Source organism: Paraburkholderia caballeronis (genome assembly GCF_900104845.1).
Classification (GTDB): Bacteria; Pseudomonadota; Gammaproteobacteria; order Burkholderiales; family Burkholderiaceae; genus Paraburkholderia; species Paraburkholderia caballeronis.
In genome coordinates this window covers 172301-287643 of the sequence record NZ_FNSR01000002.1, presented here as the reverse complement: position 1 = coordinate 287643, position 115343 = coordinate 172301, and the positions used below count along the sequence as shown (strand labels likewise).

Sequence of the window (115343 nt, the reverse complement as noted above, 5' to 3'; positions counted from 1 at the left end):
CGTACAACGCGGAGGCGTCCGCGCGTTCGTCTTGCCGTGCGCGATCCGCGAGGTCCGGCGTGCGTGCCGCCTGCATCGTGCTCATCCGTTGCCTCACCAGCGATAACGCGCGGTGGCGAGCACCTCGACGCCGTCACCGTAGGTACAGGTGCTCGCGCTGAAGCACGACGCCACGTACTGGCGATTGAACAGGTTGGTGCCGTTTAGCGACAGCAGCCAGTGACGCCCGGTGTCGTAATGAATCGCGGCGTCGACGAGCGTGACGGACGGCACGCGGATCGTATTCGACTCGTCATAGCTCGAACCGAGGTAGCGGATGCCGCCGCCGAAGCCGAGGCCGCGCAGCGAGCCGCCGTGCAGCGTGTAGTCGACCCACGCGGACGCGATGTTGCGCGGAATCCCCCATACCTGCTTGCCCTCTAGCGGGGTCGAGCCGCCGTCGAGCGTCGTCGCGGAGTCGTTCGAATCGGTCGTGACGTTGTTCAGGTACGTGTACGAAGCCGTGACGTTGAGGCTGTCCGACAGGCTCGCATGGCCTTCGAGTTCGAAGCCGCGTGCGCGTACCTGGCCGGCCTGGGTGCTGAAGCCGGGATGCTCGGGGTCGGACGTGAGGACGTTGCGCTCGCGCAGATCGAATGCGGATGCCGTGATGAAGCTGTTGTAGCCGCGCGGCTGGTACTTGATGCCCACCTCGTACTGCTCGGCGGTGGTCGGTTTCGCGGCCGAGCCGTCCGCGAGCACGCCGGCCTGCGGATCGAACGACTTCGCGAAGCTCGCATAAGGCGCGAGGCCGTTGTCGAACAGATACACGAGACCCGCGCGCCACGTGAACGCGCGCTCGGACTGCGACGTGTACGACGACGTCAGCGGATTGTTGTCGTCGGCCGACGCCCAGTCCTCGCGCACGCCGACGAGGAAACGCCACTTGTTCCATGCGAGCTGGTCCTGCGCATAGACGCCGAACTGCTTCATGCGGATGTTGTCGTCCGAGAACGCGTTCGGCATCGTCACGCCCGGATAGACCGGCGCGAACGGATCGAGCTGCGGCGCGGCGCCGAGGCCCACGCGCTCGCGATAGAGCACCCGCTGATAGTCGAAGCCGAACAGCGCCGTGTGGCTGACCGGACCGGTCGAGAATTTCGCCTGCGCCTGGTTGTCGACGGTGAAGAACTTCGCGCTCTCGTCGTTGAAGAACGAATAGCGGTTCAGCGTCGTGTCGGTGGCGTCCGCGAAACCGTTCGCGAACACGTTCGAGAACTCGTCGCGCACATAGGTGTAACGCAGGTTCTGGCGGACGGTCCACACGTCGTCGAAGCGGTGCTCGAACTCGTAGCCGACTGACGCCTGGGTCCGCGAATGCGAGTCGAAGTTCGGATCGCCGAGATTCGTGTGCGTCGAAATCTTGCCGTTGGGCGTGTCGAACAGACTGCCGACCGCCGGCACGAAGTTGTAGTAACCGACGTCGGGGTCGCGCTGGTACTTCGCGAGCAGGGTCAGCGTCGTGTTCGCGTCCGGCTTCCACGTGATCGCGGGCGCGATATAGACGTGCTTCTGCCTTGCATCGTCGACCTGGCTGTCGTTCTGGTTGGCGGTGCCCGTCAGGCGGTAGGAGAGGCTTCCATCCGGCGTGAGCGCGCCGCCGAGATCGAAGCCGCCTTCCACGCGGTTGTGGCTGCCGGTCGTGAAGAACACTTCGTGGACCGGCGTGGTGGTCGGCTGTTTGCTGACCAGGTTCGCGACGCCGCCCGGGTTCGCCTGCCCGTAGAGCACCGACGACGGCCCATGCAGCACGTCGATGCGCTCCAGCCCATAAGGATCGAAGCTCGGGATCGCGTAACCGAAACTGACGTCGCTCGGCATCCGCGCGCCGTCGAGAAACTGTTCGAGGTAGAAGCCGCGGCTCATCAGATAGGGCGCGCCGGCGGCCGACGCGCCGCGGATCTCCGACACGACGCTGGCCGTGTAGCGCAGCGCCTCGGTGACGGTCTGCGCGTTCTGATCGGTCATCTGATCGCGGGTGACGACCGAAACCGACTGGGGTGTTTCGATCAGCGGTGTGTCCGTTTTAGTGGCAGTCGTGGCAGAAACAGGTACATAACCGTCGGCGGTACCTGTGACGGTCTGATCGCGCTGGCTGCTCACCTTGACGGCCGGCAACTGCGTGGCCGAACCCGTTGCCGTGCCGCTGGACGGCGCGGTGCCGTCAGTCGCCTGCGCCATTGCGGCCGTGCCGCCGCCGAGTAAATAAAGCAGTAGCGCAAAGGCAGTCGTGCTGCCCACCCCGGTTTTCATACGGAAATCTCCATCTAGCATGAATGTTAATATAAGTGCGAATGATTCTTGTTAAAAAATTAAACGGCCTTCTGAAGGACTCTTGATGGTCCTCTGCGCATTCGAAGCTGGATGGGGACAAGCAGACAGGGAAGTACCGCTCAGGCGCTACTATAGCCGCGGTGTTCCGGCACCGTCCGGACAATCTTGGCAAGAATGCAGCCAAGGTTGTCGTGTTAAAAGAAAAAAGTGAAAATTGGTCGTTAAAACTGACAAGAGCCATGCCCAAACTTCAAACCTTCGGCGCGCTTCCCGGTGAGCGCAAGGTGATCGCGCAGTCGATCGACTACGACGACGGCACTCACGAAATCTCGCACGTCCATCACCGCCTGCAACTCGTTTACGCGACGACCGGCATCGTCCGCACGATGACGCCGCTCGGCCTCTGGACGCTGACGCCCGACCACGCGCTGCTGATCGGCTCGCAGATCGAACACGAACTGCATATGGTCGGCAAGGTGTCGATGCGCACGTTGTACATCGACCCGGCCGCGCTGCCGGTCAACGGCGTCGAATGCCGGCTGCTGCCGGTCGATGCGCTGTTGCGCGCGTCGATACTCGGCATGTTCGATCCCGCGCTGGACGAAGGCGAGGAGGAGTCCGGCGCCGGCACGACGCGCGAGACGCTGCTCGTGCCGCTGATCCTGCGGCTCCTCAAGCTCGCCTGCGCGCACGCGCCGGACAAGCGTTTGCCGCTGCCGGCGCATCCGCGTCTGCGCCGGATTTGCGAGCGTCTGATTGCGCAGCCGGCCAGCAACGACACGCTGGACGACTGGGCGGACGAGGTGGGCGCGAGCGCCCGCACGGTGGCGAGGCTGTTTCGTCAGGAGACCGGTATGACGTTCGGTCAATGGCGGGAGCAACTGCGACTCGCGGAAGCGATGTCGAAGCTGGAAGTGGGGCATTCGCTCGTGCGCATCGCGCAGGAACTCGGCTATGCGGATGTGCGCACGTTTTCGGCCATGTTCCGGCGCACGTTCGGATGCACGCCGCAGCAGTTTCAGAAACGCGGGACGGGTGAGGGGTGAGGGGGCGTGAGGCGGACTGAATCTACAGGTGTGCCGGCAGGTCGGAATAGCTGTTGTTATCGTCCAGACTGCGCCTGCTGGCGCAGTCTCGCCCCGGCCTGCCGGAAACCGGATGACCGCGATCCGGATATCCCGCCAACAGCGCACGCCAACAGCGTTCAGCTACCTGGCACGGCCGGCGCGTCCCACGCCGCAAGCACGGCCCCCACATCCTGCCGCGCCGACAGCGACCGCGTGGCACCCGGCGTCCGGCTGAAGCGCGGCGCGGGCGCCGGCTGCATGCTTCCGGCAAGCTCGACAAAGGTGCCCCGCTCGCGGATATGCGCATGGCTCCCTGCTTCGTCGAGACGCATCACGGGCGTCACGCACGCGTCCGAAGCGTCGAACACGGCTGCCCATTCATCGCGCGTCCGTTGAAGAAAGCGGCTCGCAAGCACCTGCCTGATCGTTTCCCAACCCGAGCGATCCTTTCGCGAAGGAAGGGCTTCCGGCGCAATGCCGAGCCGTTCCAGCAGTGCGTTCCAGAACGGCTCTTCGAGCGCGCCGACCGCCATGTACCGACCGTCCGCCGTCGCATAGGTCGTGTACCACGGCGCGCCGCCGTCCAGCAGATTCTCGCCGCGTCGGCCATTCCATCCGCGCTGCGTCTGCATCCGGCAAAACAGCGACATCAGCGTGGCGGAACCGTCGACCATCGCCGCGTCGACCACCTGGCCGGCCCCGCTGTTGCGAGCCTCGTGATACGCGCACAGCACGCCGAACGCGAGGAACATCGCGCCGCCGCCATAGTCGCCGACGAGGTTCAGCGGCGGCACCGGCGCACCGTCGCGGTTGCCGATCGCATCGAGCGCGCCGGTCAGCGCGATGTAGTTGATGTCGTGGCCGGCCGTCGCGGCGAGCGGCCCATGTTGTCCCCAGCCGGTCATCCGTCCGTAGACGAGCTTCGGATTGCGCGCGGCGCAGACGTCCGGGCCGAGCCCCAGTTTCTCCATCACGCCGGGCCGGTTTCCTTCCAGCAGGATGTCGGCGCTGGCCGCCAGGTTCAGCGCCGCGCCGCGGTCTCGTTCGTCCTTGAGATCGAGCGTGACCACCCGGCGGCCGCGAAGCATCACGTCGCGCGGATCGGGCGGCGCGGCCGGCCTCGCGACATGCACGACGTCCGCGCCCATGTCGGCCAGCAGCATCGCGCAGAACGGCACCGGGCCGAGCGCGGCGAATTCGAGCACCTTCAGTCCCGCCAGCGGCCCCGCGCTCATATCGTCGTTCCGTCGTTCTTCAGACATCGCGCCGCTCATGCGCCGGTATTCGTCGCGGCCAGTCTGCGGCCCGCGAACAGGATGCAGACCGCCGAGCCGACGAAGCTGGCCGCGATCACGACCATCCCGGCGGGAAGGCTGTGCATCTGCCCCTGCACGCGTCCGACGAGAATCGGGATGACCCAGCCGCCGAGAATCGCGCCGCACGAACTGATGATCGCAATGGCCGCCGGTTTTGCGCGCGTCGGCAGGTAGGTCTGCGGAATCGACCAGAAGATCGCGAGCGACGCATACACGCCGATGTTCGCGAGCATGAAGCCGACGATCGCGGTGCCGAGGTTGGCCGACACCGCCACCATCAGATAACCGGCCGCCGCGATCACCATGCACGCGACCGTGTGGTTCACGCGTTCCTTCCTGCGATCCGAGCGGCGCGACAGGAACGTCATCCCGACGATGCCGGCCAGCGGCGGCAGCGCGGCCACGAGTCCGATCGCGCCGAGCGACACGCCGTTGCCGTGCAGGATCTGCGGCGCCCATGCGCCGACCGTCGCATTGCCCGCGAAGATGCCGACGTAGCCGAGCGTCAGCACCCACAGCGCCGGGCGGGCCAGCACCGAGCGCAAGTCCGTCGGCAGGTGCGGCGCGGTCGCGGCGGTATCGGTGTCGTCGAGCTGCTTCTGCAGCCAGCGTTTTTCGTCGTCGCTCAGCCACTTCGCCTGGTGCGGACGGTCGGTCAGATAGAAGATGCCGAACACGCCGAGCGCGACCGCCGGCAGCCCTTCGAGCACGAACAGCCATTTCCAGCCGGGAATGCTCCACAGGCCGTCGAGCTGCATGATGGTGCCGGAGATCAGCGACGACACGACGTAGGCGGACGGGATCGCATACGTGAACATCGCGTTATAGCGCGCCCGATGATTCTGCGGAATCCAGTAGCTGAGAAACAGGAACACGCCCGGCGTGAGCCCGGCCTCCGCGATGCCGAGCAGGCCGCGCACGGTATAGAAGCTGTACGGGCCGGTGACGAACGCCATCGACATCGTGACGAGGCCGAACAGGATCGCGATTCTCGTCAGCGTCACGCGCGCGCCGTAGCGCGCGAGCGCGAGGTTGCTCGGCAGCTCGAACAGCGAATAACCGAGAAACAGGATGCCGACGCCGACCCCGTACATCTGCGGCGTGAGGCCGAGCTGCCGGTTCATCGAGAACGACGCGAAGCTCAGATTGCCGCGATCGAGCACCGACACCACGTAGAGCGCGATCAGATACCACATCATGCGTCGCCCGACGCGCGTGACGACGCGGTCGCCGTCGACCGCGCCCGACATCGGAATCGCATCGCCGGGGGATGCGGCAGCCGTGGCTGACTGGGGGGACACGCTCATGCTCTCTCCGTCTCCGTTCTTGTGTTATTGGGCCTGACTCACATTTGGTAGGACCGATTTGGTAGGCTCACTATAAGTCACCCGACCGGCGAGTCAAAGTCCGGGAAATCCCTGAACGATCCGTTGCGGGGCCGCGTTGTTTGCCCCTGAACCATGCCGGCAGGCGTCTGGATGAGAAAAATAACTCCGTGTTTTCATGGGTATATGCATGAATGACGGGCCGGAAAGGTGCCGGTGGATTCGCGCATTCCGTTGCAAAAAGGAGCGCCAAAGGCACGTAACCCGCTATCTATCCTGGTTGACCATCCGCCAAAACTTTTTATAATTGGTACCACCAATTTGGAAAACCAACGGAGACTTGAATGCTTTCTCTGGAAGACAACGAGACGCTCGTGCGCGTCGGCCCCGGCACGGCGATGGGTCAGTTCATGCGGCTTTACTGGATTCCGTTCCTGCCGTCGTCGGATCTCGCGGTCGACGGCCAGCCGCAGCGGGTGCGCCTGCTCGGGGAAGACCTCATCGCGTTCCGTGACAGCGAAGGCCGCGTCGGTCTCGTCGATCACGTGTGTCCGCATCGCGGCGCGCCGCTGATTTTCGGCCGCAACGAACGCTGCGGTCTGCGCTGCGTGTATCACGGCTGGCAGTTCGGCGTGGACGGCCGCGTGATGGATACGCCGGCCGAGCCGGAGGACAGCCGGCTGAAGGAGAAGGTGCGGATCAAGAGTTATCCGTGCCAGGAGCGCAACGGCATCGTGTGGGCGTATCTCGGCAACGCGGACCCGCTGCCGCCGCTGCCCAACGTCGAATGGAACAAGGTGCCCGCGGAGAACGTGCACGTGAGCTTCCGCGTGCAGGAGTGCAACTGGCTGCAGGCGGTCGAAGGCGAAATCGATTCCGCGCACGCGCCGATCCTGCACGGCCGGATCGACGCGCAAGGCGCGATCAACGACTGGGTGGCGAAACGCGATCTGCGGCCGCTGTTCGAATGCCAGCGGCGCGAGTTCGGCATCAGCATCGCGTCGCGCCGGATCCTCGACGACGAGCGTCACTACTGGCGCGTGAACCAGTTCCTGTTCCCGTTCTACACGCTGGTGCCGCCGCAGTCGCAATATCCGGAGCTGAGCGGGCACGCATGGGTGCCGATCGACGACGAGAACACGCTCTGCATCATGTTCTCGTATCACCCGTCGCAGCCGCTGTACGAAAAGACCCGGCGGATCTTCGAGGCCGGCCACGCGGGCCGCGAAACCGGTCATGCGAGCGCGAACGCGTTCGAACCGCGCCCGGTCACGCAGCCGTACGCGAAATACTGGACGAAGTACAACCTCGAATCGGGTTTCCAGTTCAACTACGACGCGCAGACGAAAACCTGGTTCTCCGGTCTGCCCGGGCTGTGGGTGCAGGACGCCGCGTGCCAGTCCGGGGTCGCGCCGGTCTACGACCGCCGCCACGAGAACCTCGGCATCAGCGATACCGGCATTGCGATGACGCGCCGCCTGCTGCTCGAAAACGTGCGGCGGCTGGCGTCCGCGCAAACCGCGCCCGCGCGTTACGACGACGCCGACCTGTGGATGGTCCGCGCGGTGTCGCTGACGCTGCCGTCCGGCGCATCGTGGCAAACCGACGGCGCGGAGCACATGGTCGCGCAGGTCGGCAAGGACTTCGGCTACACGCCGTGAACGAGAAACGGAAGACCCTGTCATGTCCAAGCCAGACGCCGCGCGCGTGAGCGTGCGGCTAAGCCGGATCCGCCTGGAGGCGGACGGCGTCGCATCGTATGAATTCCGTCCCGTCGAGGCGGTGGAACTGCCGGCGTTCGCGGCCGGCGCGCACATCGATCTGCTGCTGCCGGAGAACCGCGTCCGCAGTTATTCGCTCGTCAACGATCCCGCCGAACGTCATCGCTATGTGATCGCGGTGCAGCGCGACGACCACGGCCGCGGCGGCTCGCGCTGGATGCACGCGGTGCCGCGCGTCGGCGACCTCTTCGAGATCGCGCCGCCCGCCAACGACTTTCCGCTTCGCGACGACGCGCGCGAGTCGGTGTTTGTCTGCGGCGGCATCGGCATCACGCCGGTCGTGTCGATGATTCACCGGCTGAACCGGCTCGGCGGCGCGTGGCGGCTGCACTATGCGGCCCGTTCGCCGCAGCGCGCCGCGTACCTCGACGAACTCGCGCGCGCGGCCGGCGGCCGCGGGCGCGTGTCGCTGCATTTCGAGTCGGACGGCAACCGGCTCGACCTGCGCAGCATCGTCGACGCAGCGGCAAGCGACGCGCATCTGTACTGCTGCGGACCGCGCGGCATGATCGACGACTTCGTCGCGGTCTGCGCGCAGCGCCCGGCCGAACACGTGCATTACGAACGGTTCGCTGCGGCGAGCGAAAGCGCGACCGCGGGCGGCTTCGACGTGCTGCTGCATCGCTGCGGACGCCGCATTCCGGTCGCCGCCGGCAAGACGATCCTCGACGCGCTGCTCGACAACGGCGTGGACGTGCAGTACGCGTGCTCGTCAGGCGTGTGCGGGACCTGCAAGACGCGCGTGATCGACGGCACGCCGGACCATCGCGACGACTATCTGACCGACGCGGAGCGGCAGGCCAACAGCGCGATCATGGTGTGCTGCTCCGGGTCGCTGTCCGACACGCTGGTGCTGGACCTCTGAACTCTCCCGACTCTCACGATCCCAACCAGGGCGCGCGGCATCCGCGCTCGCGCCGCCAAGGAGCATTGATGTTATCCAGGCTCGAACAGGAATTCCCCGCCCACGAACCGCGTCCCGTCCATGCGCCGAAGGCGCTCGACGGCATCCGGATCGTGGACTTCACGCACTTCATCGCCGGCCCGTTCGCGACGATGATGCTCGCCGACATGGGCGCGGACGTCATCAAGGTCGAAGCGCCGGGACGCGGCGACGAGTTCCGCTACTATCCGCCCGCGCATCCGGCCGACGAAAGCCTCGGCGCGCCGTATCTATGGGCCAACCGCAACAAGCGCAGCATCGCGCTCGACCTGAAGTCGGACGACGGACGGCGCATCGCGCGCGAACTGATCGCGACCGCCGACATCGTCGCCGAGAATTTCTCGACCGGCGTGATGGAGCGCCTCGGGCTCGGTTACGAGGTCTGCCGGGAAGCGAATCCGCGGCTCATCTATTGCTCGGTGTCCGCATACGGCCGCGACGGCGCGTTCGCTGACCGGCTCGGGTTCGATCCGGTCGCGCAGGCCGAAAGCGGTTTCGTGTCGATGAACGGCTATCCGGACCGGCTCGGCGTGCGCGCGCTGTCGCCGGTGATGGACATCAGCACCGCGATGATGGCGTGCAACGCGATGCTCGGCGCGCTGGTCGCGCGCGAGCGCACCGGCCACGGCCAGGCGGTGGAGGTGTCGCTGTTCGACAATGCGGTGCTGATGACGGGTTATGCGACGTTGCAGCATCTGTTCACCGGCGAAGAGCCGCAGCGCCACGGCAACACGAGTCCGGACACGTGTCCGTCCGGCGTGTTCCAGGCAGCCGATGCGGCGTTCTACATCAATTGCGGGAACAACAAGATCTTCAACCGGCTCGTCACGCAGGTGCTGGAAATGCCGGAACTCGGCGCGGACCCGGTGCTGGCGGACCGCAACGGCCGCATCGCGCGGCGCGCGGAACTGTTCCGCATCCTCGACGACGCGTTCGCGAAACAGCCGTGGTCGCACTGGCAGCAGCGCATGCGCACCGCGTCGATTCCTTGCGGCGAGGTCCGCACCGTCGGCGAGGCGTTGCGCTCGGCCGAGGCGCGCGAACGGCGGCTCGTCAGCCGCATCGATCATCCGGAACTCGGATGGCTGCCGAACATCAGCCTGCCGTTCCGCTTTCACGGCACGCCGATCGCGGACCCGGCGCCCGCGCCGGGAATCGGCGAGCATACGCGCGAGATTCTCGGCGACATGCTCGGTTATCCGGCCGAGGCCGTCGGCGCGCTGCTGCAAAGCGGCGCCGCCTATAGTTGCCGCGGTTGCCGCGCCGACGACCCGCAAGCGGCGACCGTTTCATCATGAGCGAACGCACGCTACGCGGCAAGGTCGCGGTCGTCGGCGTCGGGGAAAGCGCGTACTACCGGTTCGGTAAGTCGCCCGATCCGGAATTCAGGCTTGTGCTTCAGGCGGTTCTCGCCGCCTGCCGCGATGCGCAGATGGACCCGCGCGACATCGACGGCTTCGCGTCCTATGCGAACGACCGCGCCGAGGCGACGCGGCTCGCGACGGCATTGGGCGTGCGGCAGCTCCGGTCCGCGACGATGCAGTGGGGCGGCGGAGGCGGCGGCTGCGCGGCGGCCGTCGCGAATGGAGCGGCGGCGATCGCAGGCGGGCTGGCCGACTGCGTGGTCGTCTATCGCGGACTCGCGCAGGGGCAATACGGCCGCTTCGGCCAGGCGGCCGACACGACGACGGTGTCGGGCGACATGGCTTACCAGATGCCGTACGGCGTGCTCGCGCCGCCGCAGAAGTTCGCGATGAAGGTCACGCGCTTCATGCATGACCACGGCGTGCGGCAGGAAGCGATGCGCGCGATTGCGCTCGCGTCCCAGCACCACGCGCAGGCCAATCCGCGCGCGGTGCGATACGGCAAGCCGCTGAGCGCGGAACAGTACGACGACGCGCGCTGGATCGTCGAGCCGTTCCGGCTGTTCGACTGCTGCATGGAGAACGACGGCGCGGCGGCGCTGCTGCTGGTGCCGGCCGAACGCGCGAAGGACTTTCCGAACCGGCCGGTGTATCTGCTCGGCGCGGCGGGCGGCGCGGGCTGGCGCGCGGCGGCGTCGCCGCACAACGGCCCGCAGTATGCGAGCGCCGGTTATGCGACGGTGGCCGCCGACCTGTACCGGATGGCGTGCGTCGGACCGGCGGACGTCGGCGTCGTGCAGTGTTACGAGAACTTCACCGGCGGCGTTGCGATGGCGCTTTCCGAACATGGCTTCTTCGCGCCCGAAGAAGCGAATGCGTTCCTCACGTTCGACAACCTGATCGCGCCGCACGGCGCGCTGCCGTTGAACACGAGCGGCGGCAATCTTGGCGAATGCTACGTGCACGGTTTCGAACTGCTCGTGGAAGCCGCGCGGCAGGTGCGCGGCACGTCGACGAGCCAGGCGCGGCGCCACGACGTCGCGCTCGTGATCGGCGGCCCGATGGTGTCGCCGGCAAGCAGCCTGCTGTTCGGCTCGGAGGCCGCACGATGACTTCATCCCCTGCATCCACTACGACGTTCTATCTGCCCGAAGGCCTGCCGGCGCCGGCGCCCGAGCCGGACGGACTGTCCGCGCCGTACTGGGACGGACTGCGCGAATCGCGGCTGCGCGTGCAGCGGTGCGCTCATTGCGGCACGTGGCAGTTCGGCCCCGAATGGATCTGTCACGGGTGCCATGCGTTCGATCCGGCCTGGCACGACGTCGAGCCGTCCGGCCGCATCTACAGTTGGGAACGCGTGTGGCATCCGTCGCATCCGGTTCTCGCGAACGCGACGCCGTACCTCGTCGTGCTCGTCGAACTGCCGCATGCGGGCAACGTGCGGATGATCGGCAACCTGCTCGGCGACCCCGCGCAGCCGGTCGAGATCGGCGCTTCGGTGCGCGGCGTCTTCGAGCATCACGGCGACGCGCCGAGGCCATACAGCCTGCTTCACTGGACCGTCGCCGGCTGACTCGCATGCGGCGCGTGCAGGACGCGGCGACGTGCGCCATGCCGGCCGCACACGCGGTCATGGCGCTTCCGAAGCCCGCTGATCCGGCACCCCGCATCTGTATAATCCTTTCATTGCCCCGAGCGGGTTCATTGGCCTCTGCAACATGGATCTGTCGTCGCCTATCACGCGTGAATCGACCTCGCGGTCGGAGCTTGTCGGCAAGATGCTCGCGTTCTTCAAGGAACGCGGCTACGAGAGCGGCGAACGGTTGCCGTCCGAGCGCGCGCTTGCCGAACGCTTCGGCGTCGGGCGCAATGCGCTGCGCGAGGCGTTGTCGACGCTGAGCGCGCTGCGGGTCGTCGAGTCCCGGCCGAACTCCGGCATCTATCTGCGCCGCATGTCCACGGACAGCAGCTTCGAGACGATCGTGCTGCTGACCGAAATGGGGTCCGAGCCGTCGATGAAGGAAGTGAAGGAGACGCTCGAAGTGCGCTGGGCGCTCGAAATGCGCGCGGTTCAGCTCGCGTGCGAGCGGCGCACCGAAGCGGACCTCGACAGCCTCGCGTCGATCATCGAGGCCACGCGCGCGGTGCTCGCGAACAAGGGCAACATTTCCGCGCAGGACACCGCGTTCCATATCGCGCTGGCGCGCAGCACGCACAACGACGTGCTGGTCCGTTTGCTGAATTCGTTCTATCGCATCTCCGAGAGCCGGCGCTTCGCGCTGTTCGCCGATCCCGAGCGCGGCGCGTTGTCGGCCGCGCAGCACGAGCGTCTGTACGAAGCGATCCGCAAACGCGACCTGAAGAAGGCGACCGCGATGATGGAAACGCACTTCGCTCGCGCCGTCGAAGCGTGGAGCGAAGTGCTCGGCGACGAAAAGGACCCGGAGCGCGACGGCAAGGCCGCACGCGCGACGAAGTAGTTCTTCGTTCGCGTGATTGCCTCACGCGCGAAGGCCGGCCGTTGCACGGCCGGCCTTTTTTGATCCCTCAGAACAGATGCAGGATGCCGAGCCTGACGAGCGCCTGCTTGTTGGTCGACGACGCGGTCAACTGCGTGATCGACGCAACCGCCGACTGGCCCAGCGAGTCGGTGCCGCTCGCCTGCTGGTAGATCGCGAGCGCATACAGTTCGGTGCGCTTCGACAGGAAATACGCGGCCGACAGTTCGCCCTGGTGATAGGTTGCCGATCCGTACTGGCCGACACTCGCCTTGCGCGTATAGCTGTACGCCGCGTTCACGCTGAAGGCGGACGTGAACGCCCAGGTCGCGTTGACTTCGCCGTTGTTGAACACGGCGGTGCCGCTGTAGTGCAGCGGATTCGGGCCGGAGGTCGCGTCGCCGAGATCGTCGAAGCTCAGATGCGAAACGGTCGCGCCGATCGTCGCCGCGCCGAATTTGTACTTCGCGCCGGCGACGGCGAGTTGCATCGAGCGCGCGGACGCAAACCCCGCATACAGCGTATTGGTCTGGCCGGCCGTGGCCGAACCGGCCGATCCCATGTTGTTCACCGTGTCGCCGCCTGAGTTGCCGTTCGTGCCGAAGTACGACAGGTTCGGGTTGCGCGCATTCAGGTAGCCGACCCCTGCGGACAGCGGCCCGTTCGCGTACGTGCCGCTCAGCGCCCACAACTGGTTGCGTCCCGTCGCGCCCGCGACGCCGCCGAGCGAATACATCGCGCCGAACACGAAGCCGCCGTATGACGTGCTTCTGAACTTGATGCTGTTGTTGATCCGGATCGAGTGGCCGAGGTCGTCGAGGTCGTCCGGATTCGCGCCCATGTGGCCGGGAATCTCGCCGGCCTGAGACAGCGGCGCGAGCATGTCGCTGACGATGCTGTACTGCCGCCCGAACGTCAGTTGCCCGTACGGATTCGCGAGCCCGACGAACGCCTGCCGCCCGAACAGCAGGCCGCCTTGCGCCAGTCCGCCGGTGTTGATGTTGAAGCCGTTTTCGAGCGTGAAGATCGCGCGCAGGCCGCCGCCGAGGTCCTCGCTGCCCTTCAGCCCCCAGCGGCTGCCGCCGATGCCGGTTGCGCCGTCCGACAGCGCGATCTGATGCTGGCCTTGCAACGCTCCCGCGCCGCTTCGTCCCGTCTGGACGTTGCTGACGTAGTTCACGCCCTGATCGATGAGCCCATACAGCGTCACGCTGCTTTGCGCGAATACCGGCGTCGTCATCATTCCAGCCATGGCTGCGCCAGCCAACAGTGGCTTTTTCATCTTGTCTCCAATGGTTCGAATTGTCGTGTGCGTTTCGCTCGCCGCCGGCTTGCGAAGGAACGCAATCGCGGCATCGCGAGGTGGACCCATCAAATTGGAAGTCCAAATTGGCACCACCAGATGCTAGGGTCTCGCCATGATTCATGTCAACGAATGGCGTACCTGGGAATACCCGTATCGCTTTTGTGGGGCGTGGCCATGGGAATTGGTGGGCCAATATGCTTGTCGCGGCCACCGGTAATAGGCGCTTTGCAGACAGGAGCGGGGAGGGACAGGGCCGGCTTGCGCGCCGCTATTGAGTGAACGCACGTACCGCGCATGACGGGCGGCGTTTAAAAAAACTATCGCCATCCGCAAATGAATTAAAAAAATTTACCACCCGCGACGGTACCGTTTCCTTCATCCGCTCGGCTTTAACAGTGAGGACTGCATCTCTGCCGGCAGTGCAGTGTGAAAGCGGGCCAACGGGATAGAAGGAAATTCACTCATGTTTTTCGGATGGAGTCAGAAGACGCTCGCATGCCGCGTCGTGTGGGTGGCCGCGAGCACGGCGAGCGCCGGGCTGTTCGCGCAGACGGCGATCAACCTGCCGGCGCAGCCGTTGTCGACAGCGTTGTCCCAGCTTGCGCGGGAACGCGGCGTCGATATTCTCGCGCCGGACGGCCTCGTCGCCGGCCGCAGCGCGCCGGCGGTGTCCGGCGCGTTGACGGTGCCGCAGGCGCTCGATCACCTGTTGTTGGGCAGCGGGCTGACGGCCCGCCAGCAGGATCCGCGGACCTTCGTGATCGAGACGTCGCCGCCGCCGCGCAAGGAGCCGGGCGCGAATGCCGCGCCCAGCGTGTTGCCGACCATCACGGTGACCGACAGCGCGGCGGAGCCGACGCGCGGTTTCATCGCGGAGTCCACGTCGACGGCCACGCGCACCGACACGCCGCTGTCGGAGATTCCGCAGTCGGTGCAGGTCGTGACCCAGGACGTCATCACGAGCCAGCAGGCCCAGTCGGTCGGCGACGTGCTGCGCAACGTCAGCAGCGTCACGATCTCGAATTCCGGCTCGACGTCGATCGGCGGCACGCCGACGATCCGCGGCATGTCGGCGTCCGTCACGCTCAACGGCGGGATGGGCCTCGGTTCGATGGCGGACTCCGCGCTCGCGCTGCCGACAGTTGCGCTCGCAAGCGTCGAGGTGCTGAAAGGCGCGAGCGCGATTCTGGCCGGCGCGGCGGACCCGGCCGGCATCGTCAACGTGAACCTCAAGCGTCCGCAGGCGGAACGGGTTCGCGAAACGACCGTGCAGGTCGGCTCGTACGGCGACTACATGGCCGCGCTCGATCTGGCCGGCGCGGTCACCGACGACAAGAAGCTCACCTATCGTTTCGTGGTGTCGGGACAGCGGGCGGGGCAGGACTTCACCGGCCACGACGGCAAGCGCGATTTTTATCTCGCGCCGTCGGTCGGCTGGCGCAGCGGCGGCACCGACCTGGTGGTCGGATTCGAGCAGCACACGGCCCGGCAGGCGCCGCCCGCGTGGACCTTCGCGCTGGCGGACGGCCCCGCGCCGCTCACGGCATTATCCGGCCGCGCGGACGACCATCTGTCCGTGAACAGCACGTCCGTCTATTACGACCTGAAGCAGAAGCTGACGCCCGCGCTGACGTTTCAGAGCAAGGCCCGCTACTACGCGGAGAAGAGCACGTACGACGCCTATTCGGCCATCCCGATCGCGATGCCCGGCTCGGACCCGCTGGCGATCTACGTCGGCTATCAGGACGAATTCCGCGGGCGGTCGTTCGATCTCGACAACAACCTGCAGGCGAAATTCAACACCGGCCCGATCAACCATACGCTGCTGGCGGGCGTGGCTTATTCGGTGTCGTGGTTTACGGCGCGCGGAAGTTCGGGCGGCATGACGTTCGGGACGTTCCCGCAGTCGGGCATGCCGCCGCTGAACGAAGTGGCGACGACGCCGGCGCCGTCGCTGTCGTCGGACCAGCACAACTTCCAGAACATCCTGTATTTCCAGGACCAGCTGAGGTGGGGGCGGCTCAACGTGCTCGCGAGCGTGAGCCGCGGCCAGGCGTGGTCCAACACGATGGCGTCGCAGAGCGCGTGGTCGCCGAACCTCGGGGTCGTGTACCAGCTCACCGACACGGTCGGGCTCTACGCGAACGCGCTGCGCAGCTTCAAGCCGCAGAACAACGTGCTGCTGGTGGGCGGCGCGGGCGCGCCGCCGTCCACCGGCCGTTCGGTGGAGGCCGGCGTCAAGCTGAATCTGCTCGACGATCGCCTGACCGGCTCGGTCTCCGTGTTTCGCGCGGCGCAGTACAACGTGCCGATGGGCGATCCGCTGCATCCGGGGTTTTCGTTTCTGTCGACCGGGATCATCAGCCGGGGCATCGAGGCGGACGTCGCCGGACGCCTGATGCCGGGCTGGAACGTCATCGCGAGCTACACGTACAGCAATCAGCCGCCGACCGCGACGAACAGCTTCAGCCAGTTGCCGAAACACGCCGTCAGCCTGTGGACGACCTACGACCTGCCGGGCGAGGCGCTGCACGGGTGGGGCGTCGGCGCGGGCGTGCTGGCGCGGTCCAGTTACGTGTCCTACGACATCGACGGCAACGAGCATTCGATACCCGGCCAGGCCCGCGTCGACGCGAGCGTTTATTACCACGCGAGGAACTGGAGCGCGACGCTCGGCGTGAAGAACCTGCTGAACCGGACGCTGTACGGCGACTACGCGACGTCGCTGGTGGAAGTCCTGCCGGGTCGGCTGATCTACCTCACCGCGGTCTACGATTTCTGAGGCGCCCATGGAGCCATTGTCGTCCCGCCTGCCGTGGCAGTCGCGTCCGTTGACCGGCCGCGCGATCCGGCCATCGATCCGGATGCGTTTCGGTCTCGGCACCGCGATTGCGCTCGCGCTGCTGCTGCACGGCCTCGCGCTGCTGACGCTCGTGCGCTACACGCCGACCTTGACGACGGAAGCCGCCGGCCGCCCGGCGTCGGGAACGAGCGTGCAGGTCACGCTGATTTCGGCGCCCGCGCCGACCCCAACGCCCGCGCCCGTCGAGCCGAAACCCGTCGAGCCGAAGCCAGTCGCCAAACCGCTGACGCCGCGGCACGCCGCGCCGCGCCGCGCGCCGGTGCTGGCTTCGGACCGGTCGCAGTCGCAGCACCGCGTGAACGTCGAGCCGGCACCCGACACGACGCCGGCTCCCGATGCGGTGGCCGAACCGTCCGCGCCGGCGACGCCCGCAGCCGCGACGACCTCGGCGGCCGCCGCGCAGAGCGCGCCGGCCGCGGCCAGCCGCGAACTCGATCTGCCGGGGTCGCAGGCGGTGAAGGACGTGGCCCGCATCGTCTGCCATTTCGGCCAGCCGCCTTATCCGTCGGTGGCGCGCCGGCTGCATCACGAAGGCACGGTGACGCTGCGCGTCACGATCGACGCCGCCGGCAAGCCGTCCCAGGTCGACGTGGACACCAGCAGCGGTTTCCCCGAACTCGATGCCGCCGCCGTGCAGACGCTGCGCGCCGGCCAGTGCGAGCCGTATCTCGACAACGGCCGGCCGGCCAGCGTGCGCGCCGTCCAGCCGCTGACCTTCAATCTGACCCACTGATTTCCCCGCCTTTCAGGAGAACCTCGTCATGCAATTCGGACTGAATGCCGTCTGGCAACAGGGCGACGCCATCACGCGCGCCATCATGTTGCTGCTCATCCTCATGTCGGTGCTGTCATGGGGCGTCATCTTCTACAAGGGGGCCGAGCTGATCCGCCTGAAGCGGCGCACGACGGCCGCCGAACGCAACTTCTGGCTGGCCGGTTCGCTCGCCGACGCGCAGGCGTCGCTCGGCCGCGCCGGACCGGGCAATCCGCATCTCGATCTGGTCGAAGCCGCGCACGGGGCGTATCGCAGCGCCCGCTCGGACGACATGCTCGCGCCCGACGAATGGCTGCACCGCTGCCTCGGCATCGCGCTCGACGACCATCTCGCGCGGCTCGCGGGCGGCCTCGGCGTGCTCGCGTCGATCGGCAGCACGTCGCCGTTCATCGGGCTGTTCGGCACCGTCTGGGGGATCTACCACGCGCTGGTCGGGATCAGCGCGGCGGGGCAGTCGAGCCTGTCGCAGGTCGCGGGTCCGGTCGGCGAATCGCTGGTGATGACCGCGTTCGGGCTGTTCGTCGCGATTCCGGCGGTGCTCGGCTACAACACGATCGCGCGCAACCATCGCGGCGTCGCGCACAAGCTGCACCGCTTCAGGCACGAGCTGCATTCGTTCTTCATGCGCGGCGAGCGCGGCCGTCCGAGCATGGGCACGAACATCGACCGCTCGTCGATCACCGTGACGTCGATCCTCGTCCAGCAGGAGGTGTGAGATGGCGGCTTCGTTCAACGAGCAGGACGACATGATTACCGAGATCAACATGACGCCGCTGATCGACGTGATGCTGGTGCTGCTGATCGTCTTCATGGTGACGCTGCCGGCGATCACGAACACCGTGAAGCTGGAGCTGCCGCGCGCGGACAGCGCGCCGAGCGAGAGCCAGCCGCAGCGCATCGAGCTGTCGGTGGACGCGGGCGGCGTGGTGATGTGGAACGCGCAGCCGGTCGACGAGGCCGCGCTGGCCGCGAAGCTGGCGGCCGCGGCCGGCCAGCAGCCGCAGCCGGCGTTGCAGTTGTACGCCGACCGCGCGACCCGCTACGAGGCGGTCGCGACGTTGCTGGCGGCGGCGCAGCGCGCGGGGCTCACCAACATCAACTTCATCACGTCGCCGAAGTCCTGACCGAATCCCGCGTGCAATCCGTGAAGCCATCTTCCCCACTTTCCGCGTCGTCGATCGTGCCGCCCGGCGGCACGCTGCGCGCGGCCGGGCGTCTCGCCTTTCCGATCCTCGCTTCGAGATTCAGGTGGCCGGCGCTGTCGCTGCTGGCCGTGTGCATCGGCCTGACGTTCGTCAGCAACCAGTTGCTGGTCGAACTCAACGCTTGGCACGGGCGGTTCATGGACGCGGTTCAGGCGTACAACGCCGCCGTGATGCCTTCGCTCGGGCTCGAACTGGCCGCGGTGATGGTCGGCATCGCGCTGTCCACCGTGCTGGAGAACCTGTCGCGGTCGACGCTGGAAATCGGCTGGCGACGCTGGCTCACCGAACGCCTGATCGACCGCTGGCTGTCGAACGGCGCGTTCTACCGGATCGAGCGCGATCAGCTGGTCGACAACCCCGATCAGCGCATCTCGCAGGACGTCGATCATTTCGTGTCGCACAGCTACAGCCTGAGCATCGGGCTCGTCGGCGCGGTGGTGAGCTTCGTCAGCTTCTCGTCGATCCTGTGGAGCAAGTCGGGGCCGGCCGATTTCACGGTGCTCGGCTGGACCATCGTGGTCCCGGGCTACATGTTCTGGGTCGCGCTGCTGTACGCGTTCGCGACTTCGTGCCTCGTCCACTGGGTCGGACGGCCGATGATGCGGCTCAACTTCGCGAAGGAGCGGGCCGAGGCCGACTGCCGCTTCATGATGACCGGCGTGCGCGAATACGCGGAGCAGATCGCGCTGTACGGCGGCGCGCCGACCGAAAGCCGCCGGCTGCGGCGCGGTTTCGACGCCGTGTGGCGCAACTCGTGGCAGATCGCGTTCTTCAACCTGCGGTTCTTTCCGCTGAACACCGTGCTGATGCACATCGCCGTGTTCGTGCCGACGTTCGCGGTGCTGCCGCGTTATCTGTCGCATGCCGTGACGCTCGGCGACATGGCGATGATGGCGTCGGCGTTCTCGACGCTGGTGCTGACGCTGTCGTGGTTCATCACGAACTACCAGGCGTTGCAGAACTTCCGCGTCATCGTCGCGCGCCTCGACGGGCTGGATCGCGCGACCGCCGCTACGGGCACCGCCGGGACCGCCGGCCATGCGACGGACGGCGAAGGAATCGCGCACGCGGCGACGGCCGGGCGCGGGCTGACCGTCACGGGCCTCACGCTGACGACGCCCGCCGGACGCACGCTGGCCCGCGATCTTTCGTTCACGCTGGCGCCGGGTGAACGCTGGCTGGTGCGCGGTCCGTCGGGCACCGGCAAGAGCACGCTGGTGCGCGCGCTCGCCGGCATCTGGCCGTATGGCAGCGGCACGGTCAGGATTCCGGACGGCGCGAGTCTGCTGTTCCTGTCGCAGAAGAACTATCTGCCGCCGGGCAGTCTCAGGGCCGCATTGAGCTATCCGTCGGGCGACGACGCGTTCTCCGATGCGCAGTGCCGCGACGCGCTGATGGCCTGCCAGCTCGCGCACTACTGCGGCCAGCTCGACGAACACGCGCCGTGGGGCCACCGGATGTCGCCCGGCGAGCAGCAGCGTCTCGCGATCGCGCGCGTTTTGCTGCAACGGCCCGACTACCTGTTGATGGACGAATCGACGAGCGCGCTCGACGCGGAGACCGAGCTTCATCTGTACGCGTTGCTGATCGAGCGGCTGCCGGACACGACGCTGTTCAGCGTCTCGCACCATCCGGCGCTGGACGTATTCCATACCCATGTATTGCACGTGCACGACGGCAGGTCCGCCCGGAACGGTTCCGCGCAGCCCGCCGTCGCTGTTCCCCTCAACTGAAACCGAAAGAAATACATTGACCATGAGCCTGTTGATTACCGACACCACCGACGCGACGTTCGAGCAGGACGTGCTGCAAGCCGGATCTCCGGTTCTGCTCGACTTCTGGGCGCCGTGGTGCAGCCCCTGCCTCGCGCTCAATCCCACGATGGAACGGCTGGCCGCGCTGTACGACGGCCGGGTCCGGATCGTCAAGCTGAACGTCGACGAGAACCCCGAAGTCGCGGCGCGCATGAACGTCCGTAGCATTCCGCGGCTGATGCTGTTCAGCCACGGCGAAGTGAAGCATGCGCAGGTCAGCCACTCGCAGGCGGCGATCAGGGCGCTGTTCGACGATCTGGTCGGAACGCATGCCGGCAGCGATGCCGCGGCCGACGCGCCGGCGCTGCCGGCCGTCGCGGTCGTGCCGAGCTTCGGCGGCGACCCGGCGCGCAAGGCCGATCTGCTGCGCCGTCTGCGCGACGCGGTGTTCGACGACGACCATCTGCCCGCGAACAGCGTGGAGACGGAAACCGGCGGGTTTGCCGACACCATCGGCGGTCCGGTGGTGCTCGGCAAGATGTTCACGGTGTTGTGGGACTGGCTTCGCGACGACCCGGCGACGAGCGCGCAGGCCGACGACGGGTTCGTCGCGCTGGTGGACGCGCTGCCGGTCGGCATCGACCTGCAGCGGCTGTCGCAGGTGATGATGAACTGGCTGCTGCACGACCCGGTGGTCGGCATCCGGCGCTACGCAGCGACCGCCTTCGCGCGCGCGCTGTGCGACCGGCTCGCCGCGCTGCATCGACGGGAGCTGAACGGCGAGCGCGTGCCGGACGCGGAGTGGTTGGCGCTGCAACGCGAGTTCGTCGCGGCCGGCGAATGGGCGGCGCGTCCCGACGCGCCGCCGCAGCACACGGATCAGGATCAGGACGCGTTGCGTCCGACGTTGGCCGATCTGCGGTTCGTCAAGATGGTCGAGGACAAGGTCTTGCCGCTCGTGGACAGCGACCTGCCGAATCTGCTGTTGCTGCTGTATTCGTTCGGGATGTCCGCCGCGATGGACGCGGGCAAGTGGACCGTGGAGGATCACCAGCAGAAGCAGGCCGTCTACGAAGCGACGTGGCAGGCGTTGTCGTCGTCGCTCGGCGAGGAGCCGTCGGACGACGACGCCGACGCGCTCGCGCAGTGGCGCGCCAAACGCAATGCGATCGAGGAGCAGGTGCGGCTGTCCATTCGCGATACGCATCCGGAGTTGCAGGCGCGCATCGACGGATGGGAGCGCGCGCAACGAGACGAATGCCGGTGGCTCGGCGACGCGGTGCGCGCGCAGTTCTTCGCGCTGTGCGCGTGCGCGCCGAAGATCGTCGCCGCCGGTTGAAGCGGGGTGAACGCGTTTCCGCGCCGTTTATCCCTGTCTATCACTCTTACCTTTCCGCCATGAACCTCATCGAACCCGGCCTCGGACACCTGGCCGTCGCGACCGATATCCTGCTTGCGCCGTACGGTCACGACGAAACCGTGCTTGGCGGCTTGCTGGCCGGCGTCTTCGCCGCTCGCGACTGCGACTACGCCGACCTTTATTTCCAGTTCACCCGCAACGAAGCGTGGACTCTCGAAAACGGCATCGTGCAGTCGGGCCGCTTCAGCATCGACCAGGGCGTCGGCGTGCGCGCGGTGTCGGGCGACCGCACGGCGTTCGCGTATTCCGACGACCTGACGCTCGCGGCGATCCGCCAGGCCGCCGCGGCGACCACGGCGATCGCGAAAGCCGGCGGCGGCGCGCAGAAGGTCCGGCCCGCGTCGGCGTTCAGGCCCGTGGCGGGCCGCGACCTGTACCGGGGCGTCGATCCGCTCGCGTCGCTCGACGCGGCCGCGAAGGTCGAGATCCTGACGCGCGTCGAGCAGATGGCGCGCAGTCGCGATCCGCGCATCCAGCAGGTGATGGCGAGCCTTGCGGGCACGTACGACGTGATGCTGGTCGCGCGCAGCGACGGCGTGATCGCGGCCGACGTGCGTCCGATGGTGCGGCTGTCCGTGATGGTGATCGCCGCGCAGGACGGCCGCCGCGGCGAGGGCGCGGGCGGCGGCGGCGGCCGCTTCGACTACGGCCGCTTCAGCGACGACGTGCTCGCGGGTTATGTCGACGAAGCGGTCCACGTCGCGCTGACCAACCTCGACGCGCGGCCCGCGCCGGCCGGCGCGATGACGGTCGTCCTCGGGCCGGGCCTGCCCGGCGTGCTGCTGCACGAAGCGGTCGGCCACGGCCTGGAGGGCGACGCGATCCGCAAGGGCTCGTCGGCGTTCGCGGGACGGCTCGGCGAGCGGGTCGCGGCGGCGGGCGTGACGGTGGTCGACGACGGCACGCTGCCGGAACATCGCGGCTCGCTCGGCATCGACGACGAAGGCAATCCGACCCAATGCACGACGCTGATCGAGGACGGCATCCTGACCGGCTACCTGCACGACACGTTGAGCGCGCGCCTGCTGAACGTGCCGGTGACGGGCAATGCGCGGCGCGAATCGTATGCCACGCTGCCGATGCCGCGCATGACCAACACGTACATGCTGAACGGCGACAAGGACCCGCGCGAGATCGTCGAGTCGGTGCAGCACGGGTTGTACGCGGCGAAATTCGGCGGCGGCCAGGTCGACATCACGACCGGCAATTTCGTGTTCTCCGCGTCCGAGGCGTACCTGATCGAGGACGGCCGGATCACGTATCCGGTGAAGGGCGCGACGCTGATCGGCAGCGGTCCGCAGGCGCTGAAGTACGTGAGCATGATCGGCAACGACATGGCGCTCGATCGCGGCGTGGGCGTATGCGGAAAACTCGGGCAGAGCGTGCCGGTGGGACTCGGCCAGCCGACGCTGCGGATCGATCAGATGACGGTCGGCGGCACGCGCTGACGCGTCGGCGGGCGTGCGCGTTCGCGTCTGCGGTGAAGTCGGCAACGCGCGCGCCGCCGCTTTTCCAACTTGCGACACGCGGGCGAACGGCCCGCGAACGGACACCATGACAACGGCTATCAACCTCGACGCGCACGCGCGTCGTTTCATCTATGCGCTGGACCAGTTGCAGGACATCGCTTCCGACATGCTCCGGCATGCGCGCGCATTGGGCGCGACCGACGCATACGCGGAAATCTCCGAATCCGATGGCCTGTCGGTCTCGGTGCGGCGCGGCGAAGTCGAGACGATCGAGCAGAACCGCGACAAGCAGCTCGACGTCACGGTCTTCATCGGCCAGCAGCGCGGCACGGCCAGCACGTCGGATTTTTCGTCCGCGTCGCTGAAGGACGCGGTCGCGGCCGCCTGCAACATCGCGCGCTTCACGAGCGTGGACGACGCGGCCGGCCTCGCCGACGTCGAACTGCTCGAAACCGCACCGCGCGACCTGGACCTGTACCACCCGTGGCCGCTGTCCGCCGACGACGCGGTGGAGATCGCGCGCCGCGCGGAGGAGGCCGCGTTCGCGGCCGGCGCGGAGATCCGCAATTCGGACGGCGCGAACGTATCCGCGCAACAGCGGCAATTCGTGCTTGCCACGTCGCACGGTTTTGTCGGCGGTTATCCGGATTCGCGCAACGCCATCGCCTGCACGCCGATCGCGGGCAGCGGTCTCGACATGCAGGGCGGCCACTGGTACAGCGCGCAGCGCAGCGCGGACGATCTCGCGTCGCCGGAGTCGGTCGGCCGCCGCGCGGCCGAGCGGGCATTGGCGCGTCTCGGCGCGCGCGGCCTCGACACCCGCAACGCGCCGGTGCTGTTCGAGGCGGCGCTCGCGGGCAATCTGCTCGGCGCGTTCGTTCAGGCAGCGAGCGGCGGTTTGCTGTATCGCCACGCGTCGTTCCTCGTCGACAGCCTCGGCAAGCCGGTATTCGCGCCGCACGTGCAGATCGTCGAGGACCCGCACATCCCGCGCGCGCCGGGCAGCGCGCCGTTCGACCGCGAGGGCGTGCGCACGCGCGCGCGTCACGTCGTGCAGGACGGCATCGTCGAAGGTTATTTCCTGTCGAGTTATACGGCGCGCAAGCTCGGCATGCGGAGCACCGGCAACGCCGGCGGCGCGCACAACCTCGCGTTGCGCAGTTCGATCACGCGCGGCGACGACGACTTCGACGCGATGTTGAAGCGGATGGGCACCGGCCTGCTGCTGACGGAACTGATGGGGCACGGCGTCAATTTCGTGACCGGCGATTATTCGTGCGGCGCGGCCGGCTTCTGGGTGGAGAACGGCGCGATCCAGTATCCGGTCGAGGGGATCACGGTCGCGAGCACGTTGCAGGACATGTTCCGGCAGATCGTCGCGATCGGCGCCGATACGATCGTGCGCGGAAGCCATGAAACGGGTTCGGTGCTGATCGAGCAGATGACGATCGCGGGCCGTTGAGACGCGTGAGGTCGATTGCGCGGTTTGCCGGTTGACGGACGGCGAGCCGCGCTATCGCCGCTTCGAATCGCCCGGTTTCCATGAGCGTTGACAACGCGGAATCGCGATCATCGAAAACAATCGTTCCGCTCGTCGCGCGTTCGCGCGCGGCATCGATACGACCCGCGCGTCATCTCCGGTCAACGGCGGCTCCCCGCGAGCCAAGTCGTCCTTCCCGATTCGTTGAGGATTCCACGCCGTTGTGCGCGAGGGATCGCGCCCGACGTCATCGAGTGCCTGTATGCAGGCATCTTCACGATGCTTAGTCACCCCTTCGCGACGCCGCATTGCCTCTCGTTGGTGCGGCTGCCGGCCCGGCGATCGCCGTTTGCCGCATCACAGTGCAGCCGTCGAAACAGGCCGGTCGCGGCAAGCGCACGACGTTTGCCGGACACATCGAATGACCCGCCTGTCCGTGACATGACGCGAAGCCGCGCCGGTGCTTGCCGGCGCGCCTTCTCCGCGCATTCGCGCCGGTAAACGCCTCTTGTCAGCGGTGTCGCCGACCCACGCCATTGCCCGCGACCCGAGGGATCGACGCAACCTGGCATGGGTGTTGCTGTAATGGAAATGGAAGCGTCGTTCCGCACTTCGCTCCGAACGAAATGAATCCCGCCGCGAGGGCAATAACACGGCGGATTCGCTGAACAGGGGCTCCTGCAATACCTGTCCGTGCCGCCGCGCCGCGTTAAGCGCGCGCCGGCCGCGGACGCCTGCGCAGCCGGCGCAAACGTGATCTCGCTGCTCTGGTCGTGACGCGATATTCGTTTGCATCCGGTTCCGGCCGGGGCACGATAGCCGGCCCGAAAGGCTCCGCAAGGAGAGCCGTCGCGCAGACGGACACGCAGTGCCGCTTTCGCGCCATCGTCCTCGCGGTCCGCGGGGTCCAAAAAAGAATACCGCCTGCATGAAGGCGCGTCGCCCGTGTCTGGAGTCGTGTGATAATGAATTTCGTCGATGAGTTGGTGAACGGTTATCGGGAACTGCTGCGCACCTTGTCACGCGAGCTTAACGTGGACGATGCGAAGGACGTGGCGCAGTCGTCGTTCGAACGGGCGCTGGTCTACGCGCAGACCCATGAAGTGCAGTCGCCGCGCGGCTTGCTGTTCAGCATCGCGCGCGGCCTTCGCGTCGACCAGTTGCGCCGGCGTTCGCTCGTGTTGTGGGAGTCGTTTCATGCTTCAGGCGAAGCCGACGAGGAGCCCGACGAATACGGCCACTACGAGATAGATCCGGAGCAGCAAGCCGTGAGCCGTCAGCTACTCATGAAGCTGTGCGACGTCCTGGACGGACTGGCGCCGCGTTGCCGGGAAGCGTTTGTCCTGTGCAAGCTCCGTGGGCTATCCTATGAAGAGGCCGCTGCGGAGATGGGCGTCAGCGCCGCCGTCGTGCACAAGTATCTGATGCAGGCGATGCGCGCATGCCGGGAGGTGACGCAGTCGTAACGCGCGGCTTTGCTGCGCGGTTTCGTTCAATTCATGCCGGTCAACCATGCCTCTAAGCCCTTCAGAGCAGGACCATGCCGAAAGCCTTCTCGTGTCCATGCAGTTCGGTGACACGGCGCAGAGGGCATCGGCCAGGGCCGAACTGAACGAGTGGGCCAGCCGGAGCCGCGAGCACCAGGCCTACCTGCAGAAACTCGAAGCCGCGGACCGCGCGCTGGACCGGAACCTGTCCGGCCTGCAGATGCGCTACGTCCGCGCTTCCGATGTCGCGGCGAAGCCTGAACCGGTGCGGGCCATCCCGTGGCGCCGCTCGTTGCAGACCAGTCTGCTGGCGCTCGCCGTGGCGGCGTCGGCGCTGTGGGCGATCAATCCCGCGTTGTCCCGGCAGGAAGTCTCGTCCGAGATCGGGCAGCAGCGCACGGTCTATCTGGACGACGGCAGCGAAGTCCTGTTGAACACGAACACCGCCGGCCGTTTCGTCAACCGGCTGCGTTCGCGTGAATGGACGCTCGAATCCGGCGAGGCGCTGTTCTCCGTCACGCATAGCCCGTGGCGTCCGTTTCGCGTGTCCGCCGGGACCACCGACATCCGCGATCTCGGCACGCGCTTCAGCGTGCACCGGCTGGACGACGACCGCGTCAGCGTCGCGGTTCTCGAAGGCAGCGTCGAAGTCACCCGGGCCGGCAATCCGGCGTCGGTGCGTCTCGATGCGAGCCAGGCGCTCAAGGTCGATGGCGACACGATCACCCGTGTCGATCCGTCGTCGTTCGACGACCTGGTGAGCTGGAAGGACCAGCGTTTCCAGTTCAACGGCACGCCGCTGTCCGAAGTCGTCAGGGATCTTCAGCGTTATCGTTCGAAGCCGATCGTCCTCGCCGATCCGCGCGCCGGCGAGCCGCGGATCACCGGCAGTTTTTCGAGCGCGGACCCGGACCGGCTGCTCGACATGCTGCCTCACGTCGCGCCGGTGGTCGTGTCGCGCAGGCAGGACGGCACGGTCGTGATCGCTTCGCGCCGGTAGGGCGCGCGGGGCGGCCTGCCGTTGGCATCGACGTCGGCATCGGCATGGCAAAAACTTCGATTGCCGTGGTATTCCCGATAATCGGGAAATCCCATTAATTGGGTTGGATAAAAGCCGTGTAAAACGCTTGCCGCCGTTCAGCAAAACGGACGATCGGCGCGTGTGGAATACTCCACGGCTAACACGCCATATTCGCCCGCTTTGCGAATATTTCGTGTCACTGTAAAACGATGCGAATAGATTAAATTAAAGAAAATGCACCGTGCGCCGATAATGCAGGGCGATACGGTATGAATGGGTATCAATGCGATGCCCGCTGAATGACGGCGGGCCGCGAAATTCACGGAATGACGACGCCGGCCGCCGCGCGCAAAGCAACGGAGGCCGGCTGGCGTCGCTGGAAAAATTGTCTCCGGAGTGAAGTTCATGGCGTGGCAACGTGCATTCCGTCGTCGGTTCGCAGCGCTGAAGTCGGATATCCCGCCACGGCGAGCCGGAGTCCGGCGATGAACGCACCGCGCAGCGCGTTGCCGTTCAGCGCCGGAGCGGTGTCGCGCCCGTCGGCGGAACCACTGCTCGTCGGCGAGTCGCCGGCGCTCCAGCAACTGATCCAGATGGTCGACCGCGTCGCGCCGACGCGGCATGCGTTGCTCGTCACCGGGCCGACCGGGTCCGGCAAGGAGGTCGTCGCACGCCGCATTCACGCGCGCAGCGAGACGCCCGACGAACCGTTCGTCGACGTGAACTGCGGCGCGATTCCCGAAAACCTGGTCGAGGCCGAACTGTTCGGCCATGTGCGCGGCGCGTTCACCGGCGCGTCGGAGACCCGGGCCGGCGTGTTCCAGCAGGTCGGCCGCGGCACGCTGTTTCTCGACGAGATCGGCGAACTGCCGCTCGCCATGCAGCCGAAGCTGCTGCGCGTGCTCGAAACCGGCAGCTTTCGCCCGATCGGCGCATCGGCCTCGCTGCGCTTCGAAGGGCGGGTGGTCGCCGCCACCCATCGCGATCTGCGCGACGCGGCGCACGCGGGCGGCTTTCGCGAGGACCTCTATTACCGGCTCGCGGTGTTCGTGCTCGCGGTGCCCGGCCTCGATCAGCGCGGCGAGGACATTCCCGCGCTCGTCAAACACTTCGCCGCCCAGCAGCGCCGCGCGATCGACTTCACGCCGGCCGCGATGCAGCGGCTGCGGCGGCACGCGTGGCCCGGCCACGTGCGGCAGTTGCGCAATCTCGTCAGCCGGCTCAGCGTGCTCGCGCCGGAAACGCAGGTCGACGTCGACGTGCTCGACCCGTTCCTCGCGACCGAGACGGTCGGCGGCGAATGGCGCGAGCAACTGGCCGACCGGCTGCTGCTGCTCGACGGCGACGACAAGCTCGCGGCCGCCGAATATCTGCTGATCGATCGCGCGCTTCAACGCACCCACAACAACAAGAGCGCGGCGGCCGCGCTGCTGGGCGTCAGCCGCAAGACCGTCGAGCGCCGGCTCAAGGCGCGGGCCGACCGCGACGACGAGGCGCGCCGCCTGCTGGCCCGCGCCGAGGCGCACGTGCGCGCGGCGCAGTTCCGCGAAGCGGTGCCGCTGCTGCGCCGCTGTCTCGACAGCCTGTTGAAGAGCGGCGAGGAAGCCGATGCGCGGCGTCTGCGTTTCGAGGCGAATCTCGCGCTGGCGGTGAGCCTGCGCAGCGTGCACGGCTGGCTCTATCCGGAAGCGACGGCCGCGTACGCGGCCGCGCTCGCGGCGGGCGACGGCGTCTGCGATCCGGGCGAACTCGCGTCGGTGCAGTTCGGCATCTGGACCACCCAGTTGACGACGCTGCAACTGAGCGACGCGCGCGCGACCGCGCAGGACCTGTTGCAGCGCGCGCAGCGGATCGACGCGCCCGCGCGGCTCGACGAGGCGCACGTCGCGATGACCAACACGCTGTTCTGGCTCGGCGACAGCAGCGAATCGCTCGCGTGTCTCGCGCGCGGCAACCTGCTCGGCATCGGTCTCGACGACCGGCGGGTCGGCGCGCAGGGCCTCGATCTGGCCGGCCTCGCGCTGACCTTCGAAGGGCTCGCCTGTTATCAGACCGGCGCCGACGACCGCGCGCGGCACGCGATGACCGTGCTGATCGCGCGCTCGGGGCTGCCGAACGAGCACGCGCTGTCGCACGTGCTGAACCTCCAGGGCGCGGTATGGCTCGCGTGCCTGTTCGACGACGTCGAACGCCTGGGCGACCTCGCGGCGGAACTCGTCAGCGTGGCGCAAACCGCCGGGCTCGCGTTTTATCAGGGCGTCGGCGAGGTGTTCCGCGCGTGCTGGCTCGGCGCGCACGGCCCGATCGACGAAGCCGAGCGGCTGCTGCTCGACGGCTACAACCGGATGATCGGCCACGGCGGCGCGCTGTTCTATTCGTTCACCGCGTGGCATCACGGCGAACTGCTGCTGCGCGCGGGCCGCTACCGCGACTGCGAACAGGTGCTGCGCGCCGCGCTCGACACCGTGCTCGAACGCCAGGAGCGCGTGTACCTGGGCGAACTGCTGATCGTCCGCGCCCGCGCGCTGCATGCGCTCGGCGAACTCGGGCAGGCCGAGCAGGAACTGCGCAGCGCGATCTCGACGGCGGAGGCGCTCGGCTCGGTGCCGGCGCGCATCGCCGCCGCGACGTATCTCGCCGATCTGCTGGCGGGCATCGGCCGGCTCGCCGATGGCATCCAGATGCTCGAACGCGCGCTGCGCGGCACGCCGCCGTTGCAGGCCGGCCCCGTCGCGCAGCGCGCCGTGGCGAAGCTCGCCGAACTGCGTCACTCGCATTCGTTGTTGTCCTGAGCGAACGCGGGCCGCGCTTTTCGCGTCGACCCGCCTGCGCTTTGGCGCTGATCCCGTTTCCTGCTTGCTCAATCCGGGGCGCGAGCCCCAATACCCGAGAAGGATGGCAAATGGCAAAACAACTGGTTCAACGCGATCTGATGTCTCTTGCGCTCGGCGGTGCGTTTTTCGGCAGCGGCGGGGGCGGCACGATCGTATCGGCGCAACATCTCGCGACGCAGTTCGTACGCGGCGACTATTACCCGGTCGATACGGTCGAGGTGGTCAGCGTCGAGGAAGCGTCGGGTCCGGACGCGAAGGGCGAGGCGGTGATGGTCGCGTATCTCGGCGCGCCGGAGGCGATCAATTCGGCGCTATATCCCACCGGCCCCGAACTGGCGGTGCGCAACGTGCGCGACCGGCTCGCGTCGGAAGGGCGCAAGCTGGCCTATATCGTGCCGCCGGAAAGCGGCGCGCTCGGTTTCGTCGTCGCGTGCCTCGTCGCCGCGAAACTCGGGCTGGCCGTGATCGACGCGGACGGCGCGGGCCGCGCGGTGCCGTCGCTGCCGATGCTGACCTACGCCGCGAGCGAGATCGATCCGCGCCCGGCGTTCCTCGTCAGCCAGGGCGGCCTGTGCGTCGAGCTGAACGTGACGCCGCGGTCGGGCAATCGCGGCGACGCCGGCCATCAGCAGGACGTGTCGGTGATCGTCGAGCAGATGATGCGGCCGATCGTCGGAGATCCCGAGTTCGGCCAGTTCGGCGGCCTCGCGATCTGGGTGATGACGCCGTCGCAGCTGGGCGGCGCGACGCCGATCCGCGGCACGCTCACGCGCGCGCTCGAACTCGGCGCGATCGTCGCGGCCGGCGACATCCGCACGCCGGCGCAGATGATCGACTATCTCGCGGCGCGTTGCGGGCTCCGCGCGCGGGCCGTGTCCGAAGCCGGCGAATTCAGCACGGCGGCCGTCGATACGAGCGGCGGCTTCGACGTCGGCCGGATCTGCGTGACGAGCGGCGCGCATACCTACACGGTGATCTACGAGAACGAATCGCTGCTCGCGTGGGACAGCCTCGCGCCGCAGCCGATCCTGACCGCGCCGGACAGTCTCGCGTGGTTCGTCGAGGGCGACGGGCAGCGCGTGTTCACGAACGGCGACCTGGTGCTGGAGGACGGCTCGCTGAACCCGGTGGTGAAGGGGCGGCGCGTGACGCTGCTCGGCTGGCAGGCCGAGCCGGAACTGCGCGTCGCGGGCGGCCTGATCCTCGACAGCTTCCTCGACGAGTTGCAGAAGCTCGGTTATCTCGGACCGTACGTGCCGCTTGCGATGACGCACGCGCCGCTCGAAGGAGGTGCGCAATGAGTTCGCCGCTTGTTCCGCCGCTTGCTTCGCCGATCCGCATCTGCGTGCTCGTGCCGGTCGCGACCGACCAGTTCAACCAGCGGATCATGAAGGCCGTCGCGCCGGTCGTGCCGCCCGACGTGCAGGTCGAGGTGCGCAACATCACGTCCGGCCATCCGTGCATCGAGAACCGCACCAACTGGCTTGAAAACGGCATGCCGGTCGTCAACCTCGCGCGCCAGATCGCCGCCGACGGATTCGACGGCATCTGGCTGACCGACTTCGACATGTGCGGCGTCGAGGCCGCGCGCGAGCTGATCGACATCCCGATCATCGGCGGTTTTCCGACCTCGGCGTTCACCGCGCTGATGCTGAGCCAGCGGTTCTCGATCATCACGATCCTGCAAAGCACGCTCGCGATGCAGCGCGGCCACACGCTGACCTATGGTCTGCAGGACTCGTTCGCGTCGATCCTCGCGCTCAACTGCCCGGTCGATCAGTTGGACAACGTCGAGGTCGTCGTCGCGCGCACCTTCGAACTGGCGCGCAAGGCGGTCGAACAGGACGGCGCGCAGTCGATCCTGCTCGGCTGCACGGGTTTCGTGGACGTCGCGGCGCGCGTGTCGGCGCTGCTCGAAGACGCGCTCGGCTACTACGTGCCGGTGATCGACCCGAATCACGCGGGTTTTTCGCTGCTCGTGTCGCTGGTGCGGATGCGCGTGCGGCCGAGCCGCGCGACCTATTCGAAGGTGACCGAAAGCACCTGAGCGCCGCTCCGGCTGGCCCCGACGAACGGGACCGCGCGATGCGCGGTCCCGTTTTTTTTCGTCCGGCCGGACCGTTCCGTCCATGTCGGCCGATGGACGCGCGATGGACGCGCAGTGGACGAATCCGTCCACTCGCGTTCAGGGGGTGGACGCGAGCGTCCATCCTGAGCGGCTCCGGTTTCGTCCAGCCGGCCGCAAACCCGCATGCCGCCGCGTTTTACGCGATTGGCATGGGACTCGCTATAGGGGGTGCGATGCGTCAGCCGCCGCTGACGACACGCGCGGCGACGCACGATGCCGCGTCGGCGGCCGCGCTTTTTCCCCGCTACGAGGTCGATATGGTTTTTCCGCTCCGCGCCTTTCGTTCGCCGGCCGATCAGGCAGTCCGGGATTTCTCGGACGATCCGGCGGCGTTCGCGGCGTTCACCGAACTGTGGAGCGAGTATCTCGACGCGATCGCGCAGCAGGCGATCGTCGGCAATCCGTGGCAGGCGAGCAATTCGTCGAACACGCCGTATTACTTCAATCCGCTGACCACCGCGATTCCGGCCGACGCGCCGACGCGGCCGATCCAGTGGCCCGCGCTGCCGGCCCGCATCGGCTGTCGCGACGAGGCGGACTGGGGCGGCCCGCTGTCGGCCGCGCAGATCGGCCAGCTTGCCGACTACGGCTGGACGCCGTCGCCCGGCGCGCCCGACCGCCGGACCTTCCCGCACCTGAGCGCCGATCCGCGCACGGGCAAGGCCGGCGCGAAGGCGTACGGCCCTTACGGCCCGCGCGGCTGGCAGGACGAATACTGCGAATGGAGCGTGCTGCGCGACCCGACCACGAACCGGATCGTGCGCATCGACTTCACCTGCGAGAGCCCCGAATACTGGTACACGCTGTGGCGGATCGCGCCGGACGTGGTGGCCGACCTCTATCGCGAGACGCTCGGCAACCGGTCGATCCGGCTGTCCGACCTGTACGTGAGGGACGCCGCCGGCAATCCGGTGATCGATCCGTCGACCGGCGCGCCCGCCTACGACCCGCTGAACATCTGGAACCGAGGGCCGGAGCGCACCGCGACCTCGGGCGGCGCGATGCATCTGACCAGCACGCCGAACACGCTGCAAACCGGGATCGCCGGACTCGCCGGACTCGCGACGATCCAGCGGATCGGCGAGCGCGCCGACCCGAGGCAGCTTCTTTGCTGCGCGCAGTTCGGCCAGCCGCATCGCCACAGCGATCCGCATGTCGGGCGCGTGGTTAACGAGGTGGTCGGCACGTGCCGGAAGATCACGATCGCCGATCCGCCCGGCGTCTACATGCAGATGCCGGATTTCAGCCAGTACGCGCTGCCCGCCCGCGCGCCGCGCGGCGCGCACCCGTGCGACTACTGGCGGGTCGTGCGCGGCGCGCTGTCGATGAACGACGTGCACGGCGCGCCGCTGCCGGGCAACTTCATCCTGCACGCGGTGTTCGAGGTGCCGCCCGACCTCGGCTTCAGCGTCGGCGACATCACGATCGGCGGCGCGCCGATCGAGTACGCGGCGCAGGTCGCGGCGACCTTCGTCATGCAGGTCAACGCGACGGCGATCCCGATCAACGGGCCGCTGAACCGCCAGGGCTGCGCGGGCGTGCCGGCCAACCCGACGCCGCAGCCGCTGCAGATGTGGCACGCCGCGCTGTGGAACGCGTATTACGGCACGGCGGCGCCCGCGAATCCGGTCGGCCAGCCGATGGTGCTCGCGAGCAATTCGGTGATCCTGCCGCCGACCGTCGCGCGCGGGCAGACGCGCGCGCCGATGACGCTGGTGTGCCGCGGCGCGGAACCCGGCGGGCGCGGCGAATTGCCGACGGTGAGCTTCGACGGCGCGGCGGGCAGCGTGACCGCGGTCGTCACCGAGCTGATCGAGGACATCGCGTACACGGTGCCGGGCGATTCGTATCCGTCGTGCAACCAGGCGCTGTCGATCGAGGTGACGGTCGATCGCGACGCGCTGCCGGGCCTGAGGGGCGTGCGCATCGCGAACTCCGGCCAGGCGGCGGGGCAGGCCGCGCCCGGTTTTCTGAGAATCGAATGATGCCGCGCGCGAAACCGTTGACGCGACGCCTGCCACGAGCGGGAACGTCGCCTGACCGATGCGCCACCCATGCCACGGAGAGGCAGCCATGAAGGACGATGCGAAACTCTGGACGATCAGGGACACGCCGAATACGCACGGGATGTTCATGCTCGGCACGACCACGCTGTATCTGTGTCATATGCCGATGTTCGGCGTCGAGGACCATCACTACCAGATGACGCTTCAGGTGCGGCTCGACCCCGAGTCGATGGCGACCTATCTGATGGACAAGGCGCAGCATCCGGGCGCGGCGTACAACCTGATCAATCTCGCGAGCGATCCGTTCACGCTGCCGCAGGTCGCGTGCGGGCTGGTCTGGAAGTACGCGGCCACGATCTACCGCGACTATTCGAACGACGGCGACGGCGCGCCGGACACGAAGATCGTCGGCGTGGCGACCGTGTTCGTCGATCGCGTCGTGGTGTACCGCGCGTTCGACCACACCATTCCGCGTCCCGCGAATCTGACCTACGTGCTGTTCGGCGACGGCAAGGAAGCGCACCTCGACCACTACATCGCGGCCGATCCGGATTTCCAGCATCTGCTGACGCTGCCGGCCGTGCCCGACTGGCTCGACATCACGCAACTGCGGACCGGCGTGCTCGTCAGTTTTCCGCAGCCGTGCACGCCGATCGGCACGTCGCCGCCGGTCGAAGCGGGCACGCATTCGGTCCGTTTCCAGGGCATCGCGAATGCGGTCGTGCCGCTGACCATCGGCGACACGTTCTGGTACAGCGCCGGCAACATGCTCAATACGGTCGATCCCGGCAACGGTCGATCCGTTTCGGCGTTGGCCGCGTCGAACGAGGTCGCGTTATGAACGTCCACTACGAAGTCACGCTCGATCCCACGAGCCACGAACTCGGCGTCGAACTCGCGATCGACGGCGTGCCGTCCGGTCAACTGGTGCTCGCGACGCCGACCTGGGTGCCGGGCGCTTACGAGTTCGCGCCGTTCGCGCGCGACCTGTTCGACGTGCGCGCGACGGATGCGTCGACCGGCGCGGCGCTCACGGTGCGCCGTCACGGCTGGTCCGCCTATGCGATCGACGTGCCGGCGCGCGGCGCGGCGGATCGCGCGGTGACGGTCCGTTATCGCGCGGCGGCCGCGTCGGTCGCGATGAGCGAGGCGTGCGGCGTGCTTGGCGACCAGCACGGCGTGCTGCTCGGCACGCGTTATCTGCGCGTGACGGCCCACGACGGCCGCTGCACGGTGCGTTATCACGTGCCGGACGGCTGGGCGATCCATCATCCGTCCGGCGCGACGAGGTTGTCCCCGCAGAGCTGGGAATACGACAGTTACGCGCGCCTGCTCGATACGCCCGTGTCGTTCGGCGCGTTCGACCGGATCACGCGCGAGGTGCGCGGCACGCCGTTTCACCACGTGTTCCTGACGCGCGCGTTGGGCTTCGAGGCGAACGTCGAGGGCTTCGTCGAGGACCTGTGCGAGATCGCCGCCGTCTATCACGACATCTTCGGCGCGTTCCCGTTCGACGACTACACGTTCGTGCTGTCGTTCAATCCGAACGATGCGTGGGGACTCGAACATCTGACGAGCACGATGGCGGGGCTCGACCCGGCGACCTTCCACGACAGCGATCAGTACAACGTCAGTCTGCGGGTCTGCGCGCACGAGCTTTTTCATGCGTGGAACGTTCGGCGACTGCGGCCGGCTCCGCTCGGCCGTTTCGATTTCGAGCGCGGCGGCTTCAGCGAGGGGCTGTGGGTCGCGGAGGGCTTCACGCGTTATTACGAGTTCCTGTCGTGCACGCGCACCGCCGTTTATACGCCGGCGCAGTTCATCAGTGCGGTGACCGGCTACTACACGCATCTGGCCGCGCTGCCGGCGTGGCGCCACGTGAGCCCGGCCGACGCGTCCGCGGCGGCGTACCTCAATCACGACAAGTATCCGGGCCGCGCGAACAGCGCGATCGACTACTACGACGCGGGGATGGTGATCGCGTTCGAACTCGACGCGATACTGCGTCTCGAAACCGGCGGCGCGCAGTCGCTCGACACCGTGTTCGCCGCGTTCTACGACACGTTCGCGGGCAAGGGCGTGGGTTACACGATCGACGACGTCTGCGAGTTCTTCGAGCGTTACCGGCCGGGGCTCGGCAACTGTCTGAGAACGAAGGTCGTCGAGCCGGCGAAACTCGCGTTGCCGGAGCGGCTGCGCGCGCTCGGCTTCGACGTCAGCGAAGGGGAGGTGCCGTATTGCGGCCTGCTGCTCGCGGACGACACCGGGCCGGCCGTGTACAGCGTGCTCGACGGCAGCCCGGCGAGCCGCAGCGGACTCGCGGCCGAGGACGTGATCGTCGCCGTGGATTCCTATCCGTTCTCGCTGGAGGCGTTGAACGGCGCGGTCCGGCAGGGCGCGGACACGACGCTCGACGTGTTGCGCGGGAATCAGCGCCGCCGTTATACGATCCAGCCCGGCGAGCGGAGCACGCTGGTGAGCCTGCGCTGGGCGGGCAACGCGCGTCAGGCCGCGTTGATCTCGCAGTGGCTGAAGCAGCCGTTCGCGCCCACGGCGGGGCAGCCGTTTCCGCTCGATTTTTATGAGAACTTTCATGGGATCGAGACGGTGATTTGAGCCGGGGCGGGGCAGCAGGACGATCCCCGTTGCTGGCTCGAATTGCCGGTCGAGACCGACGCGATCCAGTCGCCCAGGCGTGCGATTGCCTCGGGCTTCTGCGTGATGTCCGCTGTGCTGAATGTGCGCGCATCCGCCCGATCGGGACTTGCGATCCCGATCATCCATCCCACGCGGCCACTCCATACATTCTGCGTACATACGGGCAAACGCTGGCGCGTTTCGCCTGTGCCTATGCACCGAAAGCGGAAAACAGGCCGCTTTCCCCTGCACCTGCTCGCCCACGCCCGCCGCGCCCAGTTGGAAAAAAATTGAGCGTGGCCGCGAAAACTATTCAATTGCGCCGTGGCGGAGCGCGACTCCAGAATAGGCGTCCCCGTTGCACCGGCCCCGCGCCGGGCGTTCGTGCGCCGCTCTCCGTCGAGACCCGCGGCGCGCGTCGGGACAATCGAGGAGACTTGCAGTGCATTCTGTCCAGAGCAGGAACCGGATTTCGGCGGCGTTCGCCGCCGTCGTCGTGGTGATTTTTGCCGCGTTCATCGGCATGTTTACGTTCGGCCGCGACCGCATCGCCGAACCGGCGGTGCCGGGCGTGCCGTGGAGCGCGATCGTCGAACCGCTGCTGATCGTCGTCGCGCTCGCGCTCAGCGTCGCCTATGCGGTCGTGATCGGCCGGCTCGAACGCCGGGGCGGGGAGGCGCGATGATCGGCGCACACACCAACGTTGCCGCGCTGTTCTGCTTCTTCGCATTCCTGCTCGTGACGATCGGCATCACCGTGTTCGCGTCGCGCAAGGCGCAATCGGCGAGCGAGTTCTTCAACGCGGGCGGCCAGATCGGCGCGGGGCAAAACGCGTTCGCGATGGCAGGCGAGTTCCTGAGCGCCGCCGCGCTGCTCGGCATGACCGGCGCGCTCGCGCTGACCGGCTTCGATGCGATCCTCTACAGCATCTGCGTGGTCGCGAGCTGGCCGCTGATCCTGTTCGGCCTTGCGCAGCCGATCAAGCGGCTCGGCACGTTCACGCTGACCGACGTGATCGCATGGCGGCTGTCGAAGCGCCCGGTGCGGATCGCCGTGGTGATCGCGAGCATTCCGATCGTGCTGTTCTATCTGATCACGCAGCTCATCGCGGCCGGCGGCCTCGTGAACCTGATCTTCGGGCTGCCGTATTTTCCGGCCGTCGTCTGCGTCGGCGCGATCATGCTCTGCTACGTGCTGTTCGGCGGCATGCGCGCCACGACGTGGGTGCAGATCATCAAGGCCGTGCTGCTGCTGGCCGGCGCGACGCTGCTGACCGCGCTCGTGCTGTCGCGCTTCCACTTCAGCGTGATCGAGATGTTCCGCGCCGTCACGTCGACCTATGGCGTCGGCACGCTCGCGCCGCGCCCGAGCCAGGGGCTCGCGCGCTGGGACATGATCTCGCTGGCGCTGGCGATGACGGTCGGGGCGCTCGGCATGCCGCAGATCCTCACGCGGTTCCTGACGGTCGGCTCGCCGGTCGAGGCGCGGCGCTCGGCGCTGTACTGCACGGGCATCGTCGGCGTTTTCCACCTGATGGTGCTGCTGCTCGGCTTCGGCTGTCTCGCGCTGGTCGGCCGGCAGGCGATCGCGGCCGCGGGCGGCGCGGGCAACATGGCGGTGCCGCTGCTGAGCCAGATGCTCGGCGGCAACGCGTTTTTCGGCTACATCTGCGCGGTGTCGTTCTCGACGACGCTCGCGGTCGTCGCCGGCCTCACGCTGTCGGCGGCCACGACGTTCGCCCACGACATCTGGGCGGGCGTCGTGCGGCGCGAGCATGCGTCCAACGAGGCGCGCGTCGCGAAGATCGCGGCGACGGTCGTGTCGATCGCGGCGGTGCTGCTCGCGCAGGTGTTCGAGCATCAGAACGTCGCGTTCATGGTGGGCCTGAGCTACTCGATCGCGGCGTCCGCCAACTTTCCGGTGCTCGCGCTCGCGCTGTTCTGGCGACGGCTGACCACGGTGGGCGCAGTCTGCGGCATCCTGGCCGGCGCGGCGGTGTCGGTGGTGCTGATCCTGCTGTCGCCGACGGTGCAGATCGACGTGCTTCATCGCAGTCCCGAAGCGTTCGCGCGCCTGTGGTGGTGCTTCCCGATGAAGAACCCCGCGCTGTTCTCGATTCCGCTGTCCTTCGTGTCCGCGATCGTCGTGTCGCTGCTCAGGCCCGAGCCGGTGGCGAACGCCGGTTTCGACGAGATGCAGCGCGCGCTCGGCAATCTGCCGCCGGCGCGTGCGACCGCCGGCGAAGGGCTGGACCTTTCTCCCACTCAAGCCAACTGAGCACTCGCATGACCATGCAGAATCAACCGACGCGGTCCGTCTACCGGACGAACCGCGCGAAACTCCTGACTGCCGACGCCGCTCCGGTGTCGGGCATCACGGTGCAGCTTGCGTCGCCCGAAGTGATCGAGATGTGCGGCGCCGCCGGACTCGATTTCGTCTGGATCGACGCGGAGCACGGCTCGTTCGACCTGCAAACCGCCGTGGAGATGTTCCGCGCGGCCGACGCGCAGGGCATCACGCCGCTGTTTCGCGTGCCGTCGCTCGACGCCGCGTCGATCATGCGCGCGCTCGACGGCGGCGCGATGGGCGTCATCGTGCCGAACGTGTCGAGCGCCGAGCAGGCGCGCGCGGCCGTGTCGTTCGCGCGTTATCGCGCGGACGGCGTGCCGGGTCTGCGCGGCGCGTGCCCGAGCACGCGCGCGGCGCGTTACCTGACCGACGACTGGGACGGCTTCGTGCGCTGGTCCAACGGGCACACCACCGTGTGGGCGCTGATCGAGACGCTTGCCGGCGTCGAGAACATCGACGCGATCCTCGCGGTGGACGGGCTCGACGCGATCGCGCTCGGCCCGTTCGACCTGTCGCACGAACTGGGGCTGCGCGGCCAGCCGTTCCATCCGGAGGTCACCGGTCTGCTCGACCGCGTGGTCGAGCGCGCGAACCATCATCGCGTGCCGGTGGTGGCGTCGCTGTTCGCCGCGCATCCGGACGGCCTGGCGGCCGAACGCGATCACTGGCTGAAGCGGGGCGTGCGGATTTTCAGCGTCGGCAGCGACCGCGCGCTGCTGTCGCGTTCGCTGCGCGAGCGCGCGGCCGTGCTCGCCGCCGCGCCGGGTCACGCGCGGTAACAGACGCACGGACGCGCGATCCGCGTATCGTTCGGGGGGCGAAGGATCGCTTGCGCCCCCGTCGCGGCGACGCAGCCCCGGTATCTTTGCCGATAGACGCTGCGGGTTCGCGGAGTAAGATCGTCGCCGGTGCCTCCACGTCAGCCGGCCATGCGATATTCGATTCCCCCCATCCACTGCCTGACCGCCTTCGAGGCGGTCGCGCGCCTGCGCAGCCTGAGCCGCGCGGCGGACGAACTGCACGTGTCGGTGAGCGCCGTCGGCCACCGGCTGCGGCAATTGCAGGAAGGCGTCGGCTTCCGGCTGTTCGTCGGCGCGCAGGGCGACTACACGCTGAGCACGAAGGGCACCGAGTACCTCGCGGTGGTGAAGGCGTGCCTGGCGTCGCTGAATCACTTTCCGCTCGAAACGGCGCGGGCGCGCGAGCAGCCGACGCTGCGGATCGCGTCGCCGCCGAGCTTCGCGCGGCAACTGCTGGTTGCGCGCCTGCCGGAATTCATCCGCCGGCATCCGCAGCTCACCGCGACGTTGCAGTTATCCGTGCCGCTCGTGGGCCTGAAGTCGGACGACGCGGACGTCGAGATCCGGTTCGGCGACGGCCGTTACGAAGGACAGGAAGTGATTCCGCTGCTGCATGAATCCGTGTTTCCGGTATGCAGCCGTCAGTATCTCGAACTGCACGGGCCGATTCCCGATCCCCGAAGCCTCGCCGGATGCACGCTGCTGCGCAGCGCGCTCGAACCGTGGCAGCCGTGGTTCGGCGCGGCGGGCCTCGACTGGCCCGAACCGCGCGCCGACGTGGACTATTTCGACATGGGCCTGCTGCTGGAGGCGTGCCTGAACGGTCAGGGCGTGGCGCTCGCGCGGCAGGCGATGGTGGACGCCTATCTGCGCAGCGGGGCATTGGTGCGCCTGTTCGAACTGACCGCGCGGCCGCCGTACGGGTATTACGTGACCGTGTCGCCGGAAAACGCGGAGCGGCCGGAGGTCGCCGACTTCATCGCGTGGCTGAAGGACATGACGGCGCTGCCGGCGTGATTGTTCATCCGGCGATGAACAGATATGAGCCGGGGTGCTATCGATCTAAAACATCGTGAGCGCTAGCATGACGCCTGTTTAGACGCTTCTGGGAAACAGGCATGCTGAAGGAACGGGACGCCCCACGTTCGGATGGCGCTGGCGCCAGTGACCGCCGTCACGACGCAGTCGGCGCGACAGCAGGGAAGGGGCCGCAAGCCGCGGCATCGCCCCGTTCATCGTGGTTCCTGCTCGCCACGGCGTCCGCGACGTGCGCGTTGATTTCGCTCGATACCAATATCGTCGCGGTGTCTCTGCCTTCCATCGCGCGCTCGTTTCACGCGGGTTTCGCGGACGTCGAATGGGTCGTCAGCGCGTACATGGTCTCCTTCGCGTCGTGCCTGTTGCCGATGGGCGGCCTCGCGGACCGCTACGGGCGCAAGAAGATGCTGCTGAGCGGCCTGCTCGTGTTCGCGCTCGCTTCGCTCGGCTGCGGGCTTGCGCCGAACGTCGGGTTCCTGAACCTGTCGCGCGCGGCGAAAGGCGTGGGCGCGTCCCTGCTGCTGACGGCCGCGCTGGCCGTCATCGCGAACGCCTTTCCCGGGCCGCGCGAGCGGGCGCGCGCATGGGCGGTCTGGGGCATGACGATGGGCATCGCGACGACCGTCGCTCCGCTGGTCGGCGGCGTCATTACGCAATGGGTCGGCTGGCGCTGGATCTTCCTGCTGAACCTGCCGGTGTGCGCCGTGCTGATGGTCTGCGCGTGGCACTCGGTGACGGACTCGCGCAACCCTCACGCCGGGCCGGTCGATTTCGCGGGCAGCCTGTGTTTCGGCCTCGGCCTCGCGTGCGGTATCTGGGCGCTGATCGGCGCGCAGGACGCCGGCTGGCGCAGTCCGGTCACGTCGCTGCGGTTTGCGGCGTGCGCGTTGCTGATCGCGGGTTTCGTCGCGATCGAAAAGCGTCGCGCGAATGCGGTGGTCGATCTGTCGTTGTTCTCGCAGGCCCGCTTCGTGGCGGCGGTGCTCGGCATGTTCGGTTACGCGGCGTGCGCGCAGGTGATGATGACCTTTCTGCCGCTGTATCTGCAGAACGCATTCGAGTGGACGCCGGTTCACGCGGGCGTCGGCATGCTGCCGTTCGCGCTGTCGATGATCGTCGGCCCGTATCTGGGCGTCCGGATCGGACGGCATTCGACGGCCTCGACGTCCACGCTGCCGATCGGGCTCGCGCTGGTCGGCGCGGGCAACCTGCTGACGGCCGCGGTCGCGCAGTGGAACGCTTACGGCTGGGTCGCGCTCGGGATGATCGTGACCGGCCTCGGCGCGGGCGTGCTCAACGGCGATACGCAGAAGGCCATCATGGCGTGCGTGCCTGCGCATCGGACCGGCATGGCAGCGGGGATCAGCACGACGACGCGCTTCACCGCGATCGCGATGTCCGTCGGCGTGCTCGGCGCGGTGCTGGCGTCGCGCACGCAGTCGGCGATCGACGCGGCGATGCCGTGCGGTGCGGCGGACAGCGCGGCGGGCAGCGCGTGCGTCGACGCCGGCTTCATGTCGGACCTGCTCGCGGGCGACGTCGGCCACGCGCTGGCCCGGCTCGCGCCCGACGCCCGGCGGGCGCTGGCGTCGATCGCGCCGGCCGGGTTCGCGACCGGCTTCGCGGCGGCGCTCGGCGTTGCCGGCGCGCTCGCGTTCGGGGTGGCGTTGCTGGTCTGGCTGCTTGCCGGCCGCCGCCAGGTTGACGAGCGGCGGGACGTCGCCCGCTCGTGAACGAACCCTGCGGCGCGATTCCGGCGTCCTGCGTCTGCGGTTCCTTCCGCCCGGCAACTGCTGCCGTTTTTTCGACGCCAACTGTTACTGTCATTGCAGGCAGCCCGAATCTATCATCGGCGCGATGTTCCGAATGGATTCGAACCCGATGAAGCAAGCCACGCATGCGGCAACCGGCGTCGATGCTCGCCTCGTGGCGAGTCACGCGATCCCCGACATGGACGCGCTCGTCGTCTGGTTGCAGGAAAACGCCGAGCGGCTGGATCAACAATCCGACCTCGCCCCGGCGGTCGTGCCGAAACTGGCCGACGCGGGTCTGCTGCGCGTCGGCGTGCCGCTCGAATACGGCGGCAGCGGCGGGACCATCCTGCATGCGATCGAAACCGTTGCCGCGGTGGCCGAGCATTCGCTGACCGCCGCGTTCGTGCTGTGGGGCCAGCGTGCGTTCATCGAATGCCTGCTCGCGACCGACAACGACGCGTTGCGGGACGCACAACTGCCGGCGGCATTGACGGGCGAACGGGCGGGCGCGGTCGGTCTGTCGAACGCGATGAAGTTTCTGGCGCAGATGGACGGCGCGCTTCAGGTGGTCGCGCGGCCCGCTGGCGACGCCTGCCGGCTGACGGGGCGGCTCGCGTTCGTCACGAACCTGCGGCGCGAAGGTTATGTCGTCGCACTCGCTGCCGCGTCCGAAGCGGGCGGCCCGCCGGCCATCTACGCGGTCAGCGACGCGATGCCGGGCGTTGCGCGCAGCGAGGACCTCGACCTGATCGCGCTGCGCGCGAGCAACACGGCCGGACTGACGCTGGACGACGTGAGGGTCGATCGCGGTTGGCGCATCGCCGCCGACGGCCCTGGGTTCCTTGCCCGCCTGCGCCCGCGTTTTCTCGGTTTGCAGTGCGGGCTGTCGATCGGTCTCGCGCGCCGCAGTCTCCGGACGCTCGACAGCACCGGCGCGGCCACGCGCGCGATGCTGGCGGGCGAAGGCCTGACGCTCGAAACCGAATTGCACGGCCTGGTGCTCGATCTGTTCGACGGCATCGAAGCGGGCGAATTCGTCGAAAGGCCGAAGGAACTGTTCTGTCTGCGGCTTCTGCTCGCGACGCTCGTCGACGAAGCGGTCAGCCTCGAAGTGCTGGGCGCGGGCAGCCGCGGTTATCTGCGCGGCGGCGCCGAGGTCGCGCGCCGCCGCCGCGAGGCGGCTTTCATCCCGATCGTCACGCCGAGCGTGGTTCAGCTTCGGCGTGCGATGAGCCGCTAGAGCCCGGCGTTCTTATCGCGTTTCGCCGGCGCGGAAAGGCCGTTGCGGCGCCGCGATCACGACGGATAAGTTTCCCGCAGCAGCGCGTGCAGCGAGTCGGCGAACACCTGATCCACGACGCGCCGTCCGCGCGCGCGCTGGAACAACGCGACCGGCGGCAGCGACCATTCGAGCGTGTAGGGCACGACGGACACGCCCGCGACGCGCACCAGCTCGTCCGCGATGTCGGCCGGCACGATGGATACCGCGCGTTCTCCGGCCGCCACCATCTCGCCGATCAGCCGCGACGAATAACTCTCGGTCAGCGGCACCGGCGGCGCAATGCCGGCGTCGAGGAAGATCGACGCGACCTGCTCGCGCATCGGCGTATGCGGCGCGCCGAGTATCCAGTCCAGTTCGGCGAGCCGCCGCCAGTCGGGCCGCACGCGCGAGAGCCGCGCAGCGAGCCGCCGCCCGGCGATGAGTCGCGGCGGCTGCCGGTACAGCACCTCCATCGACACCTGCGTGGCGTCCAGCGTCGACGACGCGCGCCCGATGACGACGTCGAGCTTGTGGTCCTGCAAGCGGGACAGCAGATGCTCGCTCGTGCCTTCGTGAAGCGTGACGCTGATCCGCTGGCCGCCGTCGCTGCGGGTCCGCTCGATGGCCGACGCGAGCAGCCGGCTGGGAACGAACGGGACCACGCCGAGATGGATGTGCGCGGCGCGGCCGGCGAGCGCGGCCTCGATGTCGCCGACCAGATGCCCGAGATCCTCGGCAATGCCGCGCGCGCACATCAGCACGAGCCGCCCCAGCGGCGTCGGCGTCATCCCGCGCGCCGAGCGGTCGAACAGCGGCGTGCCGAACAGATCCTCCAGTTCCGCGAGCGCCTGCGTGACGGCGGGCTGGCTGCTGGACATGTGCTCGGCCGCGCGCGTGATCGAACCGTGCTGCTCGATCTGCATCAGCAGCATCAACTGCCGGACGCGCAGCCGCGAAGTGAGCTTGTGGAGGACCTGGGTGGGATCGAACGCCGTCATGATGCCTTGAGCGCGAGGACGCGAAAAACGTAGCGGGATCATACAGGTTTGCGCCGCGCGCCGGCATTCGCGGGCGCGCGGGGCCATCAGCAAACCGTTATGGGTCGATTCCAACCGCGAATGGCGGGCCGGGCGCGCGTTCCTAGAATAGCCGTACCGCGCCGCACCGCGCGCGGCGGATTCCATGGCGCCCGGCAGACGGCGCCGCGGCGCTCATCGACAGACACGCCCCATCGCAGACGAACAGGACGGAGAAGACAGCATGAACAACACGGACCGGCAGGCCGCGCTCGACTACCACGAATTCCCGAAACCCGGCAAAGCCGCGGTGGTCGCGACCAAGCCGCTTGTCACGCAGCGCGATCTCGCGCTGGCGTACACGCCCGGCGTCGCGGTGGCCTGCGAGGAGATCGTCGAGAACCCGGCCAACGCGTTTCGCTTCACGGGGCGCGGCAACCTGGTCGGCGTGATAACGAACGGCAGCGCCGTGCTCGGCCTCGGCAACATCGGCGCGCTCGCGTCGAAGCCGGTGATGGAAGGCAAGGCGGTGCTGTTCAAGAAGTTCGCCGGCATCGACGTGTTCGACATCGAAATCAACGAGTCGGACCCGGACAAGCTGGTCGACATCATCGCCGGCCTCGAACCGACGTTCGGCGGCATCAACCTGGAAGACATCAAGGCGCCCGAGTGCTTCATCGTCGAGCGCAAGCTGCGCGAGCGGACGAAGATCCCGGTTTTCCACGACGACCAGCACGGCACCGCGATCACCGTATCCGCGGCGTTCATCAACGGCCTCAAGGTGGTCGGCAAGGACATCCGCGAGATCAAGGTCGTGACGTCCGGCGCGGGCGCGGCGGCGCTGGCGTGCCTCGAACTGATGGTCGATCTCGGGCTGCCGCGCGGCAACGTGTGGGTGACCGACCTGGCCGGTGTCGTCCACGAAGGCCGCCAGGAACTGATGGACCCGGACAAGGCGCGCTTCGCGCAGAACACGGATGCGCGCACGCTCAGCGAGGTCATCGAAGGCGCGGACGTGTTCCTCGGCCTCTCCGCCGGCGGCGTGCTGAAGCCGGAAATGGTCGTGAAAATGGCCGCGAAACCGCTGATCCTGGCGCTTGCGAATCCGACGCCGGAGATCCTGCCGGAGCTGGTGCGGAGCGTGCGCGACGATGCGGTGATCGCGACGGGCCGCAGCGATTACCCGAACCAGGTGAACAACGTGCTGTGCTTCCCGTACATCTTCCGCGGCGCGCTGGACGTCGGCGCGACGACCATCACGAAGGAGATGGAAATCGCGGCCGTCCATGCGATCGCGGGGCTGGCGGAGGAAGAGCAGAACGAAGTGGTCGCGGCCGCATACGGCGGTTACGGCGTGTCGTTCGGCCCCGAGTATCTGATCCCGAAGCCGTTCGATCCGCGCCTGATCGTGCGGATCGCGCCGGCGGTCGCGCGCGCGGCGATGGAAGCTGGCGTCGCGACGCGGCCGATCGCGGACCTCGATGCGTACGTCGAGCAGCTTCAGCAGTTCGTCTATCGTTCGGGCGCGTTCATGAAGCCGCTGTTCGCGGCCGCGAAGCAGATCGTGCGCGAAGGCGGCAATGCGCGCATCGTGTTCACCGAGGGCGAGGACGAACGGGTGCTGCGCGCGGTGCAGGTGATCGTCGACGAGAAACTCGCGCGGCCGATCCTGGTCGGCCGCCCCGAGGTGCTGATGGCGCGCATCGAGAAATACGGGCTGCGGCTGAAGCTCGGCGAGGACGTCGAGGTGACGAACCCCGAGTACGACGAGCGGTTCCATCAGTACTGGACGACCTACTGGGAACTGATGTGCCGCGACGGCATCAGCAAGGAGATGGCGCGCGTCGAGATGCGCCGGCGTCTGACACTGATCGGCGCGATGATGGTGCGGCTCGGCGATGCCGACGGGATGGTGTGCGGCACGGTGGGCGCGTATCACGACCATCTGCGCTTCGTCGACCAGGTGATCGGCCGCCGCGCGGGCGCGCATCTGTATGCCGCGATGAGCATCCTGCTGCTCGACGACCGCACCATCGCGCTCGTCGATACGCACGTGAACGACGATCCCAGCGCGGAACAGATCGCGGAGTTCACGATCGCCGCCGCGAACTGCATGCGCGGACTGAACCTCGCGCCGAAGGTGGCGCTGCTGTCGCGTTCGAACTTCGGCACCGGCGGCGCCGCGTCCGGTCCGAAGATGCGCCGCGCGCTCGACCTGATCGCCGCGCAGGCGCCGGACCTCGAAGCCGAAGGCGAGATGCACGGCGACTGCGCGCTGGACGAGGCGCTGCGGGCGAGGGTGCTGCCGCATTCGAAGCTGGTGGGCGCGGCGAACCTGCTGGTGTGTCCGAACGTGGACTCGGGGAACATCGCGTACAACCTGCTGAAGACCACGGCGGGCAGCAACGTGGCGGTCGGCCCGTTCCTGCTCGGCGCGGCCGCGCCGGTTCACATCCTGACGTCGAGCGCGACGGTGCGGCGGATCATCAACATGACCGCGATGACCGTGATCGAGGCGAACCGGCAGTGAGCGTTCGAGACTCGATGTGATCGACGTGGCGCGCCGGTGACTCGCGTCACCGGCGCGCGATCGCCAGTCGATCGCCCCGTCGATCAATCAGGAAACCGCACCCCCGTCAGCCGCTCGCTGACTTCCCACAGACGCGCCGCCGCGTCGCGGTCGGCCGCGAACGGCGCGACGCCGTTGCTGCGCTTGCCCGACTGGTTCTCCGCGATCGAAAAGTCCGTTGGGTTCGCGTCCAGCAGCGGCGCGATATCGGAATCGACGCAGAACACGCCGCCCATCCCGTCGAGTTGCGGGCTGGTCGCGCACCACACCTGGGTGGCCGCGCCCATCGGAATCGACTTGATGTCCCGTGCGGGATCGATCAGCGGCGCGCCGTTTTCGTCGATGACGCCGGCGTCGATCAGATCCCGCACCGGCACGTGCCGTTCCAGCCCGGTGCCGGGAATGCCGCCCGGATGCAGCGAGAACGCGCGCACGCCGTCGGCCTGGCCGCGCGCATCCAGTTCGCTGGCGAACAGGATGTTCGCGGTCTTCGACTGGCCGTAACCCGCCCACGGGTTATACGGCCGATGCTCGAAGTCGAGGTCGTCGAACACGACCGGCGAGAAGCGATGCCCCATCGACGAAACCGACACGACCCGCGCGCTCCCGGTTCGTTTCAGCGCGGGCCACAGCCGCGCGGTCAGGCGGAAATGGCCGAGATGGTTGGTCGCGAATTGCAGTTCGTGGCCGTGCGCGTCGAGGGTCCGCCCGGGCAGCGCCATGATGCCGGCGCTGTTGACCAGCATGTCGAGCGGCAGCCCGGACAGCACGAAGCGTTTCGCGAACGCGTCGATCGACGCCGCATCGAGCAGATCCATCGGTTCGACTTCGGCGGCGGGCAGGCTTTCGAGCGACTGCTTCGCGCGCGCGACGTCGCGCGCCGGCACGATCACGCGCGCGCCCGCCGACAGGAACGTGCGGACGGTTTCGCGGCCCAGGCCGGAATAACCGCCGGTGACGATCGCCACCTTGCCGACGAGGCTGATGCCCCGGATCACGTGCGAAGTCGTGGAGGCCGCGGTGAAACCCGATCCGATGGGATGTTGAGGGGTGAGGGACATGGGAGGGTCCGGTAGGTCGAGTGGTGACGCCGCTACCTTAGTCCCGTTGCCCCGGCCTTTGAATGTTCGTCAGTTCGCGATTCATGCGCGAAAGTACGGACCTGCGCGATGGGCGAGCGCGCCGCCTTCAATCCGCCTGAAGCATCGGATTGCCCATCACGACCTGGTTGCGTCCGCCGTGCTTCGCCGCGTACACGGCCTGGTCCGCGATCTTGAACAGCGCGTCGAACGGATACGCGGCCGCGTCGTTCGCGCTCGCCACGCCGATGCTCGCGGTGATGTCGAGGCCGGCGGGCCGCAGCGTCCGCACCGCGTCGAGCAGGCGGTCCGCGCATTGCCGCGCCGTTTCCTCCGCGCAGTTCGGCAGCACCGCGACGAACTCCTCGCCGCCGAAGCGCGCGAGCACGTCCCCTTGCCGGCAGCTTTGCGCGAGCAGCTTGCCGATGCCGGACAGCACGACGTCGCCGGTATCGTGGCCGTGGGTGTCGTTGACCGCCTTGAAGTGATCGAGGTCGAGCACGATCAGGCTGATCGGCTGATGCTCGCGCTCGGCCTGCGCGAACAGTTGCGCGGACATCTCGGCCAGATACCGCCGGTTGTAGAGGCCGGTCAGCGGATCGCGGATGCTGCGTTCGCGCAGTTCGCGGCGCTGTTCGAGCACCTGGTCGAACAACTGCTTCGCGGTGACGAGGTTGCCGACCCGCGCGACGAACTCCTCCTCGATCACCGGCTTGGACACGTAGTCGTTCGCGCCGAGCTTCAGCATCTCGATCTTGCGCGCGGTGTCCTCGCTGGCGGACAGCCCGAGGATCGGCGTGCGCGAGACCTCGCTTTCCATCGCGCGCACCGCGCGCACGAGGCCGAGCCCGGTGATCTTGCCGGCCAGCACGACGTCGCTGACGATCAGGTCGTAGTTGCCGTCCGGCAGCGCCGCGAGCGCGGCCTCGGCGGTGTCGACGTGATCGACCGTCAGCGACATGCGGGTCAGCATGTACCGCAGCAGCGCGGCGGTGGTCGGGCTGTCCTCGACGAGCAGCACGCGGCCCTTGTACTGGCGTTGCAGCCGCGTGATGTAGTCGCGCAGCGACACCTGCACGTCCGCGAGCCGGGCCTTGTGGAACAGCTCGGTCACGCCGGCTTCGAGCGCGCGCCGCAATAGCGGCTCGCTTTCGTCCGACGTCAGCATCAGCACCGGCAGCAGCCGGTGCGACGCGCGGGCGCGCAGTTGCCGGCAGAATTCGAGGCCGTCCTGGTCCGGCAGATGAAGGTCGAGGATCAGCAGGTCGAAGACCTGCTGATCGAGCGCCGCGCTGCCGTCCGCGGCGGTGCCGACGAACGTCGTTTCGAAGCCGAGCGCGTGCAGCACGTGTTCGATGATGCGCACGAAGACCGGCGAGTCCTCGATGATCAAGGCATGCATGTCAATGCTCCTGATGCGGGGCGAGCGCGGCGCCGAGCCGCGCGGGCAACTGGTCGAGCGGGATCGTCTCGGCGGCCGCGCCGGCGTCGATCGCGGCCTGCGGCATGTTCGGCACGACGCAGCTGTCCGGACTCTGCGCGAGCGTGAGCGCGCCGCGCTCGCGCATGCGCAGCAGGCCCGCGCAGCCGTCGCTGCCCATGCCGGTCATCACGAGGCCGATCGCGCGCGGGCCGCAGGCGAGCGCGACCGAATCGAACAGCGGCGTGGCGGACGGCTGATGGCGCGCGACGGGCGGCGCGTCGGACAGGCGCGCGACGAGCCCGGTCCCGGCGGTCGCCACTTCGAGATGGCGGCCGTCGGGCGCGAACAGCACGTGGCCGGGACGCAGCGGCTCGCCGTCGCGCGCGACCGAGCAGCAGAGCGGGCAGCGATGGTCGAGCCAGTCAGCCAGGCCGGCGATGAAGCCGGGCGAGATGTGCTGCACGATCAGCACTGGCAGGCCGAAGCTGCACGGCAGCCGGGTCAGCAGCGACGCGAGCGCCTGCGGGCCGCCGGTCGATGCGCCGATCGCGAGCAGCTTCGGCGCGAGCGCCGGGCGCGGCGCGGCCGTGGCGCGGGCGGGCGCTGCGCCGACCGGCGCCGCGTCCGACGACGACGCGGCGGGCGGTTCGGCCGGTTCGGCCGGCTGCCGCCGCCGGCGCACCATCGGCACGCCGGCGACGGCCTGCACGGTTTCGGTCAGATGGCGCGCGGCGGCCTGGAAGTCGGCGTGGCCCGGCGCGGGCGGCTTGCGCACGACGGCTGCCGCGCCGTAGTTCAGCGCGCGGAAGTGCACCTGCAATTCGGGGTCGTCGAGGGCCGCGCTGACCACGACGATCGGCGTCGGCGTGCGCTCCATGATGAGCCGGGTCGCCTCGATGCCGTCGAGGCCGGGCATCTGCACGTCCATCGTGACGACGTCCGGGCAGAGTTGCGCCGTCATCGCGACGGCTTCGTTGCCGTCGCGCGCGATGCCCACCACGTCGAAGTGGGCGTGCCGCAGTATTTCCTGCAACAGCAGGGCGGTGCTCGGCGAATCCTCGGCGACCAGAACGCGGGTCATGGGCATATGGGTCAGATCAGTTGATGCAGCGCGTCGAGCAGCGCCTGCGACTCGAACTCGCCCTTCACGATATACGCGTCGGCGCCGGCCTCGATGCCGCGCAGCCGGTCCTCCTCGCGCGCGAGCGAACTCACGACGATCACCGGCAGTTCGCCGTGGCGCTCGCTGTGGCGGATGCGCCCGGTGAGTTCGAAGCCGGTGAGGCGCGGCATCTCGATGTCGGTGATCACGATGTCGAAGTCGCCGTCCTGAAGCAGTTCCCAGCCCATCTGGCCGTCGGTCGCGAGCGTCACCCGATAGCCCTTCGATTCGAGCAGGTTCTTTTGCAGCGTGCGCGTGGTGATCGAGTCGTCGCAGACGAGGATGTGCCGCACGCGCGCGGCCTCGGTCCCGGCCGCTTCCTGATGCGGCGCCAGCGTTTCGCCGCCGAGCCGCAGCGCGTTTTCGACCAGGTCGTCAGCCTGCAATACCATCATGATCTCGCCGTTGCCGTTCAGCGTCGCGCCGCCGATGTTCGGCACCGAATGCAGCGGCGGCGGCAGGCGCTTGATGACGATCTCGCGTTCGCCGAGCACGTCGTCGACGACGAACGCGACCCGCGCCCAGCCCTTCGACACCACGACCACCTGCAACCGCGCGTCGGCGGCGGCCTGCTCGCGCGCGGGCAGCCGCAGCGTCGCGGCGAGGTCGCGCAGCGGCACCGGTTGGCCGGCGAGCATCAGCGCCTGGCTGCCGGCGACCTCGATGACTTCCGCGCGGCCGATCTCGACCACGCGATCGACGGTGATGCTCGGGATCAGCAGATGCTCGCCGCCGACCCGCACGTGCAGGCCGCGATCGGTGGACAGTGTCAGCGGCAGTTCGAGCGTGAACGTGGTGCCGCGGCCCGGCACGGTGTCGAGGCGCACCGAGCCCTTCAGCTTGCGCAGATTCGCCATCACGACGTCGAGGCCGACGCCGCGGCCCGACAGGTCGGTCACGGTGTCCTTGCTCGAAAAACCCGGCCGGAAGATCAGCGCGAGCCGCGCGTCGTCGTCGAGGCGTTCCAGCTCGTCGGCCTGGATCAACTGCTTGCGCAGCGCGATCGCGCCGACCTGGCCCGCGTCGATGCCGCGGCCGTCGTCGCGGATCCGCAGCACGACCTGGCTGCCTGCCGTCGCGACGTCGATCCAGATGTGGCCGGTCTCTTCCTTGGCGGCGGCGCGGCGCGCGTCGGGCGGCTCCAGCCCGTGGTCGATCGCGTTGCGCAGCAGGTGCATCAGCGGGTCGCGCAGCCCGTCGAGCACCGGGCGGTCCACTTCGATCTGGTCGCCGCTCACGTGCAGTTCGGCTTCCTTGCCGAGTTCGCGGCCGATGTCGCGGACCATGCGGGCCATCGGCCGCAGCAGGTTCGCGACCGGCACCATCTGCAGCACGCGGAGGGTGCCTTGCAGCGCCGAACTCAGATGATTCGTGCGGTTGACGGTGGCTCGCATCGCCTTGCCGAGCGTCGCCGTCTCGCGGCGCAACTGGACCAGCTTCGGCAGCGTTTCGCCGGCCACGCGGCGCGTGCCGGCGTCCGCGACGGCCTGCGCGTGCGCCGTCGCGTGGCGCGCGTCGCCCCAGCGGCGCAGTTGCGCTTCGAGCCGGCCGAGCCCGCGTTCGAGGCGCTGCACCTCCTGGAAATGCTCACCCATCGCGATCTTCGCGAGCTGCAAATCCTCGGCCAGCGCCGAGATGTGCTGGAGGCGGCTCGACGGCACCCGCACGATGTCGCCGTGATCGACGCCGCCGGACGGGGCCGCGCGTTCGCGTGGCGGGGGGGAGGCTTGAGCGGAGTCGGGCGTGGCTTCGGACCCGGCGGCGGGCATCGACGTATGCGCGGTCGGCGCGGCGGGCGAAATGGGCGAGGCCGAGGCCGAGGGCGAGGGCGGTGACGGCGTCGCGGCCGGCGGCAGGCCGAAGGCCGTTTCGTCCACCGCTGCCGCCGTCATGCCGTCGCCGCCCGCGCGACTCGCGCCCTCCGCAACCGGCGCCCCGTTCGCCACCGCCTCGCCAAGCCGTAACAGCAGCGCCGGAGGCGCCGCGCCCGACAATCCCGCGTCCGCCAGTTCGCGCAACGCATCGACGCATTGCAGGCTCAGATCGATCAGGCCCGGCTCGACCGGCCGCCCCGCGCGCAGCGCGCTGAACAGCGATTCGAGCTGGTGCGCGAGATCGGCGATGCCGGTCGCGTCCACGCTGCGCGCCGCGCCCTTGATGTTGTGCGCGCAGCGGAACACGCTGTTCAGCGCCTCCTGGCGCTCGTTCCCGTCAGCCAGCTTTTCGAGGCTCAGCAGGCCGTCGGTGATGTGCTGCAACTGCTCGGCCAGTTCCGCCTGGAACGTTTCCTGAAGCAGCCGCAGGAACTCGGGATCGAAACTCATGAGCGTCGCGGTGTCCCGTCAGGGTTCGAGCCGGTAGAGGCGCACGCTGTCGCGCATCTCGCGTGCGAGCGCGCTCAACTGCTCGGCCGACTGCCTCGTCTGCTGGGTCGAATCGACGGCCTGGCGCGTCGCGGTGTTGATCTCGCGCATCGCGGTCGCGATCTGGTCGATGCCGATGCCTTCCTGGCGCACCGCCGCGACGATGTGCTGGCTCGACATCGCGGCCTCGCGGATCGCGGACATCAGGCTCTGCATCGCGTCGCCGACCTGCTGGACCATCTGCGTGCCGCGATCGACGCCCTTGCTGCCTTCCTCGGTCGCCATCACGGCCTTGTCGGTCGCGCGCTGGATCTCCTGGAGAATCGCGTTGACCTGCACCGTCGCCTGCTGCGACTGCTCCGCGAGTTCCTTCACCTCGGCCGCGACGACCGCGAAACCCTTGCCGGCCTCGCCGGCCTTCGCCGCCTCGATCGACGCGTTCAGCGACAGCATCTTCAGCTGCTGCGCGAGGCTGTTGACGGTGCCGGTGATCTCGCCGATCTGGTGGGTCTGCTCGCTGAGCGCGAGGATCTTCTCCGCGATGTCGTTGACCTGCGCGCGCACCACTTCCATGCCGTGTATCGTCTTGTCGACGATCTCCGCGCCGCGCTCGCCTTCGGTGCGGGTGCGGTCGGCGGTGGCGCCGAGCATCTCCGCCTTCTCCTGGGTCTGCCGCGAGATCGCGCGGATTTCTTCGAGCGTGCTGGTGGTTTCGTTGATCGCGGCCGCCTGCTGGTTCGCGCCCGACGACTGGGTCGTGACCGCGTCCTGCAATGCGTTGACCATGCTGGTCAGGCCGTGGCTCGCCGCGTCGGTGCGCGACGCCATCTCGCCCAGGTTCGCGGTCATCTCGTTGAGCCGCACGCCGAGCTGCGCGAGGCCGGCGTTCTCGGGCAGCGCGACGCGGCTGTCGAGCTGCCCGGTCGCGACCCGCTCGACGAACGCGGTGTAGCTGCACAGCGCATCGTTGAGTTCGGACGTGACGCCGTGCACGTAGGTGTCGATCACGAGCTGCGAATCGAGGCTGATGATCTTGTACAACGCCTGGATCGCGTGCTCCTGCCTGCGCGGACGCCAGCGGTAGCGGCGCATGATCAGCGGCACGATCAGCCGCGCGTACAGCGCATAACTGCCGAGGAACCACTGCGGCCCGAGGCCGATGCGGTTGTGCACGACGCCGATCGCGAGGCGCTGCCCGAAATACGCTTCGCCGTATTCGCCGCAGAACATGTCGAGCAGATAGCCGCGCTGCTTCGCCTTGAGCCGGTCCACCGTGGAGCCCGCGCGCTGGATGATGTCGATCAGCTCCGGATGCAGCGCAACGTTGTGATAGAACGCATCGACGATGCGGTCCGCATGCGGCTCGATCACGGGCGCGAGTTCGCGCAGCAGCCGCGCGTCGAGTTCCGTGAAGCCGATGAAGTGCAGGCGCTGGTCGCGCTCGGTCGCCGACACGCTGAACTGGCGGCCGAAAGGATTTTCCTGTTTCATGCGTGGCGTCCCTCGGAGCAAAGGTCGGTGACGATCCGTTCCATGTCGAGCAGCGTGACCTGCCCCTGTATCAGGCCGCTGACATACGCGGTCGGCAGCCGGCCATGCGGCGGCGGGCCGAGCGCGTCGGACGGATAGACGGCGATGTCGATCGGCGGCTCGACGTTCAGGCCGAGCGTGAGCCCGGCCGCGCTGATCACGACGACGCTGTGGTTCGCGCCGCGCGGCCGGTTCGCCGGATCGAGCCCGAACAGGCGCGCGAGATCGAGCACCGGCAGCATCTGCCCGCGCCGGTTGATGATGCCCGAAAACGCCGGCGGCGCGCACGGCACGAGCGCGATGTCCTCGACCGCGAGCACTTCGTCGACGAGCGCGTGCGCGATGCCGTAGCTCTGCTGCGCGCCGAGCCGGAAGTGCAGATACGGTTCGGTGCGCTGGGGCGACGCGCTCGCGCCCGGGCGCGCGAGATCGAGCGCGCGGCGATGCAGCAGCTTCGCGTCGTCCGGGTTGGCGAGCAGCGCCGCGAGCGGCGATGGCGGCTGGTCGGGATCAGGATTCATGATGGATCGACAGTTCGTTGTCGATGATCTGGGCCATGCGGCCATAGCTCAGATGTTCGGCGCCCTGGAGTTCGCGGTCGGCGGGCGCGTGGGCGACCAGCCGGCGCACCGTCTGCAGGCTGCGCAGGCCGCGTTCGCGGCGGCCCGAGCCGAGCAGCAGCAGGCCGTACTGGTAATGCGCGAGCACGAAGTCCGGTTGCAGGAACAGCGCGCGGCGGAACGCGGCCAGCGCGCGCTCCAGATGGCCGGCTTCCTGTTCGAGCAGCGCGTGCAGGAAGTGCGCGTTGGCGTCGGTCGGCGCGAGCGACAGCGCGCGTTCGCACCAGCGCTGCGCGTCGTCCTGGCGGCCGACGCTGCCGAACGCGCGCGCCGCCGCGAGCGCGCTTTCCGCCTGCGCGCCGAGTTGCGCGGGGTCGCGTTCCGCGATCGCGACGATGTCCTGCCAGCGGCCGCCGGCCTCCAGCGCGCGCAGGTTGGCGATCGACCCGTCCACGCGCGGCGCGGCGGCGGACGCCGGGCGCGGTTCGGCCGACAGCGCGTGTGTGCCGGCGCGGGTCAGCGCGGGGCGGGCGGCGACGCTGCGGCGGCCCGCTCCGGTTGCATCGTCGAAGACGGGCGGCTGCCGGACCGGCGCGAACGCCGGCGCATGCGAAACCCGCTGCACGTAGGGCGTTGGGTGCCGAGTGCCCGGGTCGGCGGACCCGGCCGCGCGCTTGCGATAGAAGCAGGTGCCGGGGCGCAGTTCGGTGTCGAGTCCCGGCACGTGCAGATCGACGAGATCCGACGCGCCGAGCAGCAGCACGCCGCCGGGCGCGAGCGTGTCGACTAGGCGCGTCAGGATCTCGCGTACGCGCTGCGCATCGAAATAGATGAACACGTTGCGGCACAGGATCAGGTCCATCGCGTGCAGTTCGTTCAGCAGCGACGGGAACGTGTCGGCCGCGAGGTTCAGATACGAGAAGCGCGCCATGTTGCGCACCTGCGGCAGCAGCCGGATGCGGCCGTCCGGCCCGGGCGGACCGAAATGCAGCCGGCGCCGGGTTTCGTCGAGTCCGCGCAGGCTCCATGGCGAATAACTGCCGACGGTCGCCCGTTGCAGCGCTTCGGTGTTGAGGTCGGTGCCGTGCAGGTGCAGGTTCCATGCTTCCGGATGCTCGATCAGCTCGCGCAGCATGATTGCAATCGAATAGAGTTCCTGACCGTCCGACGCCGCCGCGCTCCACACGCGCAGCGTGCGGCTGCCGGCGCAGCGCGCTGCGATCAGGCCCGGCAGGAATTCCCGTTCGAGAAACGCCATCTGCGCGTCGTCGCGAAAGAAGTGGCTTTCACCCACGGTGATCTGCGCGACCAGATGCTCGAACACCGGCGCGCTGTCCGACGCCGACGACAGCGCGGCCAGCAGCGCCGCGAGATCCGCGTGGCCGAAGCGGCGGCAGGTGTCGTTCGCGGCGCGCGTCAGCGCCTCGATCTGATGTTCGTGGATCACGAGGCCGACGCGCCGCTCGATCAGCATGCGCAACTCGCGCATCCGCCTCGTGGGGTCCAACGGCGCGCTCGGCATGATCGGTTCAGCCGGGCAATAACGCGGCGAGCAGCGCGTCGATGTCGAGCATGAAGGTCAGGCCTCCGCCGTCGTCGAACACGGTCAGGAACGGCGCGCGGCCGTCGCGCAGCACGTCGTCGACGCGATGCTGGTGATCGTTCACGTGCTTCACGCCGTCCACGTGCTCGACGATCAGCGCGCAGCGCCGGGACGGCGTCCCGCACAGCAGGACCGGCGTTTCCGTCCGGTACGGGAAAACCGGCCGTTGCAGATGCCGCGCGAGATCGAAGACCGGCACCGCGTTGCCGCCGAGATTGAGCAGGCCGATGAAATGCGTCGGCGCGGACGGCACTTCCTGCAACGCCATCAGCGCGAGCACCTTGCTCACGTGATCGAGCGGCAGGCACAGCCGCATGCCGGGGATGTCGAAATACAGCGCGAGCCGCGACGGAGCGTGGCGCGCGCGGGCGCGCCGCTCAGGAGCAGGAGTACCAGGAGGCAAGCCGCCTGGCCGTTCGGCGTTGCTGATCGATTCCAATGCGCGATGGGTCACTGGAAACATCCCGGATGGTGGATCTGCTGTACGGCCGGACTGGGCCTGAGAAGGCGGGGACGCGGTGTTGCCGTGCCATTCCCCGGTATCTGGGCCGATTGTAGCCCAATATTCCGTCGGACCACGAAGTGGCGTCGGGGTTTGCCGGCCGACTTGCCGTCCGATTTGCCGTCCGACTTACCGGCCGATGGAGACGCCGCGGATTCGCGCCAGGGCCGCTGCGGATGGCCTAGGTATCGGCGTCCGACACGACCCGGTTGCGGCCCGCCGCCTTGGCCCGATAGAGCGCCTTGTCCGCGCGTTCCTGGAACTCCGTGGTCGAGCCGGCCGGCGACGGATGAATCACCGCCACGCCGATGCTGACCGTGAACGGCGGAAGCCCCGCATCGAGTTGTTCGCAGGCCGAGCGGATTCGTTCCGCGACCGCCACCGCCTGGGCCGGCGTGGCGTCGGGCAGCAGCACCGTGAACTCCTCGCCGCCGTAACGCGCGGCGAGATCGCCCGGCTGGCGGATGCACGCGGACAGCGTCGCCGCCAGTTGCCTGAGCACTTCGTCGCCGATCGCATGGCCGTAGCGGTCGTTTAGCCGCTTGAAGTGATCGGTGTCGATCAGCAGCAGCGCCAGCGACGAACCCGTGCGCGCCGTGCGCCGCCATTCGCGTTCGAGCATTTCGTCGTAGCGCCGCCGGTTCAGCAGGCCCGTCAAGCCATCCGTGATCGACAGGTGCGCGAGATGCGCCTCGATGGCCGCGCGCCGGTGCAGCTCGCGCCGCAGCAGCACCGCCAGCACCACCATCAGCGCGCAGGTGATGAGAGTCAGGCTGCCGATGATGATCGAGCGGTGCCGCCACGCACCGAACACGTCCTGGGTCGCCAGCGCGACGTCGATGACGAGCGGTTGGCCCGGCACGCGCGCGAAGCGGTTGTAGCGCTCGACGCCGTCCACCGGATCGACCTCCACCATCGAGCCGGAGCCCGTCTGCAACATCCGCTGGAACAGACGCGTTCCGGCCGCGCCGCGGCCGTTGCCGGGCGGATGCTGGATCAGCGCGTGGCCGTCGTCGCTGAGTACGAGCAGTGCGCCGTTGGGGCCGGTGTCGATGCCGGACAGAAAACCGTCGATATACGCTAGCCGCACCGCGATGACGACGACGCCGGCGAAACTGCCGTCCGGGTTGTTCAGGCGGCGGCTGAGCGCGATGCTCGGGTCGCTGTCGCGCAGCCGGCTGCGAAACGGCTGGCTGATGTAGACGCCGAGCCGCGGGTGGTCGCGCTGCGCGATGAAGTAGTCGCGGTCCGCGAGGTTCAACTGCGTATGGGCGGGCGGACTGCTGCGGACGAGATCTCCGGATGCGTCGAGCTGGATCACGCTGCCGACGTAGTCCGTATGGTTGACGATCGACGCGAGCACGCGCGCCTTCGCTTCTTCGGACAGCGCGGCGGTGTCCGGGCCGTGCAATGTTTCCGCCGCGAAATCGAGCGCCAGCATGTAGAGCCGCATGTGCTGGTCCATGTAGCCGATGACGCCCTGAAGCAGGTTCTCCGCCGAACGGTGCGCGCGGTCCCATGTGTCGCGCCGCGCTTCGAGCATCGTCATCGCGGACACGATGATCACCAGCAACGCGGCCACGATGCTGCCGACGAACAGATAACGGGTGATGCCGCCGGATCGAAGCTGCCGGCGCCGGCTGGCGCGCCTTTCGGTCGTCGGTGCGGATGCCTGCGGTCTGGTTGTTGTCATGAAATGGGAAACGGGCATTCACGCGTGCTGCGATCGATTGTGCTCGATTGTTCGCGCTTATCGGCTTGTGCGGAAAGTGGTTGAAAGCCGGACTTGACACGCAATCCGAACTTTGGCCTGCACGTCGTGTGTCGGCGCGGTTTGGCTCGGCTCGGCGAGACGTGGTTTCCCCGGTCGGGTTTTATCGTGGATCTATCTGCGGGTGGAGGATGCGGCGTGAGTGGTTTTTCGATCGGTCGTTCTTGTTGGCCGCTTCGTTTGTTTGCATCGGGTGGAGTGCCGGTCGCGGCGCGACGCTACGTTCGATGAACGCGTGGTTTTTTATTCAGTTGACCTGTTCGTGATTGTCGCCTGAAATTTTTTGGGCAATTGTCAGGGATTGTTAAATATGGGCAGGGTGGTGTGCTAGCTTGGGTTGATCGCGAGCTGAGGAGGGGCTGGTGCTTCAATACAGTGATCGCCTCGTTAACGCTGCCGTAAGGGATGCTGTGTGCCTTGAATAGTGGAAGCCTGGAAAGCGGTTTCTCGATATGGCTCTTGCTGGCGTTTTGGAGCGAACGATCTGCTAAAGAGGCGCGAGGCCACGTAACGTGTCGTTTCGGTTAGAGCACGCGAGGGTTGCAGAGGCGATTCAACGAGCAGCCTGAATTCGTTGTCGATATCTGTGTCATCCTGATCGCCGCATAAGCGATGCAGTGAAGAGGTGGTGACAATAGGCGAGCAAGGTTAATAGCTATCCAAATCAGTTTTTCGAGGTATCTGGTGTTCCATCGGGAAGGGCGTGTTGTTATCCATATTCTACGTGGGCTTCGTTTCTCCGTGGCATCTCAGGACTCGATATTTAATAAGGAATGAAGATAGTTTAATTGCCGATGATTTTTCTTCTCATTGATCTGACTTGTCAAAAAAAAGAACTCGACTCTTCGGCGTCGTGCTGTCGTCATGGATGCCCGCTAGGCGGGCAGTGCCGCGGCCATCGGCTCGGAATTTAATGCATGCATACGGGCAGATTTCCGGCATGCAGTTTGCATAATTTTTTGAGCGAACCTGATTGCGATGCTGGATCTTATGCCATTGAATTATTGATTTCTCATTTTAATCAAATGGTTAAATCGATGTGCATCGGATTTTTCATGTCCGGCTAATCGTTGAGCATGCTTATTTCATCCTCAAATGAGGTGATAAGCATAATGTTTGTGCTGAAGCTAAAGGCCCGATGAATAACTGCCGATAGAGGAGCAGATGGCGAATATGAATTCCTAAAAAGAAAGATCGATTGATCGTTTCGGGGTTCTCCCGCGCTGCATTTGCAAAGCGGGAGGCATAACAATGCAAAACAAAAAGAACATCCGCGCGCGTGGCTATGGCCGGCGCATCGCTTTCCTGTGCGTCGGTTGTACGGTGCTTGTGTCGACGCACCCGCGCGCCGCGGGCATTGTCCCGGACGGGAAGACTCCGACGACGGTGCTGACGTCCGCTAATGGCGCGCAGACGGTCAATGTTGCGCCCGCCGTCTCGGGAGTTTCGCAAAACACGTACCGGTCCTTCAACGTCGGCGCGGCAGGCGCCACGCTGAACAACGTGGGCATCAACGCGCGGACGATCGTCAATCAGGTCACGAGCACCGATCCAAGCCTGATCGAGGGGGCGATCAGGGTAGATGGCTCGCGTGCAAACGTTATTCTTGCTAACCCGAACGGCATCACGGTCAACGGCGGGTCGTTCGTCAACGCCGGTCACGTCGCGCTGACGACGGGGCAGGTCACGCTCGTCGACGTACCGGTTGCGCCGGGTGCATTCCAGCGCAATGTCGCGATCGATACGCGCGATGGCACGGTCGTGGTCGGCCCGGGAGGACTGTCTGGCGCATTGGTGGACCTCGACCTGATCGCGAAGAACGTGCAGATAAAGGGTCCGCTTACCAATACCTTTTCGTCGGCGACGGCGCTGACCCGCATTCTCGCGGGGACGAGTTCGGCGACGCTCAGCACGGGGCCCTCGGCGTCGGACAACGCGAACGACTGGATGACGACGAATTCCAGCGCGTCGCTCGCGACCGCGAAGTCCTTCGCGCTCGACATCACTGCGGCCGGCAGCGTCGCGAGCGGGCGTATCGAACTGATTGTCACGGATGCCGGCCCGGGCGTGCGCAGTGCAGGGGCGCTCAACGCGTCTCTGGGCGACTTTACGCTCAGTTCGAACGGTGCAGTGCAGTTCAATGGCGCGACGGTTGTCGCGGCGGAGAATGCCACATTAAACGTCAGGGATGCCATTTCGCTGCACGATGCGCAGATCAGCTCGAACGGCGGCTCGGCAACCCTGTTGGCAACAGGGCCGATCGGTATCGCTGGAAGCAGCGTCATTGCGAATGGCGGGGTGGACTTGTCCGCAGCCGGCGTCACGATCGGTCCGGATGAGGAGCAAAAAGGTTCGACGATCGCTTCGGCGTCGGCTGGCGTGGTGTTGGACAGCGCCGGCGACATCGTCAACATCGGGTCGCTGGTCCAGGGGCAGGCGCAGACGGCCGGCGACGCTGCTTCCCGAGGCGCCGTTACGCTGGTCGCGGTGGGCAATGTGCTGAACCGGTCGAATCCGCAGGAGTCTCTCGGGATACTCTTCGGCGTGCAGGGCGATGTGGTGATCGAAGCGGCAGGAAACGTCGTCAACGAGAACGCACGGATACTGTCCAACGCCAATGTTGTCGTGAACGCCGGCGGCGACTTCAACAACATCGTCGATCACAGCACCGGCGTGTCAAGTGGCGCGGTGGTCAGCTTTGAGCACGACAGTAGCGGCTTTCTGTTCTTCCGCCATCGCAACAGCGGTTTCGACGTCGTTTATGGTGAGCTTGCCGACGCAGGCGAACTGTCGTATGTCACTGCGGACTCCGGCAACGTGTCGATCGACGCGGCCAACATTGCCAATGTCGGCGGTTCGATTCTGTCGAACGACGGGACCGTTGCGATGACGGCGCGCGGTTCGTTGCTTACGCAGGCCGTGTTCACGGGACAGGCGTCCTATCACCAGTCCTGCTTCATCTTCTGCCGCGCGAGCGCGAGCAGCGACGTGCAGGCGTTCGGCGGCGTGATCGAAGCCGGCGCCGATGTCGCGCTCAAGGCCGGCACGCAGATCACCAATACCGGCGGCACCGTACTTGCCGTCGGCAAGCTGTCTCTCGATGCGCCGCTCACGCTCGCCCAGGCCGTGACCGGTTATAGCGCGATCAACGAGGCGCACGACCTGAGAGCGTGGTTTGGCAACCGGTGGGCCGCGATCTACGCGGCGGATACTGGCGGCCTGTTCGAGGGCGGCTCCGGCGCGGTGCAACTGACGGGCGAAGGCGAGATCGACGGCGGTGCATTTCATGCGCCGGACGGCGTGCATGCGGCTGGCAGCATCGTGACGAAGCGCGCACCGTGGCAAGCACCGGTCAGTATCGGCACGCACAACTCGATCGGGCTCGTATCGTGGTTCGGTCTGTGAGCACGCGATTCGTGCGTTTCGCGCTGTGTGGCAGCGGGTTGATCGCATTGCTTTCGACGACGAACGCGGGGGCGCAGTTCGCTCCGCCGCCTGCGCTGCCATCACTGCCGTCGGCGGCGAGACCGCTGCAGGACCCGGGGCAACGTTTGCTGCAGCAGCAGCGCGACCGACAGCGCAACGACGAACTGCAACAGGCGCCGGCACAGATTTCCGTGCCGGAGAGCGCGATACCCAATCTGCCGCCGGGCGCGGATGTCGAAGCGTTGCCCGACGTCCAGCCGATGTTCAGGATAGACCGGATCGGATTCGCGGGCGATGCGCCGCTCTCGCGTCAGCAACTCGACGAAGTTACCCGGCCGTTCGTCGGCAGGACGTTGGGGCGCAACCGCATCAACCTGTTGTTGCGGCGTCTCACGGAGGCATTCATCGCGGGCGGTTTCATCACGACGCGTGCGTATCTCGGGCAGCAGAATCTGGCATCGGGCACGTTGACGATCAACATCGTGACCGGGCATGTCGCGGCGTTTACGCTCAACGGACAGCCATTGAGGCCACGCAGTGCACAGCCGGGCCGCGTGCCGCCAGCCGGCGGCGGGTTCCTGTCCGATGACGGCACGGCATGGGCATTCGGCAGTTCGCCCGGCGATGTGCTGCGGTTGCCCGACCTCGAACAGGGCGTCGACCAGATCAACCGGCTGCGCCGCAACCATGCGGAGATCCAGATCCTGCCGGGCGAAGCACCGGGCGATTCGATCATCGCGGTGACCAATCGCTACGGCGGCCCATTCTATATCGACGCGGGACTGGACAACTATGGCAGTTCGAGCACGGGCACGATGCGCTATCGCGCGTCGATCGAGGCGGACAACACGATCGGTTTCCAGGAGTCGCTCGCACTCAGCTATGTCGGGTCGGAGAACAGCAATGCGCTGGTGTTCTCCGCGGCGGTGCCGTTCGGCTATCAGACGCTGAGCTATACGACGGCGCTTTCCGAATATCAGCAGTCCATCGGCAACACCGCGTTGCTCGATGGCCGCACGTTCAGTCAGACACTCGGCTGGAACGACGTTCTGGTGCGTTCGGCCACGGGGCGCATCAGTCTCGACGCCACGCTCACGAAGATGCGGACTGAACGTAGCGTGAATGGCATCGAGCTTTCGCCGCAGGATCTTACGGTTCTGCGCGTCGGAGCCAACGGGCTGCTCCGGTTCGCCGCGCACGGCGATCCCGCGGCGGCCACGTGGGACGTGGGCGTCTCGCAGGGTCTGCCGTGGCTCTCCGCCAGTCATGACGGCCCCGATCTCGACGGCAGCGATGCGCACAGCCAGTTCACGATGGGCGATGCAACGCTCACGCTGCAGGCAACCGTGGGCCGGCTCGGCCCGACCTCGTGGGCCTATCGCGGCCGGCTGCGCGGCCAGTATAGCCGGGTCGCGCTGTTCGGCAACGAGCAACTGTTTCTCGGCGGCATGGATTCCGTCCGCGGATTGGCCTCCGGGAACGGGTTTAGCCTCGCTGCGCTGGTTGAAGCCGGGGCAGTCGGAGCGCTTACGGCAGGACTCACCAATGGCATCACATACAACAGTACGACAGGTGAGTTTGGCCTCGGTAATCTCAATCAGGGACTCGACAGTCTTCCCCAGAATGTGAGCACCCTGGGGCAGCTTGCCGGGATAGGCAACATTGGAGAGTCGCTGGGGCAGGTCGCGCAGGCCGGAGAAGTGGCCGCGAGCAATCTGCCGGGACAACTTGCTGCATTGGGGGCGGTGGCGACAATTGACGCTGGGATTCAAACAGGAATTGAAGGCGGTAGTTTTCTGGATAACCTGACGTCGGCGGGCACGAGTAGCCTTGCTGCGGCTGCTGCTTATGCGATCGGCAATGCGCAGCCTGATCTGAACGAGGTGGGATACATTACGGCGCACGGCCTCTTGGGATGCGCCGAAGGGGCAGCGAGCGGAACAGGTTGTGAATCGGGGGCCATTGGGGGAGCAACGAGCGCGTTCCTGTCACCGGCCGTAATTGGTGAGCTTGACCTGACTGGAGCGCAGCCGACCTCGGTGCAGGCTGCGATAACGACGGCGATTGCGATGCTCGCCGGAGGTGGGCTTGCGGGTGCTCTGGGGCAGAACACGGGCGGGGCTGCGACCGCAGCCGGAAACGAGGCGTTGAATAACGCACTAGAGCACGTTCATTCGGATGGGACGACGGGCAAACCGGGTCAGCAGAGTGAGGGCGAGAAGGATGTGGTACAGCTTGTTCCGCCAAGCGGAGGAGCTGGTAATGTCATAGATACTGATGAAGTGCCAACCGTGGCCAAGGGGATGTGACCTGCCGGGCGATTTTCGGACCAGTTGAAAGTTGAGAGAATGGCTTCCAACGGAGAAAGGAAGTCATGAAGAAGAGCCGGTTCACGGAAGAGCAGATGGTCACGATCCTGCGCGACGCTGACAAGGCGCCGGTCGCCGAGGTGGCGAAGAAGCACGGGATCAGCGAGCAGACGATCTACAACTGGCGTCAGCATTTCGGCGGGATGGAGGCAGCCGATGTGAAGCGACTAAAGCAGCTTGAGCAGGAAAATGCGCGACTGAAGAAGATGCTGGCGGAGCGTGATCTCGAACTCGATGTGATGAAGGAGATCAACGCAAAAAAGTGGTGAGCGCGCCCGCTCGCCGTCAGCAGGTTGCCTACGCGAAAGCGCGGGGCCTGTCGGAGCGGCGAGCGTGCGCGCTGATGTCGGTCGCGAGGTCGGCGCTGCATTACGAGTCGAAGCTGGCCGGGCGTGATGCGCCGGTGCTGGCGGCGATGTGTGTTCTGTCGGCACAGTATCCGCGTTACGGTTACCGTCGCATCCAGATTTTTCTGGATCGGCAAGGCCATCCGATGAGCGCCGACCGGGCTTGGCGACTGTGGCGGCTCGCGGGCTTGCAGGTGCCCCGCAAGCGCCCACGCAGGCGGGTGTCTGTGCACCGCCCTCGGCCTCAGCCGGCCACGGCGGCACGGCACGTCTGGGCCTATGACTTTGTGTTCGATGCCTGCGCCAACGGTCAGCAATTGAAGTGTCTGACGGTGATCGACGAATACACGCGCGAATGCCTGGCCATCGATGTGGCAGGGTCGATTCGCTCGGGACGGGTGATCGAAGTGTTGTCACGGCTGGTCAGCCTGCATGGTGCACCGCGTTATCTGCGTTCGGACAACGGGCCGGAGTTCGTGTCACGCGCCATTCTGAAATGGGCTGCCCAGAACGGCATGGATATGGCGTTGAGCGATCCCGGCAAGCCATGGCAGAACGGCGCTGACGAGAGCTTCAACGGCAAGTTCAGGGACGAATGTCTGAGCCAGGAATGGTTTCGGACACGGGTCGAAGCCAAGGTCGTAATTGAGCAATGGCGGCGTCACTACAATGCAATCCGGCCGCATTCGAGCCTGGCCTACCTGACGCCCAACGAGTTTAAGCAGCGACATTGTTCAACTAAAGCAACCGAGGCCGTTCTCCAAGATTGAAACGGTCCGAAGAAATCAGGCAGGTCAGATGGCCGTAGGAGCCGCGGCTGGGGCCACAAATAACACTCTGAATTTCTCTCAGACTACCGCCAGTCCCTGGTTTAGCGCGGAAGGGAGCTTTGCCGGATCTACAATCTCGGATGTTGCGGCTCAGCTTCGAGCCGGAACGTTGTCGCCGTCTGATCTACCGATTCAAACGATTAATATGGGCGGTGACACGCTCATCATAAATACGCGTTCTTCACTTGCCCTTACTCAAGCGGGTATTCCGCAGAGTCAGTGGAGTATTGTTGACATGACGGGTGACGCGGCGACGGAGGCGGCGATAGCCGCACGTCTTGGTAACAATGGCCTGACGAGCAGTGGTACATCAACACTGCGTATCACAGGATCTGGTCAATCCACCAGTACATATGTCGGGAGCGGGAGCATTCCGAATCCAGGAGCTAAGCAATGAATGAACTTTGGCGGTTGCCGGTACCAGCGTCGGCTTTGTTGAAGAGCCCTGAGTTTGTTGTCCTTCCCCGTCGCGAGTGTGAATTGAGGCTGTCTATCGAAGGCGAGCATGGCGAGGTAGCAGATATCAGGTTACGGTTCGGTGGACTTGAAGCCTACAAGTGCACGTTTATGACGTCGTGTACAGCGGATATGTTCAAGCTCGCATATGGGAAGCTCGTGTCCCTTGACAGCGATTGGCTGGACGACGTCAAGATGACTGGGAGGAAAGATAAGCAAGTCATCGACGCACTGCGGCACTTGATGATTACGTTCGATGACGGGCCGTGTTACGAGGTCATTTGCGGGTCGTGGAGCGCTATCAACTGACTAATGTTACTGCGCTTGCAGAAGACGGGGTGTTGCCACAAACAGTGCAACGACGACGCTCTATCGTGCCGTGAGTCCGGAGGAATATTCTTCAATCGTGAATTCCGGACAATTCTCTTTGGGTCCGGCAGGTAGTGAGATGAAGCAGTTTGGGTTCAACTTGAACGAGGTGCTGAATTATGCGAACTTCCAGCCTGACTACGCCGCTATCGTGAGCGCAGATGTCCCCACAAGTCTTCTTGGGAACTTCAATGTCTCAAATGCAATAGATCCGTTCATCTTTAAAAACGGCGTTCTCACTGTCAACGGACAGTCAGGATTGAACCTGTTCAATTCCATTGTGAAGAATGTTGTTCACGCGTATTAGGGAGACGGTCTTGTATCATATAGTCGCAACAGTTCGCATGGCAGACGACGTTGAAGCTCCGAAGGTAAAGGGAGTGCGTTCCGGGTATGCCCCTCACCACAAGTTCGAAACGATCGGCTATTTAGCCAGCGGAGTGCACACGTATGGAGATGATCGTTTGCACTATCCCGGAGAAACGCTGGAGACACAGATCAGCTTCCCAAGTTGGGAATACTTTAAGGACATGGTGAAGGTGGGCGATTCCTTCGAGGTGCTTGAGCTCGACAGATTGGTTGGATACGGGAAGGTTGAGCAGATACTATGAAATTTATTCGATCGCAGGATAGGCATGTGAGCTTGCCCCCGAAAAACGAATCCTTTGCTGAGCGTCTAAACTCAAGCAAGGAGAGTCAAGAAGATGAGCAAGACGACGCGGGCGCGGTACACGCTCGAATTCAAGCTGGAAGCGGTTCGGCTGGTCAAAGCCGGTCAGAGCGTTGCGGCTGTGGCCGCGACGCTGGACGTGCCAGCGCAGTCGATTTCCAACTGGGTCAAGGCTGAGCAGGAAGGCAAGCTTGGCGGAGCGGGTACGAAGCCGGTGAGCCCGGAGCAGATGGAGCTGTCGAGACTTCGTGCCGAAGTGGCGCGGCTGAAGATGGAGCGCGACATCCTGAAAAAGGCCTGTGCGTACTTCGCGAAAGACTCGACGTGAAGTACGCGTTCATCGAACGCAATCGCCGTCACTGGCCGATTTCGGTGTTATGCGAAGTACTCGATGTGAGCCCCAGCGGCTTTCATCAGCGGCGGCAACGTATTGCGCAGAACAAGCCGCACCGAGGCCGCGTGAGCAACGACGCACTGCTGGCGCACATCAAGGCGATTCACGCGGAGGTCAAGGGCGAATACGGGTGGCCGCGCATGTGGAAAGAGCTGGTTGCACGCAGCGTACGCGTGGGCAAGGAGCGAGTTCGCAAGCTGATGGCGCAGCATGGTATTCGCGCACGGCACAAGCGCAAGTACATCGCGACGACGAACTCGAACCACAACCTGCCGGTCGCGCCGAACCTGTTGGAGCGCAACTTCGCGGCGACAGCGCCGAATCAGGTCTGGACGAGCGACATCACGTATGTGGCGACGGCCGAAGGTTGGCTGTATCTGGCCGTCATAATCGACCTGTTCAGCCGGCAGGTGGTGGGCTGGTCGATGCAGCCGCATATGAAGGCCGAGCTGGTCACGGACGCGCTGCGCATGGCATGGTTCCGGCGCCGCCCCGAAGCCGGCGTGATTGTGCATAGCGACGTGGTAGCCAGTATTGCAGCGGACTCTTCCAGGACACGCTCAAGGCGTACGGCATGCGTTCATCGATGAGCCGTCGCGGCGATTGTTGGGATAATGCGCCGAGCGAAAGCCTGTGGGGTTCGCTGAAGGTCGCACGATTGCACGGTCGGCACTTCGCGACGCGGCGTGCCGCGATGGATGAAATCATCGACTGGCTTGGCTTCTACAATGCCCGCCGACTGCATTCGACATTGAACTACGTCAGCCCCATGACGTTCGAGAAGAATTGGGCCGCCGCTCAGCGAGGGCAAGCAGCCTGATGGCTTCAGCTATGGAATTCGTGAAACAGGGGCAAGGTCATGCCTCGCAAATCCCCAGAATTTCTGACACGTCCCAAAAATTCCTGCAGGCCCAGCGGCAATCATCCAACTCATCGCCGCCCCAACACCTCACTCCACCGCCCCCTCACAAGCCAGCCGCTCCCCACCCCTCACCGTCGCCGCCTCGGCCCCAAAACTCGCCAGCAACCCCAACCCGAGCAGCGCAAGCACGCTGCCGAGCATGAAGTCCGCCGGAATGCCGAGCCGATCGACGATGACGCCGCCGACCGACGACCCCAGCGCGATCGCGATCTGGATCACGCTGACGAACAGCGCCGACCCGGCTTCCGGCTGGTCCGGCGTCGCGCGCTGGATCCACACGCTGAAGCACAGCGGAATCGCGCCGAACGAGATGCCCCACGCGAGCACCACCGCCGACACCGCGAGCGTCGAATGGCGCGCAACGGACATCGACAGCAGCGCGAGCAGCAGCACGCAGACCATGACCACCACCGACGCCTTCAGGTTGCGCACGACCGTCGCGGACACCGCGAAGTTCGAGAAGAAGCCGATCACGCCGAAGCCGAGCAGCAGCCACGTGATGGTGGACATGCTCAGGTTCGCGTTGTGCAGCAGGAACGGCGTGATGTACGTGTAGCACGCGAAATGCGCGCCGAACACGAGCGCGACCATCAGCATGCTCTTCCGCGGATGCGGACGCTGCATCACCGCGACCAGGTCGCGAAAGCGCAGCGCGGCGCTCGACGGCAGCGACGGCACCAGCAGCAGTTGCGCGACGAACGCGACCGCGACGAGTACGCCGGTCGCGAGAAACGAGAAGCGCCACGACGAAAAACCGGCGATGAACGTGCCGAGCGGCACGCCGATCACGGTCGCGCAGGTCACGCCGGTCAATATCATCGCCATCGCCCGCGGTGCATCGTGCAGGCGGACGAGGCGGCCGGCCGCCGCCGTCGCGAGGGTCCAGAAGCCGCCGAGCGCGGCGCCGAGCAGCGCGCGGCCGCACAGCATCACGGTGAAATTCGGCGCGAACGCGGACATCAGGTTGGACACCAGCAGCAGGCCGGTCAGCAGCAGGAACACGTAGCGGCGGTCCATGCGGCCGGCCTTGATCAGCAGCGCGGGCGCGGAGATCGCGGCGGCGATGCCGGGCGTCGTGACCATCAGGCCGGCGGTGCCGGGCGACACGTCGAGTTCCCGCGCGATATGCGGGAGCAGGCCAACCGGCAGGAACTCGGTGGTCACGAACGCGAATGCGCCGATCGCCACCGCGCCTACCGACAGCCACTGGCGCAACGTCGTTTCGCCGCCGCTTTCCGGCGCGGGCGCATGCGCCGTGGAATGACTTTCCGTCAACATCGTATTTCTCTGGTTCGAACTGAATTGAATAAAACTGATAAAGCCGCGCGCGGAATCGGCGTCAAATGGCGAATGCCGATGAAGGGAACGCATTGCCGGCGCGCGGCAGGAAAGTGTCGGCGGACGCCGGCCAATACCGGTCCGCCTTCGCCCTGTGGGGCCGAAGGGCGCTTCGGAAATCGGAAAGCGCACACCTTACCACCGCAATAAGTCGCTTGCTGGCGGCCGGATAAAGGTGATCAGCGCCGTGGGGATATGCGAATGACGATCGTTCGGGCTTTTCTTTCGGCCCGAATCACGCCGCGCGACGTTACGCGCATGACGCTACGCTTCCGCGAGAATCTGCCGGATGGCCTGCTCGAACGCCTCGACCGGCTGGCCGCCGGTCACGAGATAACGGCCGTTGAAGATGATCGACGGCACCGACTGGATGCCCATCGCCTGATATTCGTGCTCCTCCGCGCGAACTTCGTCCGCATAGCGTCCGCTTTGCAGCACGTCGCGCGCGGCCGTCGCGTCGAGTCCGACCGACTGGGCGGCTTCGACCAGCACGTCGTGATCGCTCGGATCCTTGCCGTCGCCGTGATACGCGCGCAACAGCGCGAGCTTCAGCGGCAACTGCTTGCCCTCGATGCCGGCCCAGTGCAGCAGCCGGTGCGCGTCGAACGTGTTGTACGCGCGCGTGCGCGGGCCGAATTCGAAGCCGACGCTGTCGCCGCGCTCGCGGATCATCGCCTGGGTTTCGGCGATCTGCCCGGGCGTGCGGCCGTATTTCTTGCCGAGGTATTCGACGATGTCCTCGCCTTCCGGCCGCATCTGCGGATTCAGTTCGAACGGATGCAGCGTGATCCGCGCATCGACGTCGCCGCCGAGGCGCGACAGCGCGAGCTGGAGCGAGGACAGGCCGATCGCGCACCACGGGCAGGCGATGTCGGAGACGAAGTCGATGGTCAGCGGTTGAGTCATGGCGGTGCTCTTGATGGTTCGTTCGTGCGGCCCGCAGCGCGGCGCGGCGTGCGTCGTCGGCGGCGGGCCACGATCGCGCACAGCGTAACGCGAATTGGCGATATCTGCAGACGCGGCAGTTCGCGCAAGCCGGCGCTGGTTATGGCGCGAGCGGCTGGATCAGCGTGGGCCATTCGCGAAGGAATGCGTCGCGCGCCCGCACGCCGGCGGGCGGCGCGCCGGTCTGTTCGCGATCGTCCTGTTCGAGCCGCGCGAACACGATCGTCTTTCCATCCTTGCTGGCCCAGCCGACGAACCATCCCCAGCCGTGCGCGCGGTCGTCTGCGCCGTCCGCGAGCGCGGGGAAGCCGGAGCCGGTCTTGCCGTGCACGTCCCAGCCGTCCGGCGTGCGTTCGACTTCGGTGATCGAGGCGGTCATCTCGTAGGCGCGCGGGCTGACCGGCAGCCGGCGATTCACGACGTCGCGCAGAAACGCCACCTGTTCGAGCGGCGAGATCTGGAGCGACGAATCGATCCACGCATGGGTGAGGCCGTCGTGTTTCGCGTCGCCGGACACGTCGGCGTTGCCGTAGCGGAACCGGCGCGTGTAATCGGCGAAGCGGGCCGCGCCGAGCGAGCGTGTGACCTGCTGCGAGTACCAGACAACGGAGTATTTGATCCAGCGTTCCGGGTCGGCCGGCTGCCGCCAGGCCGGACCGCCCCAATCGACGTAGCCGTCGCGATACGGCAGCAGCGGCGCGTGCGCGTCTTTCAGGAAACCGGAGTCGTAGCCCATCAGGCTGATCGCGAGCTTGAACGTGGAGGCGGGCGTCACGCGGCGTTTGCAGTCGCCGTCGCGCGCAATCCACGCGCCGGTCGCCGCGTCGGCGACGGCCGTGCAGATCACATGAGCGTGCGCGGTGCTGGCGATCGAGCAGGCCGCGAGCAATCCGGCGGCGATCAGGTGTCGTTGTCTCAAGTCGTTGTTCTCGTTTCGAAGCGGCGCGCGGCAATGAAACGATATTTTCCGCGCGGCGGCTTTCGCGCGGATTACCGCGCGACGACGACCGGATCGATCTCGCTCGCGGTGAATCCGTACTTCGCCATGCGCTGCCGATGATCGGCGGACCCGAGATATTGCCGCAATTGCCGGTCGAACGCATCCCGCAACGCGCGATTGTGCTTGCCGAACGAAAACGCGCCGGCCGGCGCGCGAGGGTGGGGATCGTCCGCCGCCTGCGCGACCGCATCGACCCGCGACCGGCCGATCCGCTCGGCCACTATCCGGTTGCCGAGCGCGGTGCTCGCATAGGCGTCGATCCGGCCCGCGTGCAACGCGTCGATCGCGTCGGCCTGTTCGTCGAACAGCACGATCTGTTCGTCGCGCACGCCGGCGGCCAGCGCGGACCGCTGCTGCACCTGGCCGGTGATGATGCCGAGCCGCGTATCGGCTTGTGCGGCAACGGCCCGATAGCTGTCGAGCGCCTTCGGATTGCCGGCGCGCACGAGCAGGCCGTCGCCGATCGCCCAGACCGGCACGCTGAAATCGACCGTCTCGCTCCGTTCGGGCGTGACGAACAGCGGCACGTTCACGTCCCAGCGGCCGTCGCGCGCGCCGGGCAGCAGTTCCGCGAACGTCGTGAGCCGATGCTCGATGTCGGTTACACCGAGCGCGCGCAGCACGACGTCGGCCAGTTCGACGTCCGCGCCGCAGGGCGACCCGCTGGCGTCGGTCCAGCCGAACGGCGGCTCCTCGATGTACGCGATCGTGATTTTCATGAGTGAGGGTGGTTACGCAAGCACGTAATCTTCCTTGTCGGACGGCGGCGTGGTCGGCCTGGGCGTCGCGCCGAGGCGCTGATACAGCCTGATCGCGTCGGCGTTCGCCTTCGCGACGCCGACCAGCACGAGCGGCATCTTGTGGCTGCGGGCCTCTTCCAGCAGTTCGGCAATCATCCGGCTGCCGTAGCCGCGGCCCCGGTATTCGGCGACCACGTCGATCCGGATCAGGTGGAATTCGGTCTTCGTGAAAAACCCGTTCGCGAGCGCGACGTCCCGGCCATCGACGGAGCCGGTCATCACGTACGCGTCGAACGGCGGCGGCTCGGGCCATACGATGTGGGTCGTGAAGGCGGGTGGCTTGGGTGCGGTCTGCTTATTCTTGAATAACCCGAAGAACATCTGATTCCTTCTTGCTTGTTATGGACCGGAACGAAACCGGTGGAGTCACGCCGGCGCGCTGTGTCCCGACGCGCCGCCGCGCGGCCGGCATGCGTTCCCCGTAAGCCGGCCGAAGCCCAACACCGATATACACCATTCCCGATCGGCAACGCAAATGATGACGCGGGGCGGCGCGTTGTCCGCGTCATCCGCTTGACATCGGACTGAGGCAGCGCGCGTGGGCCGCGCGACGCGTTCGTCGCCGGATGCCGGCGCCGGTGGCCGGAACCGTGCCGCAAGCGAGCCGCAAGCGAGCCGCAAGCGAGCCGAGAAGCGAGCCGAGAAGCGAGCCGAGAAGCGAGCCGAGAAGCGAGCCGAGAAGCGAGCCGAGAAGCGGCCGAACGCCGCCTCATGCGAAGATCGGGCTTTCCATCCCGTCGCGCGGTCCGGCCGCCGAACAGGAATCCGACGATGGATGCCACCGGTCGTTTCGGTCGGTTTTTCACTCGCCGCCGTCTGCTGCTGTCGGCGGCCGGCATGCTGCTGCCCGCGTTGACGCCGCTCGCCGGCGCGTCGCGCGCGCTGGCTGCCGGCTCGGACGCGGACTCGTCCGCTGCCGCGCCGGTCAGGATCGCGCGCCGCAAGATTCCATCGACCGGCGAACTGCTGCCGGTCGTCGGCTGCGGCACGTGGCGCACGTTCGACGTCGGCGACGACCGCGCCGCGCAGGACCGTCTCGCGGACGTGCTGCGCGTGCTGTTCGCGTCCGGCGGCTCGGTCATCGATTCGTCGCCGATGTACGGTTCGTCGGAGGCGGTCGTCGGCACGCTGCTCACGCGCCTCGCGGCGCGCGACAGCGCGTTCGTCGCGACGAAGGTGTGGACCGAAGGGCGCGACGCGGGCATCGGGCAGATGGAGCAGTCGATGCGGCGGTTGCAGACGTCGCGCATCGACCTGATGCAGGTCCACAACCTGCTCGACTGGCGCACGCAACTCGCGACGCTGCGCGACTGGAAAGCGGCGGGCCGCATCCGCTATCTGGGCGTCACGCATTACACGTCGGGCGCGTTCGCGCAGGTCGAGGCGGTGATGCGCGCGGAGCGGCCGGACTTCGTGCAGATCAACTATGCGGCCGACGATCGCGACGCGGAAGCGCGCATCCTGCCGCTCGCGGCGGACCTCGGGATCGCGGTGATCGTCAACCAGCCGTTCGGCGGCGGCGGGCTGCTCGCCCGCGTGAGCCGGCAGCCGCTGCCGGCGTGGGCGGCGGAGATCGGCTGCACGACGTGGGCGCAACTGCTGCTGAAGTTCGTGCTCGCGCATCCGGCGGTCACGGTCGTGATCCCCGGCACCGGGCGGCCCGAATACATGCGGGACAACGTGCGGGCGGGCCTCGGCGCGTATCCGGACGCGGCGCTGCGCAGCCGGATCGTCGCGGCGGTCGGCGGCTGATCGCTGATCGCCAACGCGTGGCAACGGGTCCGCTGCTTGCTGCTTCGGTCGGCATCAGCGATATCGGCGATTCGAGGAGCGCATCATGAACGCAAAGACCGACAAGCCGGACCAGGCCGATAAGTCCGCCAGGCCCGACCATCCGGACGAAATCGTCCATCCGAAACCTGCGCATCACAACGACGACGCCCGCAGCAAGATGCCGGAGCGCGGCGACCAGTCCCGCGAACAGTCGCCGGCCGACCAGCCGGGCAAGAAGCCGGGCGAGGGCGAGCCTCCGGTGGGCTGACGCGCCAAATCGCAGGGCAGCGCCGCCGTCCGGTGACGGCGGCAACCGTTGCGCGCCGCCAGCGGAGCCGCGCGGAACGGCCTGTTCGCATCGTGTGCGCCGATCGCGGCGCGGAGCAAGACGCGTGCAAAACGCGCGACAATAGCGCCCCGCCAGAACGAACGTTCATCCGCAGGTGCCACGATGCTCACCGACCGCCCCGACCCCACCCACGACGACGCAGCCACGGAAGAATCGCCGGGCCGCGCGAACTACGCGCAGTTCGCGCGCCGCTACGCCGACTACGCGCCGAACAAGCCGCACAACGCGCTATACGAACGACCGGCGACGCATGCGCTGCTCGGCGACGTCGCGGGCCTGCGCGTGCTCGACGCGGGCTGCGGTCCCGGCATCCACAGCGAGCGGCTGGCGCGCGCCGGCGCGAGCGTGCATGGGTTCGACGTGACGCCGGAAATGGTCGAACTCGCGCGCACGCGTTGCGCGGGGCTCGCGGTGGAGGTGGCCGAAGGCGATCTCGCGCGACCGCTGCACTGGCTCGCGGATGCCTCGTTCGACCGCATCCTGTGCTCGCTCGCGCTCGACTACGTCGAGCGGCTCGGGCCGGTGTTCGCGGAATTCGAGCGCGTCGCGCGGCCGGGCGCGGCGCTCGTGTTCTCGCTCGCGCATCCGATGCGCGACTGGATCGACACGCGCACGCACGGCTCGCGCCCGTACTTCGACACCGCGCGTTTCGGCATGCACTGGTCGGGGTTCGGCGATCCGAAGCCGTATGTGGAGGCGTATCGCCGGCCGCTCGCGGACATCCTGAACGGCCTCGCGGACGCGGGCTGGCTGCTCGAACGCGTGGTCGAGCCGCTGCCTCAGCCGCAGATGCGGGAGGTCGCGCCGGCGCTGTATGCGGAGCTGTCGAAGTCGCCGGCGTTTCTCTGCATCCGCGCGCGGCGGCCTGGCTGACGGGCCGCCGCGCGAGCCTCGGTAGCGCGGTCAACACGCGGTCAACAGCACGCCCGCACGATCAAGGCAATCAGCGCGACGCCCCCAGCGCGTCGCGCGTACTCGCGGACAGCGACTCTTCGAGCGCCGCGACGCCGGCCGGCAGATCGACCTTCGCGTTCAGGTCGCGCATCGTGCGGCCGAGCGCATGCACGGTGCGGAACAGATGATGTTCGCGGCACTGCTCGCCCATCTGCCCGATCCGCACGATTGGCAACCCGAACGAACCGGAAATCTCCACCTGGTAGTGCCGCGAGATGTGATGGCAGACGTCGCGCGGCGTGAGTCCGGCCGGCACCTCGATGCCGACCACCGAGTTCAGCCGGCAGTCCTCCGGCGTGTAGAGCCGCAGCCCGAGCGCGGCGATGCCGGCCTGCAGCGCGAGCGAGCAGCGCTGATGGCGCGCGAAGCGCTTTTCGAGCGTCTCGGTACAGACGAGCCGCAGCGCCTCGTGCAGCGCGAGCACGCCGGACACTGGCGCGGTGTAGTGATACCCAGCCTTGTGCCAGAAATTCTCCGCGAGCGTCGCGTCGAGGCACCAGTGCGTGTTCGGCGCGGTGCGCGTGCGCACGCGGTCCCATGCGTCGTCCGAGAACGCGATCAGCGACACGCCCGGAATCGACGACAGCCCCTTCTGCCCGCCGGTAATCACGACGTCGATGCCCCATGCGTCCATGTCGAGCGGCATCGTGCTCAGCGTGCAGACCGCATCGACGACGACCAGCGCGCCGGCCGCCTTCGCGATCCGCACGATGTCCTTCAGTTGCCGGTTCCATACCGTGTTCGACGTCTCGCCATGCACGATCGTCACGATTTCCGGCCGGTCGCGCTCGATTGTCCGCGCGAGGGTGTCGAGCGACGCGATCTCGCGGTCCGCGACGTCGAGCGTCGTCACGGTCGCGCCGATGCGGCGCGCCATCTCGGCCATCCGGTCGCTGAAGAAGCCGTTCACGACCGACAGCACGCGCGTGCCGGGCCACGCGAGATTCGACACGGCCATCTCCATCGCGGCGGAGCCGGGGCCGGCGACGCCGAGCACCCAGTTCGAGCGCGTCTGGAACACGTAGCGCGCCATCGTCTTCACCTGGTTGATTACGCGCGCCATCGTGTCGCCGAGGTGGTTGATGACGACCGAGTTCGCGTGCGCGACCGCGGCGGGGATCGGCACCGGGCCGGCGCCCATCATCAGCAGCGGCTCGTCGGGCAGGATGCCGTCGAGCGAATCGACGGTCGGGCAGGGGATCGGCGTGGGGGAAAGGGTGTTGGGACGTGGGAACGAAAGGTCGGTCATGTCGGATATCGGGGTTGCGGCACGGAATTCAGGCGGCGGGCGTCTGCGGTCTTCATGCAGTGTTCTCCGCGGCCGCGCGCATGACCATATACAGTTTCGCGAAATCCGGCTGAACAGTCGTCCCGGCATGCGCTGCGTCGCCGCGCGCGCGGTCCTATAATCGCGGCTGGCTCACGATTCCCCAAACGCTCCCGCATGGCCGACCATCCTCTCGACAACCCGTTCCTCGAAATGCTCGGCGTGCGTCTCACGCAATGGCGCGACGGCTACGCCGAACTCGTGATGCCGATCGACGCCTCGAAGCTGAACCGCCAGGGCGTGCTGCAAGGCGGCGCGATCGCGACGCTGATGGACGCGGCCGCCGGTTACGCGGGCCTCTACGCGCAGCCGGGCGAACCGGCGCGGCACGGCTTCACGCTGTCGCTGACGACCAACTATCTCGACAAGGGCCTTGGCCAGTCCGTCACCGCGAAGGGTTTCCTGGAGCGCGCGGGCCGCTCGATCTTCTTTTCGCGCGCGGAAGCGTGGGTCGACGACCGCCTGCTGATCGCGAGCGCGCAGGGCACGTTCAAGTTCACGTCGCCGCGCGGCTGACGCGTCGCACATGCACGGCCCACGCAGGCTATTGGACAACGGCGCGGCGCCGATTATGATTGGCGTCCTCCCGCTTTACGCATAGGCGCGCCGCGAACGCGACGCGTGCCCGGAGCGGGGCAGTCGAGTCGGAGAACGGATGTCAACAGAATACGAAGTGCACGGCCCGCACGATCACGCGGTCGAGCACGCGAGCGCCGCGCACGGCGCACATGGCGCGCATGGCCGCGCGTCGGGCGATCCGCTGCCGGGGCGCGTCGCGGTGATGACCGCGATCCTCGCGTCGGTTGGCGCGATCTTCGCGTATCAGAGCGGCACGAGCGAAAACCTCGCGCTGTACTACAAGAACGAAGCGGCGATCCGCAAGACCGAAGCCGCGAACCAGTGGGCGTATTACCAGGCGAAGGGCGAGAAGCAGAACCTCGCGGAACTGGGCGCGGCGCTCGCGGCGAACCCCGACGCGCAGCGCCATTTCGCGGCGGACGTCGATCGTTATCGCAAGCAGAAGGAGCCGATCCGCGCGAACGCCGAATCGCTCGAAAAGACGGTCGCGCAGGACGACGCGCGCAGCGAGGCGCTGCTGCACGGCCATCATCGCTGGGCGCAGGCGACCACGCTGGTTCAGATCTCGATCGCGCTGAGCGCGATCACGCTGCTGACGCGCCGCAGGTGGCTGTTCCATGCGTCGGTGGGAATTGCGTCGCTCGGCGTCGTGCTCGGCGGGTTCGCGTTCTTCTCGCTGTAAGCACGCGACACGATGCGTTACGGCTGCCGGTCGCAGACGATCGCGGTGAGCAGCAGCGGCACGACCGGATGCACGGTCGCGTCGCTATTCGCCTCCTGCACGCGCGTGCGGACCGACTCCGCGGGCGCCGACACGACGACGCCGTACACCGAGCCGTCGATCGCCTTGCCCTTGCCCTGGCGGAACAATGCGTCGTCGCGCTCATAGCCGATCACCACATAGATCGGAAAGCCGAACGCCTGAAGCGCGCTGCCGCGCACCGGCTTGAACGCATTGACCGAATTCGATTCGACGCGGCTCGGCTGCGGATCGATCGATTTCTGCTCGATCAGCGACGAGATGAACGAATGCGGATTGGACTTGCAGTCGAACTGCTCGTCGGGCGTATCCGCGCGCGCGAGCGTCGGGATCAGCGTGACTGCAAGCCACGCGTAAAGGAACACTGCGGGAGATCGATGCTTCGTCATGGCCGTTACACCTGACACACTTCGAAGCATATTCGACACCGAAACATGATTGGCGTTCAAGTGCCCTTGCGCACCTGAACGCCACACGTGCGTACTATGGCGCACAGACGCGCACAGACGCGCACAGACGCGCACAGACGCGCACGGACGTTCGGTCGGCGCCGCGATGTGGAAAACGGGGAGGCGTCGGCGCCGCCGTTCGTCCGCACGATTTTTACAGCATCGATTTCGCCTGGCCCAGAATCTGGTTGCACACCTGCTTCGTCGCTTCGGCTTTCAGGCCGCCGCCGCTCAGGTCGAGCTTCGAGCCGTTGCCGGCGGTCAGGATGCCGCCCGCGCCCTGCGTAAAACCGCTGTCGCTCGTGCTTGCGCCGCCGGGCAGCTTGCCGAGCAGCGAGTCCTTCACGCTGCTCGCGTTGTTGCCGCTCAGATAGTTGTTCTGAATGCAGTATTGCAGCACGCCCGTCACGTTGCCGAGGCTGTTCGACGTGACCGACTGCCCGGACAGCGCGCCGCCCAGGCTGCCGAGATTGCCGAGCGCGCCGCCGCCCGAATTGCTGGAGCCGCCTCCCTGGTTCAGCAGGTTGCCGAGCTGCGCGTGCGCGACGCCATACGGCAAGGCGAGCGCGACGAGCAGCGCGGCGATACGTGGTGCTGAAGTTTGCATACACGAACCTCCGTCGTTGAATGACTGCCCGTACTATAGTCGTATTCGTTGGCGCATCGCCGCGACCCGCGCGATCTCGATCAAGAGATGCAGCGGTTGCAGCGCAACGAAGGCGATCGCGAACGCAACGATGCGCAATGATTCGACGTTCGCGAATCTCGTTGCGATTGCAACGTCGCTGTCTTTTTTCACTGCCAGGCTAACGTATCGACGTGCAGGCGTCGCTGACGGAAAACGGCGCATTTCGTGCATCGGATGGCAGGTTTCTCTTTTGCTTCGCATCGCTTGCAATGCGTTTTCAGCAAGTTTCAGTCCGCGCGTTACGGCAGTTTGTTTCTAACCGTAACACTTATTTCGGCGCTGCTCAGGGGCGCGTCGTGGATGGTATGCTTCCTGCACAATTTCTCCCTTGCACGAGTGAGACCACGTTTCCTGCGTCAATTACGTGAAAGCGCGCACTGAGGATGTGCAGCCGTTGATGCAAACGATGCCTGCTTATAAGCATATGGTGCAACCGGGAACTCGTACGGCCCTGTCCGTACCGGAGTCCTCCGTCACTGCAGCCCCGGTCCGGCTGCGTGGAGAACAGCATGAACTTCGAAGAACTGAGCGACGACGAATGGATGCAGATCGCCGCGCTCGTATCCGATGAACCTCCTATCCGGCTAAACCGTCGGGGCAGGCCGCGCGCCGAGCCGCGCGTGGTCGCCAACGCCGTGCTGTGGATTCTCACCACGGGCGAATCGTGGTCGCGCCTGCCGGCGCGTTATCCGTCCGGGCCGACGTGCCGTCGGCGTTTCGACGAATGGCATGCGAGCGGCACGCTCGTCGAACTCGTGCAGTTGCTGTCGCAACGCGGGCGCACGTTCGTGTACGTGCCGGAGGCCGATCCGCCCGCGCCGCGCCCGCTCGTCGAGATCGAGGAGCCGGCCGAGGACGACGGGTTGCCGTCCGTGTTCTGGAAAAGCCCCGAAGCGTGGCAGGCGCCGTCGCGCGAGGACGGCGACGTGTTGCACGAAGCGCCGCTTGCGAATCCGATGGAGAGCATCACGCGCCAGCTGGCGAACGTCGCGCCGGAACGCGTCGGCGATGCGGGCGGCGCGCGCGCGCCGGCTGTGCAGCCGCAGCGTGCGTATCCGGCGCGCGCGCCGCGCGAGGATCATCCCGTGGCCGCGCGCAGCGCCGCGTTGTGGATGACGGGCGGCGACCAGTCGGTGCAGATGGCCGAGTGGCGCGGTTACGCGATGAACCTCACGGTGCAGCCGGTGCGCAACCGGATGTTCCGCGCGTCGGTGGAGATCCTGAAGGACGGTCAGCGCGTCGAGCGTTCCGGCCTCGTGGGGCCGCCGTTCAACGACCGCGAGATCGCGAAGCAATATGCGTTCGACTGGGGCCGCCAATGGATCGAGCGCGACGGTCCGTCGTCGCCGGGACAAGGCCACGCGCAGAGGCGGGACGCAGGCGCGAATGTCGTTACGCGCGCGGCGGCCAATGTCGTCACGCGTCCCGCGCCGCCGGCCGGCGTGGCGGCGCCGCAGCGGATCGCGCCGCTGCATCGTTATCCGTCGCAGGGCGGCCTGCCGGCGACGCTCGCAGACAATCCCGAATCCGGCAGCACGAACGGCAACGGCGCGAGCGCCGAGCGCCGGACCGTCGCGCCGCGTCTGCGCACCACCCACGCGGGGTAATGCGCGGCGCGGCCTTCGCGCCGCCGCCGCGCTCCGTGGTTCAGTAGTTCACTGCCTGCCGTACTGATCGTCGAGCCGCACGATATCGTCCTCGCCGAGATACGAGCCGGACTGCACCTCGATGATTTCGAGCGGCATTTTCCCGGGGTTTTCGAGCCGGTGCGCGACACCGAGCGGAATGTACGCGGATTCGTTTTCCGACACGATGAAGCGTTCCTCGCCGCGCGTGACGAGCGCGGTGCCGCGCACGACGACCCAGTGCTCGGCGCGATGGTGATGCATCTGCAACGACAGCCGCGCGCCGGGCTCGACGACGATCCGTTTCACCTGGAAGCGTTCGCCGCCGTCCACGCAATCATAGTGGCCCCACGGCCGGTGCACCTTCCGATGCACGACCGCCTCCGCGCCGCGCTGTTCGCGGATGCGCTGCACGATCTTCTTCACGTCCTGCGCGCGCGAGCGGTCGGCGACCAGCACCGCGTCGGCGGTCTCGACGACGACGAGGTCCTGGGTGCCGATGCACGCGACGAGCCGTCCGTCCGAGTGGGCGAACGTATCGCTCGCGCCTTCGAACATCACGCGTCCCTGGCTGACGTTGCCGCCGTCGTCCTTCGGCAGCACCTGCCATACGGTGTCCCACGAGCCGAGGTCGGTCCAGCCGGCCGCGAGCGGCACGACGACGCCGCCCGCCACCGACGGGTCGCCGGACAGCGGCTCCATCACCGCGTAGTCGATCGAGTTCGACGGCGAGCCCGCGAACGCGTCGCGATCGACGCGGAAGAAATCGCCGTCGTTCGCGCCGCGCTCGCACGCGGCGACGCACGCATCGTGAATCGCGGGCTGGAAGTGGCGGATCGCGTCGATCCACGTGGACGCGCGCACGATGAAGATGCCGCTGTTCCACCAGTAGCGCTGCGACGCGACGTACTGCTGCGCGAGTTCGAAATAGGGCTTCTCGACGAAGCCGTTCAGGCGGCGCGCGCCGTCGTCGTCCGACGCGGACAGCGGCTCGCCGACGTGAATATAGCCGTAGCCGATTTCGGGCCGTGTCGGCACGATGCCCATCGTGACGATGTGGCCGGCGGTGGCGTGCCGCACGCCGTCCGCGACCGCCGCGTGGAACGCGTCGAGGTCCGCGAGCGCATGGTCGGCCGGCATCACGACGAGCACGCCGTCACCCTGGGCGGCGATCACCGACAGCGCGGCAATCGTCAGCGCGGGCGCGGTGTCGCGCGCGACCGGCTCCAGGATCAGCTTCGCGCGCTTGCCCGCCGCGCGCACCTGTTCGGCGGTCGTGAAGCGATGCTCCTCGTTGCAGACGATCATCAACTGATCGGATAGCGGCACGCGGTCCGCGAGCGCATCGAGCCGGCCCGCCGTGTTCGCGAGCAGCGACTGCTCGCCGACCAGGTTGATCATCTGTTTCGGATATTGCTCGCGTGACAGCGGCCACAGCCGCGACCCCGCTCCGCCTGCGAGCACGACGGGGCATACCTGCAAGGCGGCCTGCTGCTGCGCGCGGGTCTGCGCCGCGCGCGCGGTCGCCACTGCGGAAGCCGTATCGGTCATCTCGTTCTCCTGTCCTTGATGAGTTCGGTCCAGCGATTTGTAGCACGCTTAAAATCGACAATAAAAAGCCCTGCAAAGAAGAAATTAAAAAATAAGCGGATTTAATTGTCGGCGTCTATTTTTTGTCAGCGTGAATGGTTAAATAAATCCGCTAAAAAATGTCTCCCGGAATGGCGGACGTGCATGCGAGTCTGTCCGCAGCCCATGAAAAGCGGCAAGAACTACGCACCCGAACGCGCCATGCCGCGCCATGAAGCACCGAAAAGCAGCAATCGTTACCGAAAAAATTCGGAAGAAAACGGCATGAACCGGCGAAATATTTGGAGATACTTTTGACGCTTGCGGATTCAATTTTTATCGCGCTTTATTAGGGTTAATTCGGATGCGATTTAACGGCGCTGCAAAAAAACGCGGCGTCGCTCTGGTGTTTTCCGGGACGGCGGCAGCGGATGCGCCGCCATTCAATCTTCAATCAAGGGTGCTGGATATGTTGAGCGTTCTCGCCAGAATCATCGACATCGCCGCCGTCACGGCCGGCGCGCTCGCCGCCGCGTTCCTGCACCGCGGGCAGTTCGCGCCGCTCGGCGACGCGGAGAGGGTGTCGCTCGCCTTCAACTGCCTGCTTGCGATCTGGATGTTCCCGGCGTTCGGCATCTACCGGTCGTGGCGCGGCAAGCGGCTGCTCGACCTGTTCGCGCGGGTCGTGCTCGCGTGGATCGCGGTCGAATGCGTCGGCGTGCTGCTGAGCTTCAGCGTGCACCGCGCGGAGTCGCTGTCGCGGCTGTGGCTCGCGTGGTGGGCGCTCGCGACGGCCGTGCTGCTGGTCGCGTCGAAGGCGCTCGTGTATGCGGTGCTGAAGGGGCTGCGTCGCGAAGGCTACAACCAGAAGGCGGTCGCGGTCGCCGGCGGCGAGCGTTATGGCCGCTTCCTGATCGACCAGATGCGCGGCCATCCGGAAGCGGGCTTCCGTCCGGTGCTGCTGTTCGACGAGGACGCGGCGCTCGCGGCGAACGGCAGCGCGCCGAGCGTCGACGACGTGCCGGTCGAACGCGACCTCGACACGCTGCTCGACGCGGTGCGCGCGCACGGCATCCGCGAACTGTGGCTCGCGCTGCCGATCACGAAGGAACGCACGATCCACCGGATCGTGATGGAGCTGCGCGACGAATTCGTGAACATCCGCTTCATCCCGGACGTGCGCAGCCTCGCGCTGTTCAGCCAGCCGGTCGTCGATCTGCTCGGGGTGCCCGCGATCAATCTCGCGGCGTCGCCGGTCACCGACCTGCGCGTGCTGCCGAAACTCGTGTTCGACCGGCTGTTCGCGGCCGCGGTGCTCGCGGCGTTGTCGCCGCTGCTGATCGCGATCGCGGTCGCGGTGAAGCTGTCGTCGCCGGGGCCGGTGTTTTTCCGCCAGCGCCGCAAGGGCCTCGACGGCAACGAGTTCGAAATCTACAAGTTCCGCTCGATGAAGATGCATGCGGAGACGACCGGCCGCGTCACCCAGGCGCGCCGCAACGATCCGCGCATCACGCGGGTCGGCGCGTTCCTGCGCCGCACGAGCCTCGACGAACTGCCGCAGTTCATCAACGTGCTGAAGGGCGAGATGTCGGTGGTCGGCCCGCGCCCGCACGCGATCGAGCACGACGACATCTACAAGGGGCTGGTGCGCGGCTACATGCTGCGCTACCGGATCAAGCCGGGCATCACCGGCTGGGCGCAGGTCAACGGCTTTCGCGGCGAGACCGACCGCGTGGAAAAGATGCGCGACCGCGTGCGTTTCGACCTGCACTACATGCAGAACTGGAGTTTCGCGCTCGATCTGAAGATCGTCGCGATGACGATGTGGAAAGGCTTCGCAGGCCAGAACGCGTATTGAACGCAATCCGGGTGCGCGGCGTGCTACGTCGCGCGGGGTCCGCTGCATCGATGCAGCGGGCATGACGGCTAATCACTTTTGAGGTGGGCATGAATCTGACGATCATTGGCAGCGGTTATGTGGGTCTCGTGACGGGCGCGTGCCTCGCGGACACCGGCAACGACGTGTTCTGCCTCGACGTGGACGCGCGCAAGATCGACCTGCTGAACCAGGGCGTGGTGCCGATCCACGAGCCGGGCCTCGAAGAGATCATCGCGCGCAACCGCCGCGCGCGCCGCCTCACGTTCTCGACCGACGTGGCCGCCGCGGTCGCGCACGGCGACGTGCTGTTCATCGCGGTCGGCACGCCGCCGGACGAGGACGGTTCGGCCGACCTGCAATACGTGCTGTCCGCCGCGCGCAGCATCGGCCGTCACATGGACGGCTTCAAGGTGGTCGTCGACAAGTCGACGGTGCCGGTCGGGACCGCGACGCTGGTGCACGACGCGATCGCGGGCGAACTGCGCCGGCGCGGCGTGCAGCCGATGTTCTCGGTCGTGTCGAATCCCGAGTTCCTGAAGGAGGGCGCGGCGGTCGAGGACTTCGCGCGGCCCGACCGCATCGTGCTCGGCTGCAACGACGACGTGCCGGGCGAGCGCGCGAAGGAACTGATGAAGCGCCTGTATGCGCCGTTCAACCGCAATCACGAACGCACGCTGTACATGGACGTGCCGTCCGCCGAATTCACCAAGTACGCGGCGAACGCGATGCTCGCGACGCGCATCTCGTTCATGAACGAACTCGCGAATCTCGCGGACCGCGTCGGCGCGGACATCGAATCCGTACGGCGCGGGATCGGCTCCGATCCGCGCATCGGCTACGACTTCCTGTACGCGGGCTGCGGTTACGGCGGCTCGTGTTTTCCGAAGGACGTGAAGGCGCTGGTGCGCACCGCCGGGGAATACGGCGAGGACCTGCAGATCCTGCGCGCGGTCGAGACGGTCAACGAAATGCAGAAGACGGTGCTCGCGCAGAAGATCGTCACGCGCTTCGGCGCGGACCTCGCGGGCCGCACGTTCGGCGTGTGGGGGCTCGCGTTCAAGCCGAACACCGACGACATGCGCGAGGCGCCGAGCCGCGCGACGATCGCGGAACTGCTCGCGCGCGGCGCGACCGTGCGCGCGTACGACCCGGTCGCGACCGCCGAGGCGAAGCGCGTGTTCGAGCTGGATCTCGCGGGCGCGCCCGACCAGCTCGCGCGTCTTTCGTTCGCGGCCGACGCGAACGACGTGGCCGACGACGCGGATGCGCTCGTCGTGCTGACCGAATGGAAGGCGTTCAAGGCGCCGGACTTCGACACGCTGAAGACGAAGCTGAAAACGCCGGTCGTGTTCGATGGCCGCAACCTGTACGACCCGTCGTCGCTCGCGGAACTGGGCGTCGAGTATCACGCGGTGGGGCGCGCGAGCGCCGCCGGCGCGGGCCGCGCGCGGGCCGAGGCGGCCGCGCACGACGCCGCGCAGCCGTCGGCCCAGGCCGGCGCGCGCGCGTGAGCGCGGACAGCACAACAAGGAGCGCAACGCGATGTTCAACGAAGTTCTGGTCGTCTGCCACGCGAACGTATGCCGTTCGCCCGCTGCGGAGCAGTTGTTCCGCGCGTGGCAGCGCGAGCATCCGGGCACGCGCGGCGTCGTGTTTCATTCGGCCGGGCTGCGCGCGCTCGAAGGCGCGGACATGGACCCGGTGATGGAGCGGCTGCTCGGCGAGCGCGGCGTCGAGGTCGGCCGGCATCGCGCGCGGCGGCTCACGGGCCGACTCGTGCGCGCGGCGGACCTCGTGCTCGTGACCGAGCGCCGCCAGGTGTCCGACGTCGAGCGGATCGAACCGACCGCGCGCGGCAAGGTGTACGCGCTCGGCAACTGGGAGAACGCCGACGTCGTCGATCCGCACGGGCTGCACGAGGCCGCGTACCGCGAGAGCCTCGCGCTCATTGAACGTCTGGTGAAGGGATGGCTGAGCCGAATATGCTGAAAAAACAACTTTCGATTGCGCTGACGTTGAGCGCGTTCCTGTCCGCGTGCGCGACCGCGCCGGGCAACTATCTCAACACGTCGCGGCTCGACGAGCCGTCGCAGACCGGGCCGCAGCCGACCTATCCGGTGCGCCTGATCGACCCGCAACTGGTGATGCAGCAGGCGCAGGCGGCCGCGGCCGCCGCGCGCAGCGATCTGCCGCCGTCGCGCTACCCGGACCCGTCCGCGTACGTGTATCACATCGCGCCGCAGGACATTCTCGGCGTGACCGTGTACGACCATCCGGAACTGTCCACGCCGCAGGCGTCCACCTTCTCGGCGGGCGGCAACACCACCCAGACGGTCGGCCAGGCGCTCACGCAGCCGTACACGAACGCGCTGCCGGGCCAGTCCGATCCGTTCGGGCAGACGGTGTCCACCGACGGCTCGATCTTCTTCCCGTTCATCGGCCGCCTGCGCGCGGCGGGCAAGACGCCGTCGCAACTGCGCGACGAACTGGCGACGCGGCTCGTGCCGTACGTGCGCAACCCGCAGGTGGACGTGCGCGTGCTCGCGTACCGCAGCCAGAAGGTGCAGGTGACCGGCGAGGTCAAGACGCCGGGGCCGCTCGCGGTCAGCGATGTGCCGCTCACGCTGGTCGATGCGATCACGCGCTCGGGCGGCACGACCGGCGACGCGGACATCCAGCGCGTGCGCCTCACGCGCGACCACAAGCTGTACGTGCTCGACGCGAACCGGATGCTCGATCGCGGCGACACCACCCAGGACGTGCTGCTGCAGAACGGCGACGTCATCAACGTGCCGGACCGCTCGGACAGCCGCATCTTCGTGATGGGCGAAGTGAAGACGCCGACCCAGATGCCGATGCTGAAGGGCCGCCTCACGATCGCGGACGCGTTGACCCAGGCGGGCGGCATCCTCGACACCGATGCGAACCCGCGCCAGATCTTCGTGATGCGCGGGATGAAGGACAACCCGACCACGCCGGAAATCTACCGGCTCGACATGACCCAGCCCGACTCGATCATGCTGTCGTCCCAGTTCCAGCTTCAGCCGCTGGACGTGGTGTACGTCGGCACGGCGTCGTCGGCCACTTTCAACCGCGTGTTGCAGCAGGTGCTGCCCACCATCCAGACCGTTTTTTATCTGCGGCAGATCACGCGCTGACGCGCGGTTTGCAACGGATATCGGGTCAGGCATGAGCAACGCCACAAACATCGGGATCGAATCGTGAGTATGCAACCCACCAGTCATCCGGGCCACGCTGCCCGCACCGAGGAAGAGGACGTCGTCCTCGGCCAGTTGCTGCGCGTCATCGTCGACGACATCGGCTGGCTGATCGGCATCGCGGCGGCCGTCGTCGCGATCGCGGTCTTCTACTGCTACGTCGCGAAACCGGTCTACAGCGCCGACACCCAGGTGCGCGTCGAGCCGGCCGACTACACGTCGCAGGCGCTCACGCAGACGCAGACCGGCGCGTCGATCACGAGCGGCTCGTCCGGCTCGCTGCCGACCGACGCCGAGATCCAGATGATCAAGAGCCGCAGCGTCGTCGAACCGGTGGTCAAGCAGTTCCACCTGAACTTCTCGGTGACGCCGGTCACGGTGCCGGTGCTCGGCAACCTGGCGAACCGGCTCGCGACGCCCGGCACGCCGTCGCGGCCGTGGCTCGGCCTCGGTTCGTTCGCGTGGGGCGGCGAGGTCGTGAACGTCGACGCGGTCGACGTCGCGCCGGAACTCGAAGGCCGCAAGCTGACGCTGACCGCGCTCGACGACGGCCGCTACGTGGTGAGCGGCCCGGACGGCGCACGGCTGCTCGAAGGCCGGGTTGGCGAGGCCGCGCAGGGCGGCGGCGTGTCGCTGCTGGTCAGCAGGCTCGTGGCGCGGCCCGGCACGCGCTTCACCGTCGTGCGGATGAACGACCTCGACGCGATCACCGGCTTCCAGTCCGCGATCCAGGTGCAGGAGCAGGGCAAGCAGACCGGCGTGATCGGCATCTCGCTGGAGGACACCGATCCGGCGCGCGCGGCCGACATCGCGAATGCGCTCGCGCAGTCGTATCTGCGCGAGCACGTCGCGACCAAGCAGGCCGACGCGAGCAAGATGCTCGACTTCCTGCGCAGCGAGCAGCCGCGCCTGAAGCGCGACCTCGAAAACGCGGAAGCCGCGCTGACCGCGTACCAGAGCAAATCCGGCTCGATCAACGCGAGCGACGAAGCGAAGATCTACCTCGAAGGCAGCGTGCAGTACGAGCAGCAGATTTCCGCGATGCAGTTGCAGATCGCGTCGATGCTGCAACGCTTCGGCGACGAGCACCCGGTCATCGTCGCCGCGCGCCAGCAGCTCGCGCAGCTCGAAGGCGAACGCCAGAAGTTCGACACGCGTTTTCGCGACCTGCCGGCGACCGAGGTGAAGGCGGTGCAATTGCAGCGCGACGCGAAGGTGGCCGAGGACATCTACGTGCTGCTGCTGAACCGCATCCAGGAACTGTCGGTGCAGCGCGTCGGCACCGGCGGCAACGTGCACATCGTCGATTCGGCGATGCGGCCGGGCCAGCCGTCGAAGCCCAAGCGCGTGCTGATCGTGTCCGCCGCCGCGCTGCTCGGCCTGATTCTCGGCACCGGCTTCGTGCTGCTGCGCCGGAACATGTTCAAGGGCATCGTCGACGCGGAGCAGATCGAGCGTTCGTTCCATCTGCCGGTGTACGGGCTCGTGCCGCTGTCGTCCGAACAGGCGGCGCTCGAAAAACGCGGCCCCGCGCCGGGCGGCTCGCGGCTGCGCGAAGTGCTCGCGAATTCGCGGCCGCGCGACCTGACCGTCGAGAGCCTGCGCAGCCTGCGCACGTCGCTGCAGTTCAGCATGATGGACGCGAAGAACCGCGTGATCGTGCTGACCGGCTCGGTGCCGGGCGTCGGCAAGAGCTTTTTGACCGCGAACCTCGCGGTGCTGCTCGCGCATTCGGGCAAGCGCGTGCTGATGATCGACGGCGACATGCGGCGCGGCGCGCTCGAACGTTATCTGGGCGGCCCGCAGGAGGGCGGTTTCTCCGAACTGCTGTCCGGCCAGATCGCGCTCGACGAGGCGATCCGCTCGACCGAGATCGACAACCTGCATTTCGTGTCGTGCGGCCGCCGCCCGCCGAATCCGTCCGAACTGCTGATGTCGCCGCGTCTCGGCCAGTACCTCGACGGGCTGTCGAAGCGTTACGACGTGCTGCTGATCGACACGCCGCCGGTGCTCGCGGTGACCGACGCGGCGATCATCGGCGGCCACGCGGGCTCGACGTTCCTCGTGCTGCGCTCGGGCATGCATTCCGAAGGCGAGATCGCCGACACGCTGAAGCGGCTGCGCTCGGCCGGCGTCAACGTGCAGGGCGGCATCTTCAACGCGGTGCCGCAGCGCGCGCGCAACAGCTACGGCTATGGCTACACGGCGGTGCAGGAATACCTGAGCACCTGATGGCTCGGCCCGCCCCCTCCCGATCCGCACAACCCGAGAAAGACGCGATGAAAGTGACCGTACTCGTGCCGACCTGGCGCCGCCCCGAAGATCTCGCGCGCTGCCTGTCCGCGCTGTTGCGCCAGCAGCGCGCGCCGGACCAGATCGTCGTGGTCGCGCGCGCCGAAGACGAAGCGACCCACGCATGTCTCGCGGAGCACGTGACGCCGCGCGTGCTGCCGGTCGACGTCGCGCTGGTCGATCAGCCGGGCCAGGTGGCCGCGCTGAACCGCGGCCTCGACGCCGCGACCGGCGACGTGATCGCGATCACCGACGACGACGCCGCGCCGCGCGTGGACTGGCTCGCGCGGATCGCGGCCGCGTTCGAGGCGGACCCGAAGCTCGGCGCGCTGGGCGGCCGCGACTGGGTGCACGAGAACGGCCGCGTGCTCGACGGCGAGCAGCCGCTGGTCGGCAAGGTGCGCCTCTCGGGACGCATCGTCGGCAACCATCACCTCGGCGTCGGCGGCGCGCGCGAAGTCGATCTGCTGAAGGGCGCGAACATGAGCTACCGGCGCGACGCGATTCGCGGGCAGCGCTTCGACAGCCGGCTGCGCGGCGCGGGCGCGCAGGTCCACAACGACATGGCGTTCAGCATGAGCGTGAAGCGCGCGGGCTGGAAGCTCGTGTACGACCCGCTCGTCGCGGTCGATCATTTTCCGGCGCCGCGTTTCGGCGAGGACCCGCGCAACGCGCAGACGCTCGCGTCGAAGCGCAACGCCGCCTACAACCTGCATCTGATCCTGCGCGCGCATCTGCCGCCGCTGCACCGCGAGACCGCGTGGTGGTGGTATGCGCTCGTCGGCACGCGCGTGTATCCGGGCCTGCTGCATACGGGTCTCGGCGTGCTGCGCGGCCGCAGCGCGCCGCTCGCCGCGTTCGCGCAATGGCGCGCGGTGCGCGGCGGCGCGCGCGAAGCCCGCCGCGCGATGCGGTGAGCGTCCGCGATCTGCCGCCGCCCGCCATCGAACCCACGGAGGAGCACGCATGACCGCCACGCAAGTCCACGTCCATCTGTTCTACGGCGCCGACCCGCGCCACTACCGGAAAGGCGAGGACATCGGCTGCCTGTACGGCTATCACCACGCGGAGTCCGACGAGTTCGCGCTGAACTATTCGCGCGACGCGGCGGAGAGCCGCCCGGTGCGCTTCGTGCGCCGCGCGCTGAAGGCGGCGCTCGGTTTCGACTTCGTCCATACGTGGCGCAACCGCCGCGCGATCCTCGCGGCGGACGCGGTGTGGACGCATACCGAGCAGGAGCATCTGGCGGTGTCGCTGCTGTTGCTGATGAACGCGCGCCGGCGCGGCAGGCGTCCGCTGCTGCTCGCGCAGAGCGTGTGGCTGCTCGACCGCTGGCCCGGTTACGGGCCGCTGCGGCGCGCGCTGTATCGCCGGCTGCTGGCGCGCGCGGACCTGCTGACGACGCTCGCGAGCGAGAACGCCGCGCTGTGCGGCCGTTATTTCGGCCGCGCCGCGCGCCACGTGTTCTATGGGCTGAACACGAACGACTTCCCGCTGCGGCCGCCGTCGCAGTGGCAGCCGCATACGCCGCTGCGCGTCGCCGCGATCGGCAACGACCGCGACCGCGACTGGACGACGCTCGCGACGGCGCTCGGCCACGATGCGCGCTACGCGGTGCGGATCGCGACGCGGCGGCGCATTCCCGCGTCGGTGCGCGCGCCGAACGTCGAGATCGTGCGCGTGTCGGGCATCGACGAGCAGCACGCGCTCTACGAATGGGCCGACCTGATCGTCGTGCCGCTGCGGCCGAACACGCACGCGTCCGGGATCACGGTGATGCTCGAAGCGGCCGCGCTCGGCAAGCCGATGGTCGCGACGCGCGTCGGCGCGCTCGACGACTACTTCGACGACGACGCGGTGTCGTACGTCGAGCCGTTCGATCCGGCGCAGTTGCGCGCCGCGGTGAACGCGCTGCTGGACGCGCCGTCGCGCGCGTTGCGGCAGGCGCAGGCCGCGTGCGGGCAGTTGCGCGAGCGCGACCTCACCACCCAGCACTTCGCGCGGCAGCACGCGCAGTTGACGCGCGAGATGCTGAACCAGCGCGATGCCGGGGCCGGCGTGGGCGCGGATCTGGACGCCGCGCCGCTTTCCCCCGACGCGGTGCGCAACGCTTCCGGCCAGTGGCCGGGCAGGATGTGACGATGCGGATGCCACCGACAGGCGCGTTCGCGGTCGCCGCGTCGCCGGAACCGCCCGGCGCGCGCCGCCGCGCGCGCGGCCTGCGCGGCGCGCTCGGCCGCGATACGCTGCCGCCGCTGCTGCTGTGGGTCGTCACCGCGCTGCTGGTGCTCGCGCACCAGGGCACGGTGCTGACGCTTGCGTTCCCGGTGCTGTCGGTCGCGACGGGCCTGTGGCTGTACTTCGTGAACCCGGCGCGCTACGTCGGCTTCATGTGGTGGATGTGGTTCCTGAGCCCCGAGGTGCGGCGGCTCGCGGACTACGGCAAGGGCGCGTTCACGCCGACCAGCCTGATCCAGATCGCGCCGCTCGCGGTCACGATGATCAGCGCGCTGTCGCTCGTCCGCTATTACCCGATCCTCGCGCAGCGGCGCGGGCTGCCGGTGCTGCTCGCGCTGCTCGGGCTGCTGTACGCGTTCGTCGTCGGCGTCGTGTCGAGCGGGCCGCTCGCGGCCACCTACGACCTCGCGAACTGGGCGTATCCGCTGCTGATCGGCTTTCACATCATGGCGAACGCGCGCCAGTACCCGGAGTACCGCAGGACGATCGTGAATTCGTTCATCTACGGGATGCTCGTGATGGGCGCCTACGGGCTCGTGCAGTTCTTCGTGATGCCGCAGTGGGACGCGATGTGGATGATCGGCTCCGACATGAACTCGCAGGGCGACCCGGTGCCGCTCGGCGTGCGCGTGTTCAGCACGATGAATTCATCGGGACCGTTCGCGTTCGCGATGATGGGCGCGATGGTGTTCGTGATGGCCGCGCAGCATCGCGTGCGCTGGGTCGCGGCCGCGTTCGGCTTCTTCGCGTTCGCGCTGTCGCTGGTGCGCTCGACGTGGGGCGGCTGGGCGATCGCGATGCTGATCCAGCTGGTGAAGTCGAGCAACCGGGTGCGCATCCGCATCGTCGTCAGCGCGCTGGTGCTCGCGGCGGTGTGCGTGCCGCTGCTCGCGATCGGCCCGGTCGCCGACCGGATGCAGGCGCGTCTTTCCACGCTCGTGAACCTGAGCGACGACCAGAGTTACGAGGCGCGCAACCAGTTCTACGCGGACTTCGCGAAAACCGCGTTCACCGACGTGACCGGCGAAGGGCTCGGCGCGACCGGCGCGTCGACGAAGCTGTCCAGCAACAACGGCGAACTCGGCAAGTACGGCAGCTTCGACAGCGGCGTGATGAACATTCCGTTCGTGCTCGGCTGGCCCGGCACGCTGCTGTATCTGTCCGGCGTGCTGTGGCTGCTCGCGCGCGCGGTGCGGGTGTCGTTCCGGCTGAAGCACGACCGCTACGTGTCCGCGTGCATGAGCCTCGCGGTCGCGATCTTCGCGATGCTGGTGTTCACGAACTCGCTCGTCGGCACCGGCGGCCTGCTGCTGTTTTCGAGCGTGTTTTCCATCCTCGGCGCGGGCCACTGGCACAAGCTGACGCAACGCGGCGCCGCCCGCACCACGGAGGTTTCCGATTGAGAGTCGCACCATGAAAGTCGCCATCGTCACGCACGTCGTGCGCCACAACGACGGCCAGGGCCGCGTGAATCACGAGATCGCGCGCGCCGCGCTGAACGAGGGGTTCGAGGTCACGCTGATCGCGTCGCACGTCGCGCCCGACCTGGCCGCGCATCCGGCGGTGAACTGGGTGCGCGTGCAGCCGTCGCGCTGGTGGCCGACCAACCTGCTGCGGCAGCAGGTGTTCGCCGCGAAGAGCGCGCTGTGGCTGCGCCGCCATCGCCGCGAGTTCGACGTGCTGCACGTGAACGGCTTCATCACGTGGGCGCGCGCCGACGTGAACACCGCGCACTTCGTGCACGGCGGCTGGGCGCGCAGCAAGTACTACCCGTTCGGGCTCACGCGCGGCCTGTGGTCCGCGTACCAGTTCGTCTATACCCGCGCGAACGCGGTGCTGGAACGCTGGGCCTACCGGCGCACCCGCGTGATCGCGGCGGTGTCGAGGAAGGTCGCGGACGAGATCCGCGCGTCGGGCGGGCATCCGGTCGAACGGCTCGACGTGATCTACAACGGCGTCGATACGCAGGGTTTCGCGGCCGCGCACGGCGACCGCGCGAAGTTCGACCTGCCGCCCGGCGCGTTCCTGCTGCTGTTCGTCGGCGACCTGCGCACGCCGCGCAAGAACCTCGGCACCGTGCTCGACGCGATGAAGCAACTGCCGGAGCACGTGCATCTGGCGGTCGCCGGTTATCTGCCGGGCAGCCCGTATCCGGACCGGGCGCGCGCGCTCGGCATCGCGTCGCGCGTGCATTTTCTCGGCCTCGTGCGCGAGATGCCGGTGCTGATGCGCTCGGTCGATGCGTATGTGTTTCCGTCGCGCTACGAGGCGATGAGCCTGTCGCTGCTCGAAGCGATGGCGTCCGGCCTGCCGGTCGTCACCGCGCGCACGGCGGGCGGCGCGGAGATCATCACGCCCGAATGCGGGATCGTGCTCGACGACCCGGACGACGCGCCGGCGCTCGCGGGCGCGATCGCGCAACTGGCCGGCGACGATGCCGCGCGCCGCGCGATGGGCGACGCGGCCGCCGCGCTCGCGGGCGGCTTCGGCTGGGCGCGGATGGCCGCGCAGTACATCGCGCTGTACCGGCAACTGGCCGGCGGCACGCCGGCCGCCGCGCGCGATGAGCGGCACGAGCGCCATGAAGAGGCCGCCGACTGCGACGAACCCGCGCCGCTCGCGCCCGGCCCGGCGTTCGGCCACGCGAAAACGCCATGACGTCATTCCACGAATCGATAAAAGACCACCCGAGGAACCCCACGCGATGAACACTCAATCCATCCAATCGTTGCAGATCGGCATGCACTGGTTTCCCGAGCGCGCAGGCGGTCTCGACCGCATGTATTACTCGCTGGTCGGCGCGCTGCCCGGCGCGGGCGTCGAGGTGCGCGGCGTCGTCGCCGGTTCGCCGCAGGTCGCGCAGGACAGCGGCGGCGCGATCCGCGGCTTCGGCGCGGCGTCGCGCCCGCTGCCGCTGCGCCTGATGGACGCGCGCCGCGCGTTGCGCCGCGAGATTCGCGAGCAGCGGCCCGACGTGATCTCGTCGCACTTCGCGCTGTACACGTTCCCCGGCCTCGACGTGACGCGCGGCATCCCGCAGGTGTCGCATTTCCAGGGGCCGTGGGCCGACGAGAGTTTCGTCGAGGGCGCGGCGAGCCTGAGCCAGCGGATCAAGCATCACCTCGAACAGTCGGTGTACGAGCGTTCGTCGCGGCTGATCGTGCTGTCGAAGGCGTTCGGCGAGATCCTGACGCGGCGCTACGGCATCGCGCCGGACCGGGTGCGCGTGGTGCCGGGCTGCGTGGACACCGCGCAGTTCGATCCGCCGTGCTCGCCGGCCGAGGCGCGGATGAAGCTGCAACTGCCGCAGGACCGGCCGATCATCCTCGCGGTGCGGCGGCTGGTGCGCCGGATGGGCCTCGAAGACCTGATCGACGCGGTGAAGCGGCTGAAGCCGCGGCATCCGGACGTGCTGCTGCTGATCGCGGGCAAGGGGCGTCTGGAGGCGGAGTTGCAGCAGAGGATCGACGACGCGGGCCTCGCGGACAACGTGAAGCTGCTCGGCTTCGTGCCGGACGCGCATCTGCCGTCGCTGTACCGCGCGGCGAACCTGTCGGTCGTGCCGACCGTCGCGCTCGAAGGCTTCGGGCTCATCACCGTCGAATCGCTGTCGGCCGGCACGCCGGTGCTCGTGACGCCGGTCGGCGGGCTGCCGGAAGCGGTCGCGGGGCTGTCGAAGGATCTGGTGCTGGCGTCGACCGGCGCGGACGCGATCGCGGACGGCATCGGGGCCGCGCTCACGGGCCGCATGAAGCTGCCGGATGCGGATGCGTGCCGCGACTATGCGCGCCGTCATTTCGATAACGCGGTGGTCGCGAAGCGGGTTGCCGGGGTTTATGCGGAGGCGATCGCGGCTTGACGCGTCGGAGAAGGGAGCGGGGCGCGGCGGTCGAACGGCGCGCCCCGTTCGTTTTACGCGAAGCGCGTGAGCGGACGGTTGTCTTGTGCGCGCGTCGTCATGAAGCGGCAGTCGGCTTCACGATAGCGCCGAGGCGCGTTCGCGCGTGGCGGCGACAATGACGAAAAAGGCGACAAAGGCGACAAAGGCTATAAACGAAAGCGGGCGGCGCGCGGCCGCCCACCGGCAAGGGGATGAATTCACGCCGTCATCCGCAGCGATTCATAACGCTCGCGCGCATCCTCGTACATCCACCGCAGCGTCTCTTCGAGCGGCACCGGTTGCAGTTCGCCGATCGCGTCGCGCAGTTTCGCGTTCGAGCCGGTCAGCGTGCGGACCTCGTTCGGCCGCACGAAACGCGGATCGATGCGCACGTCGATCCGGTAGCCGGCGACGCGCGCCAGCGTGTCGAGCACGTCGCCGAGCGTGCGCCCGACGCCCGAGCACACGTTGAAGATCTCGCCGCGCGGCGCGGCGTGCAGCAGCCGTGCATAGGCATCGACGACGAAACGCACGTCCGAGAAATCGCGGCTCACGTCGGTGTTGCCGAGCGAGATCGTCTTCGCGCGGCGCGCGTAGTGCTCGACGATCTTCGGCAGCAGGAAGTCCGCGCTCTGGCCGACGCCGGTGTAGTTGAACGGCCGCGCGAAGATCAGCGGCAGCCGCGCGCTGAACGTGCGCGACGCGAACTCCATCGCGAGCTTGCTCGCCGCGTAGTCGTTCGCCGGCTCCGGCGGCACGGTTTCGTCGATCACGCCTTCGGTCGCGTTGCCGTACACGTTCGCGCTGCTCGCGAGCAGCACCGCGCGCGGCGGCCTGTCGAGCCGCGCGAGCGCCGCGAGCAGGTTGCGCGTGCCGACCACGTTCACGAGCCACGTGTTCGCGATGTCGCCGTGCGCGACGTTCGCGATGCCGGCCAGATGCACGACCACGTCGGGCCGGATCGCGTCGATCGCCGCCGCGACGTCGCGCGGGTCGCGCAGGTCTACCGCGTGAACGTCGTGCGCGGCGGCGTCGATTGCGTCGAGGTCCGCGGCGCCCTGCACGGTGCCGTGAATCCGGTAGCCGTCGGCGCGCAGGCGCTCGGCCATGTAGCGGCCGGTGAAGCCGCCGAGCCCGGTGATCAGCGCGCGTGCGCCCAGGTTGTCAGAAGGTGTCATGGTGTTCGTTGCGCGTGAGGTCCGCGTTGACCATCATCTGGCACAACTGCTCCAGCGAGGTCTGCGGGTGCCAGCCGAGCGCGTCGCGGGCCTTCTTCGCGTCGCCGATCAGCAGGTCCACTTCGGCCGGGCGGTAGAAGCGCGGGTTCACGCGCACCAGCGTGCGGCCGGTCGAGATGTCGACGCCGGTTTCGCGTTCGCCGCGTCCGGACCATTCGAGCTGATAGCCGGCCGCCGCGAACGCCATCGTCACGAAGTCGCGCACGGTCTCGGTGCGGCCGGTCGCGAGCACGTAGGTGTCGGGCTGCCTCGCCTGCAGCATGCGCCACATGCCTTCGACGTATTCGAGCGCGAAACCCCAGTCGCGTTTCGCGTCGAGGTTGCCGAGTTCGAGCATCGGCAGCTTGCCGAGCTTGATCTTCGCGACCGAGTCGGTGATCTTGCGCGTGACGAATTCGCGGCCGCGCAGTGGCGATTCGTGGTTGAACAGGATGCCGCTCGTCGCGAACATTCCGTACGACTCGCGGTAGTTGATCGTGGACCAGTGCGCGAACAGTTTCGCGATGCCGTACGGGCTGCGCGGATAAAACGGCGTGTCCTCGCACTGCGGCACCGCGCGGACCTTGCCGAACATCTCGGACGTGGAGGCCTGATAGAAGCGGGTCTGCGGATTCACGACGCGGATCGCTTCGAGCAGGTTAAGCGCGCCGATGCCGGTGACTTCGGCGGTCGTCACCGGCTGGTCGAACGACACGCCGACGAAGCTCTGCGCGGCGAGGTTGTACACCTCGTTCGCGTGCGAGCGTTCGAGCAGGCGCAGCGTCGAGCCCGCGTCGGTCAGGTCGTGCTCGACGAGTTCCAGCGCCGGGTGCTGGAGGATGCCGAGTTCGTTCATCCGCCAGAAGTTGACGGAACTGGTGCGGCGGTACGTGCCGACGACGTGATAGCCCTTGTCCAGCAGGAGCCTCGTCAGATACGCGCCGTCCTGGCCCGATACGCCGGTGATGATCGCTTTGCGTCGGTCGTTCATGAAGTCCGCCTTTTCTGGAGTCTGGAAGTGTTGAGGGAGGGATGAAAGGTCGTCGCGGGCCGTCGTCAGGAGCGGATGCCCGACGTGCCGGCCACCGCCGGCTGCGGCAGCGCATGTCGCGCGCGCGGGCCGCGCGTCAGCCGCTTTTCGAACAGGAACCAGCTCGCGCTCGCATACGCGAGAGTCAGCGCGAGCGCGAGCGCGGCGCTCGGATAGCGGCCGTAATGCAGCGGCCACACTGCGTACAGGATCGTCAGGTGGATCAGGTAGATCGTGTAGCTGATCGTGCCGACGTACACGAGCACCGGGTTGGCGAGCACGCGCCGCACGATGCCCTTCGACTGCAGCGCGATCACGACGGCCGACGTGCACAGCACGAGCGACACGCTGTACAGCGCCGCGTTCGACAGCGGCGTGTTCGCCGCGCGAAAGCGCGGGAAATGCAGATGCAGCCACGCGAGCACCGCGAGCGCCGCGAAGAAGAAGATCACGGCCGGAATGCGGAACGGCTCCAGCGCGTCGCGGTCGCGCCGCACCGCGACGGCGAGCAGCGCGCCGGCCGCGAGCAGGTCCATCCGGAACGGCGTCAGGTAATAGATGGGCCAGAACGAATCGAACCACGGCGTCGCGATCGCGCGCAGCACCGGCACGCCGACGATCAGCGCGGCCGCGACCGCCGCGATCGCGCGCATCGGCACCAGCAGGATCACGAACGGCCAGAAGATGTAGAACTGCTCCTCGACCGCGAGCGACCACAGGATGTTCAGGCTGTCGTGGCCGCTTTCGTTCAGCGCGTCGCCGATGTTCGTCGCGAAGAACGCGTAATACGGCCAGTGTTTCGCCCAGCCGAGGCCGAACAGCAGCGACGACACGATCATCAGCAGCACGTAGGGCGGCAGGATGCGGCGCGCGCGGCGCGCGTAGAAGTAGCTGAAGTACGACTGTCCGCGCGACTTGCGTTCGAGCAGGATGCCGGTGATCAGAAAACCGCTCAGCACGAAGAACAGGTCCACGCCCATCCACAGCGGCGCGCGCAGCGCGTGCTGCGCGAACACCGCGAGCACGGCGATCGCGCGCAGACCGTCGAGCTGGACGATCCGGTGAGACGGCGAGGAGGGCGTGGCGAGAGGCGTCGCTGTCATCGTATACGGGTGCGGTTCGCGCGCGGTCTCCTGTGCAGGGCGGCCCGCGCGTGGGTGGATGGAGGCGAAGTCGAATTCATTCTAGAAAGAATTAATTGGTCAAAAAGCCGAAATATATTGAATTGCCTGAATTGGGAATCCGGTAATCCGTTCGAATTCACGCGGCATAACCTTTGCGCGGATGCGAAAAAGATACCGGTGCCGGTCCGGAAGAAGGCGCACGAATGCGGTGCGCGGCCGTGCTGCATGGCTTTCATGCGTATTTCACAACGACTTTATAAGCGGTTAAAAGCGTGAAAAACAGCTAAATAAAAACTGAATTTTTTTGAATTATTTTCGCTTATTGGCGCGGATTTTATTCCCCGGATATACGGCATGATCCAGCGGATCGCCGTTACTGTTGCGGAGGAATTCCCCTTGTCGTCGCCACGTTTCGATCGCCGTCCGGGCCGCCTGCTCGCGCTTGCCGCGCTGACCGTGTTCGTCTGCACGTCGTCCGTGCAGACGGTCGCCGCGCCGCAATTGCCGGTCACGACTTCGTGGATCGGCAATACGTACGGCTACGGGCAAGGCGCGTGGACGCAGATCGACATCGCCGCGATCGCCGTCACGCGCGACGGCAAGGTGTTCACCAATGCGCCGTGGGACGAAAGCGGCGGCGAGATCAGCGCGTACCAGGACGGCAAGATGCTCGGCTTCGCCGGCGGCACGCATGGCTGGGGCGGCAGCGGCGGCAGCGCGGTCGCGGTGAACAGCCGTTATCTGTATGCGGCGGTCGGCGTCGGCAACGAGAAGGGCCGCCTGATCGGCGGCGGCATCTGGCCGCCGAAGGGGCAGCAGTGGTACGGCGTCACGCGCCGGCCGCTCGACGACACGAAGCGCGCGGCCGCGTTCCAGCCGCCCGCCGATCCGCTGAATCCGCATGCGCAGTTATCCGGCGCGTTCCTGAAGATCAACGACGTGCCGGCCGGCACGAAGGCCGGCATCGGCGGTCTCGCGGCGAGCGATACGATGCTATACGTCGCGAACACGCCGATGAACCGCATCGAGGTCTACGACGCCTCGACGATGCAGCGCAAGGGCCAATGGGACGCGCACGAGCCGGGCCGCCTCGCGCTCGCGGCCGACGGCTCGGTGTGGGCGTTGACCGATACGCTGGGCGGCCCCCCGAAGATCGCGCACTACGCGAGCGACGGCCGCGCGGCGGGCGATGCGCTGTCGTTGCCGGCCGATACGGTCGCGGTCGACATCGCGATCGATCCGCAGCAGCGCATCCTTGTGGCGGACAACGGTCCCCGGCAGCAGATCCTGATCTATACGCGCGGCGCGAACGGCTACGCGCAGACCGCGACGCTAGGCGAACGCGGCGGCATTTTCTCCGGCGTGCCGGGACGGCCCGGGCCGGGCCGCTTCAACGGCCTGACCGGCGTCGCGGCCGATGCGAAGGGCAACGTGTACGTGTCGACGAACGGCATCGGCCCGCGCCACGACACGATCGGCGCGGGCCTTGGCGCGACGCTCGAAAGCTACGCGCCGGACGGCCGGCGGCGGTGGCAGGTACAGGGGCTGTTGTTCGTCGACGGCGCGTGGCTGGACCCGGCGCGGCCGAACAGCGTCTACACCGGCAACAAGCGTTTCGAGATCGACCTGTCGAAGCCGCCGGGCCAGGACTGGACTTACGTCGGATTCCTGTCGAACCGCTTCCGCTACCCGGACGACCCGGTTTTTCACACCGACCAGTGGCCGGGCCTGCCGACCGCGCGCGCGCTGAACGGCCACACGTTCCTGTACCTGACCGACATGTACGCGGACCACCTGAAGATCTACCGCTTCGATCCGAAGCGCGACGGCGAGACCGCGATTCCGTCCGGCTTCATCGCGGGCCGCGGGCGGCCGGTCGAGCACGTGCCGAACGCGCCGCCGGGCGGCGACTGGATCTGGCGCGATGCGAACGGCAACGGCGCGTTCGACGCGGACGAATTCACGCGCAACCCCGACCGCGAAAAACTCGCGGGCGGCTGGGGCTGGTGGATCGACACGCGCGGCGACATCTGGCGCGCGCGCGACGAGAAGGACATCGTGCGCTTCGGCTTCGGCGGCCTCGATGCGAAGGGCAACCCCATCTATGCGTATGCGGACCTGAAGAAGTACCCGGTGCCCGCGCCGTTCAACGAAGTGCATCGCGTGCTGTACGAGCCGCAGACCGACACGCTGTACGCGACCGGCTACACCGCCGATGCGCCGCACGACCCCGGCTTCTGGAAAGAGGCGGGGCGCGTGCTGGTCCGCTACGACGGCTGGTCGGGCGGCAAGCCGAAGCCGCGCTACGAACTGCGCCTGCCGTGGGACCCGCGCGCGAAGCCGCCGGTCACGCCGGCCGGGCTCACCGTCGAAGGGCAATACCTGTTCGTCGTCGAACCGGCCGGCAACGTGCACGTGTACGACAAGGACAGCGCGAAGGAGATCGGCGCGTTCGGCCCCGGCGCGGAAGTCGGCCATGCGTCGGGCTGGGTGGACGTGCCGTTCGGGATCAGCGCGCACCGGATGGCGAACGGCGAATACCTGGTGTTCGTCGAGGAGGACGCGCGCGGCAAGGTGCTGATGTATCGCTGGAAGCCTGCGTAAGCGGGCGGTGGGCAACGGGCGGCGAGCGGGCCGCCAAACCGGAAGGGCTCATGGACAAGGGAATACTGCGCAACGTCGCGATCAACCTGTTCGGCCTCGTGCTGCCGACCTTCGTGTCGCTCGTCACGGTGCCGTCGTACATCCGGCTGCTCGGCGTCGAGCGGTACGGCGTGGTCGCGCTGGTGTGGACGCTGATCGGCTATTTCAGCGTGCTCGATCTCGGCATGAGCATGGCCGCGCAGAACCATATCTCGAAGGCGCACGCGTCGAACGACGGCGACGAATGCGCGCGCGTGTTCTGGAGCGCGTTCTGGCTGAACCTGACGACCGGCGCGATCGGCGGCCTGCTGATCTATTCGGGCGGCGCGGTCTACACCGCGTACTTCACGCACGTTTCACCGGAACTGCGGCGCGAAGTCTATCTCGCGCTGCCGTGGCTCGCCGTGGCGATTCCGCTCGCGAACGTGTCGTGGGTGTTCGCCGGCGCGATCAACGGCGCGGAACGCTTCGGCATCTACAACACGAACCAGACGCTCGGCACGTTCCTGTTCCAACTGCTGCCGCTCGCGGCCGCGTGGGCGATCGCGCCGAACCTGCAAACGGTGCTCGCGGCGGCCGTCGTCGCGCGGTTGCTGGCGGCGCTGCTGCTCGCGCGCTCCGCGCTGCGCGTGCTCGGCATCCGCGAGGTGCGCGGGCCGCGCTTCGACACCTCGAAGGCGCTGTTCAACTTCGGCGGCTGGATGCTGATCGCGAGCATCACGACGATGATCGCCGATTCGCTCGACCGGATGATGCTCGGCGCGGGCCTCGGCGCGCGTTTCGTCACCTACTACACGGTGCCGCAGAACCTCGTCACGCGCTTGAACATGGTGCCGAACGCGCTGGTGCGCACGCTGTTTCCGCGGCTGTCCGCGCTGCGCCGCGAGCACGCGGACGAGATCGCCGCGCAGTCGCTGCAATTCCTGAACGGCGTGTTCACGCCGGTCGCGATCGGCGCGATCGTCGTGCTCGAACCGTTCCTGCGCGCATGGGTCGGGCCGGAACTCGCCGCGCACGGCGCGCCGGTCGGCCGCGTGCTGATCGTCGCGGTGTGGCTCGTCGGACAGGCGAGCGTCACGCGGATTCTCATTCAGGCGCAGAACAACCCGGCCGTCACCGCGCGCGTCGGCCTGATCGAACTGCCTCTGTTCGCCGGGCTGCTGTGGCTCGGCATCTGGCGCTTCGGACTGCCGGGCGCGGCGGCCGCCGTGCTGGTGCGCGCGCTGTTCGACTACGCAGTGCTGCTGTATCTCGCGCGCATCCACTCCCGCACGATCGTCGTCGATCTGCTCGCGCATCTGAGCTTCCTCGCGGCCGCGCTTGCGTTCGCCTGGTGGCTGCCGGGCGCGCTGTACGCGATCGGCGCGGGGGTCGTGCTCGCGGGCGCGAACGTGGTGTGGTCGGTCGCGACGACGCCGATGCTGCGCGGCTACGCCCGCTCCCTTCTCTTTCGACTGAACCTACGGAAAAGCGCATGAGTCACGAACTTATCGACGAAGCGGCGTCGTCCGAACGCGCCGTTGTCCCGGCCGGCTGGCGCGATCCGGCGGCCGCGCGCCGCGCCGGGGCGGGACCGCTCGCGCGGCCGCGCGCGGGACGTGCGCCGCGCGTGGCGATCGTGCACGACTGGCTCGTCACCTATGCGGGCGCGGAGCGCGTGCTCGAACAGATCATCGCGTGTTTTCCGGATGCGGACCTGTTCGCGGTGGTCGATTTCGTCGACGACCGCGCGTTCCTGCGCGGCAAGCCGGTGACGACGTCGTTCATCCAGCGGCTGCCGCTCGCGCGCAAAAAATACCGCGCGTGGCTGCCGCTGATGCCGCTCGCGATCGAGCAACTGGACGTGTCCGGCTACGACGTCGTGATATCGAGCAGCCACGCGGTCGCGAAGGGCGTGCTGACCGGCCCAGACCAGTTTCACATCAGCTACGTGCATTCGCCGATCCGTTATGCGTGGGACCTTCAGCATCAATACCTGAAGGAGTCGCACCTGACGCGCGGTTTGAAGTCCGCGCTCGCGCGGCTGATCCTGCATTACATCCGCAACTGGGACGTGCGGACCGCGAATTCGGTCGATCAGTTCGTCGCGAACTCGGCGTTCATCGCGCGGCGCATCCACAAGGTCTATCAGCGCGACGCGGCGGTGGTGTTCCCGCCGGTGGACGTCGATGCGTTCGCGCTCGAAACGCAGAAAGAGGACTTTTATCTGACCGCGTCGCGGCTCGTGCCGTACAAGAAGATCGACCTGATCGTCGAGGCGTTCGCGCGCACGCCGCACCGCAAGCTGGTGGTGATCGGCGACGGGCCGGACATGCAGAAAATCCGCGCGAAGGCGGTGCCGAACGTCGAGGTGCTGGGTTATCAGCCGTTCGCGGTGCTGCACGACCGGATGCGGCGCGCGAAGGCGTTCGTGTTCGCGGCGGAGGAGGACTTCGGGATCTCGGTGGTCGAGGCGCAGGCGTGCGGCACGCCGGTGATCGCGTACGGGAAGGGCGGCGCGCTGGAGACGGTGCGCGACTTCACGCAGAGCCGGCCGACCGGATTTTTCTTCGAGGAACAGAGCGCGGACGCGATCGTCGCGGCCGTCGATGCGTTCGAGCGCGAGCCGGGCCGCATTCGCGCGGAGGATTGCCGCGCGAATGCGGAGCGGTTCTCGGCCGCGCGGTTTCGCGAGCGGTTCGTCGCGGAAGTCGCGAAGGCCGTGCCGGGCGTGTCGGCCGGCGCGGCGCGGCGCATGCGCGCCGCCGATCCGCCGCCGGCGCGCGTGCCTCCCGCGCCGGGCACCCCGCGCGTGCTCGCGATCGACCAGAGCGGCGTGCTCGGCGGCGCGGAACTGTCGCTGCTCGAAGTGGTGAAGGGGCTGCGCGCGCGCATCGACGTCGTGCTGTTCGACGACGGGCCGTTCCGCGAGGCGCTCGACGCAGCCGGCGCGCGCGTCGAGGTGCTGGCGGCAAACGGATTGCGCCATGTGCGCCGCGACGGCGGCGCCGCGCCGAGGTTGTCGATGCTGACCGGCATCGCGTCGCTGGTGCGCGCCACGCGCCGCCGCGCGCGCGACGCGGACGTGCTCTACGCGAACACGCAGCGCGCGATGGTGATCGGCGTGATCGCGGGCAAGCTCGCGCGCAAGCCGGTGGTCTGGCATCTGCGCGACATCGTCAGCGCGGACCATTTCGGCCGCGTGCAGCGCGCGGTCATCAAGGGCTGCGCGAAGCTCGGGCTCGCCCATGTGATCGCGAATTCGGAGGCGTCGGCGAGCGTGTTCGCGGCGCTGACGAACTTCGACCCGAAACGGATCGACGTCGTGCACAACGGCGTGGACGAAGCGCCGTTCGACGCGCTGAACGGCGTGTCGCAGGCGCAGTTGCGCGAGCGGATCGGGCTGCCGCGCGACGTGTTCCTCGTCGGCGCGTTCAGCCGGCTCGCGCGCTGGAAGGGGCAGCACGTGCTGCTCGAAGCATTGCTGAAGGAGCGCGACGTGCATGCGGTGTTCGTCGGCGCGCCGCTGTTCGGCGAGGATGCCTATGACGCGGAGTTGCGCGCGTTCGTCGCCGCGCATGGGCTCGCGGACCGCGTGCATTTTCTCGGCTTCCGGCACGACATCGCCGCGTGCATGCGCGCGGTCGATGTGGTCGCGCATACGTCGATCACGCCGGAGCCGTTCGGGCGCGTCGTCGTCGAAGGGATGCTCGCGCGGCGGCCGGTCGTCGCGTCGCGCGACGGCGGCGTGACGGAGATTGTCGAGCACGGCGCGAACGGGCTGCTGTGCAAGCCGGGCGACGCGGACGAACTGGCCGCGACGATCGCCGCGCTGCGCGCCGACCCGGCGCTGCGCGAGCGGCTCGGCGCGAGCGGGCTGGAGACGGCGCGGCGGCGGTTCGGCAAGCAGCGTTATGTGGCGGCGGTCGAGCGCGTGTTGACGGACGTCGCGATGGCGTCGTGAGGGAAGGGGGGGAACGAGGCGGCCGTTTCGCGTGGGATCGCGGAACGGCCGTGTTGCTCGATGGCGGGCAGCCGGCGTCAGCGCGCTACGGCCGGCTGATGTGTCGGGTCGGCGCGAATGCTTTTATGCGCGAAACCGGCGGGCGGCAACGGCGGCCTTCGATTCAACGGCAGGCCACCCGCCGCACCGCGGTCACGCAGTCGCCGTGGCCGCAGGCTGACGCCGAAGCCGCCGCGTGACCAGCAGCGCGGGCCGCTCGAACAGTTGATAGAACACCCACGCGACCGGCAGCACCGCGAGCGTGAACGCGAACGACGGCCAGATCGACGCCTGCAGCGACGAGCGGAACAGCAGCGACGCACCGAGCACGAACAGCGGCAGATGGATCAGGTACAGCGAGTAGCTGAAGTCGCCGATTTTCGCGAGCGTCTGCATCAGCGGGCCGGCAGTGGTCGGCGCGGGCCGGCCGAGCGCGTTCACGAGCCAGCACGCGAACGCGGCGGCCCATAACTGGAACGCGCCGTACTGCCCGAAGTGGAACGCCGCGCAACCCGCCGCCGCGAGCGCGGCGGCGAGCGGATAACCATAAGGAATCCGGGCATTCGCATTGCGCAGCCGGACTTCGGCGATCCATACGCCGAGCATCCACGAGAACCAGTACGACGTGAACACGATTACGTCGTGCCGTTCCAGCGTCAGCGCGGACACGACGTTGATCGCGGCGACGCCGAGCAGCGTCGCATTGAGCCCGATACGCCGGCGCAGCGCGAACAGCAGCGGATAGATGGCGTAGAACTGCACTTCGATCGACAGCGTCCACAGCGCGCCGTTCGACCCGTAGGTCTTGCCGGCCGCGCCTTGCAGCGACAGCAGGTTCACGAGGAACGCGCGCGGGCCGATGTCGAGAATCTTGTGGCTCACGGGCGGCAGCGACAGGCTGATCGTATCGGCGGCGGCGGTCAGCAGCAGCGCGGCGAACAGCACCGGGTAGATCCGCACGAAGCGGCGCAGCCAGAACTGCCGCGCGTCGAGCCGGTAGTCCGGATTCGCGAGGAGCCGCGCCGCGCCGCTGCGATGGATGCAATAACCGCTGATGACGAAGAAGATCGGCACGCCGGCCGATCCCCACGCGACCGGCAGCGTGAGCCACGCGGCGATCGTACCGGGGTCGGCCAGGCTCGCGCCCGAATGGTGGAACGCGCCCATGCCGATCCACGTGACCTGGCGGCAGTGGAAGTAGGCGACCAGCAGCGCGGCGAAGCCCCGCATCGCGTCGAGCAGATGTTCGTTCGCGATGGCGCCGGCCGCGGGTTTCGCCGCGACAGTGGCGGCGGCGGCGAGCGGGGCGGCCGGCAGGGCCGTGTCGAGGGCGGGGTCGCTCATTGGAAGGGGTCTCCTCATTATGCACGTCGCGATCTTAGTGGAAGCGAGCCCCGAAAGTTATGCGAAATATTTTCGAAAAGTATTCGCGGCGAATCGGACAATTTTTACCGCGATTTCAATACGCTCAAATAAATCGACGATAAAGGCGCGGCGATTTATTTATCGAATTTGTGGTGTTAGCTTGAATAGGCTTATGGCCGTTGGGAGATTCCGATGAACATGCATTTGCTCGCCGGCGTGGCCGTGCTGCTGATCCTCGTCGCCGTGTCCGCGTACCGCGAGGCGCTGCGCGACGAGCCGATCCGCCGCTCGCGGGCGCGCCCGAACCAGTTGCCGCCGGTGGACGACGTCGAGTAGACTGCGGCTCTTCCGTCCGCATGCGTCGCGAATCGTCGCCGGTCGTCGCCGGTCCTCGCCGGTCGTCGCCGGTCGTCGCGATATGAAAAGGAAATTGATGCCGGATTAGAGCCTGTCCGGCAATAATTTCCACCAGCCGGGCGCGGTCCACTGCGGAATTTTTACGTCATTTTTTGTGCGGGCGAAATGACGAGTCATGAATCCCTTTCAACAAGATAAGTGAGTGGGACTTCGGGGACGTCGGCTTCTCGCAGCAGCGACGCCGTGTTTCAACATCGACCTGGGAACGACACCATGCTGAAAGTAACCAAAGCGGTATTTCCTGTCGCGGGCCTCGGTACGCGCTTTCTGCCGGCGACCAAGGCCAGCCCGAAGGAAATGCTGCCGATCGTCGACAAGCCGCTGATCCAGTACGCGGTCGAGGAGGCGATTGCCGCGGGCATTACCGAAATGATTTTCGTGACCGGCCGCAGCAAGCGCGCGATCGAGGATCATTTCGACAAGTCTTACGAGATCGAGGCCGAACTCGAAGCCCGCCGCAAGGACAAGCTGCTCGACCTCGTGCGCAGCATCAAGCCGAGCCACGTGGACTGCTTCTATGTGCGCCAGGCGGAGGCGCTCGGCCTCGGCCACGCGGTGCTGTGCGCGGAGAAGCTGGTGGGCGACGGCCCGTTCGCCGTGATCCTCGCGGACGATCTGCTGTACAGCCCGACGCCGGTGATGAAGCAGCTCGTGAACGTGTTCAACCACTATCACAGCTCGATCGTCGGCGTCGAAGCGATCCCGCGCGAGCACAGCGCGTCGTATGGCGTCGTCGACGGCCGCGAGTGGGAGGAGGACGTGTTCAAGCTGTCGGGCATCGTCGAGAAGCCGGCGCCGGACGTCGCGCCGTCGAACCTCGGCGTGGTCGGCCGCTACGTGCTGATGCCGACCGTGTTCGATCACATCCGCCGGCTGAAGCCGGGCGCGGGCGGCGAGTTGCAGTTGACCGACGCGTTGCAGTCGCTGCTGACCGAAGAGCAGGTGCTCGCGTATCGCTACAGCGGCACGCGTTTCGACTGCGGCAGCAAGATCGGTTATCTGAAGGCGACGGTCGAATTCGCGCTGCGCCATCCGGAAGTGAAGGCGGAGTTCGAGGAATATCTGCAGGAGCACTTGCCGGCGGCGATCCCGGCAGCCGCGTAACGGCGGCGAGCAAGTCCGGCCGACGCCGGGCTGCGGGCCGCCGCGGCGATCGCCGCCAGCCCGCGTGCGGCGGCGCGGCGATCCGCATCGTCCAGCGCCGCGCCGCGCGCCAGGGCTAGGCGCCGCGCGCGCGCCAGAAAGCGCGTTGCACGCGCATCACCTCGTCCGCGACTTCGTCGACCGGGCCGATCAGGTCCACCGGTTTCTGGCAGTGGTCGAACACGTAGCGCGACGACACGCTCATCGTCGGGTTCTCCGCGTGGTTGCCGGTTGCGTCGAGCAACTGCTGCTCGGTCATCCCGAACACCACGCGGCCGATGTTCGCCCAGTACGCGGTGCCCGCGCACATGCAGCACGGTTCGACCGACGTGTACAGCGTGCAGTCCCACAGATACGCCGCGCTGAAGTTCGTCGCCGCCGCGCGCGCGAGCACCGCTTCCGCATGATTCACGGTATCGACGTTGCCCTGCTCGATCAGCACGGTCTCGTGATCGGGGCCGACGAGGATCGCGCCGAACGGGTGATGCCCGAACGCCGCCGCGCGTTCGCCGACGGCGTTCGCGCGCCGCAGATGACGCACGATCTGCTCGCGGGTGGGGCCGGGCTCATGCGGCGGCGTGGGGGCGGAGGAAGTCATCGTGAACAGGTTTCGCAGAAGACAGCGATCACTTCGGCACGGTGCCGTCCACGCCTTCGACGAACCAGTTCAGCCGGCGCAGTTCGTTGTCGTCGAGCGACTTGCCCGCCGCGACGCGCATCGCGCCGGACTGGTCCTTGATCGGGCCGGCGAACGGATCGAACGCGCCCGCGACGATCGCGTCGCGTTTCTGCGCGAGCGCCTTCTGCGCGGCCGGCGACACCGCGGCCGTGTTGATGTCCGCGAGGTCGATCGCCTTCTCCTTCAAGCCCCACCAGATCGGCGTGTTGGTCCACGTGCCGGCCATCACCTGATCGACCAGATGCGAGTAATAGACGCCCCAGTAGCTGACGCATGCGCCCAGTTGCGCGTTCGGGCCGAACTTCTTCATGTCCGAGTCCCAGCCGAACGCATGGACCTTCTTCTGCTCGGCGGTCTGCATCGTCGCGGTCGAATCGGTGTTCTGGATCAGCACGTCCGCGCCCTGGCCGATCAGCGTTTCGGCCGCCTGCTTCTCCTTGCCCGGATCGAACCAGCTGTTGATCCACAGCACCTTCACGCGCGCGTTCGGATTCACCGAGCGCGCGCCCATCGTGAACGCGTCGATGTTGCGCACGACTTCCGGCACCGGCACCGAGCCGACGAAACCGAGCGTGTTCGTCTTCGTCGTGTAACCGGCGACGAGGCCCGCGAGGTACGCGCTCTGATAGGTGCGCACGTCGTAGGTCGCGAAGTTCGGCGCTTTCTTGTAGCCGGTCGCATGCATGAACACCGCGTCCGGATAGTCCTTCGCGACCTTCAGTTCGAAGTCCTGGAAGCCGAAGCTCGACCCGACGATGATCTTGTTGCCCTTCGCCGCGAGGTCGCGGAACACGCGCTCCGAGTCGGCGGACTCCGGCACGTTCTCGACGCGCGTGACCTTGATGCGGTCGCCGTACTGCGCCTCGACGGCCTTCACGCCCTGTTCGTGCGCGTAGGTCCAGCCGGCGTCGCCGGGGTTGCCGAGATAGACGAACGCCACGCCGACCGGCGCGGAAGCCGCGCGCGCGCCGGTCGCGAAGGTCGCGCCGAGCGCCGCGAGGGCGATTGCGGAAACGCGCAGTGCGCGGGCCATCGTGTTTTTCATCTGGGTGTTCTCCGGTGGCGGATGCCGTAAGTTTCCGTGGGTTTCCGTCATCGTCACGGGCCAAATAACCGGGAAAAATTTACCGTGGTTATCGCGGGCATAACGAAATCCATATGACCGGCCCGGTTCGCCATCACGCCAGGCTGAGCCAGGCACGCGCCATGCTGCCTCTCATTGATTTTGCTCGCCGCCGGCGGCACGCGTGCAACCGGCGGCGAGCAGAGCAGGTTGCGCGGCGTCGGAGCGCCGTCGTCGCGGGTCCGGCCGGAACGGTAAAAGGTACAAACGGCATACCAGCAACGCACGGGCGGGGTAGAGACAAGACAACGCGCGCACGGGTTCAACGAGGAGACGCAACGTGGAGAGGCGGCGATGACCAGACATCCCGTGACGGGCAGCAACCACCCCGCGCCGGCCGGCGCGCAGTGCATCGGCGCGTGCGATCCGGCCGAGCGTTTCGACGTCGTGCTGATCCTGCGACGGCAGGCGGGCGACGCGTTTCGCGATCTCGTGGACCGGCTCGCGGCCGGCGACCGTTCCGCGCAGCCGGTGTCGCGCGACGAATACGAGCGGCGCTTCGGCGCGTCGGCGGACGACGTCGCGCGCGTCGCGCAGTTCGCCCAGGCGCACGGGCTGTCGGTCGCGCACGCGGACCCGGCCGCGCGGCGCGTCGTGCTGTCGGGCACCGTGCAGCAGTACAACGCGGCGTTCGGCATCGACCTGCAACGCTTCGAGCACCAGGTCGGCCAGATCAAGTACCGGTTCCGGCAGCCGTCCGGGCCGGTCCATCTGCCGGACGACGTGCACGACGTCGTGACCGCGGTGCTCGGCCTCGACGACCGCGCGAAGGCGCGGCCGCACTTCCGGATCGGCTCGACGATCCGGCCGCCGATCCGCCCGGCGCGCGCGGTCAGCGGCGCGTTCACGCCGCTGCAACTCGCGCAGCTATACGACTTCCCGGCCGGCGACGGCGGCGGCGCCTGCATCGCGCTGATCGAACTCGGCGGCGGTTATCGCGAAGCGGACCTGAGCGCGTATTTCGGCGCGCTCGGCGTCGGCGCGCCGAAGGTCGAAGCCGTGTCGGTCGATCAGGCGGCGAACGCGCCGACCGGCGACCCGAACGGTCCGGACGGCGAAGTGACGCTCGACGTCGAGATCGCCGGCGCGCTCGCGCCCGCCGCGCTGATCGCGGTGTACTTCGCGCCGAACAGCGAGGCGGGTTTCGTCGACGCGGTCAGCGCGGCGCTGCACGACCGCGGCCGCAAGCCGTCGGTCGTGTCGATCAGTTGGGGCGCGCCGGAATCCGCGTGGTCGCAGCAGACGATCGCCGCGCTGAACGACGCGTTGCAGACGGCGGTCGCGCTCGGCGTGACGGTTTGCGTCGCGTCCGGCGACAGCGGCTCGACCGATGGCGTCGGCGACGGCGCGGAGCACGTCGATTTCCCCGCGTCGAGCCCGTATGCGCTCGGCTGCGGCGGCACCCGGCTCAGCGCGGGCAACGGCCAGATCGTCCGCGAGACGGTGTGGGGCGGCGGCGCGCCGGAAGGCGGCGCGACCGGCGGCGGGGTCAGCGCGACGTTCGCGCTGCCCGCGTGGCAGAAGGGGCTCGGGATCGTGCGCGGCAACAACGGCTCGGGCGCGCTGGTGCGGCGCGGCGTGCCGGACGTCGCGGCCAACGCGGACCCGGCGACCGGTTATCTCGTGCACGTCGGCGGCGAGGACACCGTGGTCGGCGGCACGAGCGCGGTCGCGCCGCTGTGGGCCGCGCTGATCGCGCGGATCAATGCGACGCGCGGCAAGCCGGCCGGTTTCGTGAACGCGCTGCTTTACCGGCAGCCGTCCGCGTTCAACGACATCACGAGCGGCAACAACGGCGATTTCTCGGCCGCGCCCGGCTGGGACGCCTGCACCGGCCTCGGCACGCCGGTCGGCAGCAAGGTGGCGGCCGTGCTCGGCGCGGCGTAGCATGATTTTTTCGCCGTGGCGGCTGCGTCGCGGCGCATCGAAGGCAGGGGAGACACGATGAACGACCAGCCGAACGATCAGAACGACCCGAACGATCAGCCCGGCCAGACGGACGACCCGTCTCCCGCCACGGACGCGCCCGCGCCAACGGGCAACGGCCGCCACCGCAGCCCGGCCGACCAGCCGTGCTTCGACCCGACCGCCTACGGCAACGGCCCGGACGACTGGGTCACCGACATGACCGAGAACGCGGCGATCACCCATCACGCGATCCAGATCGGCGGCGAGGTGATCGCCTATACGGCGACCGCCGGCCATCTGGTCACGGTCGACGCGAGCAGTTCGCAGCCGGACGCGAAGATGTTCTACGTCGCGTTCACGAAGGACGGCGTGCTCGCGCAGGACCGCCCGGTCACGTTCTTCTACAACGGCGGGCCGGGGTCGTCGTCGGTGTTCGTGCTGCTCGGCTCGTTCGCGCCGAAGCGGATCAAGACGTCGATGCCGGGCTTCACGCCGCCCGCGCCGTACACGCTGGAGGACAACCCGGACAGCCTGCTCGACCGCAGCGACCTCGTGTTCGTGAACCCGGTCGGCACCGGCTACTCGGCGGCGATCGCGCCGCATCACAACCGCGACTTCTGGGGCGTCGATCAGGATGCCGATTCGCTGAAGCAGTTCATCAAGCGTTATCTGAGCGCGAACGACCGCTGGAACTCGCCGAAATTCCTGTACGGCGAATCGTATGGCACCGCGCGCAGCTGCGTGCTCGCGTACCGGCTGCATGAGGACGGCGTGGACCTGAACGGCATCACGCTGCAATCGTCGATCCTCGACTACACGCAAAGCGGCGATCCGGTCGGCGCGCTGCCGACCGCGGCGTCCGACGCGTGGTATCACGGCCGGCTCGGCATCACCCCCGCGCCGGCCGACCTGCAGGCGTTCGTCGCGGAAGTCGCGCAGTTCGCGCGCACCGATTACCGTGAGGCGCTGGCGAAGTTTCCGGATGCGAAGAATCCGGCGATCGCGGCGGCGCTCGACACGCTGTCGAAATACACCGGCATCGACACGCAGACGCTGTCGGCATGGAATCTCGACGTCGCCGCGTACGACAGCCGCGGCAACTCGCTGTTCCTGACGACGCTATTGAAGGACAAGGGCGTCGCGCTCGGTTCGTACGACGGCCGCGTGACCGCGATCGACACCGGCATCGCGGGCAGCGTCGATCCGAACTCGGGCGGCAACGACCCGACGATGACCGCGGTGAGCGGCGTCTACACGGCGATGTGGAACAGCTACCTGAACGAGACGCTGAAGTTCCGCACGAACTCGTCGTTCACCGACCTGAATGACCAGGCGTTCGAGAACTGGAATTTCGGCCACGTCGATCCGACCGGCGCGCAGAAGGGCGTCGATGCGCACGGCAACGTCGTGCTGTACACGGCCGGCGACCTTGCGGCGGTGATGGCGCTGAACCCGGATCTGCGGGTGCTGTCCGCGAACGGTTATTACGACTTC

The 115343-nt window shown here is 67.4% G+C and carries 90 protein-coding genes and 2 pseudogenes (2 of these 92 running past the window's edge); 60 read left to right on the top strand and 32 right to left on the bottom strand.

Annotated features, from left to right (window positions below; translation table 11 throughout):
* Positions 1 to 76, bottom strand: partial view of an ATP-binding cassette domain-containing protein gene (locus BLV92_RS17750; RefSeq protein WP_090551126.1) — the start only. The gene continues 761 nt to the left of window position 1, outside the view; only the first 76 of its 837 coding nucleotides appear in the window; its start codon is at positions 74 to 76; the stop codon falls past the left edge of the window.
* 17 nt (positions 77 to 93) lie between these two features.
* Positions 94 to 2292, bottom strand: a complete 2199-nt coding sequence (locus BLV92_RS17745) for a TonB-dependent siderophore receptor (protein WP_090547498.1) — start codon at positions 2290 to 2292, stop codon at positions 94 to 96.
* A gap of 260 nt (positions 2293 to 2552) precedes the next feature.
* On the opposite strand from BLV92_RS17745, the gene BLV92_RS17740 reads away from it, so the two are divergent.
* On the top strand, positions 2553 to 3359 hold the full coding sequence (locus BLV92_RS17740; protein ID WP_090547496.1) for a helix-turn-helix transcriptional regulator: 807 nt from the start codon (positions 2553 to 2555) through the stop codon (positions 3357 to 3359).
* 158 nt (positions 3360 to 3517) lie between these two features.
* Here BLV92_RS17740 and BLV92_RS17735 read toward each other — a convergent pair whose 3' ends face one another.
* Both BLV92_RS17735 and BLV92_RS17730 read right to left on the bottom strand, forming a co-directional pair.
* The gene (locus BLV92_RS17735) at positions 3518 to 4615 is read right to left on the bottom strand and encodes a CaiB/BaiF CoA transferase family protein (protein ID WP_090551125.1); all 1098 of its coding nucleotides are present in this window, start codon (positions 4613 to 4615) and stop codon (positions 3518 to 3520) included.
* 35 nt (positions 4616 to 4650) lie between these two features.
* Positions 4651 to 6003: an MFS transporter gene (locus tag BLV92_RS17730; RefSeq protein ID WP_090547495.1), complete on the bottom strand. Its 1353-nt coding sequence runs from the start codon at positions 6001 to 6003 to the stop codon at positions 4651 to 4653.
* Positions 6004 to 6365: 362 nt separating this feature from the next.
* On the opposite strand from BLV92_RS17730, the gene BLV92_RS17725 reads away from it, so the two are divergent.
* The 6 genes from BLV92_RS17725 to BLV92_RS17700 all read left to right on the top strand — a co-directional run bounded on the left by BLV92_RS17725 (position 6366) and on the right by BLV92_RS17700 (position 12589).
* On the top strand, positions 6366 to 7682 hold the full coding sequence (locus BLV92_RS17725; protein WP_090547493.1) for a Rieske 2Fe-2S domain-containing protein: 1317 nt from the start codon (positions 6366 to 6368) through the stop codon (positions 7680 to 7682).
* Between the two features lie 22 nt (positions 7683 to 7704).
* Positions 7705 to 8667 (top strand): PDR/VanB family oxidoreductase, encoded by a 963-nt coding sequence (locus tag BLV92_RS17720; protein ID WP_090547490.1) that lies wholly within the window; start codon positions 7705 to 7707, stop codon positions 8665 to 8667.
* Positions 8668 to 8735: 68 nt separating this feature from the next.
* Positions 8736 to 10043, top strand: coding sequence for a CaiB/BaiF CoA transferase family protein (locus BLV92_RS17715; protein ID WP_090547489.1), 1308 nt, complete (start codon positions 8736 to 8738; stop codon positions 10041 to 10043).
* Positions 10040 to 11221, top strand: coding sequence for a thiolase C-terminal domain-containing protein (locus tag BLV92_RS17710; RefSeq protein WP_090547487.1), 1182 nt, complete (start codon positions 10040 to 10042; stop codon positions 11219 to 11221). Before BLV92_RS17715 ends, BLV92_RS17710 begins: the two co-directional genes overlap by 4 nt.
* Complete coding sequence (locus BLV92_RS17705; RefSeq protein ID WP_090547486.1) at positions 11218 to 11682, top strand: Zn-ribbon domain-containing OB-fold protein; 465 nt, start codon at positions 11218 to 11220, stop codon at positions 11680 to 11682. Before BLV92_RS17710 ends, BLV92_RS17705 begins: the two co-directional genes overlap by 4 nt.
* Positions 11683 to 11827: 145 nt before the next feature.
* Complete coding sequence (locus BLV92_RS17700) at positions 11828 to 12589, top strand: FadR/GntR family transcriptional regulator (RefSeq protein WP_090547484.1); 762 nt, start codon at positions 11828 to 11830, stop codon at positions 12587 to 12589.
* Between the two features lie 67 nt (positions 12590 to 12656).
* Here BLV92_RS17700 and BLV92_RS17695 read toward each other — a convergent pair whose 3' ends face one another.
* Positions 12657 to 13889: a porin gene (locus tag BLV92_RS17695; protein WP_090547483.1), complete on the bottom strand. Its 1233-nt coding sequence runs from the start codon at positions 13887 to 13889 to the stop codon at positions 12657 to 12659.
* A gap of 487 nt (positions 13890 to 14376) precedes the next feature.
* Here BLV92_RS17695 and BLV92_RS17690 point away from each other — a divergent pair, with 487 nt between their 5' ends.
* The 10 genes from BLV92_RS17690 to BLV92_RS17645 all read left to right on the top strand — a co-directional run bounded on the left by BLV92_RS17690 (position 14377) and on the right by BLV92_RS17645 (position 27366).
* The gene (locus BLV92_RS17690; protein ID WP_090547481.1) at positions 14377 to 16695 is read left to right on the top strand and encodes a TonB-dependent siderophore receptor; all 2319 of its coding nucleotides are present in this window, start codon (positions 14377 to 14379) and stop codon (positions 16693 to 16695) included.
* A gap of 7 nt (positions 16696 to 16702) precedes the next feature.
* Positions 16703 to 17509 carry an energy transducer TonB gene (locus tag BLV92_RS17685; RefSeq protein WP_090547479.1) on the top strand — a complete coding sequence of 269 codons (807 nt, stop codon included), beginning with the start codon at positions 16703 to 16705 and terminating at the stop codon, positions 17507 to 17509.
* Between the two features lie 28 nt (positions 17510 to 17537).
* A complete protein-coding gene (locus BLV92_RS17680; RefSeq protein ID WP_090547478.1) occupies positions 17538 to 18266 on the top strand; it encodes a MotA/TolQ/ExbB proton channel family protein in 729 nt (242 codons plus the stop codon).
* Position 18267: 1 nt separating this feature from the next.
* Entirely contained in the window at positions 18268 to 18675 is a 408-nt protein-coding gene (locus BLV92_RS17675) for an ExbD/TolR family protein (protein ID WP_090547476.1), read from the top strand.
* A 20-nt stretch (positions 18676 to 18695) separates the two neighbouring features.
* Entirely contained in the window at positions 18696 to 20489 is a 1794-nt protein-coding gene (locus tag BLV92_RS17670) for an ABC transporter ATP-binding protein/permease (RefSeq protein WP_244283840.1), read from the top strand.
* Between the two features lie 22 nt (positions 20490 to 20511).
* Complete coding sequence (locus tag BLV92_RS17665) at positions 20512 to 21849, top strand: thioredoxin family protein (protein WP_090547473.1); 1338 nt, start codon at positions 20512 to 20514, stop codon at positions 21847 to 21849.
* 59 nt (positions 21850 to 21908) lie between these two features.
* Positions 21909 to 23378 (top strand): metalloprotease TldD, encoded by a 1470-nt coding sequence (tldD, locus tag BLV92_RS17660; protein WP_090547472.1) that lies wholly within the window; start codon positions 21909 to 21911, stop codon positions 23376 to 23378.
* 106 nt (positions 23379 to 23484) lie between these two features.
* The gene (pmbA, locus tag BLV92_RS17655) at positions 23485 to 24861 is read left to right on the top strand and encodes a metalloprotease PmbA (RefSeq protein ID WP_090547470.1); all 1377 of its coding nucleotides are present in this window, start codon (positions 23485 to 23487) and stop codon (positions 24859 to 24861) included.
* 983 nt (positions 24862 to 25844) lie between these two features.
* Positions 25845 to 26345 carry an RNA polymerase sigma factor gene (locus BLV92_RS17650; RefSeq protein WP_090547469.1) on the top strand — a complete coding sequence of 167 codons (501 nt, stop codon included), beginning with the start codon at positions 25845 to 25847 and terminating at the stop codon, positions 26343 to 26345.
* A gap of 97 nt (positions 26346 to 26442) precedes the next feature.
* Positions 26443 to 27366, top strand: a complete 924-nt coding sequence (locus BLV92_RS17645; protein ID WP_220025066.1) for a FecR family protein — start codon at positions 26443 to 26445, stop codon at positions 27364 to 27366.
* 137 nt (positions 27367 to 27503) lie between these two features.
* On the opposite strand, the gene BLV92_RS31630 is transcribed toward BLV92_RS17645, so the two are convergent.
* Entirely contained in the window at positions 27504 to 27794 is a 291-nt protein-coding gene (locus BLV92_RS31630; protein WP_143040696.1) for a hypothetical protein, read from the bottom strand.
* Between the two features lie 78 nt (positions 27795 to 27872).
* On the opposite strand from BLV92_RS31630, the gene BLV92_RS17640 reads away from it, so the two are divergent.
* The 12 genes from BLV92_RS17640 (at position 27873) to BLV92_RS17585 (ending at position 44173) form a co-directional block, all read left to right on the top strand.
* The gene (locus tag BLV92_RS17640) at positions 27873 to 30179 is read left to right on the top strand and encodes a sigma 54-interacting transcriptional regulator (protein WP_090547466.1); all 2307 of its coding nucleotides are present in this window, start codon (positions 27873 to 27875) and stop codon (positions 30177 to 30179) included.
* 110 nt (positions 30180 to 30289) lie between these two features.
* Positions 30290 to 31522, top strand: a complete 1233-nt coding sequence (locus tag BLV92_RS17635) for an S-methyl thiohydantoin desulfurase domain-containing protein (RefSeq protein ID WP_090547464.1) — start codon at positions 30290 to 30292, stop codon at positions 31520 to 31522.
* Complete coding sequence (locus BLV92_RS17630; RefSeq protein ID WP_090547463.1) at positions 31519 to 32268, top strand: aspartate/glutamate racemase family protein; 750 nt, start codon at positions 31519 to 31521, stop codon at positions 32266 to 32268. The genes BLV92_RS17635 and BLV92_RS17630 overlap by 4 nt, the downstream gene beginning before the upstream one ends.
* Before the next feature lie 338 nt (positions 32269 to 32606).
* Positions 32607 to 34334, top strand: coding sequence for a hypothetical protein (locus tag BLV92_RS17625; protein WP_143040695.1), 1728 nt, complete (start codon positions 32607 to 32609; stop codon positions 34332 to 34334).
* 88 nt (positions 34335 to 34422) lie between these two features.
* Positions 34423 to 35196: a hypothetical protein gene (locus tag BLV92_RS17620; protein WP_090547459.1), complete on the top strand. Its 774-nt coding sequence runs from the start codon at positions 34423 to 34425 to the stop codon at positions 35194 to 35196.
* Positions 35193 to 36971 (top strand): M61 family metallopeptidase, encoded by a 1779-nt coding sequence (locus BLV92_RS17615; RefSeq protein WP_090547457.1) that lies wholly within the window; start codon positions 35193 to 35195, stop codon positions 36969 to 36971. The genes BLV92_RS17620 and BLV92_RS17615 overlap by 4 nt, the downstream gene beginning before the upstream one ends.
* A 463-nt stretch (positions 36972 to 37434) precedes the next feature.
* Entirely contained in the window at positions 37435 to 37677 is a 243-nt protein-coding gene (locus BLV92_RS17610) for a DUF485 domain-containing protein (protein ID WP_090547456.1), read from the top strand.
* On the top strand, positions 37674 to 39269 hold the full coding sequence (locus tag BLV92_RS17605; protein WP_090547454.1) for a solute symporter family protein: 1596 nt from the start codon (positions 37674 to 37676) through the stop codon (positions 39267 to 39269). Before BLV92_RS17610 ends, BLV92_RS17605 begins: the two co-directional genes overlap by 4 nt.
* Positions 39270 to 39277: 8 nt before the next feature.
* Entirely contained in the window at positions 39278 to 40120 is an 843-nt protein-coding gene (locus BLV92_RS17600; RefSeq protein ID WP_090547452.1) for an HpcH/HpaI aldolase family protein, read from the top strand.
* Positions 40121 to 40270: 150 nt separating this feature from the next.
* Entirely contained in the window at positions 40271 to 41158 is an 888-nt protein-coding gene (locus BLV92_RS17595) for a LysR substrate-binding domain-containing protein (RefSeq protein WP_090547451.1), read from the top strand.
* 101 nt (positions 41159 to 41259) lie between these two features.
* Positions 41260 to 42912 (top strand): MFS transporter, encoded by a 1653-nt coding sequence (locus BLV92_RS17590; RefSeq protein WP_090547449.1) that lies wholly within the window; start codon positions 41260 to 41262, stop codon positions 42910 to 42912.
* A 217-nt stretch (positions 42913 to 43129) separates the two neighbouring features.
* Complete coding sequence (locus BLV92_RS17585; protein ID WP_243842393.1) at positions 43130 to 44173, top strand: acyl-CoA dehydrogenase family protein; 1044 nt, start codon at positions 43130 to 43132, stop codon at positions 44171 to 44173.
* Between the two features lie 56 nt (positions 44174 to 44229).
* On the opposite strand, the gene BLV92_RS17580 is transcribed toward BLV92_RS17585, so the two are convergent.
* A complete protein-coding gene (locus BLV92_RS17580) occupies positions 44230 to 45192 on the bottom strand; it encodes a LysR family transcriptional regulator (protein ID WP_090547447.1) in 963 nt (320 codons plus the stop codon).
* Positions 45193 to 45454: 262 nt separating this feature from the next.
* Between BLV92_RS17580 and BLV92_RS17575 the strand changes: the two genes are divergently transcribed.
* Complete coding sequence (locus BLV92_RS17575; protein ID WP_090547446.1) at positions 45455 to 47740, top strand: NADP-dependent malic enzyme; 2286 nt, start codon at positions 45455 to 45457, stop codon at positions 47738 to 47740.
* A gap of 83 nt (positions 47741 to 47823) precedes the next feature.
* Here BLV92_RS17575 and BLV92_RS17570 read toward each other — a convergent pair whose 3' ends face one another.
* The 9 genes from BLV92_RS17570 to BLV92_RS17530 form a co-directional block, all read right to left on the bottom strand.
* Positions 47824 to 48840 (bottom strand): SDR family NAD(P)-dependent oxidoreductase, encoded by a 1017-nt coding sequence (locus BLV92_RS17570; RefSeq protein ID WP_090547444.1) that lies wholly within the window; start codon positions 48838 to 48840, stop codon positions 47824 to 47826.
* Between the two features lie 127 nt (positions 48841 to 48967).
* Positions 48968 to 50260 (bottom strand): diguanylate cyclase, encoded by a 1293-nt coding sequence (locus tag BLV92_RS17565; RefSeq protein ID WP_090547442.1) that lies wholly within the window; start codon positions 50258 to 50260, stop codon positions 48968 to 48970.
* 1 nt (position 50261) lies between these two features.
* The gene (gene cheB / locus BLV92_RS17560) at positions 50262 to 51362 is read right to left on the bottom strand and encodes a chemotaxis-specific protein-glutamate methyltransferase CheB (protein WP_090547441.1); all 1101 of its coding nucleotides are present in this window, start codon (positions 51360 to 51362) and stop codon (positions 50262 to 50264) included.
* An 11-nt stretch (positions 51363 to 51373) separates the two neighbouring features.
* A complete protein-coding gene (locus BLV92_RS17555; protein WP_090547439.1) occupies positions 51374 to 53767 on the bottom strand; it encodes a hybrid sensor histidine kinase/response regulator in 2394 nt (797 codons plus the stop codon).
* An 18-nt stretch (positions 53768 to 53785) separates the two neighbouring features.
* Positions 53786 to 55297: a globin-coupled sensor protein gene (locus tag BLV92_RS17550; RefSeq protein ID WP_090547438.1), complete on the bottom strand. Its 1512-nt coding sequence runs from the start codon at positions 55295 to 55297 to the stop codon at positions 53786 to 53788.
* Positions 55294 to 55857, bottom strand: coding sequence for a chemotaxis protein CheW (locus BLV92_RS17545; RefSeq protein WP_167627109.1), 564 nt, complete (start codon positions 55855 to 55857; stop codon positions 55294 to 55296). The genes BLV92_RS17550 and BLV92_RS17545 overlap by 4 nt, the downstream gene beginning before the upstream one ends.
* Complete coding sequence (locus BLV92_RS17540; RefSeq protein WP_167627108.1) at positions 55847 to 57403, bottom strand: CheR family methyltransferase; 1557 nt, start codon at positions 57401 to 57403, stop codon at positions 55847 to 55849. Before BLV92_RS17540 ends, BLV92_RS17545 begins: the two co-directional genes overlap by 11 nt.
* Before the next feature lie 22 nt (positions 57404 to 57425).
* Positions 57426 to 57962: a chemotaxis protein CheW gene (locus BLV92_RS17535; RefSeq protein WP_090547435.1), complete on the bottom strand. Its 537-nt coding sequence runs from the start codon at positions 57960 to 57962 to the stop codon at positions 57426 to 57428.
* Between the two features lie 220 nt (positions 57963 to 58182).
* The gene (locus tag BLV92_RS17530; protein WP_167627107.1) at positions 58183 to 59694 is read right to left on the bottom strand and encodes a sensor domain-containing diguanylate cyclase; all 1512 of its coding nucleotides are present in this window, start codon (positions 59692 to 59694) and stop codon (positions 58183 to 58185) included.
* A gap of 1329 nt (positions 59695 to 61023) precedes the next feature.
* Here BLV92_RS17530 and BLV92_RS17525 point away from each other — a divergent pair.
* The 7 genes and pseudogenes from BLV92_RS17525 (at position 61024) to BLV92_RS17500 (ending at position 69453) form a co-directional block, all read left to right on the top strand.
* A complete protein-coding gene (locus BLV92_RS17525) occupies positions 61024 to 63177 on the top strand; it encodes a filamentous hemagglutinin N-terminal domain-containing protein (RefSeq protein ID WP_090547431.1) in 2154 nt (717 codons plus the stop codon).
* A 38-nt stretch (positions 63178 to 63215) separates the two neighbouring features.
* Positions 63216 to 64676 (top strand): annotated as a pseudogene (locus BLV92_RS32615) (ShlB/FhaC/HecB family hemolysin secretion/activation protein); the annotation flags it as partial.
* Positions 64665 to 65507: a DUF637 domain-containing protein gene (locus BLV92_RS32610; RefSeq protein WP_425287925.1), complete on the top strand. Its 843-nt coding sequence runs from the start codon at positions 64665 to 64667 to the stop codon at positions 65505 to 65507. The pseudogene BLV92_RS32615 and the gene BLV92_RS32610, both read left to right, overlap by 12 nt.
* A gap of 65 nt (positions 65508 to 65572) precedes the next feature.
* Positions 65573 to 66684, top strand: a protein-coding gene (locus tag BLV92_RS17515) for an IS3 family transposase (RefSeq protein ID WP_090541632.1) whose coding sequence is annotated in 2 segments (ribosomal slippage) — positions 65573 to 65822 and positions 65822 to 66684 — 1113 coding nt in all. Because the reading frame shifts where the segments join, the coding sequence is not laid out codon by codon here.
* Between the two features lie 453 nt (positions 66685 to 67137).
* Positions 67138 to 67509, top strand: coding sequence for a hypothetical protein (locus tag BLV92_RS17510; RefSeq protein ID WP_110332669.1), 372 nt, complete (start codon positions 67138 to 67140; stop codon positions 67507 to 67509).
* A gap of 404 nt (positions 67510 to 67913) precedes the next feature.
* A complete protein-coding gene (locus BLV92_RS17505) occupies positions 67914 to 68180 on the top strand; it encodes a hypothetical protein (RefSeq protein ID WP_143040694.1) in 267 nt (88 codons plus the stop codon).
* A gap of 93 nt (positions 68181 to 68273) precedes the next feature.
* A pseudogene (locus BLV92_RS17500) lies at positions 68274 to 69453 on the top strand (IS3 family transposase).
* 129 nt (positions 69454 to 69582) lie between these two features.
* On the opposite strand, the gene BLV92_RS17495 reads toward BLV92_RS17500, so the two are convergent.
* The 5 genes from BLV92_RS17495 to BLV92_RS17475 all read right to left on the bottom strand — a co-directional run bounded on the left by BLV92_RS17495 (position 69583) and on the right by BLV92_RS17475 (position 73959).
* Positions 69583 to 70833 carry an MFS transporter gene (locus BLV92_RS17495; protein ID WP_090547425.1) on the bottom strand — a complete coding sequence of 417 codons (1251 nt, stop codon included), beginning with the start codon at positions 70831 to 70833 and terminating at the stop codon, positions 69583 to 69585.
* A 324-nt stretch (positions 70834 to 71157) separates the two neighbouring features.
* Complete coding sequence (locus BLV92_RS17490; RefSeq protein WP_090547423.1) at positions 71158 to 71799, bottom strand: DsbA family oxidoreductase; 642 nt, start codon at positions 71797 to 71799, stop codon at positions 71158 to 71160.
* A 139-nt stretch (positions 71800 to 71938) separates the two neighbouring features.
* A complete protein-coding gene (gene blaOXA / locus BLV92_RS17485; protein ID WP_090547421.1) occupies positions 71939 to 72757 on the bottom strand; it encodes a class D beta-lactamase in 819 nt (272 codons plus the stop codon).
* A 71-nt stretch (positions 72758 to 72828) separates the two neighbouring features.
* Positions 72829 to 73557, bottom strand: coding sequence for a transporter substrate-binding domain-containing protein (locus BLV92_RS17480; RefSeq protein WP_090547420.1), 729 nt, complete (start codon positions 73555 to 73557; stop codon positions 72829 to 72831).
* A gap of 12 nt (positions 73558 to 73569) precedes the next feature.
* Complete coding sequence (locus BLV92_RS17475; protein ID WP_090547418.1) at positions 73570 to 73959, bottom strand: GNAT family N-acetyltransferase; 390 nt, start codon at positions 73957 to 73959, stop codon at positions 73570 to 73572.
* A gap of 450 nt (positions 73960 to 74409) precedes the next feature.
* Between BLV92_RS17475 and BLV92_RS17470 the strand changes: the two genes are divergently transcribed.
* From BLV92_RS17470 to BLV92_RS17460, 3 genes are all read left to right on the top strand, one after another.
* A complete protein-coding gene (locus BLV92_RS17470; protein WP_090547416.1) occupies positions 74410 to 75390 on the top strand; it encodes an aldo/keto reductase in 981 nt (326 codons plus the stop codon).
* Between the two features lie 85 nt (positions 75391 to 75475).
* Positions 75476 to 75679, top strand: a complete 204-nt coding sequence (locus BLV92_RS17465; RefSeq protein WP_090547415.1) for a hypothetical protein — start codon at positions 75476 to 75478, stop codon at positions 75677 to 75679.
* A 183-nt stretch (positions 75680 to 75862) separates the two neighbouring features.
* The gene (locus BLV92_RS17460) at positions 75863 to 76633 is read left to right on the top strand and encodes a class I SAM-dependent methyltransferase (RefSeq protein ID WP_090547413.1); all 771 of its coding nucleotides are present in this window, start codon (positions 75863 to 75865) and stop codon (positions 76631 to 76633) included.
* 70 nt (positions 76634 to 76703) lie between these two features.
* On the opposite strand, the gene BLV92_RS17455 is transcribed toward BLV92_RS17460, so the two are convergent.
* Positions 76704 to 77963: a pyridoxal-phosphate-dependent aminotransferase family protein gene (locus BLV92_RS17455; protein ID WP_090547412.1), complete on the bottom strand. Its 1260-nt coding sequence runs from the start codon at positions 77961 to 77963 to the stop codon at positions 76704 to 76706.
* A 195-nt stretch (positions 77964 to 78158) separates the two neighbouring features.
* On the opposite strand from BLV92_RS17455, the gene BLV92_RS17450 reads away from it, so the two are divergent.
* Both BLV92_RS17450 and BLV92_RS17445 read left to right on the top strand, forming a co-directional pair.
* Positions 78159 to 78557 (top strand): PaaI family thioesterase, encoded by a 399-nt coding sequence (locus BLV92_RS17450; RefSeq protein WP_090547410.1) that lies wholly within the window; start codon positions 78159 to 78161, stop codon positions 78555 to 78557.
* A gap of 139 nt (positions 78558 to 78696) precedes the next feature.
* On the top strand, positions 78697 to 79302 hold the full coding sequence (locus BLV92_RS17445; RefSeq protein ID WP_090547409.1) for a DUF4337 domain-containing protein: 606 nt from the start codon (positions 78697 to 78699) through the stop codon (positions 79300 to 79302).
* Between the two features lie 17 nt (positions 79303 to 79319).
* On the opposite strand, the gene BLV92_RS17440 is transcribed toward BLV92_RS17445, so the two are convergent.
* The 3 genes from BLV92_RS17440 to BLV92_RS31620 form a co-directional block, all read right to left on the bottom strand.
* Entirely contained in the window at positions 79320 to 79769 is a 450-nt protein-coding gene (locus BLV92_RS17440; RefSeq protein ID WP_090547407.1) for a hypothetical protein, read from the bottom strand.
* A gap of 214 nt (positions 79770 to 79983) precedes the next feature.
* Positions 79984 to 80436 carry a DUF2501 domain-containing protein gene (locus BLV92_RS17435; protein ID WP_090547406.1) on the bottom strand — a complete coding sequence of 151 codons (453 nt, stop codon included), beginning with the start codon at positions 80434 to 80436 and terminating at the stop codon, positions 79984 to 79986.
* Between the two features lie 33 nt (positions 80437 to 80469).
* On the bottom strand, positions 80470 to 80718 hold the full coding sequence (locus BLV92_RS31620) for a hypothetical protein (RefSeq protein WP_143040693.1): 249 nt from the start codon (positions 80716 to 80718) through the stop codon (positions 80470 to 80472).
* A gap of 308 nt (positions 80719 to 81026) precedes the next feature.
* Here BLV92_RS31620 and BLV92_RS17430 point away from each other — a divergent pair, with 308 nt between their 5' ends.
* Entirely contained in the window at positions 81027 to 82124 is a 1098-nt protein-coding gene (locus BLV92_RS17430; RefSeq protein ID WP_090547404.1) for a transposase, read from the top strand.
* A 48-nt stretch (positions 82125 to 82172) separates the two neighbouring features.
* Here BLV92_RS17430 and BLV92_RS17425 read toward each other — a convergent pair whose 3' ends face one another.
* The gene (locus BLV92_RS17425; RefSeq protein WP_090547403.1) at positions 82173 to 83693 is read right to left on the bottom strand and encodes a mannose-1-phosphate guanylyltransferase/mannose-6-phosphate isomerase; all 1521 of its coding nucleotides are present in this window, start codon (positions 83691 to 83693) and stop codon (positions 82173 to 82175) included.
* Positions 83694 to 84180: 487 nt separating this feature from the next.
* Here BLV92_RS17425 and BLV92_RS17420 point away from each other — a divergent pair, with 487 nt between their 5' ends.
* The 10 genes from BLV92_RS17420 (at position 84181) to BLV92_RS17375 (ending at position 97197) form a co-directional block, all read left to right on the top strand.
* Entirely contained in the window at positions 84181 to 85569 is a 1389-nt protein-coding gene (locus BLV92_RS17420; protein WP_090547401.1) for an undecaprenyl-phosphate glucose phosphotransferase, read from the top strand.
* An 89-nt stretch (positions 85570 to 85658) separates the two neighbouring features.
* On the top strand, positions 85659 to 87101 hold the full coding sequence (locus BLV92_RS17415; RefSeq protein WP_090551116.1) for a UDP-glucose dehydrogenase family protein: 1443 nt from the start codon (positions 85659 to 85661) through the stop codon (positions 87099 to 87101).
* 31 nt (positions 87102 to 87132) lie between these two features.
* Positions 87133 to 87579, top strand: coding sequence for an arsenate reductase/protein-tyrosine-phosphatase family protein (locus BLV92_RS17410; protein WP_090547399.1), 447 nt, complete (start codon positions 87133 to 87135; stop codon positions 87577 to 87579).
* Positions 87573 to 88748, top strand: a complete 1176-nt coding sequence (locus tag BLV92_RS17405; protein ID WP_090547398.1) for a polysaccharide biosynthesis/export family protein — start codon at positions 87573 to 87575, stop codon at positions 88746 to 88748. Before BLV92_RS17410 ends, BLV92_RS17405 begins: the two co-directional genes overlap by 7 nt.
* A gap of 69 nt (positions 88749 to 88817) precedes the next feature.
* Entirely contained in the window at positions 88818 to 91040 is a 2223-nt protein-coding gene (locus BLV92_RS17400) for a polysaccharide biosynthesis tyrosine autokinase (protein ID WP_090547396.1), read from the top strand.
* A 47-nt stretch (positions 91041 to 91087) separates the two neighbouring features.
* Complete coding sequence (locus BLV92_RS17395) at positions 91088 to 92017, top strand: glycosyltransferase family 2 protein (RefSeq protein WP_090547394.1); 930 nt, start codon at positions 91088 to 91090, stop codon at positions 92015 to 92017.
* 49 nt (positions 92018 to 92066) lie between these two features.
* A complete protein-coding gene (locus BLV92_RS17390) occupies positions 92067 to 93239 on the top strand; it encodes a glycosyltransferase (RefSeq protein WP_090547393.1) in 1173 nt (390 codons plus the stop codon).
* Between the two features lie 2 nt (positions 93240 to 93241).
* Positions 93242 to 94741 (top strand): glucose-6-phosphate isomerase, encoded by a 1500-nt coding sequence (locus tag BLV92_RS17385; RefSeq protein ID WP_244283839.1) that lies wholly within the window; start codon positions 93242 to 93244, stop codon positions 94739 to 94741.
* A gap of 10 nt (positions 94742 to 94751) precedes the next feature.
* Complete coding sequence (locus BLV92_RS17380) at positions 94752 to 95996, top strand: glycosyltransferase family 4 protein (RefSeq protein WP_090547391.1); 1245 nt, start codon at positions 94752 to 94754, stop codon at positions 95994 to 95996.
* Positions 95997 to 96042: 46 nt separating this feature from the next.
* Complete coding sequence (locus tag BLV92_RS17375) at positions 96043 to 97197, top strand: glycosyltransferase family 4 protein (protein ID WP_090547390.1); 1155 nt, start codon at positions 96043 to 96045, stop codon at positions 97195 to 97197.
* Positions 97198 to 97436: 239 nt separating this feature from the next.
* Here the strand turns inward: BLV92_RS17375 and BLV92_RS17370 are convergent, their stop codons facing one another.
* From BLV92_RS17370 to BLV92_RS17360, 3 genes are all read right to left on the bottom strand, one after another.
* Positions 97437 to 98396 carry a GDP-mannose 4,6-dehydratase gene (locus BLV92_RS17370; RefSeq protein ID WP_090547388.1) on the bottom strand — a complete coding sequence of 320 codons (960 nt, stop codon included), beginning with the start codon at positions 98394 to 98396 and terminating at the stop codon, positions 97437 to 97439.
* A complete protein-coding gene (gmd, locus tag BLV92_RS17365) occupies positions 98383 to 99426 on the bottom strand; it encodes a GDP-mannose 4,6-dehydratase (protein WP_090547386.1) in 1044 nt (347 codons plus the stop codon). The genes BLV92_RS17370 and gmd overlap by 14 nt, the downstream gene beginning before the upstream one ends.
* Before the next feature lie 65 nt (positions 99427 to 99491).
* Positions 99492 to 100568, bottom strand: coding sequence for an acyltransferase family protein (locus tag BLV92_RS17360; RefSeq protein WP_090547385.1), 1077 nt, complete (start codon positions 100566 to 100568; stop codon positions 99492 to 99494).
* Between the two features lie 477 nt (positions 100569 to 101045).
* On the opposite strand from BLV92_RS17360, the gene BLV92_RS17355 reads away from it, so the two are divergent.
* The 3 genes from BLV92_RS17355 to BLV92_RS17345 are packed head-to-tail and all read left to right on the top strand — an operon-like array spanning position 101046 to position 107175.
* Positions 101046 to 103193: an NHL repeat-containing protein gene (locus BLV92_RS17355; protein WP_244283930.1), complete on the top strand. Its 2148-nt coding sequence runs from the start codon at positions 101046 to 101048 to the stop codon at positions 103191 to 103193.
* 50 nt (positions 103194 to 103243) lie between these two features.
* A complete protein-coding gene (locus BLV92_RS32605) occupies positions 103244 to 104710 on the top strand; it encodes an oligosaccharide flippase family protein (protein WP_090547383.1) in 1467 nt (488 codons plus the stop codon).
* Positions 104707 to 107175, top strand: a complete 2469-nt coding sequence (locus BLV92_RS17345) for a glycosyltransferase family 4 protein (RefSeq protein ID WP_244283838.1) — start codon at positions 104707 to 104709, stop codon at positions 107173 to 107175. Before BLV92_RS32605 ends, BLV92_RS17345 begins: the two co-directional genes overlap by 4 nt.
* Positions 107176 to 107367: 192 nt before the next feature.
* On the opposite strand, the gene BLV92_RS17340 is transcribed toward BLV92_RS17345, so the two are convergent.
* Positions 107368 to 108558 carry an acyltransferase family protein gene (locus BLV92_RS17340; RefSeq protein WP_090547379.1) on the bottom strand — a complete coding sequence of 397 codons (1191 nt, stop codon included), beginning with the start codon at positions 108556 to 108558 and terminating at the stop codon, positions 107368 to 107370.
* Between the two features lie 213 nt (positions 108559 to 108771).
* Between BLV92_RS17340 and BLV92_RS32125 the strand changes: the two genes are divergently transcribed.
* Both BLV92_RS32125 and galU read left to right on the top strand, forming a co-directional pair.
* Positions 108772 to 108915: a hypothetical protein gene (locus BLV92_RS32125; protein WP_166676644.1), complete on the top strand. Its 144-nt coding sequence runs from the start codon at positions 108772 to 108774 to the stop codon at positions 108913 to 108915.
* 294 nt (positions 108916 to 109209) lie between these two features.
* A complete protein-coding gene (galU, locus tag BLV92_RS17335; protein ID WP_090547377.1) occupies positions 109210 to 110100 on the top strand; it encodes a UTP--glucose-1-phosphate uridylyltransferase GalU in 891 nt (296 codons plus the stop codon).
* 115 nt (positions 110101 to 110215) lie between these two features.
* Here the strand turns inward: galU and BLV92_RS17330 are convergent, their stop codons facing one another.
* Positions 110216 to 110737 carry a nucleoside deaminase gene (locus BLV92_RS17330; RefSeq protein ID WP_090547375.1) on the bottom strand — a complete coding sequence of 174 codons (522 nt, stop codon included), beginning with the start codon at positions 110735 to 110737 and terminating at the stop codon, positions 110216 to 110218.
* Positions 110738 to 110765: 28 nt separating this feature from the next.
* Positions 110766 to 111863 (bottom strand): BMP family ABC transporter substrate-binding protein, encoded by a 1098-nt coding sequence (locus BLV92_RS17325; RefSeq protein ID WP_090547373.1) that lies wholly within the window; start codon positions 111861 to 111863, stop codon positions 110766 to 110768.
* A gap of 372 nt (positions 111864 to 112235) precedes the next feature.
* On the opposite strand from BLV92_RS17325, the gene BLV92_RS17320 reads away from it, so the two are divergent.
* A complete protein-coding gene (locus tag BLV92_RS17320) occupies positions 112236 to 113828 on the top strand; it encodes a S53 family peptidase (RefSeq protein ID WP_090547372.1) in 1593 nt (530 codons plus the stop codon).
* A gap of 57 nt (positions 113829 to 113885) precedes the next feature.
* A protein-coding gene (locus tag BLV92_RS17315; RefSeq protein ID WP_090547370.1) for a S10 family peptidase crosses the window boundary here: on the top strand, positions 113886 to 115343 show its 5' portion. The gene runs 246 nt beyond the window's last position; the window shows 1458 of its 1704 coding nt (coding positions 1-1458); the start codon lies at positions 113886 to 113888; the stop codon falls past the right edge of the window.

Excerpts from the sequence above, each read along its gene's own strand:
- BLV92_RS17630 (WP_090547463.1), top strand. The coding sequence starts at position 31,519 with ATGAGTTCGCCGCTTGTTCCGCCGCTTGCTTCGCCGATCCGCATCTGC.
- BLV92_RS17480 (WP_090547420.1), bottom strand. The coding sequence starts at position 73,557 with ATGAAAATCACGATCGCGTACATCGAGGAGCCGCCGTTCGGCTGGACC.
- BLV92_RS17700 (WP_090547484.1), top strand. The coding sequence starts at position 11,828 with ATGGATCTGTCGTCGCCTATCACGCGTGAATCGACCTCGCGGTCGGAG.
- BLV92_RS17345 (WP_244283838.1), top strand. The coding sequence starts at position 104,707 with ATGAGTCACGAACTTATCGACGAAGCGGCGTCGTCCGAACGCGCCGTT.
- BLV92_RS17635 (WP_090547464.1), top strand. The coding sequence starts at position 30,290 with ATGGCAAAACAACTGGTTCAACGCGATCTGATGTCTCTTGCGCTCGGC.
- BLV92_RS17730 (WP_090547495.1), bottom strand. The coding sequence starts at position 6,003 with ATGAGCGTGTCCCCCCAGTCAGCCACGGCTGCCGCATCCCCCGGCGAT.
- BLV92_RS17320 (WP_090547372.1), top strand. The coding sequence starts at position 112,236 with ATGACCAGACATCCCGTGACGGGCAGCAACCACCCCGCGCCGGCCGGC.
- BLV92_RS17400 (WP_090547396.1), top strand. The coding sequence starts at position 88,818 with ATGCAACCCACCAGTCATCCGGGCCACGCTGCCCGCACCGAGGAAGAG.
- BLV92_RS17530 (WP_167627107.1), bottom strand. The coding sequence starts at position 59,694 with ATGACAACAACCAGACCGCAGGCATCCGCACCGACGACCGAAAGGCGC.
- BLV92_RS17710 (WP_090547487.1), top strand. The coding sequence starts at position 10,040 with ATGAGCGAACGCACGCTACGCGGCAAGGTCGCGGTCGTCGGCGTCGGG.
- BLV92_RS17570 (WP_090547444.1), bottom strand. The coding sequence starts at position 48,840 with ATGTCCCTCACCCCTCAACATCCCATCGGATCGGGTTTCACCGCGGCC.
- BLV92_RS17595 (WP_090547451.1), top strand. The coding sequence starts at position 40,271 with ATGCGATATTCGATTCCCCCCATCCACTGCCTGACCGCCTTCGAGGCG.
- tldD (WP_090547472.1), top strand. The coding sequence starts at position 21,909 with ATGAACCTCATCGAACCCGGCCTCGGACACCTGGCCGTCGCGACCGAT.
- BLV92_RS17695 (WP_090547483.1), bottom strand. The coding sequence starts at position 13,889 with ATGAAAAAGCCACTGTTGGCTGGCGCAGCCATGGCTGGAATGATGACG.
- BLV92_RS17685 (WP_090547479.1), top strand. The coding sequence starts at position 16,703 with ATGGAGCCATTGTCGTCCCGCCTGCCGTGGCAGTCGCGTCCGTTGACC.
- BLV92_RS17455 (WP_090547412.1), bottom strand. The coding sequence starts at position 77,963 with ATGACCGACCTTTCGTTCCCACGTCCCAACACCCTTTCCCCCACGCCG.
- BLV92_RS17720 (WP_090547490.1), top strand. The coding sequence starts at position 7,705 with ATGTCCAAGCCAGACGCCGCGCGCGTGAGCGTGCGGCTAAGCCGGATC.
- BLV92_RS17330 (WP_090547375.1), bottom strand. The coding sequence starts at position 110,737 with ATGACTTCCTCCGCCCCCACGCCGCCGCATGAGCCCGGCCCCACCCGC.
- BLV92_RS17375 (WP_090547390.1), top strand. The coding sequence starts at position 96,043 with ATGAACACTCAATCCATCCAATCGTTGCAGATCGGCATGCACTGGTTT.
- BLV92_RS31620 (WP_143040693.1), bottom strand. The coding sequence starts at position 80,718 with ATGCGAAGCAAAAGAGAAACCTGCCATCCGATGCACGAAATGCGCCGT.
- BLV92_RS17725 (WP_090547493.1), top strand. The coding sequence starts at position 6,366 with ATGCTTTCTCTGGAAGACAACGAGACGCTCGTGCGCGTCGGCCCCGGC.
- BLV92_RS17745 (WP_090547498.1), bottom strand. The coding sequence starts at position 2,292 with ATGAAAACCGGGGTGGGCAGCACGACTGCCTTTGCGCTACTGCTTTAT.
- BLV92_RS17340 (WP_090547379.1), bottom strand. The coding sequence starts at position 108,558 with ATGAGCGACCCCGCCCTCGACACGGCCCTGCCGGCCGCCCCGCTCGCC.
- BLV92_RS17535 (WP_090547435.1), bottom strand. The coding sequence starts at position 57,962 with ATGTTTCCAGTGACCCATCGCGCATTGGAATCGATCAGCAACGCCGAA.
- BLV92_RS17565 (WP_090547442.1), bottom strand. The coding sequence starts at position 50,260 with ATGCATGCCTTGATCATCGAGGACTCGCCGGTCTTCGTGCGCATCATC.
- BLV92_RS17360 (WP_090547385.1), bottom strand. The coding sequence starts at position 100,568 with ATGACAGCGACGCCTCTCGCCACGCCCTCCTCGCCGTCTCACCGGATC.
- BLV92_RS17615 (WP_090547457.1), top strand. The coding sequence starts at position 35,193 with ATGAACGTCCACTACGAAGTCACGCTCGATCCCACGAGCCACGAACTC.
- BLV92_RS17735 (WP_090551125.1), bottom strand. The coding sequence starts at position 4,615 with ATGAGCGCGGGGCCGCTGGCGGGACTGAAGGTGCTCGAATTCGCCGCG.
- pmbA (WP_090547470.1), top strand. The coding sequence starts at position 23,485 with ATGACAACGGCTATCAACCTCGACGCGCACGCGCGTCGTTTCATCTAT.
- BLV92_RS17675 (WP_090547476.1), top strand. The coding sequence starts at position 18,268 with ATGGCGGCTTCGTTCAACGAGCAGGACGACATGATTACCGAGATCAAC.
- BLV92_RS17325 (WP_090547373.1), bottom strand. The coding sequence starts at position 111,863 with ATGAAAAACACGATGGCCCGCGCACTGCGCGTTTCCGCAATCGCCCTC.
- BLV92_RS32605 (WP_090547383.1), top strand. The coding sequence starts at position 103,244 with ATGGACAAGGGAATACTGCGCAACGTCGCGATCAACCTGTTCGGCCTC.
- BLV92_RS17410 (WP_090547399.1), top strand. The coding sequence starts at position 87,133 with ATGTTCAACGAAGTTCTGGTCGTCTGCCACGCGAACGTATGCCGTTCG.
- BLV92_RS17550 (WP_090547438.1), bottom strand. The coding sequence starts at position 55,297 with ATGAAACAGGAAAATCCTTTCGGCCGCCAGTTCAGCGTGTCGGCGACC.
- BLV92_RS17665 (WP_090547473.1), top strand. The coding sequence starts at position 20,512 with ATGAGCCTGTTGATTACCGACACCACCGACGCGACGTTCGAGCAGGAC.
- BLV92_RS17390 (WP_090547393.1), top strand. The coding sequence starts at position 92,067 with ATGACCGCCACGCAAGTCCACGTCCATCTGTTCTACGGCGCCGACCCG.
- BLV92_RS17705 (WP_090547486.1), top strand. The coding sequence starts at position 11,218 with ATGACTTCATCCCCTGCATCCACTACGACGTTCTATCTGCCCGAAGGC.
- BLV92_RS17475 (WP_090547418.1), bottom strand. The coding sequence starts at position 73,959 with ATGTTCTTCGGGTTATTCAAGAATAAGCAGACCGCACCCAAGCCACCC.
- BLV92_RS17590 (WP_090547449.1), top strand. The coding sequence starts at position 41,260 with ATGCTGAAGGAACGGGACGCCCCACGTTCGGATGGCGCTGGCGCCAGT.
- galU (WP_090547377.1), top strand. The coding sequence starts at position 109,210 with ATGCTGAAAGTAACCAAAGCGGTATTTCCTGTCGCGGGCCTCGGTACG.
- BLV92_RS17645 (WP_220025066.1), top strand. The coding sequence starts at position 26,443 with ATGCAGTTCGGTGACACGGCGCAGAGGGCATCGGCCAGGGCCGAACTG.
- BLV92_RS17430 (WP_090547404.1), top strand. The coding sequence starts at position 81,027 with ATGAACTTCGAAGAACTGAGCGACGACGAATGGATGCAGATCGCCGCG.
- BLV92_RS17495 (WP_090547425.1), bottom strand. The coding sequence starts at position 70,833 with ATGTTGACGGAAAGTCATTCCACGGCGCATGCGCCCGCGCCGGAAAGC.
- BLV92_RS17625 (WP_143040695.1), top strand. The coding sequence starts at position 32,607 with ATGGTTTTTCCGCTCCGCGCCTTTCGTTCGCCGGCCGATCAGGCAGTC.
- BLV92_RS17380 (WP_090547391.1), top strand. The coding sequence starts at position 94,752 with ATGAAAGTCGCCATCGTCACGCACGTCGTGCGCCACAACGACGGCCAG.
- BLV92_RS17605 (WP_090547454.1), top strand. The coding sequence starts at position 37,674 with ATGATCGGCGCACACACCAACGTTGCCGCGCTGTTCTGCTTCTTCGCA.
- BLV92_RS17470 (WP_090547416.1), top strand. The coding sequence starts at position 74,410 with ATGGATGCCACCGGTCGTTTCGGTCGGTTTTTCACTCGCCGCCGTCTG.
- BLV92_RS17450 (WP_090547410.1), top strand. The coding sequence starts at position 78,159 with ATGGCCGACCATCCTCTCGACAACCCGTTCCTCGAAATGCTCGGCGTG.
- gmd (WP_090547386.1), bottom strand. The coding sequence starts at position 99,426 with ATGAACGACCGACGCAAAGCGATCATCACCGGCGTATCGGGCCAGGAC.
- BLV92_RS17680 (WP_090547478.1), top strand. The coding sequence starts at position 17,538 with ATGCAATTCGGACTGAATGCCGTCTGGCAACAGGGCGACGCCATCACG.
- BLV92_RS17580 (WP_090547447.1), bottom strand. The coding sequence starts at position 45,192 with ATGACGGCGTTCGATCCCACCCAGGTCCTCCACAAGCTCACTTCGCGG.
- BLV92_RS17425 (WP_090547403.1), bottom strand. The coding sequence starts at position 83,693 with ATGACCGATACGGCTTCCGCAGTGGCGACCGCGCGCGCGGCGCAGACC.
- BLV92_RS17440 (WP_090547407.1), bottom strand. The coding sequence starts at position 79,769 with ATGACGAAGCATCGATCTCCCGCAGTGTTCCTTTACGCGTGGCTTGCA.
- BLV92_RS17740 (WP_090547496.1), top strand. The coding sequence starts at position 2,553 with ATGCCCAAACTTCAAACCTTCGGCGCGCTTCCCGGTGAGCGCAAGGTG.
- BLV92_RS17460 (WP_090547413.1), top strand. The coding sequence starts at position 75,863 with ATGCTCACCGACCGCCCCGACCCCACCCACGACGACGCAGCCACGGAA.
- BLV92_RS17510 (WP_110332669.1), top strand. The coding sequence starts at position 67,138 with ATGAATGAACTTTGGCGGTTGCCGGTACCAGCGTCGGCTTTGTTGAAG.
- BLV92_RS31630 (WP_143040696.1), bottom strand. The coding sequence starts at position 27,794 with ATGAACTTCACTCCGGAGACAATTTTTCCAGCGACGCCAGCCGGCCTC.
- BLV92_RS17405 (WP_090547398.1), top strand. The coding sequence starts at position 87,573 with ATGCTGAAAAAACAACTTTCGATTGCGCTGACGTTGAGCGCGTTCCTG.
- BLV92_RS17445 (WP_090547409.1), top strand. The coding sequence starts at position 78,697 with ATGTCAACAGAATACGAAGTGCACGGCCCGCACGATCACGCGGTCGAG.
- BLV92_RS17715 (WP_090547489.1), top strand. The coding sequence starts at position 8,736 with ATGTTATCCAGGCTCGAACAGGAATTCCCCGCCCACGAACCGCGTCCC.
- BLV92_RS17585 (WP_243842393.1), top strand. The coding sequence starts at position 43,130 with ATGGACGCGCTCGTCGTCTGGTTGCAGGAAAACGCCGAGCGGCTGGAT.
- BLV92_RS17385 (WP_244283839.1), top strand. The coding sequence starts at position 93,242 with ATGCGGATGCCACCGACAGGCGCGTTCGCGGTCGCCGCGTCGCCGGAA.
- BLV92_RS17525 (WP_090547431.1), top strand. The coding sequence starts at position 61,024 with ATGCAAAACAAAAAGAACATCCGCGCGCGTGGCTATGGCCGGCGCATC.
- BLV92_RS17505 (WP_143040694.1), top strand. The coding sequence starts at position 67,914 with ATGGCAGACGACGTTGAAGCTCCGAAGGTAAAGGGAGTGCGTTCCGGG.
- BLV92_RS32125 (WP_166676644.1), top strand. The coding sequence starts at position 108,772 with ATGAACATGCATTTGCTCGCCGGCGTGGCCGTGCTGCTGATCCTCGTC.
- BLV92_RS17435 (WP_090547406.1), bottom strand. The coding sequence starts at position 80,436 with ATGCAAACTTCAGCACCACGTATCGCCGCGCTGCTCGTCGCGCTCGCC.
- BLV92_RS17420 (WP_090547401.1), top strand. The coding sequence starts at position 84,181 with ATGTTGAGCGTTCTCGCCAGAATCATCGACATCGCCGCCGTCACGGCC.
- BLV92_RS17465 (WP_090547415.1), top strand. The coding sequence starts at position 75,476 with ATGAACGCAAAGACCGACAAGCCGGACCAGGCCGATAAGTCCGCCAGG.
- BLV92_RS17415 (WP_090551116.1), top strand. The coding sequence starts at position 85,659 with ATGAATCTGACGATCATTGGCAGCGGTTATGTGGGTCTCGTGACGGGC.
- BLV92_RS17370 (WP_090547388.1), bottom strand. The coding sequence starts at position 98,396 with ATGACACCTTCTGACAACCTGGGCGCACGCGCGCTGATCACCGGGCTC.
- BLV92_RS17490 (WP_090547423.1), bottom strand. The coding sequence starts at position 71,799 with ATGACTCAACCGCTGACCATCGACTTCGTCTCCGACATCGCCTGCCCG.
- cheB (WP_090547441.1), bottom strand. The coding sequence starts at position 51,362 with ATGACCCGCGTTCTGGTCGCCGAGGATTCGCCGAGCACCGCCCTGCTG.
- BLV92_RS17600 (WP_090547452.1), top strand. The coding sequence starts at position 39,278 with ATGACCATGCAGAATCAACCGACGCGGTCCGTCTACCGGACGAACCGC.
- BLV92_RS17555 (WP_090547439.1), bottom strand. The coding sequence starts at position 53,767 with ATGAGTTTCGATCCCGAGTTCCTGCGGCTGCTTCAGGAAACGTTCCAG.
- BLV92_RS17395 (WP_090547394.1), top strand. The coding sequence starts at position 91,088 with ATGAAAGTGACCGTACTCGTGCCGACCTGGCGCCGCCCCGAAGATCTC.
- BLV92_RS17575 (WP_090547446.1), top strand. The coding sequence starts at position 45,455 with ATGAACAACACGGACCGGCAGGCCGCGCTCGACTACCACGAATTCCCG.
- BLV92_RS17545 (WP_167627109.1), bottom strand. The coding sequence starts at position 55,857 with ATGAATCCTGATCCCGACCAGCCGCCATCGCCGCTCGCGGCGCTGCTC.
- BLV92_RS17620 (WP_090547459.1), top strand. The coding sequence starts at position 34,423 with ATGAAGGACGATGCGAAACTCTGGACGATCAGGGACACGCCGAATACG.
- BLV92_RS17690 (WP_090547481.1), top strand. The coding sequence starts at position 14,377 with ATGTTTTTCGGATGGAGTCAGAAGACGCTCGCATGCCGCGTCGTGTGG.
- BLV92_RS17650 (WP_090547469.1), top strand. The coding sequence starts at position 25,845 with ATGAATTTCGTCGATGAGTTGGTGAACGGTTATCGGGAACTGCTGCGC.
- BLV92_RS17640 (WP_090547466.1), top strand. The coding sequence starts at position 27,873 with ATGAACGCACCGCGCAGCGCGTTGCCGTTCAGCGCCGGAGCGGTGTCG.